This window comes from Devosia sp. XK-2 (assembly GCF_037113415.1).
Lineage (GTDB): Bacteria > Pseudomonadota > Alphaproteobacteria > Rhizobiales > Devosiaceae > Devosia.
Genome location: NZ_CP146608.1, coordinates 3,040,505 through 3,153,831, shown reverse-complemented (window position 1 = coordinate 3,153,831; position 113,327 = coordinate 3,040,505). Strand labels below are relative to the sequence as shown.

Here is a 113,327-nt window from a genome sequence, read left to right as displayed (position 1 = left end):
AGGCCATTGGCGCCCCGCTGGATGATCGCGGCCGTGTCGTCCGCCCCGGCGCTGACCTTGGCCAGAGCCAGATCAAGCATGTAGCGGGCGGCCACCATGGATTGAGAAATCCCGTCATGCAGCTCTCTTGCAATGCGCGCCCGCTCTTCCTCCTGGGCGTCGATGACGCGTTGGGTCAGCTCCTTCAGGCGCCCATCCGCCAGGCGCCGTTCGTGCATGGTGATCATGAAGCCGGCGAGGAAAACCGCGATGACGCTAGGAATGGTGATGGCTGCAACGATGAGGAATGTGGTGTTGATATGGGATATCAGGTCCGCCTCGGCCGCCTCGGTCAGGGCATAGACATCGTCGAGATAGACGCCCGTGCCCAGCATCCAGCCCCATTTTTCCAGACCCACCGCGAAGGACAGTTTGTCGGCGACCGTTCCGGTAGAGGGCTTTTCCCACTTATACTGGTGCAGACCGCCGCCTTCCTTGGCCCGTTCGATCAGGTTGAAGATGACACGATTGCCATCCGGATCGGTGAGATTGAGCCAGTTCTGACCACGCCGGAACGGCTGGCGCGGATGGACGATATTCACCCCGTCATAGTCATAGGCGAAGAAATAGCCGTCCGGTCCATAGTCGAGACTTGAAAGGATCGACTGCACCTGGCGCTTGGCCTCTTCATCATCGGGCCCGGCGGCCTCATAGATGCCGGAAATGGCCGAAATGGCCATATTGGTGAGATTGAGAAGCTCGTTTTCCTTGGCCTTGAGCAGGCTGCGCTCAAATGTGGCAAGGCTGGCCCGCGACAGTTCGGTCGATTGATGGGTGACAAGGCCCGTAATGGCCAGGATTGCCAGCAGCAGCGGCACGACGGCAAGTGCCAGGATCTTCTGTCTCAAATTCATCGGTGCCGGCCTCCATCGGCCCCCGATCATAGCACAATCCGCCGATGCGACCTGCGTAGTAGTGGGTAGTCCGGGCAGCAAACCAATGGTCGGGCGCCGCGCCTACTGGACAGGTTCGCCGTGAGCGTTATCTCTATGTTGCGCGCGTGTTGCGAAAAACGCCCCTTCGGCGGCCGGCACGCGGAAAAAACGATGCGGCCGTTTTGTGTCGCACATTTTCTGTCTGGGAGGATATCCAATGAAAAGACGCGACTTCTTCAAGCAGGCCTCGGTTGCAACGATCGGCGCGGCTGCGGCGGCCACGACACTGGCAACGCCGGCGATTGCCCAGGGCAATATCACCTGGCGCATGGTCACCACCTGGCCCAAGAACTTCCCGGGCCTGGGTGTGGGCGCGCAAAAGCTGGCCGACCGCATCACCAAGGCCTCGGGCGGCCGCCTGACCGTGCAGGTATTCGCCGCCGGCGAAATGGTTCCTGGCCTGCAGGCGCTCGACGCGGTGATCGACGGCTCGGCCGAGATGAGCCATGGCGCGGCCTATTACTGGCAGAACAAGAGCCAGGCGCTGTCCTTCTTTACCGGTGTGCCCTTTGGCATGACCAATCGCGAGCTGGGGGCCTGGGTGCGCTATCTGGGCGGCCAGGAAATCTGGGACAAGATTTACGACCAGTTCGGCCTGCAGGGGTTCCTCTCGGGCGATACCGGCACCCAGGCGGGCGGCTGGTTCAAGAATGAACTGACCGGCGTGGCCGATATCCAGGGCCTGCGTTTCCGTACGCCGGGTCTGGGCGGCCAGGTCTGGGGCAAGCTGGGCGCTTCGGTGACCAATCTCGCCGCTGGCGAAATCTTTGCCGCCCTGCAATCGGGCACGCTGGACGCCGCTGAATTTGTCGGTCCCTATAACGATCTGGCGCTGGGCTTCTATCAGGTTGCCAAGAACTACTACTTCCCCAGCTTCGTCGAGCCGGGTCTGGCCACCGAAGTGGTGGTCGACAAGGCCAAGTTTGCCGAGCTGCCGGAAGACTTACAGGAAATCGTCCGGATCGCCGCCCAGGCTTCTTATGACGATGTGTCCTCGGACATGTATGCCAACGACCCGCGGGCCCTCAAGGCACTGGTCGACGAGCATGGTGTTAATGTGCACCAGTTCCCCGAGGAGATCATTGAGGCCGGTGCTACTGCATCGATGGAACTGATTTCGGAAATCCGCGAAGGCGGCGACGCGCTGACCAAGGAAACCGCCGAAAGCTTCATCTCGGCCTTCAACCTGCTGCGGACCCGTACCGAAGGCACCGATATGCCGTTCCTGGTCGCCCGCGAAAAATACATCAAATACGAGTAAGTCGAACGCTTCGACGACAGGTCAGAACCCCGCTGCTCAGGCAGCGGGGTTTTTTGTTGCCCTCACGGCTCCCCCCGGCCGAACGCGTCTTAAATTGACAAATAAATTTGTCTATTGGATGATGCTGGCGAGGAGACCTCATGGCAACCGACCGCACCGCGCTGATAGATGATGCCGACCACGCCTTGCTGGCGCTCTCGCCGCTCAGACGACAGCTGCTGAACGCATTGCGCGAACCGGGTTCGGCAGCAAGCCTGGCCAAGCGCCTCGACTTGCCGCGTCAAAAACTGGGCTACCACCTGCGGGCGCTTGAGGCGGCGGGCCTTGTCAAATTGGTGGAGGAGAAGCAAAGGCGCGGCTTTGTGGAGCGCGTGCTGGTGGCCGCTGCCGAAGATTTTATTATCGACCCCGACCTGCTCGGAGGAGCGCGGACCGAAGCTCAGGACAGGCACGCCGCAGACCATCTGGCGGCGGCGGCCGGTGCAATGGTTCGCGAGGTCACGCGGATGCGCAGCGCCGCCGAAGCGGCCGGGCAGCGGCTACTAACCCTGACCATCGAGGCCGATATCGGCTTTGAGCGCCCACAGGACTTCGAGGACTTTTCGCAGGCATTGGGCGAGGCCATCGCTTCGGTGGTGTCCCGCTACCCCCAGGGCTCCGGCAAGCGGGGCTATCATCTGATGCTGGGGGCGCACCCTTCCGCCGCCGGCACCAAGGCAAAACCGATCAATTAGGGAATATGGCATGAGCGAGAACACCGATGATCCGCGGCAGGTGGTTGTCGATATCACCATTGCGGCACCGATTGACAAAGTCTGGGAAGCCCTGCGCGACCCCAGGCTGATCGAAACCTGGTTCGGCTGGGATGCGGACAGCCTTGGCGAGGAGATCAAGTTCATCTTTCTCGATCACGCCACGCCCGATGCCGAAAAGCGCATGGTGCAGTTCGGGGAATGGGAGGGGGCGAGCGATTGCATCGAGCTGACCGAGGCGGCCGATGGGACACGTCTGCGCCTGATGCGATCGGGGGGTGCGCCGATCGATTGGGAAGGCGTCTATGAAGACATCACCCAGGGCTGGATCAATTTCTTCCAGCAAATGCGGCTGGCTCTGGAGCTGCATCCGGGCGAAAAGCGGCGGACCATTTACCTCTCCGGCGCGGCAAAACCCGGTATTGGCGAACCAAGCGCGGCGCTGGGTCTCCGGGCGGCAGACTATGCGGCTGGTCGCCCCTATCAGGCGCAATTGGATATGGGTCTGAATGCAAGGGGACTGGTCTGGTACACAACGCATTTCCAGACGGCCCTATTGGTCCAGCAATTCGGCAATGGGTTGATGGTGATCACCGATATGGGTGTCTCGCCCAAAAGACCGCACGGCGGCGGCTCCGTGCTGATCACAACCTATGGCTTGTCTGAGGCCGAGTTCGCCGCGTTGGAGGCGCAGTGGCAAAACTGGTGGAATGAGCGGTACGGAAAGGCGGAGGGGTAAGGCAATCGGCACGATGGCCGGGGCGCTGCCAGGCGCGCGCTTGCCTTGAGAGCCTGACAATGCTTTAGGAGCGCCATATCTCTCCGCGATGTCGGACGCCCGCCGCTTTTCCCCAATTGAGGCAAGAGCGTGGGACCGAACGCTCAGTTTCCAGGCCATGCCATGATCCGTCTCGAATCCATCTCAAAGCAGAACGGCAAGCAGATTGTCTTTATCGAGGCCTCTGCCGCTCTGCAGAAGGGCGAAAAGATCGGGTTGGTGGGACCTAATGGCGCCGGCAAGACGACTTTGTTCCGCATGATCACCGGCGAGGAGTCGCCCGATGAGGGGCAAATCTCAATCGATCGGGGCACGTCCATCGGCTATTTCAGCCAGGAGGTGGGCGAGATGGGCGGGCAATCCGTCGTCAGTGCCGTGATGGATGGCGCCGGGCCGGTGAGCGACCTGATGGCCGAGATGGCGGTGCTGGAGGCCGATATGGCCGACCCAAACAAAGCCGATGAAATGGACGCCATTATCGAGCGCTATGGCGAGGTGCAGGGGCGGTTCCAGGAGTTGGACGGCTATTCGCTGGATGGACGGGCGCGCGAAGTGCTGGCGGGCCTCGGCTTCTCACCCGACATGATGGAGGGTGATGTCGGCGCGCTGTCGGGTGGCTGGAAAATGCGCGTGGCTTTGGCGCGAATTCTCCTGATGAAACCAGACGTACTGCTGCTCGACGAGCCGAGCAACCATCTCGATCTCGAAAGTCTGATCTGGCTGGAAAACTTCCTCAACACCTATACCGGCGCGCTGTTGATGACCTCGCATGATCGGGCCTTCATGAACCGCATCGTCAACAAGATCATCGAGATCGATGCCGGACTCCTCACCAGCTATACTGGTGATTACGATTTCTACCAGGGGCAGCGCGAGATTGCCGACCGCAACCAGCAGGCCCAGTTCGAGCGGCAGCAGGCCATGCTGGCCAAGGAAATTGCCTTTATCGAGCGGTTCAAGGCGCGCGCCAGCCATGCCGCGCAGGTGCAGAGCCGGGTCAAGAAGCTCGACAAGATCGACCGGGTGGAGCCGCCCAAGCGCCGGCAGACCGTGGTCTTCGAGTTCCGCCCTGCGCCACGCTCGGGCGAGGACATTGTGCGGGTTGAGGGTGTGCACAAGGCCTATGGCAGCCGCACCATTTATGAAGGGCTGGACTTTCATGTGCGGCGGCGCGAGCGCTGGTGCATTCTGGGCGTGAATGGCGCGGGCAAGTCCACGCTTTTGAAACTGGTGACCGGTGTGGCCGAGCCCGATGCGGGATCGATCTCACGGGGGCCAAGCGTCAAACTGGGCTATTTCGCCCAGCACGCCATGGATGTCATTGATGGCGACCTGACGATTTTCCAGATGCTGGAGGCGAGTTTTCCGCAGGCTGGGCAGGCACCCTTGCGGGCGCTGGCCGGGTGTTTCGGCTTTTCCGGCGACGACATTGAGAAGAAGTGCCGGGTGCTCTCGGGTGGCGAAAAAGCGCGGCTGGCCATGGCGCTGATCCTGTTCGATCCGCCCAATTTCCTGGTGCTGGACGAGCCGACCAACCATCTCGACATTCAGACCAAGCAGATGCTGATCGAGGCACTTGCCGATTTCGAGGGCACGATGCTGTTCGTCAGCCACGACCGACATTTTCTCGCCGCGCTCAGCAATCGCGTGCTGGAGCTGACGCCGGAGGGCGTGCATGCCTATGGCGGGGGCTATAGCGAATATGTGGTGGCGACCGGGCAGGAGGCGCCGGGGCTGCGGGGATAGGGCGACGGGCAGTCAGCCAGCCTTGGCAAGCGGGAGCCGGGTGAGAATGGCGTCCAGATTTTCCGCCGGGACGGGCCGCGAGAGCAGGTAGCCCTGGAGCTGATCGCAGGAGAGTGCGGTGAGCAGGGCGCGCTGGTCTTCGGTTTCCACGCCCTCGGCCGTGACCGACATGTGCATGGCGCGGGCCAGCTCGATAATGGATCGCACGATGCTGTCCACTTCGGGGTCATGGCCCAGTTGCGCAACGAAGGACTTGTCGATCTTGAGCTTGTCCACGCCATAGGTGCGCAGATAGCTGATGGACGAATATCCGGTGCCAAAATCGTCCAGAGCGACGCGAATCCCGCCGGCGCGCAAATGGCGGAGCGTCTGCTGAACGCCTGGAGAATTCTGCAGGAGCAGGCCCTCGGTGATTTCCAGTTCCAGGCGCTTTGGCGGAAGGCCCAGTTCATCAAGAACGGCAAAGACCTGTTCGGCAAAGCGATTGTTGCGGAACTGAACAGGCGAGACGTTGATTGCGACCCAGGGGATGGCTGACGATTTCGCATAGGCGACCGCCGTCCGCAGGACCCACATGCCAAGGCCGTCGATCAGGCCGCGCTCCTCGGCCAGGCCGATAAACAGGTCGGGCGACATGCGGCCCTTTTTGGGATGGTTCCACCGGACCAGCGCCTCAGCGCCCAGGATGCGCGCGTTCTTGCCGGAAAAGATGGGCTGGAAAACCAGTTCCAGGCCTGTGCCGTCATTGATGGCCGCGCGCAGGTCAATCTCCAACTCGCGCCGTTCGCGCACGACTTGATCCAGTTCGCCGGCAAAGATCTCGACGCGGTTGCGTCCGGAGGCCTTGGCCTCGTAAAGCGCAATATCGGCCTTGCGGATCATGTCGGGCGCATCGTCCTTCAGCTCGGCGCAGCACACAATGCCGACGCTGGCGCTGACGCTGACATCGTGACCGAGCAGATCGAAAGGCCGAGCCAGCTCTTCGATGATGCGTTCGCCAAGACGCAGGGAGTCTTCCGCGCGCGTGACATTGACCTGAATGATCGCGAATTCATCGCCGCCAATTCTGGCGACGGTATCGGCTTCCGAGACAATGCTGCTCAGCCGAAGGGCAACGGTGCGGATCAGTTCGTCGCCGACGGGATGACCAAGGGTGTCGTTGATGGTCTTGAAGCGGTCCAGGTCCACCATATGCAATGCCAGCTTGACCCCGGACTTGCGGTGCTCGGCAATGGCGCGCTCAAGACGGGCGTCGAACAGAGCCCTGTTCGGAATGCGCGCCAAAGGATCGTGAAAGGCCAGATAAAGTGCTTCTGCCTCGCTCAGCTCAAGCCGCGCGGCGGTCCGGTCCAGCCGCCGCAGGAGGAGGACGAGGCTCAAAATGATGAAGGCCGCCGTCGGCACCAGGACGGGAATGGTGTCTATCAGCAATTGCGCGGCGGGCCGGAAAGGTGTCCATAGCATCACGCCCAGGGTCTCGCCGGCCTGATTGATAACGTTCTGGCTGGCCTGTGTGGATTGTCCGGTTTGGTCCATGACGAAGTGCAGGCCCGAAATGCCGAAATGCTCGGCAATCGTGTCGGCAACGTCCTGATCGATCAGCTTGATCGAAACGTGCAGATATTCGGTGCCGGGCGCCTGTGGCACAGCCTCGGGATCGCTGGGAACGATGGGCCTGATGCTGGCTATGCCGACCATGTCATCGCTGAGACGAACGATGTCCAGAACGCCCATGCCGGTGATGGCCGAGGTGGAGTCGTCCAATCCGCTGGAGGCGCTTTGCATATCGGTCCGGAGCCCTGCCACGAGTGCGGCAATGGCCTGGCGGTCCCGGTCGTAGAACAAGGGAGGCTGCATCTCGCCCGCAGCGACTGCCCGGACCGGATTGTCCTGGGGGTCCAGAATATAGACCCGGTCGTGATCGAAGTAACTGCTCACCCATTCGGCCAGGTTGTCGGCGAGCCAATCCGCATTACCGGCACGCAGATTGAGGGCGGCTTCGTCCCAGATGGCCACGGAGTCCTGTTCAACGGGGATACGCTCGGCGATTTCATCCAGGCCGATCGCGACCGACTGCGCCTGGCGGTGCAGGGCGTCTGCATCGATGCGACCGGACGCCCACAGGGCGAAGGCGCAGGTGAGCGCTATAAATCCGACAGCCGCCGCCAGCAGAACGGCTTTTAGACGTCGGGAGAAAGACAAATGCGACACGGCGTAGAACCATTAGGCGTCGGGACCCGACTTTATCTCATGTCGGACCTTAACAAGAGTTCAGTATGCCTGGTTGACACCAGACTAACGGAACCGGGCCAATATGTCGGCTTTTCACGTCTGCCTGTCGTCGCCGCTGCCATTCGGGCCTGCTCGCTTCAAATCGCGCCACTGGCGCGATTGGTGCTCCGGAACAGCTCTCAGTACAACACGTCTGGGAGCCAAGTGATGAGTTGTGGGAATGCGAATAGGATTGCGATTCCGATCAGTTGCAGGATGACGAAGGGGACGGCGCCGCGATAGATGGAGCCGGTGGTGACATGGGCGGGGGCGACGCCGCGCAGATAGAACAGGGCAAAGCCGAAGGGCGGGGTGAGGAAGCTGGTTTGCAGGTTGACCCCCACCATGACCCCGAGCCAGATCGGATCGACATCGAGCGCCAGCAGCACCGGGGCGGTGATGGGAATGACGATGAAGATGATCTCGAAGGTGTCCAGGATAAAGCCCAGCAGGAACATGATCAGCATGACGATGATCATGGCGCCCATGGCCCCGCCGGGCATGGAGGAGAGGAATTCATGCACCAGGTTGTCGCCCCCCATCATGCGGAAGACGATGGAGAAGACGGCGGCACCGAACAGGATGATGAAGACCATCGAGGTGATGGTGGCGGTGGAAATAACGGCCTGACGCAGGATGGAAAGGTCGATGCGGCGGCGGATGAGCGCCAGCAGCATGGCGCCGACCGAGCCGACCGAGGCGGCTTCGGTGGGGGTGGCAATGCCGCCCAGAATGGAGCCGAGCACAGCCACGATGAGCAGCAATGGCGGCACCAGGGCAACGGCGACCTCGCGGGCCAGGTGCTGTTTTTCGTCCTCCGGCACCGGGGTGGCCGGCGCCGATTTGGGGTCGGTAATGGCCTTGAAGATCACATAGATGGCATAGATGCCCACGAGCAGCAGGCCGGGCAGGATGGCGCCGGCAAACAGCGCCCCGACCGAAACCGGTTCGGGGGCAAAATTGCCCTTTTCCATCTGCACCTGGGCATTGATGCCCGAAAGCATGTCGCCCATGAAGATGAGCACGGTCGAGGGCGGAATGATCTGCCCCAGAGTGCCCGAGGCGCAGATGACGCCGGTGGCCAATTTGGGATCATAACCGGCACGCAGCATGGCGGGCAGGGAAATCAGGCCCATGGTGACCACGGTGGCGCCGACCACGCCGGTCGAGGCAGCCAGAAGCGCCCCCACCACGATGACCGAGAGGGCCAGCCCCCCGCGCAGATTGCCGAACAGCTTGCCCATGGTGAGCAGCAATTGCTCGGCAATACCGGAGCGCTCGAGAATGACGCCCATGAAGATAAAGAGCGGCACCGCCACCAGCACTTCATTGGTCATCAGCCCGATATAGCGCCCGGCCAGCGAGCCGTAATTGGAGGGGTCATAGACACCCAGCCACCAGCCGATCAGCCCGAAGATCAGGGCCGTGCCAGCCAGCGAAAAGGCCACCGGAAAGCCCAGCATGAGCACGCCGATGACGCCAAAGAACATGACGGCCGAGAGCACCTCGCCCAGAAGTACGGGATCCATCAGGCAATCTCTCCGGCGGGATGGTCGTTGTCGTCAGGGTTTTCGTAGCGCAGATGGCCGGGCAGCAACTCTTCCTGGCCGGCCAGCACCAGAATGGCGCGGGCGGCCATGGCCAGGCCCTGCAGGCCCACCAGCACCGCAAAGACCAGGATGAAGCTTTTAAGGATGAACAGGCCCGGCATGCCGCCAATATTGGCCGAGCCTTCCTGGTAGCTCCAGGAGCGGGCGACCGCGGTATAGCCATAGGTCCAGACCACATAGACAAAGGGCAGCAGAAAGGCGAAGACGCCGATCAGGTCGGCAATGGCCTTCCAGCGCACCGAGGCGGGGCGGTAGAACACATCCACCCGCACATGGTCATTGCGCATCAGGGCAAAACCGGCCACCCCGGTAAACATCGCCCCGCCCAGCCAGACATAAAGATCCTGCATCCAGAGCGTGGACGTATTGAACACATAGCGCTGCACCACAACCGTGAAGCACACCAAAACACAGCCCAAAGCCAGCCACGACAAAACCTGACCAACGAGCCAATTGATCGAGCTGATCACGCGGACCAGCACGGCAAGCGCCTGCATGATGTGTTCTCCCCTGCTCCCTGACCGAAGGACAGCACTTTTCCGCGCCTTTTCCTCGAACCGATTGAGCATTATCCGTTCGGTGGGTCAATGCGATTATGGCGGAAATGCGGGAGTTTGCCGCATCTGGCTGGTGACATCTGATACGAAAGTGGTATGCACCGCCAAACCTGATGCCTGTGGAGGAATGCATGTTTGTTGTGGGCGGCGAGAGCCTGATCGATCTGGTGCCGGTCTCAGCGGAGGCGGACGCCGAGCGGGTTGCCCATGCCGGCGGATCGCCGTTCAACTGTGCAATCGCCCTGAGCAAGCTGGGCAACGACACCGGTTTCCTCTGCCCGATCAGCCAGGACGAATTCGGCGATGTGCTGCTGGCGCCGCTGGCGGAGGCCGGCGTGACGGTGCTGCTCAAGGACCGTGTCGCAGCGGCCACCACCAAGGCGATTGTCAGCTTCAATGCCAAAATGCAGGCAAGCTATGTGTTCGAGCGCGGCGCCGACCGGGCCTTTACCCGGGAGGTGCTGCTGGCGGCTCTGCCCGAAAAGGTCTCGCTTTACCAGATCGGTGGCTTCTGCCCGATCCTGGAAGAGGACGCCCGCGTGTGGCGCGATGTGGTCGATGCTGCCGCGACGCGGGGCGCGACGATTTCCATCGACATCAATGTGCGCGACAAGCTGATCGACGATGAAGCGGGCTATCGGGCGCGGCTGGGACAATTTCTGGACAAGGCGCATCTGGTCAAGCTCTCTGACGAGGACCATGCCTGGCTTGAGCCGGGCATGAGCATTGAGGAGCATGCTGCGGAGTTGCTGGCGCGGCCGCATTGCGCCCTGGTCGTGGTGACGATGGGCGAACAAGGGTCACGGGCCTTTTCGCGCAGCGGCGAGGCCGCGGCGCCGATCCATCGTCCGCCGGTTTTCGGGGATACGGTAGGAGCCGGCGATAGCCTGATGGCCGGCATCCTGACCTGGCTGGATGAGGCCGGCGCCCTGCGGCCGGATCGGCTGGCCGGGCTTGCGCCAGGCCAGCTTGAGGCCATGTTGCGCTTTGGTGCCGTGGTGGCCGGGATCAATTGCGGGCGGGTGGGTTGCCAGCCGCCAAGCCGGGCCGAAGTGGACGCTGTTCTCTCTGCCTGATCACGACCAGTTTATGACGCGGCTGTAACCGGGGGCTGCCATCTGCCGTATTGTGGTCGTAACGGTGCGATCGGGAGAACGGCGTGCTCGAATTGGCTTTGGCATTTGCGGCGGGTCTATTGACGCTCATCAATCCCTGCGTGCTGCCTTTGCTGCCACTGATCGGGGCGAGTGCGTTGGCGCGGCACCCTTTGGCGCCGCTGGCCCTGGCCACGGGCATGGCGGCGAGCTTCACGATTGCGGGCCTGGGTGCCTTCGCCCTGACACGGGCGCTGGGCCTGCCGCAGGAGGCCATTGCGTTGGGCGCGGGATGGTTCATGCTGGGTTTTGGCCTCGTGATGCTGACCCCGCGTCTGCAGGCGCAATTTTCCCGGTTGGCCGGGGCAACGGCCAGCGGCGGTACGCGGCTGCTCGGGCGGGTCGAGGGGCGCGGGCTTTCGGGCGAGGCGGCGGCCGGGGCCTTGTTGGGCCTGGCCTGGTCGCCCTGCATAGGCCCCACGCTTGGTGGCGCCATTGGTCTGGCCGCGCAGGGCGAGGACATGGTCTATGCCGGGCTGATCATGGCGTTTTTCGCGCTGGGCGCCGCCAGCATCGTGCTGGGTCTGGCCTATGGGACCCGTTCAGCATTGTCGGGCCGGCGCGCGCTGCTGATGCGGATTGCGCCGCATGCCAAGACCGTGTTGGGGTTTGGCCTGGTGATTGTGGGCTTGGCGATTATTTTCCGTATCGACAGGTTGCTCGAGGCCTGGGCGCTTGGCGTCTTGCCGGTCTGGCTGGTCGATTTGTCAGTGAGCATTTGAGGAGAAGCTTATGATCACACGTCGCCATCTGCTCGCAGGCCTTGCGGGCGTGAGCGTCTCGGCGCTGGCCATGGGCCGCGCCATGGCGCTCGAATTCATCGACTATACCGGCACCGAGCTGGATGGGCTTGCCGCGAGCGGGGTGCCCTATGTCATCAATTTCCACGCAACCTGGTGCCCCACCTGTGCGGCGCAGCAGCGGGTGCTCGATGCGTTGCAGAAAGAGAGCGAGGCTTATGCCGCCATCCCCATTTTGCGGGTCGATTGGGACGAATATGGCAATAGCGAGCTGGCGCGCGACATGGCCATTCCGCGCCGCTCGACCCTGGTGCTGATGCGCGGCGAGACCGAATTAGGGCGCCTGGTAGCCGAGACAAGCAAGGACAGGATTGCGCAATTGCTCGACCTCGCCAGCTCTTGATCGGCGAACAATTGCGCCCTGGCGGTGCTTCTGGTTTGATCCGGCCAACTGAGCAAAAGCGGGGTTGGCATGAGGAAGCGATGGTGGGCGGCCCTCGCCGTTGCGGTCATTGGGGTCAGTTCGGGGGGCTTTTTGCTCAAGCCCGTTGCCGGACCGGCACGGGAACTCGACCTGGCCGGCGACATAGCCCGCGGTGACTATCTGATCCGGCTGGGCGGATGCGTGGCCTGCCATACCGATACAGAGGGCGGCCGGGCCTATCTTTCGGGTGGGGCCGGCCTGGAGACTCCATTTGGCACTTTTGTGCCGCCCAATATCACTTCAGACCCCCAAGCAGGCATCGGCAGTTGGACCCTGGCGCAATTTGCGGACGCCATGAGCAATGGCATGGGGCCACAGGGGCATCTTTATCCCGCCTTCCCTTATGAAAATTACACGCTGATGAGCGACCAGGAGATTGCCGATCTCTATGCGGCGTTGATGGCGACCGCGCCGGTGGCGGAACCAGCAGCCCAAAACCAAGTGCCTTTCCCGTTCAATATTCGGCTGGCCATGGCGGGCTGGCAGAACCTGTTCTTCTCGCCCAATCGGTTCGAACCGGAAGAGGGGCAGTCGGAAACCTATAATCGCGGCAAGTATCTGGCCTTCGGGCCAGCCCATTGCGTGGCCTGCCATACGCCGCGCAATGCCCTTGGGGCACTCGACTGGGACAAGGCGCTAACCGGTTCGCCGGGCGGCACGGGTGGCCGGGCGCCGGACATTACGGCGGCGGCGCTGGCGGAAGCAGGCTATGACCAGGCCACGCTGGTCGATGCGCTCAAGACCGGCTTTACCCCGGGTTTCGATGTGCTGGGCGGGGCGATGGGCGAGGTTATCGCCGACTCGACATCGCATTGGACCGATGCGGATTTGACGGCGCTGGCCACTTATCTGCTAACGGAGTGATCAAGCTCCGGCGCGGATGGCGAGGGCCTCTGTCAGCGTCATCTCGGTGTGATGCTCCCAATCCGGGCTTGGTTCGGGGAAATCGAGACGGAAGTGGCCGCCGCGGCTTTCGGTGCGTTTGAGGGCCGCGGCCGCGACCAGCGTGGCCGAGGTGGTCATGTTGAGAAAGGCGCTGGTGACCTGTTCGGCACTGGCTTCGAGATGGGCGATCTGGCGCAAGGCCCGGTTCAGACCATCCGCGTCACGCTCGACGCCGACCAGGTCGCTCATGATGCGGCGCAATTCCTGAACGGCAATGGTGTTGCGCAGGATCTCTTCGGCCCTGTTGCCCTCGGCTTCGTTCCATTCGATGCCTTTAAAGGGCGCAAGCTCGCGTGTTGGTTCGAGGCCGCCAATGTCCTCGGCAATGCGGGCGCCATAAACCACAGCCTCGAGCAGGGAGTTCGACGCCAGGCGATTGGCCCCGTGCAGGCCGGTGCAGGAGGCCTCGCCGCAAACCCAGAGCCCGGGCAGGGAGGAGCGGCCGCGCTCGTCGACCTTGACACCACCCATGTGAAAATGGGCGGCGGGGGTCACCGGGATCATATGGGCGACCGGATCGATGCCGGCCTCATGGCAATATTTGGAAACCGTGGGGAAGCGGGTGAGGATACCGGCGCCCAGGGCGGCGCGCGTGTCGAGGAAGACGCGGTGGCCGGCCTGGAGCTGGCGGAAATTGGCGCGGGCAACAATGTCGCGCGGGGCCAGTTCGGCATCGGGATGGATGGCGGGCATGAAGCGCTCACCCAGATCGTTGACGAGAATGGCGCCTTCGCCGCGCAGGGCCTCGGTGGCGAGGGGCGCCGGATCGGCGCCGGTGGCGATGGCGGTGGGGTGAAATTGCACAAATTCGGGATCGGCGATGACGGCACCGGCCCGGGCCGCCATGCCCATGGCGTGACCGCGCACGCCGGGTGGATTGGTGGTGACGGCATAAAGGCCGCCCAACCCGCCGGCGGCCAGAATAGTGGCGCGGGCGCGGATGAAGATGGGCTCGGAATAGCGGTCGCCCAGGCGCCGGCAATAGACCCCGACAATGCGGCCATTGTCGCGGGCCAGGCTCAGGGCGGTAATGCCTTCCACCACGCGGATGGAGGGGGTGCGGCGGACCTGGGCGATAATGGCCTGCATGATGGCCCAGCCGGCGCGATCACCTTCAACCTTGACGATGCGATTGGCCGAATGGGCCGCCTCGCGCCCCAGCGCGAAATTGCCGAAATCGTCGCGGTCGAAGGGGGTGCCCCAGCGTGCCAGATCCTCGATGCGCGCGACGGCTTCGGCGGTGACCCCTTCGGCAGTGCCGTGATCGACAATGCCGGCACCGGCCATCTCCGTGTCCTGGGCGTGGGCGTGCGGACTGTCATTCTCGCCCATGGCCGCGGCCACGCCACCCTGCGCCCAGGCGGAGGAGGCGCCCATGCCCAGCGGTTTGGGTGACAGCACAGTCACCGGGCGCGGCGCCAGTTTGAGGGCTGTGAAGAGACCGGCCAGGCCAGCGCCGACGATCAGGGCGCCATCGGCATTGAGCGTATTGTCGAAAATGGTCATGGATCCCTCCCAACCCGCAAAAGGCCATAGCCTTCCAGACCATTCCTCACAAGCCGGCAGGGCGATGGCGCGTTCGTGTCGGACAAAAAACTTCGCACGAACCCTTGCTGACCGACCGATCGGTCAGTATATGCAAAGCAGCGAATGGAAAGTGTTGCGATGATCAGGTCCAGCAAGCGGCAGGATATTGTGGCGGCAGCGCTGTCGCTGCTCGCGGAAGGCGGCAGCGAGGCGCTGACGGCGTCGGCCCTGGCGGCCAGGGCGGGGGTCAGCAAGGCTAATGTGTTTCACCACTTTGAGCGGCTCGACGATATTGTGGTGGAGGCGCTGGACGCCTTCATCATGAGCATGCCGAGCATGTGGCCGGCACCGGGCACCACAGTCCGGGACTGGCTGGCGGCGCTGGGCGCGGACACGACAGCCAGCATGGATGCCGATCCGGCCCTGGCAGGCGCCTATCTTGCCTTCGTTGCGCGGGCGCAGGGCAATCCGGCATTGCGGCAAAGACTGGCCGAGGTTGCACAGGCAGCCCGGGCGCATATGGAGGCGGTGCTGATGCAGCTGGCGCCGGCGCGCTTCACGCCGCAAGAGGTCGGGGCCGTAACGGGCCTGATCCTGCTCGCGGGAGACGGGTTGGCGCTGCATCGGCAGCTCTTTCCTGAGCGCGGTGCCGAGCAGGCTGCGGCATGGGCCGCGCTGGTGGACCGGATTGCACCGAAGGAGGACAGCCAATGAGGGCTCTGATCTGCGGCGCCGGGATTGCCGGCCTTACCACGGCCCTGGCGCTGCATCGCGCCGGCTGGAGCGTGACCATGATTGAGAAGGCTCAGGGCCTCAGGGCCGGCGGCTATATGCTGGATTTTTTTGGCCCCGGCTATGAGGCGGCACAGGATCTGGGCGTGATCGAGGCCTTGCAGGGGCATGCCCGGGGCGTGGGGCGGCTGGACTTTGTCGATGCCAGGGGGCGCACCGCCTCGTCCATGGCCTATGAGCGGATGATAGAGGCCGCGGATGGCAAGCTGTTTCCCATTCTGCGCGGTGACATTGAAAGGGAGCTGCATAGCGCCCTGCCGGGCGATGTGCATATCAGCTATGGGACGGACCTGACCGAGGTCGAGAATAGGGTAGGCCGGGTCGTGGTGACCACCCGCGACGGCAAGCGGCAGGATTTCGACCTATTGGTGGGCGCGGACGGCATCCATTCCCAGGTGCGGCAGCTGGTCTTCGGGCCCGAAGAGCAGTTCATCCGGCCACTGGGTTTTCACACGGCGGCCTACTTCTTTGAGAGCCCGCGCGTTGCGGAAGCACTGAGCGGCGACTTCAAAATGATGACGGTGCGCGATCGCATGGTCGGGCTTTACGAAGTCGATCGACACCGGATCATGAGCTTTTTCGTAATGCGGGCCGATGGCCTCGAGCGGCCAAAGGATGTTCGCAAGGCGCTTGGCGCCGCCTTTGGCGAGCTCGATTGGATCGTGCCCGATGTGCTGCAGGCGGCGCCGGACGATGGCGGCATCTATTATGATGTCGTTGCCCAGGTGGCGATGGACCAATGGCACAAAGGTCGTACCATTCTCGTCGGTGACGCGGCCTATGCGGTGTCGCTGCTGGCCGGGCAGGGCGCTTCGCTTGCCATGGCCGGGGGACGGGCATTGGGACAGGTGCTGGACGGTGCCGATGATGTCGGCGCGGCGCTGGGGCGGTTCGAGGCGCGGTTGCGGCCCCTGGTGCAGGACAAGCAGCAGGCCGGCCGGCGCATGGCGAACTGGTTCGTGCCAGCCACACCCCTGCACGGCCTGGTGCGCGATATCGGGGTCAATGCCATGAATTGGCCCCTGCTGCCGGGATTGATGGGCAAGTTCTTTTCGGTCAGCGCCAAAGGATTTTCACTGGCGCGCTGACGGCGGGCCAGGACCGGGCCTTGATGATCGAGGCGGTCTTGTGCGGGGCAGAAGCCTCCGGGTCGCGCCGCGAGGGCCGTAGCGTGTCTGGGACGGGGAGCAAGCCCCGTCCAGGCCTTGCGCGGGGGCGGAGAACTAGGCGCTATAGGCCTTGACGTTCTGGGTTTGCTCGCCCAGGCCCTCAATCCCCAGATGCATGACATTGCCGGGCTTGAGCCAGACCGGCTCGGGCTTGATGCCCATGCCGACGCCCGGCGGGGTGCCGGTGGTGATGATGTCGCCCGGCTGCAGGCTCATGAACTGGGACACATAGGAGACCACTTTGGCAACGCCGAAGATCATCGTCCTGGTGGAGCCGTTCTGGTAGCGCTTGCCATCGACCTCGAGCCACATGGAAAGGTTTTGCGGGTCGGCCACTTCGTCTCTGGTCACCAGCCATGGGCCGATGGGGCCGAAAGTGTCGGCGCCCTTGCCCTTGTCCCAGGTGCCACCGCGTTCGGTCTGGAAATGGCGCTCGGAGACGTCGTTGCAGACGCAATAGCCGGCCACGTGATCCATGGCATCGGCTTCCTCGACATAGCGGGCTTCCTTGCCGATAACGACGGCCAATTCGACTTCCCAATCGGGCTTGATGGCGTTTTTAGGAATGATGACATCGTCATTGGGGCCGATAATGGCGCTGGTGGCCTTCATGAAAATGATCGGCTCTTCGGGAATGGCGGCGCCGGTTTCGGCGGCATGATCGGCATAGTTGAGGCCGATGCAGATGAACTTGCCGACATTGGCGACGCAGGGGCCAATGCGCTGACCGTCATCGAGCTTTGGCAGCGAGTCGATGTCTGTAGCAGCGATCCTGGCCAGGCCTTCGGGTAGCAGGGCGGCGCCGCCAATATCAGATACCACGCCCGAAAGGTCGCGGATGGAGCCGTCAGCAGCAAGGATGGCGGGCTTTTCAGCGCCCTTGGCGCCGACGCGAAGCAGTTTCATGGCGGGGTCCTCCAAAAGGGTTCAGCAGCGTCATAAACGCTAACATGTTAGTGTGTCGAGGTCTGTTTTGAGCGATTCCGTCAGGCCTGCGGGCGAATGACGCCCTTCTTGAGAATTATGTTGCCATAGAGACGGGTTTCGCCGGTCTGGATGACGGCAGCCGCCTTCGCGGCGCGGTCGTAAAAGGCGAAGCGCTCGATCTTGGAATAGTGTTTTTCAGGCTCGTGGCGGGCGATGATGGCCTCAAACTCATCGTCGATGGGCTGGCGAGCAGTGGGATCGCCGACGACCTGCATGCCGATGGCGGTTTCCTCGACATATTGATCGAGCGGCAGAAGCGTGAGGATGGCATCGAGCATGGCGGTGGCCGAAATGCCGTCGGCGCGAATTGTCATCGGCCCCAAAAATTCCGCGGGGAAATTGGCGTCGGCGATGACCAGTTCGTCGCCATGACCCATGGCACGCAGGGTCGAGAGCAGTTCAGGGCCCAACAGGGCAGGGATGTTTTTCAGCATTATTTTGATCTCTTAGAGCGAGCGGCTTTGTCTCAGCCGAAGGGGAAATCGTTGTCTTCGGTGGTGAATTCGTGGCCATCGGCAAAAAGTGCGGGCTGTTCCTGCGCGAAGGCAAAGAGTTCGACCATGACGGCGTCGATATGGGCGCGGATCGCGGTAATAGCCTGGGGTGCATTGGCCGCCAGGATGCCATCGAAGATGGCCTGATGTTCGGCAATTGTGTGGTTGAGGCGGCGCGGCGTGATGATCAGTCGGCGGGCGCGATCGAGATTGGCGCGGGCCCTGTCGATGATGGATTTGACCTTGGTCAGCCGCATGGAGCGGAAGATGATGTCGTGAAAATCGACGTCGATCTGGTGAAAGGTCTCGGCATCGTCGCGGGACGCGGCTTCGCGCTGGGCCGCCATATTGGCGTGCAGGGCCGCAATGACGTCGGCATCGTGCTTGCCGATCAGCACGCGCAAAGCCTCACTCTCCAACCCCTTGCGAATAAGCATATATTCCCGGACGTCAGCGATCTTGACCAGGGAAACGGTCGAGCCGCGTTGGGGGGCGATATCGACCAGGCCCTCGTCGGCCAGGCGGGCCAGGGCCTCGCTGACGGGGAAGCGGGAGACGCCCAATTGGCTGCAGATGGCGGTTTTGTCGAGCACCATGCCGGGGGGCAGGGCGAGCGTGACAATGGCTTCGCGCAGGGCATTGGTGACGTCCACCGTGACCGTGCCGCGCGAGAAATCGCCTGCTGAACCAAGAAATTGATAGGGACTGGCTTCCGTTTTCATGCTAACATGTTAGTTAGAGACGCGTTGAATGACAATGCCGGTCCTCTCGATTGCGGGTGCAATCTGGCGAGAAAAGCCGGCGGCGTAAAGCGCTTGAACCGACCCCAGGACCCCTTTGATGAACGAACATGTCGTCGAGCCGCAAGGCAAAACACTCGTGCTCAACGCCGCCGACAATATTGCTGTCGCGCTGGCCAATCTGGAAGTGGGGACGCCAACGCCCGAGGGTGTGAGCATTGTTCGCCGGGTGCCGCGCGGACATAAATTTGCGACCAGGCCGATCATGGCGGGTGAAGCGGTGATCAAGTTCGGCCAGATCATTGGCTTTGCCAAGGAGGGCATAGCGCCCGGCGATTGGGTGCATGAGCACAATTGCGGCATGGGTGGACCGGATGGTTCGCTGATGCATGATTATGCCTTTGCCGAAGGGGCGATGCCGGTTGACATGCTGGCGGCAGACAAGCGCGCGACCTTTCAAGGTTATAAGCGCGCCAATGGCGCCGTCGGCACGCGCAATTATGTGGGCATCCTGACCTCAGTGAATTGTTCGGCGACGGTCGCCAAATTCATGGCGGAAGCGATCAACAGCTCCGGCATATTGGATGATTATCCGGAGATCGATGGGGTGGTCCCGTTCGTGCATGGCACGGGCTGCGCCATGGATACGCATGGCGAAGGCTATCAAATCCTCAGGCGGACGCAGTGGGGCTATACGTCCAACCCCAATCTGGGTGCGGCATTGCTGGTGGGCCTTGGGTGCGAGGCGTTTCAGATCGACCGCATGAAAGAGGCCTATAACCTTAAGGAAACCGACACCTTCCAGACCATGACGATCCAGGAGATCGGCGGCACGCGGAAGATGATCGATTGGGGCGTGGAGCGGATCAAGGAGATGTTGCCGGTGGCCGCCAAGGCGCGGCGCGAAACGGTCGATGCGTCGCATCTGACGCTGGCGCTGCAATGCGGCGGTTCGGACGGCTATTCGGGCATTACCGCCAATCCGGCGCTGGGCGTGGCCGTGGACACGCTGGTCAAGCATGGCGGCACGGCGATTCTTTCGGAAACGCCGGAAGTCTATGGCGCCGAGCATATGCTGACCCGCCGGGCGGTGACGCGCGAGGTGGGCGAGAAGCTGATCGAACGGATCAAATGGTGGGAGGATTATACGCGGCGCAATGGCGGGGAGATGAACAATAATCCCTCGCCGGGCAACAAGCTGGGTGGCCTCACCACGATTCTCGAAAAATCGCTGGGCGCGACGGCCAAGGGCGGATCGACGCCGCTGACGGCGGTTTATGAATATGCCGAGAAAGTCACCGAAAAGGGCTTTGTGTTCATGGACACGCCGGGCTTCGATCCGGTGTCAGCCACGGGCCAGGTGGCTGGCGGGGCCAATGTGCTGTGCTTTACCACCGGGCGTGGCTCGGCCTATGGCTGCAAGCCGGTGCCGTCGATCAAGCTGGCCACCAATTCCGAACTCTATGGCCGCATGACCGAGGACATGGACATTAATTGCGGCGATATCGTCGAGGGTGTTTCCATCGAGGCCAAGGGGCAGGAGATTTTCGAGCATGTGCTGCGGGTCGCCTCGGGAGAGAAGACCAAGTCCGAAGCGCTGGGCTATGGCGACAATGAATTTGTGCCCTGGCAGGTTGGGGCGGTGATGTAGTTCCCCTCCCCCTTGAGGGGAGGGGCTAGGGGTGGGGTGTGGTGACATTCACGGGTGCCGAGCTAGTGACGGCCTCGACACCCCCACCCTGCTCGACTTGACGGACTTGGCTAGGCCAAGTCCTATCTCGCTTCCCTCCCCTCAAGGGGGAGGGAGAGATCGAGTGTTATTGCAGAGCCTGTTCAAGCGCCGATGCCACAGCTCCCCTTCTGGAAGAGGCCGAGAAACTACTGCTAGGTAAACCTTACTTTGCCGATATGCGGCAAATTTCGGTTGCGCTGGGCGTAGTCGATGCCGTAGCCGACGACGAATTCGTCGGGGATGTCAAAGCCGATCCAGCGGGCGGGGACGTCGGTTTCGCGGCGGGATGGCTTGTTGAGCAGGGCGCAGACTTCCATGCGGCGCGGATGGCGGGTCTCGAGGATTTCGAGGACGTGTTTCAGCGTGTGACCGGTGTCGATGATGTCTTCGACCACCAGCACGTCGCGGCCGGCGATTTCGCCGCGCAGGTCTTTGAGAATGCGCACTTCGCGGCTCGACTCCATCGCATTGCCATAGGACGAGGCTTCGATGAAATCGACCTCGACCGGCAGGTCGATCTCGCGGACGAGGTCAGCGATGAAGATGAAGGAGCCGCGCAAGAGGCCGACGACAACGAGCTTTTCGGTGTCCTTGAAGGCGTCAGTGATTTCATGGGCCAGGGCCTCGACGCGGGCGGCAATGGCCTTGGAGGAAATCAGCTTGTCGACGGTATAGGGGGCTTGGGGCATGGATGGCTCCGGGCTGTGTACCGGCGTTCTAGCCAGTTTAGTCGCGGAAGAGCAATGAATTCCCTTCTCCCCTGAGGGGAGAAGGTGACGCGAAGCGGCGGATGAGGGGTTCAGCATCGACGCAGGGGCCAGATGACTGAACCCCTCACCCTAGCCCTCTCCCCTCAGGGGCGAGGGGACGATGGAGCCGTGCCGTCGTGTTTTGCCAGGCGATGATCGCCCAGAGCTCCCACCATAACTGGAGGGAGATGCCGCAAATCTACCGAGGCAAATCCGTCTTGCCCATGAGGTCGAAATCGATGGAGCGGGCGGCCTGGCGGCCTTCGCGGATGGCCCAGACGACGAGCGACTGGCCGCGGCGCATGTCGCCGGCGGCGTAGACCTTGGGGACCGAGGTCTTGTAGCTCATCGTATCGGCAAACAGATTGCCGCGCTTGTCCAGATCAGCGCCCAGTTCGGTCAGCATGCCCTCCTGCACCGGGCCGGAAAAGCCAATGGCGAGAAGTACCAGATCGGCCTTGATGACGAATTCGGTGCCGGGGATCGGCTGGCGCTTGCGGTCCACGCGGGCGCATTCGACGCCGGTAACATGGCCATTGGCATCGCCAATGATCTTCATGGTGCCGGCGGAGAATTCGCGGATGGCGCCTTCGGCCTGGCTGGACGAGGTGCGCATCTTGACCGCCCAATTGGGCCAGTTGGTCAGCTTGTTCTCCAGCTCGGGCGGCATGGGGCGCACGTCGAGCTGGGTGACGGCAATGGCGCCCTGACGAAAGCTGGTGCCGACGCAGTCTGATGCCGTGTCACCGCCACCCACAACCACGACATGCTTGCCGGCAGCGGTGAGCTGGAACTCGTTCGACACATCCTCGCCACCGACGCGGCGGTTCTGCTGCACGAGGAAGGGCATGGCGAAATGCACGCCGGCAAACTGGTTGCCTTCCACATCGACCGGGCGCGGCTTTTCCGCGCCACCGGCCAGCAGCACGGCATCGTGGCTGTTCTGCAGCTCGGAGAGCGGCGTGGTGACGCCGACATTGACGCCATAGTGGAAGGTGACGCCTTCGGCTTCCATCTGGGAAACGCGGAAGTCGATATGGTCCTTTTCCATCTTGAAGTCGGGAATGCCATAGCGCATCAGGCCGCCGGCCTTGGGCTCGCGCTCATAGACATGGACGTCATGACCGGCGCGGGCGAGCTGCTGGGCCGCAGCCAGGCCAGCAGGACCGGAGCCGATAACGGCGACCTTCTTGCCCGTCTTGGCCTTGGGCATTTGCGGCTTGACCCAGCCGGACTTGATGGCCCGGTCGGCAATGGCCTGCTCAACGGTCTTGATGGCGACCGGCACATCTTCCAGGTTCAGCGTACAGGCTTCCTCGCAGGGCGCGGGGCAGATGCGGCCGGTAAATTCGGGGAAGTTATTGGTCGAGTGGAGGTTGCGGGCAGCCTCTTCCCAGTCGCCATTATAGACGAGGTCGTTCCAGTCCGGGATCTGGTTGTGGACCGGGCAGCCGGTATCGCCATGGCAGAAGGGAATGCCGCAATCCATGCAGCGCGCGGCCTGATCGACGACCTGGGCCTCGCGCAGCGGAATGGTGAATTCGCCAAAATGGCGGATGCGATCAGAGGCCGGCTCGTAGCGGGGCTCTTCGCGTTCAATTTCGAGAAAGCCGGTTACCTTACCCATGGCTCTGCTCCTTGGAATTCTGAACCGGAGCCTGTGGCTCCTGCGCACCCTCCCCCTTGAGGGGAGGGCTGGGGAGGGGGTGGTCTTGTGGTCCGTTGACGGACCCCCACCCTCGGTCCCTCCCCTCAAGGGGGAGGGAGGCGACGGGGTCGCCAATATGGTGAACTTGCAACATCACTCTGCCGCCGCCTGGGCGCCCGATGAGCGCTTCTTTTCCATCTCGAGGATGGCGCGGCGATATTCGACGGGCATGACCTTGACGAATTTGGGACGCATCTCGACCCAGTTCTCCAGGATCTGCTTGGCGCGGGTGGAGCCCGTATAATGCAGATGGTTGGAGATGAGCTGATGCAGGCGCTCGTCGTCATGCTTGGTCATGTCGCCCGAAATATCGACGCGGCCATGCCATTCCAGATCGCCACCATGGTGGTGGAGCTTGCGCATGAGGTCTTCTTCCTCCTGCACCGGCTCAAGATCGACCATGGCGAGATTGCAGCGCGAACGGAACGAGCCGTCTTCATCGAGCACATAGGCGACGCCACCCGACATGCCGGCGGCAAAGTTGCGGCCGGTCTTGCCGATGACGACGACGAGGCCGCCGGTCATATATTCGCAGCCATGATCGCCCGTGCCTTCGACAACGGCAATGGCGCCTGAATTGCGGACGGCGAAGCGTTCGCCGGCAACACCACGGAAATAGCACTCGCCTGAAACAGCACCGTAAAGCACGGTATTGCCCACAATGATCGAGTTTTCCGGAACAATGCCGATCTTGTCGGAGGGCCGGACGACGATGCGGCCGCCCGAAAGACCCTTGCCGACATAGTCATTGGCGTCGCCGATCATGTCGATCGAAATGCCCTTGGCGAGGAACGCACCGAAAGCCTGACCGGCTGTGCCCTTAAGGGTGATCGAAATGGTGTCTTCGGGCAGGCCGGCATGGCCATATTTCCTGGCGAGGGCGCCCGAGAGCATGGCGCCAGCCGAACGGTCGCGGCTCTTGATCGGCAGTTCGATCTGCACCGGGGTGCCGTTTTCGAGCGCCGGGGCGGCCAGTTCGATCAGCTTGCGGTCCAGCACGGCTTCGAGGTGATGGTTCTGCGTTTCCGAGTGGAACAGGGTGTCGCCACCCAGCGGTTCGGGCTTGTAGAACACCTTGGCAAGGTCGAGACCCTGGCTCTTCCAGTGATCTTCGGCGCGGCGCTGGTCGAGCAGGTCGGAGCGGCCGATCAACTGATCGAGCGTGGTGGCGCCGAGCGAGGCCATCAGGCCGCGCAGCTCTTCGGCCACGAAGAAGAAGTAGTTGATGACGTGTTCGGGCGTGCCCTTGAAGCGCTTGCGTAGCACCGGGTCCTGGGTGGCGACGCCAACCGGGCAGGTGTTGAGATGACACTTGCGCATCATGATGCAGCCTGCCGCGATCAATGGCGCGGTCGAGAAGCCGAATTCGTCGGCACCGAGCAGAGCGCCGATCAGAACGTCACGTCCGGTCTTCAAACCACCATCGACCTGCAGCCGCACGCGCGAACGCAGGCGGTTGAGCACCAGGGTCTGGTGGGTTTCGGCCAGACCGATTTCCCATGGGCCACCGGCATGCTTGAGGGAGGTCAGGGGCGAAGCGCCCGTGCCGCCATCATAGCCGGAAATGGTGATGTGATCGGCGCGCGCCTTGGCGACGCCGGCCGCAACCGTGCCGACACCAACCTCGGAGACGAGCTTGACCGAGATGTCGGCCTGTTCATTGACGTTCTTGAGATCGTAAATGAGCTGGGCGAGATCTTCGATGGAATAGATATCGTGGTGCGGCGGGGGCGAAATCAGGCCCACGCCGGGCGTCGAATGGCGGGTCTTGGCGACGATCCAGTCGACCTTGTGGCCGGGCAATTGGCCGCCTTCGCCGGGCTTGGCACCCTGTGCGACCTTGATCTGGATCTGGTCGGAATTGACCAGATATTCGGTGGTGACGCCGAAGCGGCCCGAGGCGACCTGCTTGATGGCCGAGCGCAGGGGATTGCGCGACCCATCGGGCAGGGGCTTGTAGCGATCCGGTTCTTCACCGCCTTCACCGGTATTGGACTTGCCGCCAATGCGGTTCATGGCGATGGCGAGCGTCGTATGCGCCTCGCGGCTGATAGAGCCGAAGGACATGGCGCCAGTCACGAAGCGACGGACGATTTCGGCGGCCGGTTCGACCGCCTCGAGCGGCACTTCAGCGCCGAGCGGCTTGATGTCGAAGAGGTTGCGGATGGCCAGATAGCCATTGTCGCCCGAGTTCACATGGGCGGCAAAGCTGTCATAGCGCTCCTGGGCGGTTTCCGGGCTGTCCTCGGCGGTGCGCACGGCATGCTGCAGATCGGCCACCACATCGGGCGACCAGGCATGCTTTTCGCCGCGGATGCGGAAGGCATATTCGCCGCCGACATCGAGCGCCTTGCGCAGAACCGCATCGTCGCCAAAAGCCGAAGCGTGACGGCGCACGGTTTCTTCGGACACTTCGCCAAGGCCAACGCCTTCGATGGAGGTGGCGGTGCCGAAGAAATACTTCTTCACGAATTCGGAGTTGAGGCCGATGGCGTCGAAAATCTGGGCGCCGCAATAGGACTGGTAGGTCGAAATGCCCATCTTGGACATGACCTTGAGCAGGCCCTTACCGACGCTCTTGATATAGCGATAGACGACCTCGTCCGCCGAGACTTCGGGCGGATATTCGCCTTCGGCGTGGAGGGCGGCCAAGGCCTCGAAGGCCAGGTATGGGTTGATCGCCTCGGCGCCATAGCCGGCCAGCATGGCGAAATGGTGCATTTCGCGCGCCTCCCCGGTTTCGACCACGAGACCGGAAGAGGTGCGCAGACCCTTGCGGATCAGGTGGTGATGGACGGCAGCCGTGGCAAGCAGCGCGGGAATGGCGATGCGGTCGGCCGCGACCAGACGATCGGAGAGGATGATGATGTTGTATTCACCGCGCACCGCTTCTTCGGCGATGGCGCAGATGTCCTCAAGGGCGGCTTCCATGCCGGCGGCACCCTTGTCGGCCATATAGGTGATGTCGATGGTCTTGGTCTTGAACTGGTTGTCGCGCATGTCGCCAATGGCGCGGATCTTTTCGAGATCCTCATTGGTCAAAATGGGCTGACGCACTTCCAGGCGCTTTTCGCGGCTGGAGCCTTCGAGATCGAGAATGTTGGGACGCGGGCCGATGAAGCTGACCAGCGACATGACCGATTCCTCGCGGATCGGGTCGATGGGCGGGTTGGTGACCTGCGCGAAGTTCTGCTTGAAATAGGTGTAGAGGAGCTTGGACTTGTTCGAGAGCGCGGAAATGGGCGTATCCGTGCCCATCGAGCCGACGGCTTCCTGGCCGGTCGTGGCCATGGGCGCCATCAGGAGCTTGATGTCTTCCTGGGTGTAGCCAAAGGCCTGCATGCGGTCCAAGAGGCTTTCCGAGCTCTTGGGGGCCTGACGCTCGGTGGCGGGCAGGTCCTCGAGCACGATCTGAGAGCGGGCGAGCCATTCGGCATAGGGGTTCTTGGTAGCAAGCGCCTTCTTCACCTCTTCGTCAGAGATGATGCGGCCTTCTTCGAGGTCGATCAGCAGCATGCGGCCCGGCTGCAGGCGCCAACGCTCGACAATGTCCTCGTCGGGAATGTCCAGAACACCCGATTCCGAGGCGAGGACCACGTGGCCTTCCCTGGTGACGAGATAGCGGGCGGGCCGGAGGCCGTTGCGGTCGAGCGTGGCCACGACGTAGCGACCGTCCGACAGCGACATGGCGGCCGGACCGTCCCATGGCTCCATCAGCGCGGCGTGATATTCGTAAAAGGCGCGACGCTCTTCATCCATGAGCGGGTTGCCGGCCCAGGCTTCCGGGATCAGCATCATGGCCGCGTGGGGCAGCGAATAGCCGCCACGCACGAGGAATTCGAGCGCGTTGTCGAAACAGGCAGTGTCCGACTGGCCTTCATAGGAGATCGGCCAGATCTTGGTGATGTCGTCGCCGAACTTGGGCGAGGAGACCGAGGCCTGGCGTGCCGCCATCCAGTTGACGTTGCCGCGAATGGTGTTGATCTCACCATTGTGGGTGGTCATGCGATAGGGGTGAGCCAGCTTCCAGGAGGGGAAGGTGTTGGTTGAGAAGCGCTGGTGCACCAGGGCAATGGCGCTTTCGAAGGTCTCGTCGTGCAGATCGGTATAGAAGGCGCCAAGCTGGTCGGCCAGGAACATGCCCTTATAGACAATGGTGCGGGCCGACATGGAGACGACATAAAAGCCATTGTCGCTGTCGCTCTGGGGCACTTCCTTATAGACCGAGTTGGAGATGACCTTGCGCACGATCAGCAGCTTGCGCTCGAATTCATCCAGGCTCAGGCCTTCGGGACGGGCAATGACCATCTGTTCGATGATCGGCTGGGTGGCGATGACGCCTTCGGAGAGCCTGGAATTGTCGGTGGGCACGGTGCGCTCGCCAAGCAATTCCAGCCCTTCGGCCTCAAGACAATGCCGCACGACCGACGCGCACTTGTCGCGCAGGGCAGTGACATTGGGATAGAAGATCATCGCCACGGCATAGTGGTGCTTTTCAGGCAGGGCGAAGGGCAGGACCTTGGCAAAAAAGGCATGCGGGGTCTGCACCAGAATGCCGGCGCCATCGCCCATCAAGGGATCAGCGCCAACGGCACCGCGATGTTCCAGGTTCTCGAGGATTTCGAGACCCTTCTGCACCACTTCGTGGCTGGGCTTGTTCTTGATATTGGCAATCATGCCGATGCCGCAGGCATCATGCTCGTGGGCGGGATCATAAAGACCCTGGGCCTGGGGGCGGCCGTCAACGCGCTTGCCATCCAGAATCAGGGTTTTGCGATTGGCAGTCTCGGTCTGGGCGGGAATTCCGGTCCGTACGTTTGCCATGGCTCAACCTCGTTCTGTTCGGGCCCTCAAAGGGCTTAATGCTTCGTCTTGCGCATCCTGCTGGTGCCGGCTGGCCGGCGGGGCGGATGCATGGTTTCCTCTGGGGCGCAGTGTTCAGCCGGGTCGTACTACACGAGTACGGCTCGAATGAGCAAATTGCGATCCTTTGTGGGGAGCGGCACTGCATCCAAATGGCCGCTCATAATTCGAGCTCGGGCGAATTGTGTTCACCCATATTAGCTCCGCCTGTCCGTTTCCGCTATCGACTAGCGGTCCAGCCGGACCAGCGTGCGCGCTGACCGCGGAGAGCGGGGCGACGCGTCAGATAGGACAGAGATACTGCCCTAACGAGGGGCACATTTGCATAATTCAAAACTAGGGGCAAGCGATTTTGCCGCTTTGTGGTCACAATAAATAGGACTTGGCGGCAAAACCGATAGGAAACTGTAGGAAAACGGGTCCAAAAACAGCGCTGATCATATGTTGATCAGGTATTCTCTAGCGATCCAGTCTAGAAATCCTATTCCAGATGCGACTTGATGAACCAGAGATTCTTGTCGAGGTCTCGGGAATAGGCGGTCAGGATATCGGCGCTATCGGCGTCGCCGGCCTCATCGGCTGTGTCGATATCCTCGCGCACCTGATTGGCGAGCTTGCCGAAGCGATCTGCCAGGGCCGCGAGGTGATCGGGAACCTGCTTGATATCGGTCGGGTAGGCATCAAGGCTGGTGGCCTTGACCACGGCCTGGCTGGTGCCCAGGGGCGTACCGTCGAGCTGGGCAATGCGCTCGGCGATGATGTCGACATGACCATCGATGGCGGTGCGCATGGGATCGAGCATTTCATGGACGGCGATGAAATTGGGGCCTTTGAGATTCCAGTGAGCCTGTTTGGTGGCCAGGGCCAGATCGATGCTATCGGCCAGGCGGGCATTGAGCAGCTCGATTACAGTGGATTTAGCATTGGCCTTAAGGGCGATGGCTGGGGTTTTCATCGGCACACATCCTGTTGCTAGGGTTGAAAGGAGTTGGCGTGAGGCCATGCCTGATCAACTGGCGGCGTCCAGACTTGTTCCGGGTCAATAGAAAAAGGCGCGATCCTTGCGAGATCGCGCCCTTTCCCAATCCGATGGACTCGGAATGGCTTAGTTTACTGACTTGTCCTCAATGGTGGCGGTGCCGCCATTGATCTGGATAGTGCGCGCCTTCTTGCTTTCGGGCAATTCGCGCTTCAGTTCCAGATGGAGCAATCCGTTCTCGAGCGTGGCGCCCTGAACCTCGACATAGTCGGCAAGCTGGAACCGCAGCTCGAAAGCGCGTTCGGCAATGCCGCGATGGAGGAATTCACGCTTGTTATCGCCACTTTCGGCGGGTTTGGCGCCTTTGACGACCAGACTGTTCTCCTTGGTCTCGACGGCGATGTCGCCATTGGAGAAGCCGGCCACGGCAATGGAGATGCGATAGGTATCATCGCCAGTGCGCTCGATATTGTAGGGCGGGTAGGTCTTGGCTTCCTGGGCGCCCAAAGTGTCGAGGCGGTTGAACAGACGGTCAAAGCCGACAGTGGAGCGGTAGAAGGGGGAAAAATCGATCGTTTGCATGGTCACATTCTCCGAGTTGAGCAACGTGGTTGAGTGTCGACCGGTGCCTGCGGTGGTGCTCCCTGAAGCGGCGAGCAACCCTTTGGACAGGGCCGGTGTCCCCGGCAAATCCGGCGGACAGCAAAGATGTAGGTGCGCGCAAAGCCGGTTCAAGGGGCCGCAGAGATGAACCGCAGATGAATGGTCCGCTCCAGTCCCGTTCAGGTGCAAAGGCCTAAAAGCGGATATGTGGACATGACCGGACAGCTCCGGCCTGACGTTCACACCCCTGGCGGTTCCATCACCCGCCCCCCGCATGGAACCGCACAGATCCGAAAAGCCAGCAACCAATCCCGGTTGCTGGCTTTTCTTTTGTGACATTGCCCGCTTATGGTCGTTGCCGCAGCGCGTGAGGCCATGAAGTGAACGCCCAAGTCGAACCCGATGGACCAAAACTGGTCTCTATTCCCTCCAATCCGGTGCCCGAAGGGGCGCGGGTCGGCTATTTCACCACTTCCGACAAGGTACGGCTGCGCTATGCGCTCTGGCCGAAAACGGAGGGGCCGCAAAGGGGCACGATATGCCTGGTGCAGGGGCGGACCGAATATATCGAGAAATATTTCGAGACCATCGCCGATCTCCGCAAGCGCGGTTTTTCGGTTGCGACCTTTGATTGGCGCGGTCAGGGCGGTTCGGACCGGCTGATCAGAAATCCCCATGTGGGCTATGTGGACCGGTTCGAGGATTATTGGACTGATCTTCGTTGCTTCCACGCCGAAATCCTGCTGCCCGATTGCCCGCCGCCCTTTTGTCTGGTCGGGCATTCCATGGGCGGATTGGCGAGCCTGATAGCTGCAACGCGCGACCGGATGATGTTCGACCGGGTGTTTCTCAGCGCCCCCATGGTGGGCCTTAATGGCATGGACGAAAGCCTTGGCCGCTGGGCGATGATTGCCGAGGCCATCAGCTTTTGCGGCCTGGGGCATCTGCCGCTTCAGCGCAGGGGCGACCGGCGGCCCGATGAAGCCATGTATCCGGACAACCCGCTGACCTCGGACATGCTGCGCTACAAGCGCATGGTAGAGACGGTGCGGGCCGATGACGGTCTTTATATCGGGGCGCCCAGTTTCCGCTGGCTGGCCGCCGCCATGCGGGCCATGCTCGAAACGCGGCATGACCGCTTTCCGGGCGAGATACGCATCCCCCTGCTCATTCTGGCAGCGGCGCGCGAGCAGATCGTCTCCACCCCTGCCATAGAGCAATTGGGCCTGCGTCTGCGGACCGGGCGGCATATGGTGATTGCCGGATCGCGCCATGAAATGTTCATGGAGAGCGATGCGGTGCGCGGTCAGGTCTTTGCGGCCTTTGATGCCTTCATTACCGAGCAGAGCAGCTAAAAGGGCCGCGCCCACGGCTAATGGGCAAGGGCCGGATAGAGCGAGGCGACCAGCAGTGCCGCCATCAGGACGTTGAAGGCGCGCAGGCGGCGGGGGGTGGAGAGAAACCGGCCGAGCCGATCGCCCGCCAATACCCAGACGCTGATCGAAGGGGCGTTGACCAGACCGAAGACCAGGGTCACCGACAGCACCAGCTGGAGCGAACCGCCACCGGCATAAACGGTCATTGCCGTCAGGGCCATGGTCCAGGCCTTGGGGTTGACCCATTGGAACAGGGCAGCCTGCCAGAAGGTCATAGGACGACTATCGACCGCCCGCTCGCCCATGGTTGAGGTCGTGGCAAGCTTATAGGCCAGATAGAGCAGGTAGAGCGCACTGAGGACCCTGAGCACGTCGTGGCTATAGGGAATGGCGTCAAAAACGCCCATCAGCCCCACGCCCACAAGGCCGACCATCACGGTAAATCCGATACAGACACCCAGCGCGTGAGGCACGGTTCGCAGGGCGCCGAAATTGACCCCCGATGCCATGAGCATGAGATTGTTGGGCCCCGGGGTGATGGAGGAGACCAGGGCAAAAACGGCCAATGCGGTCAGGATATCGTGGTTCATGGCGCAATGATTGCGTAGGTATGGCGCAATGTGCCATCAATCTTAGCAGTCATGAGCCATATTTGAGCAATCTATGATCGATATTGACGCGAAAGATCATGAAATATTGTCCATTTTGGAGCGCGATGGGCGCATCACCAATCTGGCGCTGGCGGCCAGGGTAGGGCTGTCGCCATCGGCCTGCCTGAGGCGGGTGCAGGAGATGGAGAAGGCCGGGCTGATCACCGGCTATCGCGCCGTCACCGACCGCGCCGCGCTCGGGGTGGGTTTTATCGCCTATATTGCGGTGGGGCTGTCAGATCATTCCCAAGCGGCGCAGCGCGCTTTCGAGCAGGCCGTGGCGCTCGCGCCGCAAGTGCGCGAATGCCACAATGTTACCGGCACGATCGAATATATTCTCAGGGTCGAGGTCGCCGATATTGGCGCCTATAAGAGCTTCCATACCGATGTGCTGGGCACGCTGCCGGCCGTACACGCGCTGACGACCTATGTGGTGCTCGATTCGACCAAGGATTTGCGGGCGTAGAGCGTATCAGCCTGAACGTGAAACGTCCCGGCGTCAGGCCCGGTTGACCAGCTCCAGGGCCTGGTCCAGCAGTTCCGGTGTTGCGGCGGCCACGACATTGCCGCCGGTGGTGGGCTCGGACCCGTCCCAGCAGGCAATGGCGCCCCCGGCTTCCCGGATGATCGGCACGAGAGCTGCGATATCGTAGGTATTGAGGTAGGGCTCGATGACCAGATCGGCCTGGCCTGCGGCGAGCAGGGCGTAGCCGTAGCAATCCATGCCGAAGCGTTGCAGGCGGGTGGCATTTTCCACCGCCAGCCATTTGTTCCAGTGCTCGCCTTTGAAAAGGTTGGGGGTGGTGGTGAAGACACGGGCGGCGGCCAGCTCGGTCTGCCCGCTGGCGAGGTTTGTGCGCAGCAATTCGCCGCGCCGATAGGTAGAGCGTCCCGGGACCGCCAGGAACTCCTCGCCGATAAAGGGTTGGCTCATCAATCCGGCCACCGCCACCTGGTCTATGGCAAAGCCGATCAATGTGCCCCAGACCGGAGCGCCCGAGATGAAGGCGCGCGTGCCATCGACCGGATCGATGATCCAGCTATAGCGGCTCTGGCCAGTCGTGCCCCATTCCTCGCCAATAATGGCGTGGTCGGGGAAAGCGTCGGCAATGATGGCGCGAATGACGGTTTCGGCGCCCTTGTCGGCTTCGGTGACGGGGTCGAAGCCGGCATCGAGCTTATTGTCGATGGCAATGGGTGTGCGAAACAGGGGCAGGGTATGCGCCGCCGCCGCCGCACCGGCCGCGCGCAGAATGGTCTCAACTTGTGCAAAATCGATCGATGTGGCGGGCATTTCAGAACTTTCGGGCTGGCGGGCTGACAAAGCGCAGATTTGTCAATGGTTTGGAGTTGAGCACAGTGAATTGAACGCGGAAGCGAAGGGCTATTTATCTATGAGTGCTGTGTCTGTTCTGATTCATTTTTGCAACAAGAATAGGCTGAACTGCTGTGCATATTGGCATGAACACTTGCCGGTGGCCGCGAATGGGTTCATCGACAAAGGGCATGGTGCGTTGCCGGACTGCCGGGCATTTTGGATGCCGCGTCCGGCGAACATCGTTCCTCCCTTGACTGGGGCCGTCTTTGGGGGCGGCCCCCTTGTTTTGCGGGGATTTACTCGGCGGCGGCCTGTTCGGGCAAGGTCGAGACGCCGGCCAGGGTCACCAGATCGAGGCCCACAAGCGTCATGATCAGCCGTTCGATCAGCGCCTTGATGGTTTCGAAGCCGGCATTCTTCTCCAGCGTCACCTCGTTCATATATAGGTGGCGGCTGATTTCGATCTGCAGCGCGTGCACGCCATGTTGCGGCCGGCCATAGGCCCTTGTGCAGAAGCCGCCGGCATAGGGGCGGTTGCGGGCAACCCGCAGCCCCGCCGAGGCAAAGACGGTTTCGACCAGATCGACCAGTGGGGCGGCGCAGGTGGTGCCATAGCGGTCGCCAAGCACGATATCGGGCGTTGCCCGTTCGCCATGCCGGCCCAGGCGCGGCATGGAATGGCAGTCTATCAAAACGGCGAGACCGAAGCTGGCCATGCTCTCGGAGAGCAGTTTTTGCAAGGCGGCATGATAGGGGTGATAAATGCCCTCGATGCGCATGCGCGCATCTTCCAGGGTGAGCCGTTCGCGATAGATCGGCTTGTTCTCGGCCACGACCCGCGCCAGCGTGCCCAGGCCCGCCGCGACCCGCGGCGATGAGGTGTTGAACCGGTCCGAGAGCGGCTCGACGAACATTGTGGGGTCGAGTTCCCAGGGCTCGCGATTGACGTCGAGATAGGCCCTGGGGAAATGCGCGCGCAAAAGCGGCGCGCCCAGATGTGGCGCCCGGCCGAAAAGCTCGTCGACATAGGCGTCTTCGGATTGGCGGATCGAAAGATGATCGAGCCGCGCCATATTGAGGAAGCGTTCAGGATAGACACGGCCCGAATGGGGCGAGTTGAAGACGACGGGGGCAACCAGCCGTCGTGGCCGCACCGTCTCGAATGCCGGTTGATCCCAATAGTCGGACCGCACGCCGCCTCCCTGTTTGGCGGATTTACCCGCCAGCACCTGTGGGAGCATGGCCTTGCCGGTGAACCGATATCGGCGTTTCCGGGCCATGTTCCAGTGATTTGCTAAGGACAAGTTTCGCGCGGGACGCCGCGATTGTCCAGAATTGTTGCATTTGTGCGAACAACGCGGAAAAGGGACGATCCAAAGCAGCTAGAGGTTGCGAAAGCGGCCCGGTGGCATAAACATCGGCGCAAATACCGACTCAGCGCTGCCCCTGCCAAGAGGACCCTTGATGAAGCGAATCCTGCTCGCCGAAGATGACAACGATATGCGCCAATTTCTGACGCGGGCCCTCAAGAATGCCGGCTATGAGGTGGTCTCGTTCGACAATGGCCTGAGCGCCTATGAGCGGTTGCGCGAGGAACCGTTTTCGCTGCTGCTGAGCGATATTGTGATGCCGGAAATGGACGGTATCGAGCTGGCACGCCGGGCAACCGAGCTCGACCCGGATCTCAAAGTGATGTTCATTACCGGCTTTGCAGCGGTTGCCCTGAACCCTGATAGCGACGCGCCCAAGGATGCCTCGGTACTCTCCAAGCCGTTCCATCTCAAGGACCTGGTCAACGAGGTTGAGCGGCTGCTAGCGGCCTGAGACGCGAGAAATTCACAGGGTGCGGGAAGCCCCTTGACCTGGGCCACGAAATTGTGGTCTATCCGCGCCACCGGAGACGCCGCAGGGCGCTCTGTCCCGGAGAGATGGGCGTGTAGCTCAGCGGGAGAGCACTACGTTGACATCGTAGGGGTCACAAGTTCGATCCTTGTCACGCCCACCATCTCTCTTTCTTCCCTGCCTCGGGCAGCGGGTGCGTAGCTCAGCGGGAGAGCACTGCCTTCACACGGCAGGGGTCACAGGTTCAATCCCTGTCGCACCCACCATTTTCTTCTTCTCTGTCGGTTCATCGATGCAACCTAACGGGTGGCCGCTCGTTAGCGTTTCCGGGCTGGTTTAGAGTGAGCAATGGTGACGGCATGGGCGAAGACGGCAATGGGGCCGGCACAATGGATGAAGATTCGCGCTTTCGACTGCTCGTGGATTCCATTACCGATTATGCCATCTATATGCTCGATACCAATGGCGTGGTGACGACCTGGAACAAGGGCGCCGAACACATCAAGGGCTATAGGGCCGACGAAATTGTCGGACGGCATTTTTCCATCTTTTATACCCCGGAAGATCGCGCCAGCGGCTTGCCGGAGCGTGCGCTGGCAGCAGCGCTGCGCGATGGGCGGTTTGAATCGGAAGGCTGGCGGGTCCGCAAGGACGGCAGCAGGTTCTGGACCAATGTCGTGGTGCATACAATCCGCCAAGCCGACGGCACCGCAATCGGCTTTGCCAAGATCACCCGGGACCTGACCGACCGGAAAAAGGCGCAGACTGCCCTGGCCGAGAGCGAGGAGCAATTCCGCCGCCTCGTGCTCAATGTGACGGACTATGCCATCTATATGCTCGACGCCAATGGCGTGGTGACGACCTGGAACCAGGGCGCCGAGCGCATCAAGGGCTATTGTGCCTCCGAGATCGTGGGCAAGCATTTTTCCACCTTTTACCCCGAGGAAGACCGCGCCCGCGGCCTGCCGCAGCGGGGGCTGGAGACAGCCCGGCGCGAGGGGCATTTTCAGGCCGAGGGTTGGCGTGTGCGCAAGGACGGGACGCGGTTCTGGGCCAGTGTGGTGATCGACGCCATCTATGCCGAGGACGGCACGGTGGTCGGTTTCGCCAAGATCACCCGCGACGTGACCGAGCGCATGGAACAGCAAAAGCGCCTCGACCAGGCGCGCGAAGAGTTGTTCCAGGCACAAAAGATTGAGGCCATCGGCCAGCTCACAGGCGGGGTGGCGCATGATTTCAACAATCTTCTCATGGTGGTGCTGGGAAGCCTGGAAGCCCTGGGCAGGCGCTTGTCGCTGGACAGCCGGGAGTCCAGGTTGCTCGATAATGCCTTGCAGGCCGCCCAGCGGGGCTCGCAATTGACCCAGCGCATGCTCGCTTTTGCCCGCAAGCAGGAACTGGAGCAGAAACCGGTGGATTTGCCCGACCTGGTGCGCGGAATGAGCGAGCTGCTCGGGCATACGCTTGGCTCATCGATCCAGATCGAAACACGATTTCCCCTGAGCCTGCCCAAGGTCTTCGCCGATCCCAATCAGCTTGATTCAGTGCTGCTCAATCTGGCCGTCAATGCGCGCGACGCGATGCCCGATGGCGGTTCGCTGGTCATTTCGGCGCGGCCGGCCGAGGCGGAGGCGGATGACCCGCATCTGCAACAGGGACGCTATGTCGTCCTGGCCGTCACCGATAGCGGCCAGGGCATGGACCCCGACACGTTGGCCCGGGCGACCGACCCCTTCTTTACCACCAAGGGCGTGGGTAAGGGCACGGGGCTGGGTCTGTCCATGGTGCAAGGCATAGCGGAGCAATCGGGTGGGCGGATGCAGATCGAGAGCCGTGTCGGGGTGGGCACCAATGTGCAAATCTGGCTCAAGGCGGTGGATGAAACCGCCGCGCCCTGCCAACCCGAGCGGCAGGATGGTCAGGCCGCCCCCGCCGGCATGGACCGAAAGCTCACAGTCCTTGCGGTCGATGACGATGCGCTGGTGCTTCTCAACACGGTCATGATCCTTGAGGAACTGGGCCATGACGTGGTCGAGGCGCATTCGGGCGAAAAGGCCCTGGCCGTGCTGGAGCAAAGGCGCGATATCGATGTCCTGATCACCGATCAGGCCATGCCGCATATGACCGGCGTGGCCCTGGCGAGGGAGGTCGCCGGCCGGTGGCCAAACCTGCCCGTCATTCTGGCCAGCGGTTATGCTGAAATCAACGACGCTCGGGCGCTCCGGCTACCCAGGCTGGCCAAACCCTTCGGGCGGATCGAATTGGAGCGGGTGCTGCGCCGGGTTTCGGAAGGGATGGGATCGGCTGTCGCGCGGTAAAGCGGGGCTACCACATGGTCTGCTTGGCCCGCTCGGGCCAAGCCTGATCATAGCTCTCGCCGCCGACCTGATTTTGCGTCATGGAGGCCAGAATCTGCCCCGGACTGGGCAGGGTCGAAGGATCGACATGGCGCTCCGGGTTCCAGAGTTCGGAACGGATGATGGCGCGGGCGCATTGGAAATAGAGCTCGTCGATTTCCATGACGATGACCGAGCGGGGCGCCTTGTCCTCGATGGCGAAGCTTTGCAGAAGATCGGGATCGATCGAGAGATGGGCCCGACCGTTGACGCGCAAAGTGGTGCCCGAGCCGGGAATGAGGAAGAGGAAAGCGCAGCGCGGGTCGCGTAGGATGTTGCGCAGGCTATCGATGCGGTTATTGCCGCGTCGGTCGGGCATCATCAGCGTCTTATGGTCATGAATGCGGACAAAGCCCGGCTTGTCTCCGCGCGGCGAGCAATCCATGCCTTCAGGGCCAATAGTCGCCAGCGCGACAAAGGGGCTGGCCTCGATCAAGCGCCGATATTCGGGCGTCACGCCATGGGCGACCTTGACGGTGGAGGCAGGAACGGGGGCAGGCTGGTAGAGCGCATGAAGCTGGTCGAGAGAGGTTATGGTGGTCATTGAAGGCCCAATGGCTTGGCGGCGTTTGCCGGCAGAGGATGCGCTAGGATTGGCATGTAACTGAGCCTATATCTGGCGCGAATGAAAGGTCGACAAAGGAGTGATACCATGGACGGCCATGCTTTCCCTGTAACCCGGACCGATGCCGAATGGCGCCAGCGCCTGACGGACGAACAATATTACATCATGCGTCAGCATGGCACCGAGCGTCCCGGCTCCTGTGCCTTGCTGCATGAAAAGCGCCAGGGCACTTTTGCCTGTGCTGGCTGCGATACGCCGCTCTTTGCCTCAACGCTGAAATTTGAAAGCGGCACGGGCTGGCCGAGCTTTAACGACCCCATTCCCGGTTCGGTGGAGACCACGACCGACCGCAGCCATGGCATGGTCCGCACCGAGGTGCATTGCGCCACCTGCGGCTCGCATCTGGGCCACGTCTTCCCCGATGGCCCGCCGCCCACCGGGCTGCGCTATTGCATCAATGGGGTGGCGCTCAATTTCATCGCCAACGAATGAAAGTGGCCCCGGACGAAAGTTCGGGGTCTTTTCGTCTCCCCGAGGGGGAGATGAAGAAGAGGTTCTTAGCCTATGTCCCCCTTGGTTTCGCTCTGCTCGTCGCCGGCGCGGCGATAGGATCGTCGGGCCAGGGGTGGCGTGGATAGCGCCCCTTGAGGTCGCGCGCCACATCCTGCCAGCTTCCGCGCCAGAAACCGGGCAGGTCGCGTGTGGTCTGGATGGGGCGGTGGGCCGGTGAGAGCAGCACCAGCAATAGCGGAATTTTGCCATTGGCGATGGATGGATGGCGGTCGAGCCCGAATAGCTCCTGCACGCGGATTTCCAGCGCCGGGCCATTCTCGGCGGCATAGTCTATGGGGATATGGCTGCCCGACGGGGCGTGGAAATGACTGGGCAGGAGTTTTTCCATCTCCTGCTTCTTCGTCCATGGCAGCAAGGTTTCGAGCGCGGCGCCCAGATGGTCGGCATTGATGGCAGCGAGGCGGGTTTCGCCCAGCAGATGCGGTGCCAACCAGGTAGCGTCGGCTGCAAGCGCGGCGTCGGAAAGGTCCGGCCAGTCCGCAGCCAAGGACTGGTGCAGAAAAGTGGCGCGAGCGCGCAGGGCCTTTTGATCCTTCGACCAGGGCAGAGTCTCGGGGCGCTTCAGCGCTGCTTCTGCCAGGAGGTTGGCGGCTGTCTCAAGGTCGGTGACGGGCGCGGTTTCGTCGGCCAGTCGCAGTGCGTCGAGGCGTCGCTCCCGACGGGCGCGGACAGCGCCCGTTGCCGCATCAAAACGCAGCGTGGTCTGGTTTGTGATGTGGCCGGCAAACAGCGCTTCCAGATCCGTTGCCTCGAGCGCGGCGGCGGAGCGGATGCGGCCCTGGGTGGCGCTGCCGGTGACATCGGCAATGACGAGGAAAGGCGCGCCGGCGAGCGCATGGGTTTCGTCCAATTGCGCCTGGCGTCCATTGGCCAGCCGGAAGCGGCCGCGCGGCCCGGCTGGCTGGGCGACCCGGTCGGGGAAAGCCCGGGCGAGATGATGGCCGGCGGAAAGCTGTTCGCCCGCGGCCCCACCGGCCAGCTTCGCCCAGCGCCTGGCCATGGCTCTTGCGTCGTCGGCCCGGCGTGAGCGGTCGGTGCGGAAACGCTCGAGGCGGCGGCCGAGATCGGTATCCTCGCTGCCCAGCCCGCGCTCGCCCAACAGGACGGCCAGCTCTGCGGCTGTGCCGGCGTCGCCGTCTTCGGCACCGGCCAGGATCATATGGGCCAGCCGGGGATGGAGGGGCAGCCTGGCCAGGGCTTTGCCCGCTGTGGTGAGCTGGCCGGTCGGGTCGAGCGCGTCGAGCCGGACAAGGAGCGCCTTGGCTTCGGCCCAGGCGGGGGCGGGCGGGAGATCGAGAAAGGCGAGGGCCCTGGGGTCGGTGACACCCCAATTGGCCAGATCGAGTACAAGGCTGGACAGGTCGGCCGCCAGGATTTCGGGCGTGTCGAAAGGCTCGAGAGCGGCGGTTTGTCCCGCATTCCAGAGGCGGATGCAAACGCCCGGACTGGTGCGGCCGGCGCGGCCGCGGCGCTGATCGGCTCCGGCGCGGGAGACGCGGCGCGTGGCCAGCGTGGTCATGCCGGTGGCCGGCTCATAGACCGGCACGCGCCGAAAACCGCTATCGATGACGATGCGTATTCCTTCAATGGTCAAGGAGGTTTCGGCAATCGAGGTGGCCAGAACGATTTTGCGCCGGCCTTCCGGCGCGGGCTGGATGGCGCGATCCTGCTCGGCCGGGGACAATTGGCCATAAAGCGGCGCCAGGTCGGTGTGAGGGGGCAGGCGGTCCGCCAGCCGTCCGGCGGTGCGGGTAATCTCGCCCTGACCGGGCAGGAAAACCAGGGCCGAGCCTTCATGTTCGCGCATGGCCGCGAGCGTGGCGCTGGCGACCTGATCCTCGAGACGCTGCAGCGGATCGGGTTCGGAATGGACGGTTTCGACCGGAAAGGTGCGGCCGGGACTGTCGATGACCGGGGCATGATCGAGCAGTTCGGCGACGCGGGCGCCATCGATGGTGGCGGACATGACAAGAATTCTAAGGTCGGGCCGCAGGGCGCGGGCATCCAATGCCAGGGCGAGCCCCAAATCGCCGTCCAGGCTCCGTTCGTGAAACTCATCGAAGATGACGGCTGCAATGCCGCTCAGCTCCGGATCGTCCAGCAGCAGCCGGGTGAACACGCCCTCAGTTACCACTTCGATCCGCGTCCTGGCGGAGACTTTCGTTTCCATGCGCACGCGATAGCCCACGGTCTGGCCGACCTGCTCGCCCAAGAGCCCGGCCATATGCCGGGCCGCGGCACGGGCAGCCAGGCGTCGCGGCTCAAGCATGATGATGCGGCCATCGCGTCGCCAGGGGGCATCGAGCAGGGCCAGCGGCACGCGCGTGGTCTTGCCGGCGCCGGGCTGGGCGACGAGGACCGCCGAGATGCCCTGGTCCAGCGCCTCTTTGAGCATTGGCAGCGCAGCGTCGATCGGCAAAGGCGGGAAGGGCTGGGGCATGAACTAGGCGATACTCCGGGCGGGCGGCCCGCTGCAAGAGGCGGGGTGCCGCGCCTGGTCTTAGGTGCTCGTTCACGGCTTGCGTACTTGCGGGTTCTCCAAATGCATATAAGGGGTTAGTGTGCACCTCGTTCCACCATGGACCCGGAGTGGCGCATGCAATTGACCCGTATCGCCAATGATCAGATCACTGTCGATGTGGCCGCCTTGGGCGCGGAGATGCAATCGATCCAGACACGAGATGGGCGCCATTGGCTCTGGCACGGCGACGCCGCCCATTGGACGGGGCGCTCTCCCATTCTCTTTCCGATCGTGGGCAAGGCGCCCAATGACACGATCAGCGTCGAAGGCCTGCGCCTGCAGATGAGCCAGCACGGCTTTGCACGGCGCAGCAATTTCGAACTGGTGGTGGAAGAAAGCGACCGTTGCGTCTACCGGCTGACGGCCTCAGAGGCCAGCCGGGCCATGTATCCTTTCGATTTCCAGCTCGACGTGGAGCATGTGGTGGAAGGGCGCGCGGTGGTTGTGTCGACCGAGGTCACCAATCGCGATCATCGCGTCATGCCGTTTGGCATCGGTTTTCATCCGGCCTTTGCCTGGCCGCTGCCGGGTGCCGAGGGACGGCCGCATCTGGTCGAACTCGATGAAGGCGGCGCGCCGGCGCTGCACCGGCTTTCGGGCGGGCTGGTGGAGCCGGAGGCCCTGCCGTCTCCCTTTGAAAATGGCCGGCTGGTGCTGGAACAAAACCTGTTCGCTCAAGACGCTATGCTGTTCCCCGAGGGGGCGGGCGCGGGTCTGCTTTATGGACCGGAGGCAGGGCCGCAGGTGCATTTCACCTGGGAAAACCTGCCCAATTTCGCGCTCTGGACCAAGCCGGGCGGCGATTTTATCTGTCTCGAGCCATGGCATGGCACGGCGGCAGAGGTGGGCGGCTCGGACGAGTTGGGCGAACGGCCGTTTTCCGAACTGCTGGGGCCGGGCGCGCGGGCGCGGTATTCGTTCAGGGCGGAATTGCGGGGGTAGCTACTCTGCCGCGCCGCGTTCGTCGACGAGAGCGTCAGGGCCATTGGGGTCGCCGGGGGCGGTTTCGGTGCCGAGATCGGGGAAGGCGGCGATGCGTGCGCCGCGAAAATCGGTGCGCAGAACGATCAATCCGCGCTCTTCGAACCACGTGAGGAGACGCCTGGCCCTGCTTGATGAATGGGTGCCGTAAAGGCGCGCCAGAGTGGCGTCGGAGGGGCAGGGGGCACCGGTCAGGGCGGCCTGGGCGATGACGAGGAAAACGCCTTGCACGTCGTCGGTCAGGGTTTCGGACAGCGTCAATGCCTGCTGCCAGCCATCGGATGACGCGATCTCTTCATCCGGGGCAACGCGGGCCACGGCCAAGAGGCGCTTGAAGGCGGGCAGGGCGGGGGGATCGCCGGGCACGCGGCGAATGCGGCAGCGGACGAGAAAATCCTGATAGAGCTGGGCGGTGGTGCGGAAGCCGGCATCGGGATCGCTCATCAATTCGACCATGACGGCCTGAATCATGGCTTCGCGCTCGGCCTCATCGATTTCGGGGAAAAGCGAAACCGGCTCTTCGGGGGCTTCAGCGCGGGCACGGGCACGGGCTTCTGCAACCTGCGCCAGCAGTTCATTGGTGGATGGCGGGGGCGGTGGTGCTGGGCGGCGGACGATGGGACGCGCCAGTTCCTCGGGGTCCTGGGTGAAAATAAGGTCGGCGGCGTCGGCCGGTGCCTCGGGCAGAGGCGTCAGTTTGGGGCTGGTCGAGCGGGCCGAGGTTTCCACCGCGCCGATGACGATGGGCAGGGGGCGCCGGGAAATGGCGGGGCCCAGGGCAACGAAATGGCCGCGCGCCAGATCGCGGAACTGTTCGGCCTGGCGGCGATCCATGCCCAGAAGATCGGCGGCACGGGCCATGTCGATATCGAGAAAGGTGCGGCCCATGAGGAAATTGCTGGCCTCGGCCGCCACATTCTTGGCCAGCTTGGCCAGGCGCTGGGTGGCGATGACCCCGGCGAGGCCGCGCTTGCGGCCGCGGCACATGAGATTGGTCATGGCGCCGAGCGAGAGTTTGCGCGCTTCGTCGGAGACTTCGCCGCCGGCGGCGGGGGCGAAGAGCTGGGCTTCATCGACGACGACAAGGACAGGATACCAATAGTCGCGGTCGGCATCGAACATGCCGCCCAGAAAGGCGGCTGCGGCGCGCATCTGCTGTTCGGCATCGAGCCCTTCAAGGTTGAGGACCACCGAGACACGGTGCTGACGCACACGCGTGGCAATGCGCGTCAATTCGGCCTCGGTGCGGGTGGCGTCGACGACCAGGTGCCCGTATTTATCTGAAAGCGTTACGAAATCGCCCTCGGGATCGATGATGCATTGCTGCACCCATTGGGCGGATTGCTCCAGCAGGCGGCGTAGCAGATGCGATTTGCCAGACCCCGAATTGCCCTGCACCAGAAGGCGCGTGGCGAGCAATTCCTCGAGATCCATGTGGGCTGGGCCGGCACCCCGGCTTTCTCCCATGTCGATGGCGACCTGCATCATGTCTCCGGCTGGATGCGTCTCATCTCCAGCGGGAAGGCAGACGCACGGCTAACTGACTGTCATTGAGTGTTAGCACATAGCCTCACCGATTCGCCCAATGGCGGAAAGGGCGGTTCCACAGGCCAGTCAGGCGGGCTTGCGGGCAATGAGGAAAAGCGCGGCCTTGGGGGCGGGCCGCCAGTCATGTTCGATGACGAAGCCGGCCTGCTGCATATCGGCGCGCAATTGATCGGGCGTCATGACATTGAGCATGGGCAAAAGCCCGATGGCCCGGCCGAGCGGCGCCACATAGCCGAACCATTTCATGCTGTCGCCGAGACAAGCCGTGCTGGAAACGAAGCGGCCGCCGGGCTTGAGGATATCGAAGACCCGTGCGATCACGGCCTGCCGGTTCTCGAGCAGGTGCAGGATGGAGAGGCCCAACACCATGTCGTAGCTTTCGGGCGGAATGGCCATGGTGGTGATGTCGCCGCGCTCGAAGCTGACATTGCCGACGCCGGCCTCAGCGGCGCGGGCGCGGGCCATTTCGAGCATGCGGGCAGAAAAATCCACGGCGCGGACGCTTCGGACATGGGGCGCATGGGCAATGGCCGTGCCGCCGGTGCCGCAGCCAAATTCGAATATATCCATATCCGGGGTGAGATGGGCCTGGGTGCGCGCCAGCTTGGTGCGGTAGACCTGTTCATCGGCAATAGGCTGGGCGGCATATTTGTCCGCCAGCCGATCCCAGAATGCGCTCAGTTCGGCCATGGTCGGGTTCCGGTCGTGCAATTCGCCTGGAAATGTAATGGCCATCGGGGAAAAACAAAATTGCACAAATTGGTAGAAGAACTATACATAAATGCATGAATGAGCCGATGGGCAAACCAGACTGGAACCAGATGCGGGCGCTATTGGCGACCGTGGAAACCGGCTCGCTTTCGGCGGCGGCCAAGCGGCTGGGCCTGACCCAGCCGACACTGGGACGCCAGGTGGCGGCGCTGGAGGAACGCCTGGGGCTGGCCATATTCGAGCGGGTGGGCCGCAGCCTGGTCCTGACTGAAGCAGGACAGGGGCTGGTGGCCGACCTCAAGACCATGGGCGCGGCGGCCGAAAGGGTGAGCCTGTCGGCAGCGGCGCAATCGCAATCGATCGAGGGCGTGGTGCGGATCACGGCGGCCGATATTTATGCCGGGCATGTCTTGCCGCCCTTGCTCGAAAGGCTCAGGCGGGAGGCGCCGGCCATTAATGTGCAGGTCCTGGCGGTGGGCGCGATCAGTGACCTGTTGCGGCGCGAGGCCGATATTGCCATCCGGCATGTGCGTCCCGACCAGGATGGGTTGATCGCCCGGCGTTGCAAGGACACCGTGGCCCGCATTTATGGCACGCCCGACCTTATCGCGCGGCTGGGCCATCCGCGCAGCGGCGCGGACCTGGCCCGGGCCGATTTTGTCGGGGCCATGGAGGGCAATGAAGATTTCATTGCCGAAATGCGGCGACGCGGCGTGCCGCTGGACGCTGACAACTTCCGTCTCACCACGCAAAGCGGCATGACAGGCTGGGAATGGGTGCGCCGGGGCCTTTGCCTGGGGGCTATGGTCGAGGCGGTGGCGCGCGAAACCCCGGAGGTGAAGGTGGTGGTGCCATCCATCGAACCCATAGCGGTGCCGGTTTGGCTGGTGACGCATCGCGAATTGCATACCAGCCGGCGGATCCGGCTCGTCTTCGATATGCTGGTGGAGTTTTTCCTAAAGGCATAGCGTGCGATGGCAGCGTTCATCACCTCTCTTCGCAAGCGGGACGGCCTCCACTCGCGTCGGCCTATTCGGTCAGGCCCTTCTTGTATTGAATTGGGGTGGCACCCAAGACAGTGGTGAAGTCGGTGATGAAATGCTGCTGACTGGAATAGCCCAGGTCGTAGGCGATGCCGGCCCAGTCGGGCGCGTCGCTGTCGCGTATCTGGGCGGCGGCGGCGAGCAGGCGCTTGCGCTGCAGCAGCCATTTAAGGCCGATGCCGAGATAATCGCGGAAGGTCTGTTGCAGCCAGCGATCACTCTTGCCGAAGGCCTTGGCGACCGCCGTCACGGTGGCGAGGTTCTCGTCGGTTTCGACGGCGGCAATGATGTCGTTGATGAGGGCGATCGTCCGGTCGGGCGGAGGCGCGGCTAGGCGTGCCATGATGGCCGGGATGGCTGCATCGTCGTCAAGGGCGAGGATGGCTTTGATGCCTGAAGCGTCGGCCCAGGGGAAGACCCCAGCGAGGGAGACAAACTTGTCCTGCAGGTCGGCCATTTCGCCGGGCCAGAAAGCATGGAAGGCGCCGGGCAGGAAGCGGATGCCCAGAATGCGTCCGGAGCCGGCGGCTGAATAGGTGCGCTTACCACGGAACGTGCCCTGAATGCCCGATTCCTGGGCGGAGAGGAAGATATCGACATAGGGACGGTGCATAAGCTCGGGCGAAGCATAGTGACCTTGGTCGCCGTCCCAGCGGATGATCCAGAAATGTTCGACGAAAGGCCTGAGTTCCCGTGGCGGAGCTATGGTGCGGAACTGGATGTGGCGGGCAAAACCGGCTGGATCGAGCCTTCCGCGTGGATCGTATCGTTCTGCGGGTTTTTGAAATACGGGTTCGGGCGCGTCGGGCATGGTGGGTGCATCAACAACCAAGGAACGAGCAAATGACCACCAAAAACAAGCATTTCCTGCGCGGCATGGCCACGGTAAACTTCTTCGCCGACGACATGATCGCGGCGCGCGACTGGTATGCCGAACTGTTCGGCCTTGACGCCTATTTCCAGATGCCGAGCAAGGACGCGCCGGCCTATGTCGAATTTCGCATCGGAGACAGCGAAGACGAATTCGGCATCATCGACCGGCGCTACGCCCCCGATGGCATGCAGGCCGGCCCTGGTGGAGCGATCCTGCTGTGGCATGTCGACGATATCGAAGCGGCCTTTTCCCGCCTGATCGCCCTGGGGGCCAAGGAATATGACCCGATCACCAAACGGGGCGAGACCGGGTTCGTGACGGCCTCTGTGGTCGATCCGTTCGGTAACGTGCTGGGGATCATGCACAATCCGCATTATGTTGCGGTCCTGGGGAAGGTGGCTTAGCGGCGGGTGGCCTAGCGGATCCGTGTTTCGATGCCTTCTGCTTGCCGCCCCCTATCCCTATCGAAGGAGGCAAGCAGAGGCACCCTCCTACAAGTCCCGCAGCAGTCTTGCCGGGCGGGCTGAAGCGGCGCGGAGGATGGTCATGGCGCCCAGAATGGCTGTGATCACGACCGCAATGGCCAGTACGACGACGATAATGTCGAGTTTGAGCGTGAATTCGACCGCCAGCAGCAGGCCGCTGACGAAACGGCCCATGCCGATGCCCAGCGCCAGGGCCGGTATCGCAGCCAGAAGCGCCAGGACGAGATATTGCAGGAAGGCCGAGCCGATCAGCTCGAAACGGGTGGCGCCGAGCACTTTGGTGATGATGGTATCGGCCTCGCGCTGGCGGCGGCCGGTCGAGAGGGAGCCGATCAGCACCAAAAGGCCGTTGCCCACGGCGAGGCCGCCAATGAGGCTGGCGGCAAAGGAGAGCTGGCCAAGCGCGTCGGTGACTTGCTTGAGCGTGTCGCCCACCGAGATGAAACGGATATCGGGCAATTCGGCCGCCAGGAGCCGCGTGACATCTTCTTCCCGGCCGGGAGCGGCGGTGACGGCGGCAAAGAGCGTTGTGGGATAGTTTTCGATCACGCCGGGCGAGAAGGTGGCCAGAAAGTCGATGCCACCCTGCCAGGAATAGTCGCGGAAGCTGGCAATGGTGACGGTGACCTCTTCGCCGAAAATCGAGAAGGTCAGTGTATCGCCCAGATCGACACCAAGGCCATGTCGCAGGCTTTGATGGAGGCTGACAAGGCCGGGGCCCGCATAATCGTCCGGCCACCATTGCCCCGCGGTGACGCGCGAGGATGCGGGCAAGTGGGTGCGGAAGGTCAGCGGCACTTCACCGGCCAGAAGGAAGGTCGCCTCGGGGCCGCGCGTCACCAGTTCGCCGGCTGGCGTTCCGGCAACATCGACAAGGGCGCCGCGCAGCATGGGCGTAGAGACGAAGCGGGTAATGCCATTGCCCGCCAGGGCCAGGGCTTCGAGATCCTCTACCTCGTCGGGAAAGAGGTCGGAGCCGACCAGGGTGGGCGCGTCAAAGGCCGATGCGCCGAGAAATTCCTGCTGCAGGTTGGTCTGCATGACCAGAACGATGATTAGCATGGTCAGCGCCATGCCGGCGGAGACGGCGACGGCAGCGGCGTTCTGGCCAGCGGCGGAAATATTGCGGAAGGTGTGGCGCAGGACGCGCGGACCCGCCTCGGGAAGACGGGCCAGGCCAGCCTGGGCCAGGCGAATGAAGAGCTGGAAAAGGAGCGCACCCAAGGCGCTGGCCAGGCCGAAGCCGAGAACCAGCGGCGCATCGCCGGTCATCAGCCAGGCGAGCAGGAAGAAGGCCAGGACGGCCAGCAGCAGCGGCAGGGCCTGCCAGGAGAGCAAAAGCGCGCCCCAATCGACCGGTGGCGCGTCCAGCCCCTTGGACCGGAACAGCAGCATGGGCCGGATAGTCTGCGACTGCACCAGGGGCAGATAGGCAAAGGCGAAGGCGGTGACCAGGCCCGTGCCGGCCGCGATGGCCAGAGGCTGGATATGCACGGCGGGCGCCAGCGCAATGCCGACGGCGGCGCCGATGCTGGGCAGGATGAACCAGGCCACGCCGGCACCGATGACCAGGCCGATGCCGACGCCGACCAGGGCCAGGGCGGTGACCTGGGCCAGGAAATGAATGAAGACGCGGGCGCGGTCGGCACCGATGGAGCGCAAAATGGCGATCACGCCGGAGCGCTCGGCAATATAGGCGCGCATACCGGTCCAGACGCTGACGCCGCCGATCAGCAGCGAGCCTAGCCCGACAATGAGCAGGAAGCGCATGAAGAGATCGTAATAACGCACCATCTGCCCCAGCCCGTCGCGGGCCGAGCGCACGGTCCAGCCCTTGTTGCCAAATTGGGAGACGGCAGTGGCGAGGCCGGCCTCCACGTCGCGATCGGTCAGGTGAATCTTGTAGCGATACCAGGTGCCCAGGCCCGGCAGGGGCGAGGAACGGTCGCTGACCGTGGCAAAACCATCGCTGGAAATCAGTGTCGGCAGGCCCAGGCGGAAGCCGCGCACAGGCCCATCGGGCAGGCCGATCAGGGTGCCGCGTATGGCAAATTCGGTGCCGCCCAGGCTGAAGGTGTCGCCGACCGCAAGACCGAGCTGATCGAGCATGACGCCATCGATCAGCGCGCCGGGCAGGCCATCGGTTTCGGCCAGCAATTGGGCAAGGTCCTGATCCGGAGGCAGCTGCGGGCTTTTGACCGATCCAAGGAGCGGATAGAGGGGGCCGACCGCGCTGACATCGGCAAAAGCTTCTTCGTAGAAAGTTTCGGCGCGCAGATTGGTGTCGATGACCTGGGCCACGCGGCCCATGGATTGCATGGCGATGAGCTCTTCGGGCGTCGCCAGACGGTCGGCGCGAGACAGCTCGATATCCCCGCCCATGATTTCGGCGGCGCCGGTCTCAATGGCGCGGGTGATGCTGGTGCCCACCGAATTGACGCCGGCAATCAGCGCCGTGCCGACGGCCAGACACACCACCAATAGAAAGAAGCGCCGCAGATCGCCCCGCATGTCGAGCAGGCCGATCCGGGCGGCGGCCAGGACGCCGCGCATCACTTGGACGCCCGCTTGCGCGGTGCCGCTTTTTGCGTCGACGCTGTTTTGGGGGCGGTGGTTTCGGTGAGCTGGCCCTGGGTCATGGTGAAGACGCGGTCGGCCTTGGCGGCCAGGGCCGGATCGTGGGTGATCAGGACCACGGCGGTCTTGTTGCGGCGGGCCAGGTCGAACATCAGGTCGACCACCACAGCGCCGGTCTTCTGGTCGAGATTGCCGGTGGGTTCGTCGGCCAAGAGCAAAGGCGGGTTGGCAACACTGGCGCGGGCCAGGCCCACGCGCTGCTGCTCGCCGCCCGAAAGGGCGGAGGGGCGATGATCGAGCCGGGCCTCGAGCCCGACGGCGGCGAGGGCCGCTGCGGCCTTTTCGCGCACCTGGGCCATGCTGAGGCCGGGTTCGGCGATTTCGAGCGCCAGCCCGACATTGTCGAGAGCGCTGAGGGACGGGATCAGATGGAAGCTCTGGAAAACAATGCCCAGGGTGTGGCGGCGGAAGCGCGCCAAATCATCTTCGTCCATGCCGCCAAGGTCGCGATCATTGACCACGACCTGCCCGCCCGTGGCCTTTTCGAGGCCGGCGAGCAGCATGAGCAGCGAGGTCTTGCCACTGCCCGAGGGGCCGACAATGGCCACCACTTCGGCCGGGGCCACGGTGAGCGAGACTTTGCGCAGAATATGCAAAGGGCGCCCCGCCACGTCCAAAGTGTAGTCCACATCGCGTGCGCGGATGATCGGTCCGGAGGTCATGTCCGATTATTTCCCCTCATTGGCGGGTCTGGCCCGTTCTGGGCTGCCCGTCTCATTATCCAATAGTGGTTGGGTGATTCGTAACAATGGCGTCAATTGCTGGACATTTTTTACTGGTGCTGTGTCTAGAGTGCTGGCAGACATGATCCGCAGGCGGCATTCGAGGGGGTAGACGTGACGTATTGGCTGCGAACAATTCTGGTGGCCCTGATGCTGGCGGCGACGGTGCTGACAGCCGGGGTGGCGCAGGCCGGTGTGCGCGAGCTCGATCTGTTGTCATCCTATATTGGCGACTGGCGCGGCGAGGGGGCGCTGATTGGCGGGGACCAGCCCGAGCCGTTCCGCTGTCGGTTGAGCGTTGCCCAGGGCAATCTGCTCAAGATCAATTATACCGGCCGCTGCAGCCTGGTGAATGCGACGCTCTCGATCAGCGGCACCATTGCCTATAATGACGAGGCCCGGCGCTATGAAGCGGCGATGAGTTCCAATGCGGGCTATACGGGCCTGGCCATCGGGCGGCAGTCGAGCAACTCCATCAGCTTCGACCTGCGCGAGCAGCAAAAGGACCGGGCCGGTGGCGATGTGCGCATCGGCGCCAAAATCCTCCTCATCAATGATCGCATCACCGTGGATTTCGAGGTGGAATTCAACAATTCGGGCGATGTGCTGACGGCGAGTGTGCCGTTTAACCGGTAGCGGCCTTGTTCAAGGGATCCTGTCTTTGCGGCGCGGTATCGTTCGAACTGCGCGGGGACATGCCGCGCGCCACAGCCTGCCATTGCTCAAGGTGCCGCAAGGTGACCGGCAATTTCGAGGTGGGCGTTGACGTTAAAAAGGCAGATCTCATCATTCATGGTGACGATCGACTGACTTGGTATTTTTCCTCGGAAGATGTTCGCCGCGGGTTCTGTTCGATCTGCGGGGCGCCGATGTTTTTCGATCCGCCAGCAGCGGACTGGATTGGGCTTATGCTGGGCGCGTTCGATGGCCCGACGGGCACCAAAATTGCCGAGCATGTCTTTGTAGGCGACAAGGGCGACTACTACGACATCTGCGACGGTGTCCCGCAGTTCGAGACGGTGCCGGGGCGGTAAAGATACCCGGCTGGTGACGGGGGGATCTGTCTCTCCGTAATCGCGATTCCGCCTCGGGCTCGACCCGAGGACTTTTCTCAACCTGCGCCGTCGTTTTGGGTTGCCGAACAAAAGGCCCTCGGATCAAGTCCGAGGGCGGCTCGGTGTTGTTGGGGCTTTGGATTCTAAAGCTTCACCAGCGTTTTCACATCCACCGGCAGGCCTGTCGCAAAGCTCTTGTTGGCGGCGATGCCGGTGAGGATGGAGAGGGCGCCGTCGCGGTGGTTGGCGCCATAGCCGGGGCGCGGGGTGGCGTTACCGAAGATTTCCTCGAGCATGATCTTGTCGCCGCCGCCATGGCCGCCTTCGCCATGCTGGACCGGGACGACGCGCGGTTCGCCATGGAGCGGGAAGTGGTAGAGTTTCACCCCTTTGGCCGCACCCTCGGTTTCCGAGCCGGCACCGGCATTAATGTAGGAATTTTCGTGCACGGTGAGTTCGAGCCTGCCGCCAGTGCCGTTGATGGCGACATTGAAGCCTTCCCAAGGGGCATAGGCATAGAGGGAATAGGTCATCACCGCCTTGTTGCGGTAGCGGACGATGACGTTCATCGTGTCTTCGATGGAGATGCCGTCGCCGAAAACGTTCTGGTCACGCTGGTAGCCGTCTTCCCCCTCGGCGTCCCAATAAAGGCCCTTCTGGATGGGGTTCGCGGTCAAATCGATGGCGAAGGGATCGTTCTTGGCGGCCTCGACGCCGGTGGTGCGGGTATAGGGCGTGAACACACCCCGCTCCTCGGCATTGGCGCGACCGTAGAATTTGAGATCGCCCATGCCGAAGACGGTCTCGGGCTGGCTACCGAGCCAGAAATTGACCAGGTCGAAATGATGGGTGGATTTGTGGACCATCAGGCCACCGGAATTGCGCTTGTCCCGATGCCAGCGGCGGAAATAGTCGGCGCCGTGGCGGGTATCGAGCAGCCATTCGAAATGCACCGAGGTGACCTTGCCGATGGCGCCTTCGGCGATCAGCTCGCGCAGGGCCGAATTGTGCGGGGCATAGCGGTAGTTGAAGGTGACGCGGACCTGCCTGCCGGTGCGCTCGACCGCATCGAGAATGGCCTGGCACTTTTCGGGGTCCGTGGTCATCGGCTTTTCGGTGATGACGTCGCAGCCGGCCTCGAGCGCGGCAATGATATAGAGATGATGGGTGCGGTCGATCGAGGTCACGATGACGGTCGAGGGCCGGGTTTCGGCGATCATCGCAGCGAAGCTGGAGGCTTTGTAGGTCGGCACGGCGGTGCCGCCGAGTTCGTCAACGATGACCTTATTGGTAAAATCCATGCGCAGCTGGTTGGTGTCGCACAGGGCCACCAGCCGGGCCTCGGCGCGGTGCGGCCCCAGGATCGCCTCGTAGAACATGCGTGCGCGACCACCGGTGCCCACAAGTGCGTAGGTCTTGGCCATTCGTTCTCTCCAGTCTCGATATTCGTCCAGGCGCAACCCTCGCACAGCCGCGCGTGGCATTGCGTCTACCATACAAGATTGCAGAAATGTACTGTTTCTTTGTACAGTTCACGGCGCGGGACTTGATGCGGCACGGGAGCCGGTTCGCGCGATTGGGGTCAGAAACCTGTGGAAGATGGCAAACAAGTGGATCGGGACCGGCGCCGTTCGTCCCATGGTTCCGAGATGGAATCGGACCGGATTGGAACCAGGATGAGCGAAGCGCGGGAAGGAACAATTGCCTTTCGCGTGGTCGTCGCGTTGCGTGACGAGATCGTCAGCATGGGCCTAAAGCCAGGCGATGTGATTTCCGAGAGCGATATTGCCGCCCGCTATGGTGTGTCGCGGCAGCCGGTCCGCGAGGCGTTCATCCGCCTGGCCCAGCAGGGATTGCTACTGATCCGACCCAAGCGCGCGACGGTGGTGAAAAAGATATCGCCTGACGGCGTGCGGCAGAGCCGGTTCATTCGCGAAAGCATCGAAGTGGAAATCATCCGCCGCGTGGCCACCAATCCGGGCACGGACGTTCCCGAGGTCCTGGGGGCGCTGATTGCCGACCAGGAGGCGGCCTCAACGGCCAATGACAGCCGGCGCTTCCACAAGCTCGATGAATTGTTCCACCGCACTTTGGCGCGGTTGGCGGGTGTGGAATATGCTTGGCAATTGATCGATGATCACAAAATGCAGCTCGACAGGGTGCGCTACCTGACGCTGGGCGTGTCCTCGAGCCAGCGCGCCATTGCCGAACACAAGCAGATTGCCGAAGCGGTGGGCCAAGGCGATGTGGCCGGTGCGGAAGCGGCCATGCGCGCGCATCTGGCGCGCGCCGAAGTGCTGCTGAACCAGACCATCTCCGATTTTCCCGACTATTTCGAATAGGCGGGGCGGGCCGATGAGACCGAGGCGGCGTCAAGGTGCTGCGGTCCGGGCAAAAGCGGTTTCCTCGGCCTTGCGACATGTTTAGGGTGCGCCCAGATGAGCGAGAGTGGGAGCGACCCAATGAAGACGCGGCGATTGGGCAAGACGGGCTATGAGGTCAGCGAGATCGGGCTGGGGTGCTGGCAGCTCGGCGGCGATTTCGGACCGGTCGGCGACGAGACGGCCAATGCCATTCTGACCCATGCGCTCAATGCCGGGATCAGCTTCTGGGACACGGCAGACGTCTATGGCGGGGGCCTCAGCGAAAGCCGGATCGGGGCCCATGCCAAGGGACCCAATGTGGTTGTGGCGACAAAGCTGGGGCGGGGCGGCGGACTTTACCCTGATGGCTATTCGAAGCAGGCCGTGCGCGAAAGCCTGGTCGGTTCGGCCAAGCGGCTGGGCGTCGACAGGCTCGACCTGGCGCAATTGCATTGCGTGCCAACCGACGTGCTGCGCGATGGCGCTATTTTTGGCTGGATGGACGAATTGCAGGCGGAGGGCCTGGTGCGCCATTGGGGTGCCAGTGTCGAGACGATCGAGGAAGGCATGATCTGTCTTGATCAGCCCGGCTGCGCCACGCTGCAGATCATCTTCAACCTGTTCCGCCAGGATGCGGCGGAAGAGCTTTTGCCCAAGGCGGCGGAGAAGGACGTCGGCATTATCGTGCGCCTGCCGCTGGCCAGCGGATTGCTGAGCGGCAAATACAGCAAGGACACACGGTTCGAAGCCAGCGACCATCGCAACTACAATCGCGATGGGGCGGCCTTTTCGGTGGGCGAGACCTTTTCGGGCATTCCCTTCGAGCGCGGTGTCGAACTGGTACAGACGCTCAAGGGCTTTGCACCCGAGGGCGTACCGCTGAGCCAGTTTGCCCTAAGGTGGATTCTCGACCATCCGCAGGTCTCCACAGTGATTGCGGGGGTCAGCAAGCCCGAGCAGATTGCCGACAATGTCGCGGCTTCCGAGCGCAAAAGCCTGTTCCCGGCGCTGATGAAACAGCTCGGGGCGTGGTATCAAACCGATGTGAAGCCGGAGATCCGCGGCGGGGTTTAGGCATTCTGCTGCTTGAGGGAGAAGTGGCGCGATGGGCGGAATGAGGGGATATGCCGCGAGCGCTGGGCCTTGGATGACGTCCTCCCTCTCCCGTCTCGGTCTGCGGCTGATCCACCCTTTTCGCAAGGGGGGAGGATCAGGAGGCTCACGGTGCCGCGCGCGCCACTAGCGGATCAGCCCTGCCGCACCTAGGTTAGGGCGACTACATTTCCAAGAAGAGTTCTCCTATGTCCCACCCCGCCTTCGAACTCGTCCGCGACGAGACTATCGCCGAGATCAGTTCGCAGGCCTTGCTCTACCGGCACAAGAAGACTGGGGCGGAGGTGTTGAGCCTCATTAATGCGGACGAGAACAAGGTCTTTGGCATCACCTTCAAGACACCGCCGGAGGATTCGACCGGCATCGCGCATATTCTCGAGCATTCGGTACTGTGCGGATCGCGCAAATATCCGGTCAAAAAGCCCTTTGTAGAGCTGCTCAAGGGGTCGATGCATACCTTTCTCAATGCGATGACTTTTCCTGACAAGACCGCCTATCCGGTGGCTAGCCAGAACCTCAAGGACTTTTACAACCTCGTCGATGTCTATCTCGACGCCGTGCTGTTCCCGCTGATCAGCCAGGATACGTTTGAGCAGGAGGGCTGGCATTACGAGCTGGAAAGCGCGAATGCGCCGCTGGTCTATAAGGGTGTGGTGTTCAACGAGATGAAGGGGGTCTATTCGTCTCCTGACTCGGTAATGCATACCCAGACCCAGACCGCGCTTTATCCCGATACGACCTATGGCAAGAGTTCGGGGGGCGATCCCAAGGTCATCCCGGACCTGACATATGAGCAGTTCAAGCGCTTCCATCAGACCTATTATCACCCCTCCAATGCGCGGGTGGTGTTTTCCGGCGATGACGCGCCGGACAAGCGGCTGGATATTCTGGATGCCTATTTCAGCCAGTTCGACAGGCTCGACGTCGATGCCGAGGTGAAGCTGCAGCCGCGCTGGAATGCGCCGCGCAAGGTTTCGGGCACCTATGCCGGGAGCGTGGATGGGGAAAAGCGTCGCGACGGCATGGTCTCGGTGAGCTGGATGCTCGATCCGCCCGGGAGCCGGGAAGAAACGCTCAGCCATGGCATGCTGAGCTATCTCCTGGCCGGCAATTCGGCAGCGCCGCTGCGCAAAAAGCTCAATGAAAGCGGGCTCGGGGAAGGCGTGATCGGGGGTGGTATCTCGTCCTATCTCCGGCAGCCCATGGGCGGGTTTGGCCTTAAGGGCGTTGATCCGGCCGATGCCGAAAAGGTCGAACAACTGGTACTGGAGACGCTGGCGGAGATCGCCGAAACCGGCTTTTCCGAGGAGCAGCGGGAAGCGGCGATCAATACGTTCGAGTTCAATTTGCGTGAGCAGAACACCGGCTCCTATCCGCGCGGCATGACCTATATGTTCACCGCTCTGGGCGGCTGGCTGCATGGCGGCGATCCGCTTTCCCCGCTAGTTTACGAGGAAGCGCTGGCCGCGCTCAAGCAAAAGGCCGCATCGGGACATTTCGAAAAGGAAATCCGGCGCCTGTTCCTGGACAATCCGCATCGTGTAACTTCGACCCTGGAGGCCGATCCCGAACAGGGCGCGCGTGAGGCCAAGGCGGAGGCCGACAAGCTCGCCGCTGTGCGGGCCGCTCTGGATGAGGATGCGCTCAAGAGCGTTCTGGAGCGCACCGAGCGCTTAAAGGCGCTGCAGGAGAGTGTCGACAAGCCCGAAGACCTGGCCAGGATTCCGACGCTGACGCTGAATGATCTCGACCGCGACATTCGCGTCGTGCCGACAGAGGAAAGCATTAGTGCGGGGGTGCGCACGCTCTATCACGACCTGCCGACGCTGGGGATTTTGTATCTGGATCTCGGCTTTGACATGCATGTGCTGGATAAGGCCGACCTGCCCTATCTGCCCCTGTTCGGACGGGCCTTGCTGCAGACCGGCACCAGCAAGGAAGATTTTGTTTCCCTGACCCAGCGCATCGGCCGCACCACGGGCGGTATCGCACAGCATCGTGGCCTTGCCAGCAAGCAGGACGGCTCGGGGACGGCCGCCTGGTTCTTCCTTTCGGGCAAGTCGGTGGCGGACAAGTTCGCCGACATGCTGGACATAATGAGCGACGTGCTGCTCGATGCCAATTTCTCGGACAGGGCGCGTTTCCGGCAGATGGCGCTGGAGGAAAAGGCGGGTTTCGAGGCGCGGCTGGTGCCCAGCGGCAATGGAATTGTCGATACACGCATCAAGGCGGGCTTGACCGAGGCGGGCTGGATTGCCGAGCAGATGAGCGGCGTGAGCTATCTCGATTTCCTCAAGGGGTTGATCAAGCAGGTCGAGAACGATTGGGAGAGCGTGGAGGCCAGGCTCGGCTCGATCCGCGCCAAATTGTTCAATCGCGGTCGCATGATCATCAATGTCACAGCCGACGGTGCGCTCTGGGGCGAGGCCAAGGGGGCGCTGGACAGCTTTGTGGGCGGCTTGCCGAACGCAGCCCTTGCCGACGCCGACTGGCCCCATAGGTTCGAGCCGAAAAACGAGGGCCTCGTGATCCCGGCACAGGTCAATTATGTGGGCAAGGGCGCTAATCTCAAGGCGCTTGGGGTGGAGCTCTCGGCTGCCTCCGCGGTGGCGCTGCGGCTCTTGAACACCACCTATCTCTGGGACAAGGTGCGTGTGCAGGGTGGCGCCTATGGCGGGTCGAGCCGGTTCGACCTCTCGTCGGGCAATTTTGCGTTCCTCTCCTATCGGGATCCGAACCTGCTCAAGACGCTGGAGGCCTATGACGGCGCGGCCAGAGCGCTGCGCGCCGAGATTGGCGAAACCGATCTGGTGCGCTCGGTCATCGGCGTGGTGGGCGACCTGGACCGGCCCGAATTTCCCGACGCCAAGGGCTATTCGGCCATGTGGCGGATTTTGAATGGCACAACCGACGCCCTTCGCCAGCAGCGGCGCGACGAAATTCTCTCGACCAGCCGGGCTGATTTCCTGGCCCTGGCCGATGCCATTGATCTGGTGGCGGAAAATGGCCATGTGGTGGTGCTGGGTGGGGAAGCGGCGATCAATGCCGCCAATGAGAAGAACCCGGGATTGCTGGAGGTCAGCAAGGTGGTTTAGCCCTTGGCCGGGCCTCCCCTGAAGAAGGGGGAGGGCGCCGGACAGTTCCAGGCTATTGGTTCAAAACCTCGGTCATCCAGGGCAGGCTGACATCCATGCGGTAATCGACACCGGAATGGTTGTCGGGGAACTCCTCATAGCGATGGGCGATGCCGCGCTGTTCGAGCGCCTTGTGAATGCGGCGGGTGCCGTAGAGAATGGCGTATTGATCCTCGGTGCCACAATCGAGGAAGAAGCCTTTCAATTTGCCGATGGCATCGGCATGCGATTTGACCATCAGGGCCGGGTCCCAGGCGAGCCAGTTTTCCCAGCGCTCGGGGATGATCTCGCAGGTGTCCAACGTCACCGGCAGCCTGAGGCCAAGAAAGGCTTGCGGGTCGGGATCGAAACTGGCGGCCTGGCAGAGGAACATCAGGGTCATGGTGTCCTTGCCATCGAGCTTGGGCTTGGCCTCAAAGGCCTTCATCCATTCCTCGATGGAATTGTCCTTTTTGGCGAGCGCCATCAGAACGTCGGGGAAACCCGCGAGATAGAGATGCTCGAAGCCGGCATCGCCGGAATGGCTGGCGGCGGCGGCCCATATGTGGGGATGGCGCATGGCATGAACCAGGGCGCCGAAGCCGCCGGATGACTTGCCGAAAACGCCGCGCCTGCCGGTGCCGCCGCAGGAGAATTTTGTCTCGACGGCTGGCAGCATCTCCTCGATCAGGAAATCCTCCCAGTTTCCCATGACCGGGCTGTTTACATATTGATTGCCGCCCAGGCGTGAGAAGCAATCGGGAAAGGCGACGACGACCGGCGCCATCTTGCCCTCGCCAATCAGGCGGTCGAGACGTTCGGGGACGTTTTCGGTGAAGGCCTTCCAGGCCGTATGAGCGGGGCCGCCCGCAGTATAGCCGACCAGATCGACCAGCAGTGGCAGGCCCTTGCCGTCATGGCCCGCGGGCACATAGACATCGACAATGCGCTCGGTGGGGTCGCCAAGCATATTGCCGGCAAGGGCTTTGCTTTCTACGGTCAGTCGGTGGATGGTTCCGGCGGGGTGGCTGGTGCGGCGCATGACGGCTCCGGGGCAGGGTGAACTCATCCCGGTCTTGCAGGCGGGCACCGAATTGGCAAGTCTGACGACGGCCACCTGACGGCGGCAGGAGGGACTTCCGCGCCCCGATCGAATAGGCTGGGCTGGCCTTGTCGCTGGCTGATGGCAAGGCAAAAGGGAATTGGCTATGTCGTCTCGGACCAATCATCAGCGCCTTATGGCGCTGGAAAAGCAAATGGATGCCGCAGCCGCCGCTTTCGATTTCGAGCAGGCCGCGGCATTGCGCGATGAGATTGCCCGCCTTCGTGGCGAAGCGGACGACATTGTGGGCCAGCCGCCGCCAGGACAGATGGGGCTGGGGTCCAATGCCCCGGTGCGCGAGCCGCCCAAGGGCTGGGTAAAACCGAAAAAGCCCAATCTGATGACGAATAACCACAAAGGGCGCAAAGAGCGCTAGATCATTTCACCGTTTCGTCGAAACGCTGAAACTACCCTAAGCTCTTGTTTTATCGCGTTTCCGATCCACGGGTCGTAGCCCGAGGAGCAAAACCGTCGCCACTTTTGCTGGAAACGCTCTAGCCGGTCTTTTGCAGCCGTTCCTCGGCCAATTGCTTGATTTCGCGCAGTTCGCGAATGGTGGTTTCGAGGTCGTCGCGCTGGCGCTCGAGCAGGGCCAGGCGTTCGTCCACCTTGCCGGCAAGCAGGCTGACCTGTTGAGTGCGGTCGGCGTCGTAGAGGCTCAAATAGTCGGAAATGTCGCGCAGGGTGAAGCCCAGGCGCTTGCCGCGCAGAATGAGGATGAGCCGCGCGCGGTCGCGCTTGCGGAAAACGCGGGTCGCGCCGACACGCTCGGGGGAAAGCAGGCCCTTGGATTCATAAAAGCGGATGGCTCTGGTCGAAATGCCGAACTCGCGGGCGAGGTCGGCTATGGCGAACAGATCCTGGTTTTCGGATGATCTGGTGGTCACGATTTCGAGGCTTTCATCTGGGCATATTCCTCGCGTAGTTCCTTTTTGGAGAGCTTGCCGATCAGCGTCTTGGGCAGGTCCTGCTTGAAAACGATCTGTTTGGGCATTTCAATCTTGTTGAGCTTTCCGGTCAGGAAGGTCTTGAGCTCGGCTTCGCTGACGGTGTGGTCATGCTTGAGTTTGACGAAGGCCACCGGTGCTTCGCCGCGATATTCATCGGGCACGCCGATGACATTGACCTCTTCCACAGCTTCATGGGCCATCACCGCTTCCTCGATCGTGCGCGGATAGACATTGAAGCCCGAGCAGATGATGAGGTCCTTGATGCGGTCGACAAGGAAGACATAGCCGTCCTCGTCCATATGGCCCACATCGCCGGTGCGCAGCCAGCCATCCATGAAGGCGTTGCTGGTGGCCTCTTCATCCTCGAAATAGCCGACCATGACCTGGGCGCCCTTGACCTGCAATTCGCCATTTTCGCCGATGCCGACGACTTTTCCCGAATCCACATCGACAAAGCGAATATCGGTCCCGGGCAGGGGCAGGCCGATGGACATGGATTTGTTCAGGCCATTGAAGGGGCCGCAACAGACCACCGGGGAGGCCTCGGTCAGACCGTAACCCTCCACGAGCTGGGCCGAGGATTTGCGGGCAAAAGCGCTGCGCAATTCATTGGGCAAAGCGGCACCGCCCGAAACGATCAGTTCGATGCTGGACAGAAGCTCGCGCGTCGCCATTTCGCTATTGGCCAGCGCCGAAATCAATGTGGGCACAGCCGGCATCAGATTGGGCCGCGAGCGCCGGAGCAAAGACAGGAAACCCTTCATCTCGAAGCGCGGCATCATATAGACCGTCATGCCGGCGGCCAGCGGCATGTTCATGCAGGTGGTCATGGCGAAGATGTGGAAGAAGGGCAAAATAGCGATGGCCTTGTTGCCCGGCTTGAACAGGCTGGCAAACCACTTGGTGGATTGGGACACATTGGCCGCCACATTGGCGTGGCTGAGCAAGGCGCCCTTGGGAATACCGGTGGTGCCGCCGGTATATTGCTGGACGGCAATGTCGACGTCCCGATCGATAGCCACCGGCGCCGGGCTGTCCTGGCGGTTCAGCATGGCCTGGAACCATGTGACGGTATGGGCCTGAGGCGAGCGTCCGATATCGGCCAGATCCCCGCGCTTGACCAATAGATAAAGGACCTTCTTGACCAGGGGCAGGGCGGCGGGGAAATGCGCCACGATCAGCTTTTTGACATAGCCGGCGGCCACAAGTGCCTCGGCCTTTTCGAACATCAGCTTGAGATCGAGCGTTACCAGAACATCGGCGCCGGCATTGGAGGTGATGTGCCCCAATTCGGAAACGGTATAGAGCGGATTGCAATTGACCACCGTGCCCCCGGCCCGCAGCACGCCATAATAGGCGATCGGGTAGAAAGGCGTATTGGGCAGCATGAGAGCAACGCGACTGCCCTTGGTGACACCGAACTGGCTTTGCAGCGCTCCGGCAAAGGCCAGGATCTCTTCTGCCAGTTCGCCATAGGTCATGGCGGAGCCCAGAAAATCGAGTGCAACGGCATTTGGATGGCTGGCACAGGATGCCAGGACCTGCTCGTGCACTGGCGTGGTATCGATGTGATCGTCCCAGACAATGCCCTTGGGATAGGTGGCGATCCAGGGGCGAAGGCTTTCGTGGCCGGTGGCTGGCGTGTCCATTGTTTTCTCCTCCCAATGCCGAACGGGCAAATGGGCGTTCCCGTTTTTGGATGCAGCGGGTCTGTGTCGACCCGGCGCTCTATCGGCGCCTTGGCTGTCATCGAGCGGAAATTATTCCACTTGTTTACGTTAGCGTCAATTCGGTGCCGAAGCGATTTGGATCACGTCTGGGCGACCTCGACCCGGCGGACGCTTGGGGCACTAAAAGGCATTTAGTTGACGTATGCGTCAATCTAGATAAACTGCCTTCAACAATTCCCCATGGCCGCGTTAAGGTGGGCTGCCATGCGGGCGGGCCGAACCTCTTGGGTGGCCCGGCATTTGATTGAAGGCGGCCATGGACCGGGAGCTGGTTCTGAGGTCGTATGAGGAGGATGTGGGCAATGACCCTGCTGCTGGTTGCAATCAGTCTTGTCTTGTTCGGCGCGCTCGCCATGCGGGAAAGCCCCCTCTGGCAATGGGGCGCCGGCTTTGTGGCGGTCGGTATTCTGTCCGGCCTCGACTTCACCCAGGGCGGTGCGGTCTACGGCCTTGGCTGGTTCTCCTATGTGCTGATCGGTTTGGGCGTGGTCCTGCTGCTCCTGGCGGTCAAGCCGATCCGCATGACCGTGTTGACGCGGCCCGTCTATGGAGCTGTCAAATCCATATTGCCCAAGGTCAGCCGCACCGAGCAGGAAGCGCTCGACGCCGGCACGGTGGGTTGGGATGCCGAGCTGTTCTCCGGCCGTCCGGACTGGGACAAGCTCACCAATATTCGTGCCTTGACGTTGACTGAGGAAGAACGGGCCTTTCTTGAAGGGCCGGCCGAAACGGCCTGCTCGATGATCGACGATTGGGACATAAGGCACAATCGCGCCGACCTTAGCCCTGAGCTTTGGCAGTTCCTCAAGGACAAGGGTTTTCTGGGCATGCTCATTGCCAAGGAGCATGGCGGATTGGGCTTTTCGGCACAGGCGCAGTCGATGATCGTGTCCAAGATCGCCAGTCGTTCGGTCGCGGCGGCGATTACCGTCATGGTGCCCAATTCTCTGGGGCCGGGCGAATTGCTGGAAAAGTACGGCACGCCGGCGCAGAAGGAGAAATATCTCCATCGCCTGGCCAATGGCCAGGAGGTGCCCTGTTTTGCGCTGACGGGGGTGCATTCGGGGTCGGATGCGGGCGGCATGCGCGATATCGGCGTAGTCACCAAGGGCATGCATAACGGGCAGGAAGTGCTTGGCGTGACCCTCAGCTTCGACAAGCGCTATATTACTTTGGCGCCGATCGCGACGCTTGTGGGGCTCGCCTTCATCCTCAAGGACCCGGACAATCTGCTCGGCCGCGGCCAGGATATCGGCATTACGCTGGCGCTGATCCCGCATGACCATCCAGGTCTTGATATCGGGCGCCGCCACTATCCGGCCCGCCAGGCCTTCATGAACGGTCCGGTGCGCGGCAAGGATGTGTTCATCCCGATGGACTTCCTGATTGGCGGCACCGATTACGCCGGGCAGGGTTGGCGCATGCTGATGGAATGCCTGTCCACCGGGCGCGCCATATCGCTGCCGGCGATCGGCACCACCTCGATCAAGCAGACGCTGCGCGCGACTTCGGCCTATGCGCGGGTGCGGCGCCAGTTCGGCATTCCAGTCGGGATCATGGAAGGTGTGGCCGAGCCGCTCGGCGAGATGGTCAAGCGCGCCTATATGTTCGAGGCCACCAGACGCCTCACTGCGTCTATGGTCGACGAAGGCCAGCGCCCCGCCGTTATTGCGGGCCTGCTCAAATACACGACCACCGAAGCCATGCGCGACAGCATGGACGATGCCTTCGACATTCAGGGCGGCCGCGCCATCCAGGACGGGCCGGGCAATTATCTGTTCGGCGCCTATCAATCCATGCCGGTGGCGATCACGGTGGAAGGCGCCAATATTCTCACCCGCACGCTGATGACCTTTGCCCAGGGCGTGCTGCGCGCCCATCCCTATCTCCTCAAGGAAATCCAGGCGGCGCAGAACAAGGATCGCAAGGCCGGTCTCAATGCCTTTGACGCCGCTTTCGGCGGTCATACCGGCTTTATGCTGCGCAATATCGTGGCGAGCTTCCTGCATGGCCTGACCAATGGCAATTTCGCCTCTTCGCCCAATGAGGGGTCGATGGCGCGCTGGTATCGGCGCCTGCACCGCTATAGCCAGGACTTTGCCCTGGTGGCCGACTGGACCACGGTGGTGCTGGGCGGCGCGCTCAAGCGCAAGCAGAAGCTTTCGGGTCGCATGGCCGATATTCTGGGCGATCTTTACCTCATGTCCGCCACGCTCAAGCGCTTCGAAGAAGAGGGCTCGATTGCCGAGGACAAGGAATTGGTCGAAGCGATCCTGCGCGACCGGATCGCCTCGCTCGAGGCAACCTTCGCCGAAGTCTTCGCCAATTTCCCCAATCCGGTCTTTGCCTGGGCCATGCGGTTCCTGTGCTTCCCGCTGGGTCGCCATGCCAAACCGGCTTCGGACAGGGTCAATTACCGTTTCGTGCGCGCGGTGCTGCGGCCCGGCAGTTTCCGCGACCGCTTGACCACCGGTGTCTATGTTTCGATGGACCCCAATGACGTCACAGGCGTTCTGGAAGACGCATTCCGCAAGGTGACCGAGGCCGAGGACATCGAAGCCAAGTTCATCAAGGCATCCCGCAAGGGGGTTATCGAGCGCAGGCTGGACCGGGATGCCATTGCCGATGCAGTGGCGGCCGGGGTGCTGAGCGACAATGAGGCGGGCATTATGCGCGCCGCCGACGAGGCGACCAATCGGGCCGTGCATGTCGATGATTTCGAGATGGATGTGCTCAAGGAAACGGCGCCAAGAGCGGCGGCGGAGTGAACATTGCAGGCTGAGCCTGCGCCTCCCTCCCCCTTGAGGGGAGGGAATGAGGGTGGGGGTGGTTATGTGGGTCACGGAGGGACCCCCACCCCCGACCCCTCCCCTCAAGGGGGAGGGGAGGGAAAGAGTTCGAGGACACAATCATGATCGCCCCACAGGCAACCGATACGAGGCATTGGAGCTTTCACACCGATCTTGAAAAGATCGGCTGGCTGGTGATCAACACGCCCGAAGCCTCGGTGAATACGCTGAGCCGCGAGGCCATTATGGAGCTCGAAACGCTGGTGGCGCGTTTTGAGGACCTGGCCAATTCCGGCGAACTGGTGGGGGTCGTCATCCTTTCGGGCAAGGATAGCGGTTTTATCGCCGGGGCGGATGTGTCCGAATTCGATGCGATGAGCGATTTTTCGGTCCTGCCCGAGGCCTTGCGGCGGACCCATGCGCTGTTTGCGCGGATCGAGTCGCTGCCTGTGCCCGTGATTGCCGCCATTCATGGCTTTTGTCTGGGTGGAGGGCTGGAGCTGGCGCTGGCCTGTCACTATCGCATCGCGGTCAACGACGAAAAAACCCGCATTGGTTTTCCCGAGGTCAATCTGGGCATTTTCCCTGGCTTTGGCGGGACGGGCCGCTCGATCCGGCAGGCCGGGCCGGTCGATGCCATGGGCATTATGCTGACCGGCAAAATGCTGCGCGCCGGCGCGGCGCGCGGTCTCAATCTCGTCGACAAGCTGGTGCGTCACCGCGACATGCTGCACTGGGAAGGTCGCAAGGCCGTGCTGTCCAAGCTCAAGTCTACCGAAGCGGGCTGGACCAAAAAGCTCATGGCGCTGCCGCTGGTGCGCGAGGCGGTCGCCAACCAGATGCGCAAGCAGGCCGGCAAGAAGGCGCGCAAGGAGCACTATCCGGCGCCCTATGCGCTGATCGACCTGTTCGAAAAGCATGGCAATGACTGGCGGGCGATGATCCGGGGCGAGGTGGATGCCTTTGTGCCATTGATGGGGTCGCCGACGGCCAGCAATCTGCGGCGTGTGTTCTTCCTCTCCGAGGGCCTCAAAAAGCAGGGTATCAAGGGCGCGAAATTTTCCCGCGTGCATGTGATCGGCGCCGGGGTCATGGGCGGTGATATCGCGGCCTGGTGTGCCTATCGCGGTATGAGCGTGACGCTGCAGGACCTCGATATGGAGCGCATTCAGCCCGCGCTCGATCGGGCCAAGAAACTGTTTCAGAAGCGCTACCGGAAGAAGCGGGAGGTCGACGCGGCCATGCTGCGCCTGACCGCCGATCCCAAGGGTACCGGCGTGAGCCGGGCCGATGTGATCATCGAGGCGGTCGTTGAAAAGCTCGAGGTCAAGCAATCGATCTTCAAGGGCGTTGAAGACAAGCTCAAGCCGGGCGCGATCCTGGCGACCAATACCTCTTCGATTGAACTGGAACGCATCGCCGAGGCGCTCAAGGACCCGGCGCGGCTCATCGGCCTGCATTTCTTCAATCCGGTGGCGCAGTTGCCGCTGGTCGAAGTCATCCGCTCGACATTCAATAGTGACGAAGAAATCGGCAAGGGTGCCAGCTTTGCCCAGGCCATCGGCAAAAGCCCCGTGGTGGTCAAATCGGCCCCCGGTTTCCTCGTCAATCGCGTGCTCATGCCCTATATGCTGGGCGCCGTTGAGCGGGTGGAGAAGGGCGAGAGCAAGGAACTGCTCGACGCCGCCGCGGTGGCGTTCGGCATGCCCATGGGGCCGATCGAATTGATGGATACGGTGGGGCTTGATGTGGGCAAATCCGTCGCCACCGAATTGGGCCATGAAGTGCCTGCGGACAGCAAGTTCGCGCGCCTGATCGCCGAGGGCAAGCTCGGCCGCAAGACTGGCGAAGGCTTCTACAAATGGGAAAAGGGTAAGGCGCAGAAGGGTGAAACACCTTCCCATCCAGACCTTGCCGGATTGGGCAAGGAACTGGTCAAACCGCTGGTCGATATGACCGAAGTGGTGGTGGCCGAAGGCGTCGTCGCTTCCCCTGAACTGGCCGATATCGGCGTCATTATGGGCACCGGCTTTGCCCCCTTCCTGGGTGGGCCGATGAAAGCCAGGGCCGATGGCCGCGCGTAAGAGGAGAACATCAATGACCGAACTCAAGCGCGTTGCCATTGTCGGCTCGGCCCGTATTCCCTTTGCGCGTGGCGGCACCGCCTATGCGGATGAAACCAATCTCTCCATGCTTGGCACAGTACTGGGGGCTCTGGCCGACAAGTTCGGCCTTAAGGGCCAGAAGGTGGATGAGGTGATCGCGGGGGCTGTGATCAATCATTCGCGCGATTTCAATATTGCCCGCGAGGCACTGCTCGATGCGGGCCTTAGTCCTCGCACGCCGGGCACGACAATGCAGATTGCCTGTGGCACGAGCCTGCAAGCGGCCTTGGTATTGGCGGCCAAGATTGCCACGGGCCAGATCGAGAGCGGTATTGCCGCCGGTTCGGATACGGTTTCGGACAGTCCGATCGTCTTCGGGTCAAAATTCCAGCATCGTCTGCTCAGCGCCAATGCGGCCAAGACGACCGGGCAGAAGGTCAAGGCTTTCACCAAGGGTTTTTCCTTTGGTGAGCTGGCGCCGGTGGCGCCTTCGGTCAATGAACCGCGCACCGGCCTCTCCATGGGGCAGCATTGTGAATTGATGGCCCGGGAATGGGGGATCGGCCGGCAGGAGCAGGATGCGCTGGCCGTGACCAGCCACCGCAATGCGGCAGCGGCCTATGACGAGGGCTTCCATGACGACCTCCTGGTGCAATGCGCAGGGCTGGTGCGGGACAATAATGTGCGAGCCGATGCCAATATGGACAAGATGGCGACGCTCAAGCCTGCCTTCGATAAATCCAGCGGCCATGGCACGCTGACAGCGGGCAATTCGACGCCGCTGACGGATGGCGCTGCGGCCGTGCTGCTGGCCAGCGAAGACTGGGCCAAGGCGCGTGGGCTGCCCATTCTGGCCTATATCACTACGGGACGGGTGGCCGGCAACGACTTCGCCCATGGCGAGGGGTTGCTGATGGCGCCGACCATAGCGGTTTCCGAAATGCTGCAAAAAGCCGGACTCGGCTTTGCCGATATCGACTATTTCGAGCTGCATGAGGCCTTCGCCGCGCAAGTGCTGTGCACGCTCAAGGCCTGGAAAGACCCGGTCTATTGCAAGGACGTGCTGGGCCGCGAAACAGTGATGGGCGAAATCGATCCGGCCAAGATCAACACCAAGGGCTCGAGCCTTGCCTATGGCCACCCCTTTGCGGCGACGGGCGCACGCATTCTGGGCCTGACCGCCAAACTGCTCGAGGGTCAGGTGAACAAGAAAGCGCTGATTTCAGTGTGTACGGCAGGTGGCATGGGCGTGGCAGCTTTGGTAGAAAGCGCCCAATGAGCGACAATGTGATCAAATTTCGGCGGCCCGAGAAGAAATCGGAGCCGCCGGTGAAGAGGCCCCGGGGGCCATTGCCGGGCTGGTTGCCCTTTGCCGTGTTGCTGGGCGTGGCAATTGTGATCTTTTTTGTGCAGAGCGGTGGCTCGCCCGGCTGATAGGCAGTGAGGCGAAATTAGGAACGGCTTGCGCTGCGCAGGCGCCTGCTGCCATACCGTAGTATCAGAATCCATATGGCCTGTAGTTGGCAAAAATTCATGCCTCAGAACAGTCTGGCCGCAGGACGTTCGCTTTCAACCTGCCGATGACGTTTAGGTCAATCTTTCACTTGTCAGTGGACGGATTTGCGTAATACCGTCCACCAATCTTGACCGTCAGGTAAAACTTGGCGGCGAAGAAGAATGAGCTGCCCGTCATCAAAGGCAGCCAGTCAGAGAAACGTCAAGAATTCCACAAGGAGATGGGACGAGAATGAAGATCACCACAGCCCTCAAGGCGGTGACAACCGCGGGCGCGTTTGCGCTGATGATGAGCACCGCGGCTTCGGCCGTGACGCTGCAGATGCACAATGGCGGTGACCCCGGTTCGCTCGATCCGCACAAAGTGTCCGGCGACTGGGAAAATCGTGTCGTTGGTGACTATATCGAAGGTCTGGTGACCGAAGACGCCGAGGCCAAGCCGATCCCGGGACAGGCCGAAAGCTGGGAAATCTCGGAAGACGGCACCGTCTATACCTTCCATCTGCGCGACGAAGCGATGTGGACCGATGGTACGCCAGTGACCGCGGGCGACTTCGTGTTCGCCTTCCAGCGCCTGATGGACCCGGCGACCGCCTCGGACTACGCCTATCTGCAATATCCGATCAAGAATGCCGCCGCGATCAATTCGGGCGAGATCACCGATTTCGACCAGCTCGGCGTCAAGGCCATCGACGACAAGACGCTCGAGATCACGCTGGAGGCGGCGACCCCGTTCTTCCTGGACGCGCTGACCCATTACACCGCCTATCCGGTGCCCAAGCACCTGGTGGAAGAATATGGCGATGCCTGGACCGAAGTGGAGCACATCGTCGCCAATGGTCCCTATAAGATCGTCGAGTGGCTGCCCGGTTCCTATGTCCGTTCGGAAAAGAACGAGGACTATTACGCAGCCGATAGCGTGCAGATCGACGAGGTCTACTACCACGTTCTCGAAGATCAGGCCGCCGCGCTCAACCGCTACCGCGCGGGCGAGTTCGACATCCTGACCGACTTCCCGGCCGACCAGTATTCCTGGATGGAAGAAAACATTCCCGGTGAAGCCCATGTCGAGCCCTTCCTGGGCGTTTACTATTATGTGATCAACCAGGAAAAGGCGCCCTTCGACGACGTGCGCGTCCGTGAAGCCCTCTCGATCTCGATCCTGCGCGACGTGATCGGCCCGGATATTCTGGGCACCGGCGAATTGCCGGCCTATGGCTGGGTGCCGCCAGGCACCGGCAATTATGTCGAAAACGCCTATCACCCCGAATGGGCTGATATGAGCTATGAAGAGCGTGTGGCAAAAGCCACCGAGCTGATGACTGAGGCCGGTTACGGCCCGGAAAATCCGCTCGATCTGCAGCTGCGCTACAACACCAATGACAACCATCAGCGCATCGCCGTGGCGATTGCCGCCATGTGGGAGCCGATCGGTGTGAAGGTCGAGCTGTTCAACTCCGAAGTTGCCGTCCACTACGATGCGCTGCGCGCTGGTGACTTCCAAGTCGGCCGTGCCGGCTGGCTGCTCGACTATAACGATCCGTCCAATACGCTGGATCTGCTCAAGACCGGTGTCGAGCAGGAAGGCACGATGAACTGGGGCAATAATTACGGCCGCTATTCGAACGAAGAGTTCGACGCGCTGCTGGCCCAGGCGTCCTCCGAGCAGGACCTCGTGGCCCGCGGCCAGATGCTGGCCGATGCCGAAAAGATCGCCATGGACGAGTTCGGTGCGATCCCGATCTACTGGTATGTGTCCAAGAATGTCGTGAAGCCCTACATCACCGGCTTCGAAGACAATGCCAAGGACATTCACCGCACCCGGTGGCTGACCAAGTCGGAATAATCCCGAACCAAATCGTGGGGCCTTCCGGCCCCACGAGCTTTTCTCCGGTGTGGCGCGCAGTGGACGCAGCGCCCCGGACAGCGAAGGCCAAAACTCAATGCTCTCATACGCTTTTCGGCGCGTGCTCTCGGCCATCCCGATTGCACTGATCGCCGTTACAGTCTGTTTTTTCATCCTGCGCCTGGCGCCCGGCGGTCCGTTTGACGGCGAGCGCGCGCTGCCACCCAATGTGCTGGCCAATCTGCGCGCGCATTACAATCTCGATCAGCCGCTGATCAATCAGTATTTCATTTATATCTGGCGGCTGCTGCATGGCGATCTGGGCCCGTCCATGGTGGTCGAGGGCTTCTCGGTCAGCCGGCTGATCGCCATCGGCTTCCCCTTCACGCTGACCTTGGCGCTGACCGCCTTCGTGATCGCGACGGCGATCGGCGTATTGGCGGGCATGTTCGCCGCCGTCAACCAGAACAAGTGGCCCGATTACGTGCTGGTGCTGCTGGTCATGGTCGGTGTCATCATCCCGAACTTCCTCATGGCGGCGCTGTTGCAGCTCTGGTTCGGTGTTTATCTGGGCTGGTTCCCTGCCGGTGGCTGGGTTACGGGCAGCTGGATGCATCTGGTCCTGCCGGTCACGGTGCTGGCCTGGCCGCATGCGGGGCGCATCAGCCGGCTGATGCGCGGCTCGATGATTGAAGTGCTGGGCTCCAATTATGTGCGCACGGCGCGCGCCAAGGGCCTGGGTGAGCGGATCGTGATGGCGCGCCATGCCATCAAGCCAGCGCTGATCCCGGTCGTGTCCTATCTCGGGCCGGGCCTGAGCTACCTGCTGACCGGCTCGCTGGCCGTGGAGCAGGTTTTCGGGCTGCCCGGCATCGGCAAGTATTTTGTCACCGCCGCGCTCAACCGCGACTATGGCATCGTCCTAGGCACGACCATTCTCTACATGTTCATCATTCTTGCACTCAATCTGATCGTTGACCTCGTCTATGCCTGGCTCGATCCCAAGGTGAGGTATCGCTGATGCCCGGTATCACGGGAAAAGATCAGGTGCTGTCGAGCTATGCCGACAAACTGTCGGTGCTGGACGCGCCCAAGGGCCGCTCGCTGACGCAGGACGCGCTGCGCCGGTTGACGCAGAATAAGGCCGCCGTGCTGTCCATCGGCGTGCTGGTGCTGATCGTTCTGGTCGCTTTTATCGGCCCCTATTTCGTGCCCTGGAGCTATTCCCAGGTCGATTGGAGCAATATCCGCAAGCCGCCCAATTTCGAGGCTCTGCATTATCTGGGCACCGACCAGAATGGGCGCGACATGCTCGCCCGCGTGCTGCAGGGCACGCAGATGAGCCTGATCGTGGCGGCCGTGGCCACGCTGGTCTCGGTATTTATCGGGGTCATCTATGGCGCGGTGGCCGGCTATTTCGGCGGCCGAGTGGATGCGGTCATGATGCGTATCGTCGATGTGATGTATGCGCTGCCCTATATCCTGTTCGTCATCATCCTGGTGGTGATGTTCGGGCGCAATCCGGTGCTGCTGTTCGTGGGTATCGGGGCCATTGAATGGCTGACCATGGCGCGTATCGTGCGCGGGCAGACATTGACCTTGAAAGAGCGGGAATTTGTCGAGGCGGCCCGCGCCAGCGGCGCCAAGCCCTTTGCCATCATCATGCGGCATATCGTGCCCAATCTCACCGGCCCCGTGGTGATCTATGCCACGCTGACCATTCCTGAAATCATCATCGCGGAGAGCTTCCTCTCTTATCTGGGCCTTGGTGTGCAGGAGCCGCAGACATCGCTGGGAACTCTCATTTCCGCCGGTGCGCCGGTGGCTGAGGTCATGCCCTGGCTGCTGCTGGCGCCGGCCGCCGTGCTGGTCACGCTGCTGTTCTGCCTGACCTATATCGGCGATGGCCTGCGTGACGCACTGGACCCCAAGGATCGGTAGGAAGCGAAATTCATGGCTTTGCTAGAAGTTAAAAACCTCAAGGTCGATTTCGATACCCAGGACGGTGTGGTCCATGCGGTGCGCGACCTTTCCTATACGCTGGAAAAGGGCAAGACCCTGGCCATTGTGGGCGAAAGCGGATCGGGCAAGACGCAGGGCGCATTCGCCATTCTGGGCCTTTTGCCCAGGAATGGTCGGGCGTCCGGTTCGGTCATGTTCGACGGCAAGGAAATCCTCAACCTGCCGCTCAAAAAGATCAACCAATACCGCGCCGAGCGGATCGGGATCATCTTTCAGGACCCGATGACTTCGCTCAATCCCTATCTGCGCATCTCGCGGCAAATGACCGAGGTGCTCGAGCACCACAAGGGCATGAGCCACAGCGCGGCCCTGGCCGAAAGCGTGCGCTTTCTCGATGCGGTGCGCATTCCGGACGCGAAAAATCGCGTCCATATGTATCCGCACGAATTTTCCGGCGGCATGCGGCAGCGCGTGATGATTGCCATGGCCCTGCTCTGTGGGCCCGAACTGCTGATCGCGGACGAACCGACCACGGCGCTCGATGTGACGGTACAGGCCGAGATTATCGATCTTCTGGTCGACCTGCAGGAGGATTTCGGCGCCTCGATCATCCTGATCACCCATGATCTGGGGATCGTGGCGGGCACTTGCGAGGATACGCTGGTGATGTTCAATGGCGAGGTCATGGAATATCGCAAGACCGAGGCGCTGTTCGCCAATCCCGAGCATCCCTATACGCAGGGGCTGCTCGCGGCGGTGCCGCGGCTCGACAAGAAGGTGGAGCGCCTCTCCACCGTTTCCTACGAATTCATGGCCGGAGTTCACCAAGCATGAGCGAGAAAGAGGTCATTCTCGAGGTGCGCAATGTCTCGGTGCATTTCGACATTCCCAGCGGCGGCCTGTTTGGCGGCCATAAGGTGCTGAGGGCCGTCAAGGATGTGTCGTTCGACCTGCATGCCGGCGAGACGCTGGGCATTGTGGGCGAAAGCGGCTGTGGCAAGTCGACCCTGTCGCGCGCCATCATCCGGCTCATTCACGCCTCGGGCGGTGAATCGAAATGGATGGGCAAGGACATCCTCAAGATGAGCCCCAAGGAACTGGTGGGGCTGCGCAAGGATATCCAGATGATCTTTCAGGATCCGCTGGCCTCGCTCAATCCCCGCATGACGGCCGGCGCCATCATCGCCGAGCCGCTGCGCATTCATTATCCGGAAATCGGCAAGGCCGAGCGGATGATGCGGGTGGCCGAAATGATGCAGAAGGTCGGCCTGACACCAAATATGATCAACAAATATCCGCACGAATTTTCGGGTGGCCAGTGCCAGCGTATTGGCATTGCACGGGCCCTGATCACCAGGCCCAAGCTGATCGTTTGCGACGAGGCGGTATCGGCACTCGATGTGTCCGTGCAGGCCCAGGTCATCAATCTGCTGATGGACCTGCAAAAGGAATTCGGCGTCTCGCTATTGTTCATCGCCCATGACATTGCCGTGGTGCGCCATATCGCGCAGCGCATCATGGTGCTTTATTTCGGCGAGGTGGTGGAAATCGGCGATAGCGAGCAGGTCGTAATGGACCCTCAGCACGACTATACCAAAAAGCTCATTGCCTCGGTGCCGGTGCCCGATCCGAAAGAGGAAATGAAGCGGCGTGAGGAGCGCCGCCGGCTGCGGCGCGAGGCCGCTACGGCAGCAGCCTGAGCGCTGCAGTGACTATCGGGAGCGCCTGTCGGCGTTCCCGACATCCTGGGATCGACGCCGCCGATCGGGGCCGACATAGCCGTCGGCCTCCACAAAGGCGCGCGGATTGGCGGCAATGCTGTCCAGCCGCATTTTCAGGTGATTGGCAGCGAAAGGCTTGCGCAGGAATTCGGTGACGCCGGCATCGCGCGCGGCGGCAATGCGGCTGGCATCGGGCGCCGCGGCCATCATGATGACGGGAACCAGCCGGTTGGGATTTCCCGTATCGGCGCGCAGGCGCCTGACGATTTCGACCGCATCGGGCTTGGCGATCATGTCATCGATGATGATCAGATCGAAGGTGTGGCGGCGCAGGTGCAGTTGCGCCTGCATGACGTCACAGGCCTCACGGATGTCCCGGCGCCCCAGGCTGCGCAACATGCCGGCCACCAGGGCTGCCATATTGGTCTGTGGGTCGATGATGAGTACGCCTTTGCTGGCGGTCTGTTCGCTGGCCATGGCGGAGTGTTCTTTGTGTGTCGGGTCCAACGTCTTGCTTTGTCGCGCTTCTGAACCGCAAAACCGTTGCCACTTTTGCTAGAAGCGCTCAAGAATAGCCTTGGCGGATAACCCTTACGTTAACGCCAAGAGAATGGGGAAAACTGGCGCGATTGCGCGTTGACAGCCTCGGTCTCTTTCCTTATGAAGAGGCCAGTTTTCGGGCGCCTTGGCGCCCCTTTTGTTTGACCGAGGATTTGGAAAGATGAAGATCCGCAACTCGCTGAAGGCGTTGATGACTCGCCACCGCGCGAACAAGCTCGTCCGCCGTCGCGGCCGCGTTTACATCATCAACAAGGTGGACAAGCGCTTCAAGGCCCGCCAGGGCTAAGCGTTTCCCCAGTTTCGACTTTTGAACAAGGCCCGCATGCAAGTGCGGGCCTTGTTGGTTTTTGCACTGGCAATGGCGGTTGCTCGGGAATTGGCCGGAGGAGCATGCGCGGCAATCCAGAGGCGCATTTGCTCCGTTGGATCGCCGGGCCAGTGCGGCGTTAACTCAAGAGAAAGAGAGTTACATCAAGCACTTGTCTATGGCCGCCGGAAGGCAATAGGGTCCGCCATCTTCTTCGGCGTCACTAGCTATGCTCTCAAATGTCTTGAAATACAGGGCCCACGGATCGATCCGCGGTCTCACTGACATGCGAGCATTGCTGCCTTTGCCCGATCCTGCCCTTGCTGCGGGGAGATGGTGATGACCAGGATCACCATGTATCCCAGCCGCACGATCAGCTTCACCATCGGCCGGCCCTATAGCGAGGTCTATGGGTTTCTCTCCCAGCCGCGCAATCTGAGCCGGTGGACGAAGGGGCTGCTTGTGGGACCGATCGAGCCGGTTGGGCCGAATGTCTGGCGAACCGATTTTGGCGGGGAGGTCGTCGACCTGCATTTTACCCCTGACAATGCCTATGGCGTGCTCGACCTGGAAGTGCGCAGCCAGACCAAGGCCATCCGCCGCTATTATGTCCGGCTTTTTCCTAATGGCGAAGGGGCCGAACTGTGCGTGACCGTCATGCAGCGGGCGGGCGAAAGCGATGTGGAGTTTCAGTCAGAAGTGGAATGGCTGCGCAGCGACCTTGGTATTCTCAAGTCGTATCTTGAGTAAAAGCTTGTTGAGTGCGCAATCGCCCCGTGGTGAGATTGCTTCATGTGGAAGCTTGTTCTGCTCGCTCTGGCTTTGCTTGCCGTTGCTGTGGTCGCGGCAGCATATTGGTCCTATCGGCAGGCCAGTTCGGCGGCCGAGCAGGCCTTTGTAGCCATCGGCTCGCATGCCCAGACCGAACCTGACGCCTATGATCCATCAATGGTGGCGGACCTGCCGGAGGTAGCACAGCGCTACTTCAGCCATGCGATAGAGATCGGAACGCCCCTGCACACCACAGTGCAGCTGCAGATGCAGGGCCAGTTCCTTTTGGGAAGCCCACAGGACCACCAGACTTATGCGATGACGGCCCGGCAGATTTTGGCGCCGCCGTCAGAGTTTGTGTGGATTCCCACCTTGCGTTCGGGCCTGATCCGCATCACCGGGTCCGATGCGCTGGTGGAGGGCGAGGGCTGGACGCGCTTCTGGATCAATTCGCTCGTGCCGGTTGTCAATGAATATGCTTCGGCCGACCTCAATCGCTCGGCGCTGACCCGGGCGGCCATGGAGGCGATATGGGCCCCGGCCAGCCTTTTGCCGTCCAACGGGGTTGAATGGTCGCAAACCGGCGTGAATTCGGCTCGCGTGACATTCCCGACGGGCATCGAGCCGATCGACATGACCCTTGGGCCGAACGGTGCCGTTACGGAGATATTTTCCATGCGCTGGAGCAACGAGAATGCTCAAAAGAGCTTCCGGCTTCAGCCATTTGGCGGGACGGTGGAAGCCGAGGCACGCTTTGCCGGCTTCACAATTCCGAGCCGGGTCAAGATGGGCAACCATTATGGGACTGAAGACTACCTGCCGTTCTTCCAGGCCGAGGTGACGGACGCAAAATTTCAGTGAGCGCGAACAGCGGAACTGTGGGCCGGCGGCATGTCGATGCGGCCACCGGGGAGTCGTGGCGCGGGCCCTCGTTTACTCCATCAGGCCTTGAGCACGATCACCTTGGTATTGACCGGTGTGCGGGCATAAAGGTCCATCATGTCCTGGGTGAGCAGGCCGATGCAGCCGCTTGAAATGCCCTTGCCGATCGTTTCAGCCTGGCGGGTGCTGTAGAGCGTATAGAGCGTGTAGCGCCCGTCCTGATAAAGATAGAGCGTGCGGGCACCCAAGGGATTGTCGAGACCGGGCGCCATGCCGCCGGCATATTTGGCGACTTCGGGTTGCCGCTCGATCATTTCCCTGGGCGGGGTCCAGACCGGCCATTCGGCCTTGCGGCCAATATAGGCCTCGCCATTCCAGAGGAAGCCGGCACGGCCGACGCTGACGCCATAGCGCGTGGCGACATTGTCACCCTCGATACGATAGACGTAGTGATTGCGCGGATCGACAATGATGGTGCCGGGGGCCTCGGCGCTGTCATAGCGCACCGTCCGCCGCCAATATTTCGGATCGACCTTGTTGAGGTTGACCGCTTCGATGGGGAAGCGCTCTTCGGGCAGGGGGCCGTAAACCTGTTCTGCCTCAGCCATGGTCAGGGCCTTGATGGTCGTGCAGCCGGCCAGGGCCAAAGTGCCCATACTGGCAGCCGAACCCAAAAGGAAGGCCCGGCGTCCCATCGCATTAACCGACCGAACTGCAGCCTCTGCCTCATTTGCGTGCATGACGCTCATCCCCTGTTTGCCTGGGCCCGATCCTGATCCTTGTCAGCCAAGGCTGCAAGCGGCGGCAAAAAAAGAAGGCCCCGATTTGCTCGGGGCCTTCGGCAATGGTGCAAGTGGGTCACACTTAGCTCGAGCCGGCACCATCCTGGCGCACGAAGGCGATGCGCAGCATATTGGTGGCGCCGGGTGTGCCCAGCGGTACGCCGGCAGTGATGGCAATGCGGTCGCCGGGGCGGGCAAAGCCTTCTTGATAGGCGATGACACAGGCGCGATCGACCATGTCTTCCAGGTTCACCGCGTCCTCGGTCTGTACGCAATGAATGCCCCAGACCACCGAAAGGCGGCGAATGGTCCTGAGATTGGGCGAAAGGGCAATGATGGGTTTGCTCGGCCGCTCGCGGGCGGCGCGAATGCCGGTCGAACCAGAGGCCGTATAGGTGACGATGGCCGCCAGATCGAGGGTTTCGGCCACCTGGCGGGTCGCCGCCGAGATGGCATCGGCCGCCGTGGCTTCCGGCTCGGTCTGTGCGGCGCGGATAATGTTGCGATAATTGCTGTCGCTTTCCACCGCCACGGCCACCTTGGCCATGGTGCTGACGGCCTCGACCGGATATTGGCCCGAGGCGCTTTCGGCCGAGAGCATGACCGCGTCGGCGCCTTCGAACACGGCGATGGAGACGTCGGAAACCTCGGCGCGCGTAGGCACGGGTGCCGTGATCATGCTTTCGAGCATCTGGGTGGCCACCACCACCGGCTTGCCGAAGCGGCGGCACATGCGGATCATGCGCTTTTGCAGGCCCGGGACCTGTTCGAGCGGCAATTCCACGCCCAGATCGCCACGCGCTACCATGATGGCGTCGGAGAGCTTGACGATCTCCTCGAGCCTTTCGATGGCCTGAGGCTTTTCGATCTTGGCCATGACGCCAGCGCGGCCCTGGACGATCTTGCGGACATCGATGATGTCTTCAGGGCGCTGCACGAAGCTCAGGGCGATCCAGTCGACCTCGGCCTTGAGGGCCTCAAGCAGGTCGGCATGGTCCTTCTCGGTCAGGGCGCCGGTGGGTAGCAGCGTATCGGGCAGGGACACACCCTTTTTGTCGCTGAGCTTGCCGCCATAAATGACTTCGGTCTCGATCGCGCCATTGCCGACCTTGGTGGCCTTCAATTGCAACTTGCCATCGTCGAGCAGCAGACGGTCTCCGACCGAGACGCTTTCGATGATTTCGGGATGCGGCAGGTAGACCCGCTCGGCATTGCCCTGGTCATTCTGCTCGCTGTCGAGCGTGAATTTCTGGCCGGCGACGAGATTGACCGCGCCCTCGGCAAATTTCCAGACGCGCAGCTTGGGGCCCTGCAGGTCGGCGAGAATGCCAATGGGATGCCCCAGACGCGCCTCTACCGCGCGGATGCGCCTGACCGTCTGGTGCAGCAGATCGTGGCTGGCGTGGCTCATATTGATGCGGAAGACGTCAGCACCGGCCTTGGCCAGTTCCTCAATCATTGTCTCCTCGTGGCTGGCAGGCCCGAGGGTGGCTAGGATCTTTGCGCGTCTGATCCGTCTCATTGCGTGTCCATACTGTCTGGCGTTAGGGGCTCGTCAGGGTCGACCAGAAAGGCCGGATCTTCGAGATTTTCGCCCAGATCCGGTCCAACAATGCTCGGTGCGCCCGCACTTTCGGTGAGCTGCAGCGTCCAGTCGGTTCGGTTCTGTGTATCGATTTCAAAGAACCCGGTGCGCTCATAGCCCCGGGCGAGGCAATCCTCAACCCCGAATATTGTGAAGGTTTCGTCACGGGTGCACATGAAGACCTGACCGTCCCAGGCGCCGCCGCCGATATCGTCCACCGCGTAGAGATAGTAGAAGCGGCGCTGCAGGTCGCCCTGATAAAGGGTGCGGCAATCACCCGGAGGGGCCTGCCACCAGCCTTCGCTCATCCAGCCGCGTTCGGCGCGGTAGCCCAGGGCCACCGAGACCAGATTGGCGGTCTCGTTGCAGACGCGCAGTTCGGCCCGTGCCGGCGTGGCCATGGCCAGAAGGCCGCCAAAGGCGGCGAGCAGCAGGGTCGAGCCAAGACGGATGGGGTTCACCATTGCGCTGGAAATCACCGGAAAACGTGCCCTTCTTTGATCGTATGGAGGGGGAGAGGTCAATGGCTAAAGCCACGATTTGACGGAATTGCGGGCATGACGGATGCGATGGCTAGAAAAGCGGCGAATGTCAGGTTCGGCTTGGTTTTCCACCCGGGTGCCGGAGGGTGTGGATTGCCCGATAAAAGGGTTGAACCGGGCTGGGGCTTAGGGTTGATGGGGCCAGACAATTCCCGTTTCGTTTCATGCCGGCATCACTGATGGGTGAGACGGCCGCCAAAAGAGGTTCACCATGGCTGTTGAGGATAGCGTCGCACAGGATCAGTTGCGTGCCTTCATTGAGCGCATCGAGCGCATGGAAGAAGAAAAGGCCGCCATTGCCGCCGATATTAAGGAAATCTATGCCGAGGCCAAGGGCAATGGCTTTGATACCAAGATTCTTCGCAAGATCGTCACCATCCGCAAGCAGGACGCCAATGAGCGCATGGAGCAGGAAGCGCTGCTCGAGCTTTACATGTCTGCTCTGGGCATGGTCGAAGCACCGCCCGAGCGCTAAGGCGCGGCCGCTTTTCTAGACCAGGATATCGAGCAGGGCCTGCGACATGTCGCTGGCCACGCCTGCCACTTTGGCGGAAGCCTTAAAGTCATTCCGAGCCTGGATGACATTGACCATTTCGGTGGCTACATCCACGTCATTGCCCTCCACGCTGATGCGGGCAATGCGGCTGGCGCTTTGCTCAAGCTGAGCGCTGGCACGGTGCATGCCGGTGGCGGCGATGGAAATGCTGGAAATGGTCATGATAGAACCTGATGCTTCGCATCCAGCAAGGCGGCAAATTCCTCAATAAATCCTTAGGTCGGCGGGCGAAAAGCCGATCAAGATCAGGCGGCCTGAGCGGCGCTGTCTCCCAAGGCAAAGCGGATGGCGGCGTCGGCATGAATGGTGGTCGAGTCATAGCCAGGCAGGGCAAGCGCATCGGCTTCGAGCAGTAGACCGATTTCGGTGCAGCCGAGAATGACCGAATCTGCGCCCTGCGCCTTGGCGCGGGCGATGATGTCGCAATAGGCGACCCTAGCCTCGCCGCGCACCTGGCCCTGGCAAAGCTCGTTGAAGATGACGTCGTGTACCACCTGCCGTCCAGCCTGATCGGGCACGATGACGTCCAGGCCCAGAGCCTTCATGCGGTCAGTATAAAAACCATGCTCCATCGTATAGCGCGTGGCCAGCAGCAGGGGGCGGGTGCGACCATCGGCGCGCAAAGCCCTGGCCGTCTCGGTGATGATGTCGATCAGCGGCACGCTCGCCATGGTCGCGACCGGTTCGGCGACCAGATGCATGGTATTGGTGCAGATGAGGATGCAATCGGCGCCTGCCATGGCCAGGCCCGCGCCCGCCTTACCCAGCAGCGCGCCGGCCAGGTCCCAGCGTCCGGCCTTTTGCAGGGCGACAACTTCGCTGAAATCGAGCGAGCGCATGGCGATCTCGGCCGATGCAAGGCCTCCGCGCAAACGCCGCACCTCCTGGTTGAGGTGGCGATAATAGACGGCGGTCGATTCCCAGCTCATCCCGCCGATCAGGCCGATGGTCTTCATGTCCTGTGTCCCTCCAGATCGAGCAGAGTGTGCGACAGATCGAGCGCACAGGGAGCGCCGAGTTCGTGTGTTTCTGACTGAAGCGCGCGTCTGAATTGCGCAAAATTAAAAGGATGCGCTAGAATTCTGCGCTGCCGGAGGTATTGGCCATGTTGGATGAGCGTGATCGCAGGATATTGAGCTTGCTGCAGGCCGATGCGGACAGGCCGGTCAATGAGATTGCCGAGCTGGTCTCACTATCTGCTTCGGCCTGTTCGCGGCGGATCGCGCGCCTCAAAGAGGATGGTTTCATCACGCGGACGAGGGCGGAGCTGGACCGGCACAAATTGGGCCTGCCGACGACGGTCTTCGTCATTGTACGCACGGGTAGCCATGCGGCGGACTGGCTGGAGAAGTTCCATATGGCCGTCGGGGCCATTCCCGAAATCGTCGAAGTGCACCGGTTGACCGGCAATTTCGACTATATCCTGAAGGTCGTGCTGCCCAATGTCGAGCACTACGACGTTGTCTATAAGCAGCTCGTCAGCCGTATCGAGCTGTTTGACATGTCGGCCTATATTTCGATGGAGACGGTCAAGACGACGCAGGGATTGCCGACGAATTATGCCTGAATAGGGGCGGCTTCCCCCTCCCTGGCCTGGACCGGGAGGGGTGTCGGGTCAGACCTTTGCCAAAGCCGCCTGCATGGCGGCTTGGTCATAGCCGAGCGCGGTGAGGGCGGCGGCGACGATGCCGGCGCGATCGAGACCGGCAGCGGCATACATGTCGGCTTGCGTGGCGTGTTCGACAAAGGTGTCGGGGATCATCAACGGGCGGAAGCGCAGTTTGCCGTCGAGCAGGCCATTGCTGGCAAGGAAGGTCGCGACATGGCTGCCGAAGCCGCCGAGGCCGCCTTCTTCGGTCGTGACCAGAACGTCGTGCGCACCGGCCAGCGAGGCGATCAGTTCCTCGTCGAGCGGTTTCATGAAGCGGGCATCGGCAATGGTGGGATTGAGGCCAAGCGCCGCCAATTTATCGGCGGCGGCCAGCACTTCGCCCATGCGGGTGCCATAGGAGAGCAGGGCAATCGTGGCGCCTTGCCGGATGATCCGGCCCTTGCCGATGGGCAGGATTTCGCCGCGCTGGGGCATGTCGACACCCAGGCCATCGCCGCGCGGATAGCGGAAGCTGATCGGGCCCTTTTCATAGGCGGCGGCGGTCGCCACCATATGGCGCAGTTCGGCTTCATCGGCTGCAGCCATCTGCACTATGCCGGGAATGGCACCGAGATAGGCATTGTCGTAATTGCCGGCATGGGTGGGGCCATCGGCGCCGACATAGCCGGCCCGGTCGATAGCGAAGCGCACCGGCAGGCCCTGAATGGCCACGTCATGGATGACCTGGTCATAGGCGCGCTGCAGGAAGGTCGAATAGATGGCGCAAAAGGGCTTCATCCCTTCGGTTGCCATGCCGGCTGCGAAGGTGACGGCGTGCTGCTCGGCAATGCCGACATCGTAGATGCGGCTGGGGAACAGCTCGGCGAATTTGTCGAGCCCGGTGCCTGAGGGCATGGCTGCGGTCACCGCGACAATGCGCGGATCAGCCTCGGCCTCCTGGATCAGGGTGGAGGCAAAGACCGAAGTATAGGAGGGTGCATTGGAGGGGGCCTTGGCCTGGGCCCCGGTAATGACGTTGAATTTGGAAACGCCGTGATATTTGTCGGCCGAATTCTCGGCCGGCGCGTAGCCCTTGCCCTTTTTGGTCACGGCATGGATCAGAATAGGGCCTTTGCCGAAATCCTTGACGTTGTCGAGAATGGCCAGCAGGTCATCGAGATTGTGACCATCGATGGGGCCGACATAGTAAAAACCGAGCTCTTCGAACAAGGTGCCGCCGGTGAAGAAGGAGCGGGCGAATTCCTCGGTCTTGCGGGCCGGCTCGTGCAGGAATGGCGGGAGCTTGGAGACAACGGCCTTGGCCGCCTCGCGGGTGCCGCGATAGACGGGGCCGGACACCAGGCGGGCCAGATAGGTGCGCAGGGCCCCCGTGGGCGGGGCGATCGACATGTCATTGTCATTGAGAATGACAATGAGGCGCGCATCCATGGCGCCGGCATTGTTCATGGCCTCATAGGCCATGCCTGCCGACATGGCCCCATCGCCGATGACAGCAATAACATTGCGTGGCTTGTCGAGATGTTTGCTGGCCTCGGCCATGCCGAGCCCGGCCGAAATCGAGGTCGAGGAGTGGCCGGCGCCGAAGGGGTCATATTCGCTTTCGGCGCGGCGGGTGAAGCCGCTCAGCCCGCCCTTTTGCCGCAGCGTGCGCATGCGGTCGCGACGGCCGGTCAGGATCTTGTGGGGATAGGCCTGGTGCCCGACATCCCAGATGATGCGGTCGTGCGGGGTGTCGAACACGGCATGGAGGGCCACTGTCAATTCGACCACGCCCAGGCCGGCGCCCAGATGGCCGCCGGTTACTGAAACGGCGTCGATCATTTCTGCGCGCAGTTCATCGGTCAGCTGCCGCAAATCCTGACGCGGCATAGCGCGCAGATCGGCCGGTGTCCGGATCATGTCGAGCAGTGGCGTGTCAGGCTTGTTGGCCAAGCGTATCCCCGTCAATCATCTGGTTTATCTCTGTTTAGGCGCCATGTGGGGCCTTGGCAATGGCGGCCGCCTGCATGCGACGAAGGGCCTCCGCGCTTGTCGGGCCACATTCAGGCTTTTGCGGGGCAAACGCTTTGGCGGGCGCGTTAGTTGCTGGCCAAAGCCAGCGGCGCGGTGCGCGTGAAACGCGAATGGTCAGGAACCGGTTCGGTGTCCGCCACGCCCTTGACCAGCACGTGACGTCCCATTTCCGGGGTCGGGTCGAAGTCGGCTTCGTCACGGTCGAAGATTACGGCATAGCGGGTCGATGTCATGGCTGCCGGATCGATGAAGATATCGGCGACATGCTCGAGATCAGGTGCGACCAGATCGGGCCGGCGCATGGCGTCGGGGGCGGGGCGACTCGCAACATGCCGGGCCAGCGCCTGCGCAAGCGGGGTGGGCTCGGTAGCGTCGGTGGCGCTGAAGGTGCCGTCGAACAGGCCGGCGACATTGCCACCCAACGATGCTGTCTGAATGCCGGCAGCGGGCCGGAGTGGCGGCAGAATGGGCAGGCGGGTGGCAGGCGATGGCGGATTGGCTGCGGCCGTTCCTTCAATGATCATTTCAAGGGCGCGCTGCGCGTCCGAGTCCGCCCGCGGGCTGGCCGGGGCATAGGCCGTCAGAATTTCGGCAGGCGGGTCGGTCATGATGACCCGGGGCGTGGGCATGGTGGGTGCCGTCAGCGCGGCCAAGGCGGTGACCGCGGCGTTTTCCCGCAGATCGGCCGGCATGGAAACGGGCATGGTCACCGCCACGCGTTCGTCCAGGCCCAGTTCTTCCAGGGTCAGTGGGGCGCTGCCATTGGTGGAGAAAGGCATTGTGGTATCGGTCACGGAGGCGACCTGCAATTGGCTATCGCCCAGATCGGTGGGACGCGGTTCTGGCATGACGGGGGAGACGGCGGTGGATCGCTGCGGGGCGAGCGCGGCGGTTTGCACCCGTGCGGCCGGCGCGCCGTCATCCTTGCCGCCGAACAACACGTCCATCAATGTGCGGCCGCTGCCGCCCGAATTGCTGGCGACCTGGGTGCCAGAGGTCGAGCCATTGCAGGGATAGGCGTGGCAGCGCTTCCACTCGGCCAGGGCGACCTGGTAACCCTGCTGGGACAGGGGCTTGCCATCGGTGGGCACATGCATGGTCTTGCCGTCAGGGAAGATTTCCTTGAGCTGGGCGCGCGTCATGCGTGGCCAGGCGCGGACCGAGCCGGTATCCAGATGCACGAAAGGACTGCCGGAGGTGGGATAATAGCCCACGCCGCCGACCTGCTTCTTCATGGCTACGGCGCGCAGCTTGGCCAGCGGGATGCCGGGAATGAAGAAGTCCATGGCATTGCCGCGCATATGCTGGGAATTGTCGGCAACGCCGGAGGACTTGGCCGCCAGCATGGCATTGGTGGCGGGCGAACGATAGGCCGAGACGATATTGATGGGCTGGCTGCCCCCCACTTCCTGGTAGACCTCCCAGACCAGGTCGAAAAGGCGCGGGTCCATCTTGGTCGGCTCGTTGCGCCGCCAGTCGCGCAGAAACTGGTTCAGCTCATTAAGGCCCGACTGGACATATTGCCCATTGCGCTTGAAGACGATGCGCGCGGTTTCCTTGGTGTGGGTATAGTAGAGATAGAGCGCGCGTTCGGTCGCGGCCTGAACCGGTGCGGCCGGCAGCAGCGCGGAAATGCTCATGGCCGCAGCGACAAGACCGCGTGCGACACCCCGCCAATTGATCAACCCCAAGACCGTCACGCCAAACTCTGCCCGGCTTACTCGTCAGATAATGGTGGGACATTAGCGTCCAAATCGCACGATTTGATTAACGCTAACCAGATGTGAACTGACCAAAGAGCCCCTCACGATCCTGTTATTACGAGCAAAAGCGGGCACAACCAAGGCGAAATTGTTACCTCGATATTAACGGATGGCCGCCGGGGACGCAGCTCGGTCTTTGCATCGTTTTCTGGCTGGAAGGGAGGCGAGGCCAATGGGCGGGCATCATAGGGGGATTAAGCTCACCCAAACTAGCGCCGCAGGAGCGTTGGCCCGAGCTCTGCCGGCCTCTCCCAGAAGGGGAGGCGGCAGGGCCTTTGGACTTGAGGGCTATGGCGATAGTTCGTCGGGCACGGTCTCGGCTTCTGCCACGATGGCCGGCGGCGGGGCGGTATCGAGCCCCATGGCGGCAATCAGCTTTTCATTATGGCCATAGACATCGCCAAAGGCGCGGATCGTGCCGTCTTCGTCCACGCGCAGGGTGAAATAGGCCAGATGCACGGGAATCTGGCGTTCCGGGTTTACCCAGCGTTCGGAGGACCCAAACATGGCTTCAAGCGAGGCGCGCGAAATATTGGGCTCATTGGCCATCAGCGCATCGGCAAATTCCATGGGATTCTGCACGCGCACACAGCCATGGCTGAAAGCGCGATAGGTGCGCGCGAAGAGCGATTTGGACGGGGTGTCGTGCAAATAGACGTCGTGCTTGTTGGGGAAGAGGAATTTGATCTGCCCCAGGGCGTTGCCGGCACCGGGGCGCTGGCGGACACGGAACGGGAAATTGGAGGACGAGACCTGGCTCCAGTCGACCTGCCAGGGGCTGACCGGGCTGCCATTATAGAGCAGGTCCATATTGTGGCTGTCGGTATAGCCTGGATTGCGCAGCACGGCCGGCGCGATTTCGCCGCGGATGATCGAGGCTGGGACGTTCCAATAGGGGTTCACCACCAGATGGCGAATATTGTCCGAGAAGATCGGCGTCTGGTTCTTGGTGGTCCCGACCACGACGCGGGTCGTGTATTCTTCCTGGCCATAGCGCAGGATGGAGAGACGGAATTCGGGAATATTCACAAACACGGTGAAATCGCCCAGATCGGACGGCATCCAGCGCCAGCGTTCCATATTGGCAATGATGTCTTCGCGCCGCGTGGCGGCACCGCCATTGAGCGCGGCAATCGTCGCCGGGCCAATAATGCCATCGACTTCAAGCCCCTGGCCTTCCTGGAAGGTGCGGATAGCGTCGACGGTCAGTGCATCGTAGAGATTGGAGGTTGAGGCAGCAAGCTTGAGCCGGTCGCGAATGGCGGGCAGGCGTCCGTCGGAATTGCCCGGCCGCAGTACCGGCCCCTCGCTGATCGGCGTCGGCCGGACGGCGGTGGACTGCTCGAAATCGGCCAGGGCCGCTTTGAGAGCGAGAAATTCAGGGTGCCTGGGCTCGAGTTCGTTCAGGATCGCGGCCGGATTCTTGCTGTCGGCCAGGCGCACCAGCAGGGCGGCCTCGTTGATCGGCTTGGGCTTGATATCGAGCAGGGGGCTGATCGATTGCGGATCTATACGGCCATTATGAATGTGGTTGGCGTAGCGCATGGCTGCGGCGGAGAAGGCCGTTTCCAGTGTCGCCAGGGCAATGCTGTCGCCCTTGAGCTTATCGGGCGAAATCGAGGGCGTCAGATAGTCGGCAGGGTCGAGGCCCTCGCTGGCGGCGTTCTCGAACAGGTCGATGATCTTGTCTGCTGCGGGAGAAAAGACGACGACGCCCTTGCTGTCCTGGGAAAGCCAGATGGGTTCGAAATGCCGCTCGCCATAGAGGAAATAGAGGCGCTGGGCCTCGTCATGGGCGCGGGTGTCGGGACGTGCGCCATAATAGGCGGCGGAGAGGCCGGTCTTGATGGTGCGGGCCAGATCGCTCTGTGGCGGGGCGATCACGACCGGGCTGGCCTCCAGGCTTGCGACCTGTTGGGCAAACGTCACCGGTACCGTCGCAGTGACGGTGAGAAGGGCGACCAGACTGACCAGAACCTTTTGCATTATTGCTCCTGACGGCGTCACGACCGGCCAGGAACAAATCGAATCCGATCTGCCCGGGCCCGCAGCTGTAATTTCAATACTCTGCAAACCTTAACAGGAGCAATTGCTCGCAGATTCGTGAGCCGGCGCTGTGGCGGGCCTGCAACGGTGCGTGAATGACGTCAAGCAGCCAGGCCCTGGCGGCGTCGGTGCGAGGCCGCACTTAGGCGGCGCCGGTCAGGGCATTTTTGCCCTAATGCCGAGCTTGGTCAGGCGATAGTCGAGACTGGCGCGTGTCAGCTTGAGTTCCCGCGCGGCCGCCGAGACATTGCCGTGGTTGCGTTCGAGCGCGGCAAGATAGGCGGCGCGCTCTATATCCTCAAAGGATATGGCGGCGTCCGGCAGGCGGCCGGCGGCGTGTTCGGCAAATGGCTGCTGATCCAGTCGTCCATCCTGCGACAGGCGCACCGAAAAGGGCGGTAATGGTTCGGAGCCGCTGAACAGATGCATCACGTCGATATGCCCGTCATTGTCGGCATAGACGGTGCCGCGCTCGATCAGGTTCTGCAGCTCGCGAATATTGCCCGGATAATCATATTTGAGCAGCGCTTCGGTGGCCCGACGGGTAAAGCCGTGGATTTTTCGGCCATGGCGGTCCGAATAGAGCTTGAGGAAATGCGCCATCAGCAAAGGGATGTCGTCGCGCCGCTCACGCAGCGGGGGGATCGCCACGGGGAAGACGCAGAGGCGGAAATAGAGGTCCTGGCGGAAGCGTCCCGCCGCCACTTCCTGGGCCAGATCGACATTGGACGCGGCCACGACGCGCACATTGACGGGGATGGTCCGGACGCCGCCGACGCGCTCGATCTCGCGTTCCTGCAAGGCTCGCAATAGTTTGCCCTGGGCCGAATAGGCGAGAGAGGCGACCTCATCGAGAAACAGCGTGCCGCCGCCGGCCCTTTCGAAATAGCCCGCGCGGGAGCTGGTGGCGCCGGTAAAAGCGCCCTTGTCGACGCCGAACAATTCCGATTCCACCAGATTGTCGGGAATGGCGGCGCAGTTGATGGCGACGAAGGGGCCATCGGCGCGGCTGCTCATTTCGTGCAATTGGCGCGAAAACAATTCCTTGCCGACGCCGGACTCGCCGATGAACAGAACCGTTGCGTCGGTGGCCGCAACTTTTTGCAGCAGGTGCCTTGTGCGCACAAAGCTGGCCGAAACGCCGACGGCCACCTCGCCATCATCGGGGGTGACCTGCGCAGTTTCGGAAGTCTCCGGCGCCTGCTGGAACGCAGCATAGGTCCTGCGGTTCTTCCAGGTCAGGCCGAAATATTCCCGCTCCGGCGCGTCCTTTTCCCAGGCCTCGGCATTTTGCCCGACGACCGTGCAATGCTTGGCGCCCATGCCGACGCATTCGACTTCGCGAAAGATCACCGGCTTGCCAAAAAGCTTGCTGGTATAACCCGATGGATAGCCGGTCTGCAGCCAGCAGACCGGCTGGGTGGATATGCCATAGCTGGCCAGGTGCTCGGCGGCCTCGGACGAATCGTCCCACAGGAATTCACCGAAATAGGTGCCCTTATTGCCGTCGAACTCGAAATGCTTCGTCGTCACCTTGACGAAGCCTTCGAGCGTATGGACGCGCGGGCCTGCAGCGAGCGCGTGGGTCAGGTCTTCATTGGGCCAGCGCTTCTGGATCAGTTCGGCATCGCGTACGCCTTGCATATAGCCGATGCGCATGAACATGGCGCGCGCCGTGTCAGTCCCAAAGGCGTCGATGATCTCCTCGCGCATCCGTCCCAGCACGGAGGACTGCATCAGCACCACCCGTTGATCGTTGAGCCAGATGCGCCCGTCGCCCAGGGCGAAGTGCAGGACCTCGGTGAGATCCTCGAAAGTGGGGGCCGCGCCGGTTTCGAGCTCGCTGCTTTTGCCACGTGTCAGGATGCCATCGGCCTGGCGCGATGCTTCGGCCAGCGAAATCAAGCGGTCTGGCGTTTTCATTTCACGTCTCCCCTCGTGGCAAGGATTCACTATTTCATGAATAATGGCCAGCACGTTTCATGAAATCCGAGAAGGCCCTACGCTGGTTTTGCGGATTTGATCTGTTCATTGCCTCGCTGCCGGCCGTGCCAAAGTCCTGAGATCAAACAAGTTTGTCTGGTCCCGACCTTGTCTGGAGGGCGTTTGGCACGGGCTTTGCAGTCTGGTCGGCAAGCCCGTTTGAGGAAACGGGCGTGGGAGGACATCGACCGATACGGTCTGTGACAAGCCAAGGCGGCAGGCGGAAAAACCGCTTGTTCGTCAACGCTATCGGCTTGCCTGAAAGGCGAGATTATCACCACGCCCCGCTCCTCCTTCGCGGCATCCGGCCTTGGGCCGGGTTCAGAAGCAAGCCGCTTGCCGGCACAAGGAGGAGCACGACGTGAACATTCAAAGCCCCAATTTCATCGCCGTCGAACGGTGGAGCGGCAAGGCGCTGTTCAGCGACTGGCAGACGACCGGCGCTGGCGCCATTGAAGTGCGCGACCCGGCCACCGATGCGCTATTGGCCAGTGTTGGCCTTGGCGGACCTGCCGATATCGCCCGCGCCGCTGCCGAGGCCAAACAGGCCCAGCGCGCCTGGGCGAAAACCCTGCCCACCGAGCGAGCTGCCATTCTCAACAAGGCCGCCGACCTGCTGGTGGCCAATGGCGAGGAACTGATCGGCTGGATCATGCGAGAGAGCGGCTCGATCCAGCCCAAGGCGAGCATCGAAATCGAGCATGGCGCGCTGTTCATCCGTCATGCCGCTAATCTCGCAACCCAGCCGACGGGTCTGGTTCTCTCCGGTTTCGACGATCGCACCAATTATGCCAAGCGCGTCCCGCATGGCGTCGTTGGGGTGATCTCGCCCTTCAACTTTCCGCTCGTGCTCTCGGTCCGCGCCATTGCCGCAGCACTGGCGCTCGGCAATGCCGTGGTTCACAAGCCCGATCCGCGCACGGCCATCAGCGGCGGTATCATTATTGCCCGCATTTTCGAGGAAGCGGGCTTACCCAAGGGCGTGCTGCAGATCGTGCCGGGTGGCGCCGATGCCGGCGAGGCCATCTGCACCGATCCCAACATCGCCATGGTGTCGTTCACCGGCTCAGCGCGTGGCGGCTCGAAAGTGGGCGAACTTTGCGGCAAACACCTCAAGAAGGTGCAGCTTGAACTGGGCGGCAAGAATGCATTGATCGTGCTCGACGATGCGGACCTCGACGTGGCCGCCTCCAACGCGGCCTGGGGCGCCTTCCTGCATCAGGGGCAGATCTGCATGGCCACTGGGCTGATCCTGGCCCAGGAAACCGTCGCCGAAGCGCTAACCGAAAAGCTTGTTGCCAAAGCTGCCCATCTGCCGGCAGGCGATCCTTCATCGGGCCGTGTCGCCTTGGGGCCGATCATTTCGGACGGGCAGGTCGCCACCATCCAGGCCATTGTCGACGACGCCGTTGCCAAGGGTGCCAAGCTCCTGGCGGGCGGCACGCATGACGGGCGCTTTTACGCCGCCACTGTGCTTGATGGGGTCAGGCCCGGCATGCGCGCCTTTGAAGAGGAAATCTTCGGGCCGGTCGCCTGCATCGTCCGCTTCGGTTCGGACGAGGAAGCCATCGAAATCGCCAATATGTCGGATTACGGCCTGGCTGCCGGCGTGATCTCGGCCGCCTCCGGCCGCGCCCTGGCTTTGGGCGAACAGCTCAATGTCGGCCAGCTCCACATCAACGACCAGACGGTCAATGGCGGCCCCTTCGCTCCCTTTGGCGGGCGCGGCAAGTCCGGCAATGGCAGCCGTATCGGCGGCCCGGCCGATATCGAGGAATTCACCCAGTGGATGTGGATCTCGGTCAAGGACCAGGCCACGGCCTATCCGTTCTGACCGCCATCCAGGAGAGAATGATCATGAACCTTTCAGGAAAAACCATTGTCGTCACCGGCGCCTCTTCGGGCATTGGTGGAGAGGTGGCGCGCCTGGTCCGCTTTTCTGGCGCCCGCGTTATCGGCGTGGACCGCAATGACCCGCTCATCACGCTGGACGGCTTCGTGAAGGCCGATCTCGGTGATCCTGCCAGCATCGATGCTGCGATTGCGGCGCTGCCGGATCGTTTCGACGGTCTGGTCAACGCGGCCGGTGTTCCCGGCACCGCCGACAAGGATCTGGTTGCGCGGGTCAATTATCTCGGTCTGCGTCACCTCACGGAGGGTGTCGTGGGGCGGCTGGTGCCGGGTTCGTCCATTGTCAATTTTGCCTCCGTGCTTGGCGGCGAGTGGCAGCAGCGGCTGGACTTGCACAAGGCGCTGGCGACCACCGGGAGCTTTGCCGAAGGCGAAGCTTGGCTAGCGGCCAATCCCGTGCCGCAGGAAACCTGCTACCAGTATTTCAAGGAGGCGCTGATCGTCTGGACGTTCGCCCGGGCGCAGGAGCTGTTCCTCAAATCCGACCTGCGGATGAACTGCGTCGCACCGGGTCCGGTCTTCACCCCGATCCTCGGCGACTTCGTCACCATGCTTGGCGAAGAGCGCGTCGCCAACGATGCTCCGCGCATGAAGCGACCCGGTTTCGGCGATGAAATCGCGCCACCGGTGACATTCCTTCTGTCCGATGCCGCCCGCTGGATCAACGGGATCAACCTGCCGGTCGATGGCGGGCTCGCATCCACCTACATTTGAGGAAGCGGATCATGTCCAGGGAACAGCTCGATTTCATCCTGAAAGTCAGCGCCGAAAATCCGCCGCCACCCAATGCCGGTCCGCCGCAAATGCGGGAATGGTTCGAGGCCATCAACGCCCAGACGCCAATCGCCGACGGCGCAATGATTGAAACCATTTCCGTGGGGCCATGCCCGGCGGACCTGATCCGCTTGCCAGGCAGCGACAAAAACCGGCTGGTGATCTACTATCACGGCGGAGGCTTTCTCTTCGGCTCACCCCGCTCGCACCGCACCATTGCCACGCATCTGGCCAGAACCGGCGGCGCAACAGTGCTCAGCGTCGATTACCGGCTCGCGCCCGAACACCCGGCGCCCACGGCTCACGAGGATGCCTATGCGGCCTATCTCTGGGCACTGGACCACGGTTATGCCCCGGCCTCCATCGTCCTCAGTGGCGACTCGGCCGGCGGAAACCTAGCGCTGGCGACGGCAGTGCGGGCGCGAGATAGCGGTGTGCCACTGCCGTCTAGTCTCGTGCTGATGTCGCCAGCATTGGACTTGGCGAGCGAGGGGGAATCCCACCGCAGCCAGGCCGATGCCCCCTTGGTCAATCGTGGCCTGATGGACCTCTTCAACGCTGTCTATGTCGGCAGCGGAGACCTGCGTTCGCCTCAGGTAACGCCGTTTTACGGCGATGTGTCGGGCCTGCCGCCGGTGCTGGTGCATGTGGGCTCCTGGGAATTGCTGCGCGACGACAGCGTTACGCTGGCCGAGCGCATCAATTCTTCGGGCGGCAATGCCGAACTCAAGGTCTGGGACGGCATGTGCCATTCCTGGCAGCTCTTCGCACCGATGCTGGAGGAAGGCATGGCCTCCATTGAGGAGGCCGGCGCCTTCATACGCCACCACACAGCCTGACATTTCGATTGCAGCGAACCGGTTGGGAGGCCGGTTCGCGTGCTGCTCACATCCAGGGAGGGAACCATGAGCATCCAAAAGACCTTTAGCGGCCACGGCGTCACGCGGCGTCATTTCATCAAATCGGCAGCGGCCATTGCCGGTGGTGCCGCCGCTGCGCTGGCCATGCCTGCCGGCGTCCGCTCGGCCTTTGCGCAGGGAGACGAGGTTGTCCGCGTGGGTTTTGTCGGTCCGCGCTCCGGTCCGCTGGGCGTCTTCGGCGAAGGCGATGCATTCCTCGTCGAACAGTTCAACCGCCATATGGCCGATGGTGTTCAAGTCAGCGACAAGCGTTTTGGCATTCAGCTCATCTTGGCCGACACCCAGTCCGATCCAGTGCGCGCCAGCCAGGTCGCCAAGGATTTGATCAATGGCGAGGCCGTGGATCTGATGCTGGCCTCTTCGACGCCGGAAACGGTCAATCCCGTGGCCGATGCCTGCGAGGCGGCCGGCGTGCCCTGCCTCAGCACAACCGCACCCTGGGAGTCCTTCTATTTCGGCCGCGGTGCCAAGCCGGGCGAGCCATCGCCGTTCAAGTGGACCTACCACTTCTGCTTCGGGGTGGGCAATTTCGCCACTCTTTATGCCGATCAGTGGAGCAAGGTGGAAACCAACAAGAAGGTGGGTGTGCTCTTGCCCAACGATGCCGATGGCAATGCCATTCGGGGTCTATTGCTGCCGGAACTGGAAAAGGCCGGTTTTACCATGGTCGATGCCGGCCCCTATGAAAACGGCACGGCCGACTTCTCCACCCAGATCAATCTCTTCCGCGACGAAGGCTGCGAGATTTTCAACACCTTCCCCTTCCCGCCGGATTTCCCGGTGTTCTGGCGTCAGGCGGCGCAGAAGGGGCTCGCCCAGCAGATCAAGATCTGTCAGCTCGCCAAGGCTGGGTTGTTTCCGGCCGAACTGGAATCGATGGGCTCGCTTGGCTATGGGCTGCATGCCGGCGCCTATTGGCACAAGCTCTTCCCCTTCACCTCGCCGGCCACCGGAATGAGCAGCCGCGTCATCGCCGAAGGTTACGAGGTGAGCGTGGGCAAGCAGTGGAACCAGCAGGTGGGCGCCAATGCCTCGCTGCTCGATGCCGCTGTGGCCGCGCTCGCCAGTTCGGGTAATCCCAAGGACAAATCGATGCTGGCGCAAGCGCTGGCGGGGCTCAAGGCAGAAACAGCGGTGGGCCCGATCGACTTCACCAGCGGCCCGGTGCCCAATTGCGCCACCACGGGCCTGGTGGGCGTCCAATGGATCAAGGCTGCCGAAGGGCCCTGGGAATACGATCTCAACATCGTCTCCAATGCCGGTCATCCTTTCGTGCCGACCACCGCCGACATGACAGCCTACAGGGTGCAAGGCTGAACCATGGGCGCTGATCCGACGACTGCCCAGCCCATGCTCGCCTGCTCGGGCATCGACAAAAGCTTCGGCGCCTTCAAGGTGCTGAAGTCGGTCGATCTTGTGGTGGCCCCAGGCGAGGCGGTGGGCATTGTCGGTCCAAATGGCGCCGGCAAAACCACATTGTTCGGTGTTCTGGCCGGCGCGCTCCGCGCGTCGGCCGGCACCGTCCGGTTTGCCGGTGCCGAGCTGACCGGCACGGGTGCTGCGGCTAGGTGTCGGTCGGGTATCGCCCGCACGCATCAAGTGCCCAGGCCCTTTCTGGGGCTTTCTGTTTATCAAAACGCCCTGGTGGCCGCGCAATTCGGGGCTGGCCTTTCCGGGCGTGCCGCCGAAGACAGGGTCGCCGAGGCGCTGGAGCGATGCGCCTTGCTGCACCACGCCAATCGGCCGGCCGCAGCCTTGGGATTGCTGGATCGCAAGCGCCTGGAACTGGCCCGAGCGCTGGCAACCGGGCCTCGCGTCATCCTGCTTGACGAGATTGGCGGCGGACTGACCGAAGCCGAGCTCAATGTGCTGGTGGCCCTGGTCGGCCAGCTCAGGGCCGATGGCGTCACCATCGTGTGGATCGAGCACATTCTGCATGCGCTTGTCCGGGTGATCGATCGCCTGGTCTGCATGAGCGCGGGCGAGGTCATTGCCGAAGGACATCCGGATGCCGTGATGGCCGATGCGGAAGTGCGGCGGGCCTATCTTGGGGGAGGCGGGGCATGAGCGTGCTGACCGTGGAGCGGCTCGTGGCCGGGCATGGATTGCTGACTGCAGTGAGGGAGGTGTCTTTCGACCTTGCTGCCGGTCAAGTACTCGGGGTCATCGGGGCCAATGGCGCTGGCAAAACCACATTGTTCCGGACGATCGCCGGAGTTCACCGGGCGGAGGCGGGCAGGATTATGCTCGAGGGGCTGGACGTGACCGAGCACGCCCCGTCCCGGCGGGTCGCCGGCGGCATTGCAATGGTGCCCGAGGGGCGCCGCCTGTTCGCGGACATGACAGTGAAGGACAATCTCCTGGTAGCGGGAGAAAACGGGCGCCGGGGCAGTTGGACGCTCGATGGCGTGGTGGATGCGCTGCCTTTCCTCAAGTCCCTGCTCCATGTGCCGGCCGGGGGGCTTTCCGGCGGGCAGCGGCAAGCGGTCGCCATCGGCCGGGCACTGATGAGCAATCCGCGCGTACTGCTGCTCGATGAGGTCTCATTGGGCCTTTCGCCAGTCGCCATTGAAGGGCTCTACGAACAATTGGCCGGGCTCAAGGCCAAGGGCGATACGGCAATGATCGTGGTGGAACAGGATCTCGACCGGGCCATGGCCTTTGCCGACCGCGTCATCTGTATGCTCGAGGGCCGCGTCGCGCTCGAGGGGGTGCCTGGGGCTCTAGGCAAACAGGCCGTTACCCAGGCCTATTTCGGGCTCACCCAGAAAGAGACCATCCATGCTTGACGCATTGATTCAGGGCGTATTGCTCGGCGGATATTACGCCATCCTCGCTGCCGGATTATCGCTGATGTTCGGCGTCATCCGCTTCATCAACCTGGCCCATGGCGACCTGGCCATTTTTGGCGCCTATCTGGTGCTGTTTGCCGTTGAAGTGCTCGGACTGCCTGTATGGTGGGCCGTTGCTGCGGTCATCCCGGTTATGGCGGCGCTGGGCTGGGTGCTGCAGGCGACACTTTTTGCGCGCACGATCCGGGGCGGTTTCCTACTGCCCTTGCTCACCACTTTCGGGCTCGGCGCCGTGCTGCAGAACGGCATGTTCGGGCTGTTCGGCTCGGATACGAAATCGCTGGGCAATCATATCGGCAGCCTGTCCTGGGCGAGCTGGCAGCTACCGTTCGGCATCAGCGTGGGCCAATTGCCGGTCATCACCTTCCTCGTCGCAGTGGGGGTTCTGGGGACATTGCAGCTCGTGTTGAGCTTCACCAGGCTGGGGCGGGCCATCCGGGCGACCGCCAGCGATCCCGAAGCGGCCGAGCTTTGCGGTATCGATGCGCGCGCCGTGCACCGTATGGCCGCAGCCATAGCCGTGGCCCTGGCCGGTCTTGCGGGAGCCTTTCTGGCCATGCGTGCCCAGATCAATCCCTATGCCGGCCCGGCGCAATTGATCTTTGCCTTCGAGGCCGTGGTCATCGGCGGCATCGGCTCGCTTTGGGGCACTTTGGTAGGCGGTATTGTTCTGGGCGTTGCACAAAGCTTTGGAGCGACCATTTCCGCCCAGGGCTTCCAGCTCGCCGGGCATCTGGTGTTCCTGGGCGTTCTGGGTGCCCGGCTCTATCTCGCGCATAGCCGCAATCTTGGTGGCTGGCGGAGCCTATTGAAGATGCCTGCGTCGCCATTGAAACCTGCAACCAGTGAGGGCCGGTCATGACCACTGATGCTTTCGAGCGCCGGACCCGTTCGGGCCGCCTGACGGTGGGGGCCGCCGCAGTTGTTCTATTGGTGTTGGCCCTGCTTCCGGGCCTGGCCAGCGGCATTGTGATCGACAAGCTCACGACCTTGTTCATCTATGTACTCCTGGCCGTCATGTGGAACCTGTTGGCCGGCTATGCGGGGCTGGTTTCGGTCGGCCAGCAGGCCTTCTTCGGCATAGGCGGCTATCTGGCGCTAAGGCTGGTGGATGCCGGGGTCACGCCCTATCTGGCGCTGTTCATGGGGGCCTTGGGGGCGGGCCTTGTTGCTGTCCCCATCTCCACTTTTGCCTTGCGTCTCAAGGGCGGCGAATTTGCCATCGGCACCTGGGTTATCGCCGAGGTGCTGCGCATCGTGGTGATGTTCGACCCGCTGGTGCAGGGGGAAACCGGCACGTCCCTGCTGGCGCTCAATGCCCTCGATCCCGACCTCAGGCGCAATTTCACCTATTGGCTGGGATTGGGCAGTATGGCCCTGGTGCTCGGGGCCACCTGGTGGCTATTGCGCAGCCGCATCGGCGTGGCCGCGCAGGCCATCCGCGACGATGAGCAGGCCGCTGCCTCTATCGGCATCGAGGTCATGCGGATCAAGCAGATCATCTTCGTGCTGGCCGCCTTCGGCTGCGCGCTGGCCGGAACGATCTGGCTGGCCAGTGCCATCACCTTCCTGCCGCGCACCAATTTCGGGGTGCAGTGGACGGTCTTCATGCTGTTCATGGTGCTGGTGGGCGGACTTAAGACCTTTGAAGGCCCTATCATTGGCGCAGTGATTTTTTTCCTGTTGCAGGAAATTTTCGGCGATCTGGGCGTGTGGTATCTTAGTGGCCTTGGGGTCATCGCGGTGGGATTTGCGCTCTATCTCCCCAATGGGCTCTGGGGCGCTTGGCGGCAGCGCATGGGCATTGCCCATCCGTCCTGATCGCCGGCGGCATGGCGAGGTGTTCTCGCTCAATGGGCTGTGCCAGCTCATTCAGGGCCAGGGATAGTCGGCCACGACGTAACCTTGAGCCTCCAGAGCAGCGGCAAGTTTGCGGCGATAGGACACGACATTGCCTACGTTCTGCGATCTGAGGCGGGCGACCTCTTCGGCGGTGAAAGGCATCCATGGATCGGGGCGAGAGGCGCCGGCGAAATTGTCCATAATGTAGTTCAGGAGGTCCGCGGTTTCCTTGTCGGTCAACCCGGAATTGATCACGCCGGGCACATGGAGCAAATATCGCCGCGTGTCCTCCTCGCCACCGAATACCCCGACCTTGCCGACAAAATCGGGAATGCCTGCGCTGGGTAGGCCGGTTCCATCGGGGAGATGGCAGCCGACGCAGCGCAGGACATAGTTGACGGCAGCGGGGCGTTCGGCCGCTACGGCCGGCGCGGCAAACAGACTGGCGATAGCGAGCGTGCCGATGAAACGAAGAATCATGGGGAAGCTTCCTTGCGCTGGGCGCGAAGTTCGGCGTGGGAAAGCGGGGCGGCACGCGCCGCGGCAAAGGTATCGAGGGTGAGATCGGCGTCCAGGCCGTTGAGCTCGTTGAGCACGTAATCGGCCACCGCCTGCATCTCGGCATCGGTCATCCAGTCCTGCGGCGGCATGGCGAGGCCGATAAAAGTCTGCCCGCCGGCAGAGATGGTGCCCGTCAGGCCGCCCACCAGAACCCCAGCCAGATAATCGGGACTGCGGGGGCCCAGATTTTCCCAAAGCGGTCCGTCGATCAGCGGTGGCGCAAGGCCGGGCTGGCCGACGCCACCCAATTGATGGCAGCCGCTGCAATTGTCGATGAACAAGGCCTGTCCGGTATCATCTGCCATGGCTGGCGCTCCCAGGAGCGCCAGCAGGAGGGTCGGGATGGTCCCAAATTTCATTCGGCCAATCCCACCACGATCGCGACGGTGCAGTGGATGCCTTTGTTGTCATTGGCCTGGCACCAGCTCGATTCGCTGGCCAGGCCCATGAGATAGCCCGGGCGATCCCCTTCCTGGCGCGAGCAGCCTTCGCCACATCCGCCGCCCTTGCCGCAGCAGTCGTTGTAGGAGACGAGATAGTCCTTGTCGTCATTGGGATTGCGACACGTGCCGACCCAGGCGACCTTGGACGGTTGGGTGCCTGGAGGGCACTGGGTTACGGAACCGCCGCACTGGCTACAGAGCGAGCCATGCAGGGAACAATAGCGCCAGTATTCGCAATCCTCGGGCAATTCATCGGGTTCGCCCAAGCCGCGGGCATAAGCGAGGCCGTTGGAATTGTCATAGGGCAGCATGGGCAGGATAGTGCCACCCACCAGGGCCCAGCCGGCTTTTTGCAGGAAACTGCGGCGACCGGCGCGATGGGCAATGTTGCGGGTGCGGTTCTCGGCGGCGTCATCCATCCAGCCGAGCAATCTGTCGATCATTTTAGCCATGACGGCTCTCCTTGATTTGGGCTGTGCGGGGGCTAGTGCTGAACCGCCGGCTGCTGGTCGATGTAGGATTGGATCGAGGCAACCTTCATGTCATAGGCATTGAAGAGGCTGTCGAATTGCTCGCGGCTATTGATCAGGCCCTTGGCGCGGATGGTCCCGTGCTGGTCGAAGAGCACCGCGTAGGGCAGGCGGGCGACGCGATAGGCCAGACCCAGTTCGGTCGAGACGACATAGGGGTAATCGCCGAGCTTAGCCGTTTCGATGAAGCGCTCGTGCTGGGCCTTCTGTCCGTCGCTGGCCAAAACCACGTCGAGCCAGTGCGACTCTGCCTTGCGTACCGAGTCGATGACGGGCAGCAGCTTCTTGCAGACCGGACATGTGGGCGAGAGGAAGAAAACCAGCGTGGCCTTGCCTGGCTTGGGGCCGAGATTGACGGTGCCGCCGGTGAGGCTGGGCAGGCTGAACAGCGGCGTCTGCTGACCGACTTCGGGACCAGAGTCGTTGACCAGGGCGCCCATGGGTGAGACGCGCTCGAAGAGAACGCCGACCTGGCGTCCCAGGGCGAGGAGGCCGACGGTCAGCGCGATGACCAGGGCAAAGAGGATGGTGAGGGCAAAATAGACAAGTGTCATGGAAAAAAACTCCGAAACGGCGTCAGCGGGTGAGCCGGGCGAGGGACGCATTGGACAGGATCTGTTCGATGAGGAGGTAGGCCACCCAGAGCGCAAAGCCCGAGACGATAGCCGCCACGGCATCGGCCGGCCCAAGCGATCCCATAGGCAGGGCCGTGGCGAGAAGACCGAAGGCGGCGAGGAGACCGTTGCGGGCGACCAGTGCCCAGGAGAGGGGTTGCGCGGCACCGCCACAGCCGCATTCGATGGTGATGCGACCCCGACGGATATTGACGGCCATGGAGTACCCATAGAGCAGCAGCATTGCGACCGCGATGGCCAGGCCAAATGGCCGGCCAGCGGGGATAAATTGCAGCGCCACGGCCACGACCTCTGCCGCGACGATGCCATAGGAGACCGGGATCACAAGTGGTTCGGGCAGGAGCCGATAATCGGCGACGAAGCCGGTGAACTCGGTGAACTCGCCCATTTTGTGCCAGGCCGCCCGGGCGAAGATCAGGCTGATGAAAACCGTGAGCGCTGCGGCGACAAGGGAGGCAGGGTTCACCTCGATCATGGCTTGGCGACCAGGGTTGTGGCGAAGCCGCCCGCATCGTGTTCGGCTACCTTTTTGGCAACGAATTTGGCTTCTGGATCCACCTCATATTTGGTCACCAGACCCGTCTGCAGGCTGAGGCCAAATAGGGTTGGGACGGCGTCGTCGGTGGTGATGAGCGCGTTGAGGCTGTCCACCGGCGAGCGGTAGAGAAGCTTGCTATTCTCCAGGTCATAGGCCCAGATTTCTTCGGCGCCGTGGTAGTGCGAGCCGTCATGGCGGCCCGATGCCATAGGCACGAAGAGGATGCCATTGGGTTCGTTGTAGCTGACAACGGTATAGCCTGACGTGCCCCAATCGCCCTCAATGCCATCGGCAATCGGAGCGGTCGAAACTTGGGTGATCACACCGTCACCGTCAGAGAGGCGATGAACGACGCCTTTATAGGAAATAAAGAGCAGATCGCTGCCGGCCCGATCGAAGGACAGGTAGATGGGGTCGTCCTGAGGGTCGAAGATGACCTCGCTCTTTTCCGACTCGAAGCTCGTGCCGTCGGCACTCAGCGTCATGGTATTGAAGGTGCCGTCTCCGCATATGGTGGAATAGGCGTGGCCTTCCAGGGTCGGGTAGATACCGAAGCATCCGGGCGAGGGCACTTCCTGAACCACTTCGCCTTTCTCCAGATCAACTACAGTGACCGAAGTGGCCGGAGTGGCATTCTGGATATAGGCATATTTCTCGTCGGCGCTGAGCTGCATCAGGGCCGCATCGTCCGTATATTGGGTTACCTTGACGGGAAGCTGGATTTCCTTGGTCAGGGTCGCCGTATCGACGTCGAAGACCTGCAGCACATGCTCGCCCGTGCCTGAGCTCAGGCGGCTATAGAAGCCCGAAACCATATAGACCGTCTTGCCATCCCGGGAGAGCGCGAAATGGCTCTGGGCGCCGCCATTGACGGTTCCGACAAGCGAAAGATCGTCGGCCGAATAGAAGCGGACCAGACTCGGCCCGCCACCCCAGTTCTGTACGTTGACAAAAACTTTCGGGCCCGGATCAACGCGCTCCTTGGCCGAGAGCGTCTCGGGAACAAAAGTGTCGTCCTGGGCCCATATGCCGGCCGGGGCGGCAAGCGCGGCCAGCACGGCCGTGCATGTCAGGACCGAGATTTTTTTGACCATCGTTATCTCCTTCTTCGCGGAGACGGCAGAACAACAGCCCAATCGATGCAGCGAAATCCGATATCGAAAAAGAATATGCACATATTATGAGCACATTTTTGCGTTGCTCTCTTTTTGTTCGAAGGGTAGGACTCGGGCACTGGCGGAGTGCCTCCCTCGTGCAACCGAGCTTTTCAATTGCCACATTTGCTGATGCGTCCGAGCAGGAGCGTGGGCTCAAGGACTGGCGTCAGCGCTATACGCAGATGGGCAGTGGGCGCTTTGACGGGAGTGTGACGCAGCTCGATTTTGGCCGGGTCAGTGTCAGCGAAGAGCGGCTCAATGTCAGCGTTGCCGAAACCACTTCTCCGCCGGTCGGCAAGGTGGTGTTGATCTTACCAGCTTCGGATCAAAGTCGGATCAATGGTGCGCCGCGGGAGGCGCCCGGTTTCCTGCATGCCGGCGGGCACGAGATCAGTGTGGTCACAGCGTCGCAAACGCAAGGCTATTACGTGACACTGGAGGCTGCTGACCTTCCCGGGCTCGACCTGCGGCGTACAGGACCTCTATGCAGCATTGAGGCTTATCCCGGCGCACATGAGCTCAGTGCATGGATTTCGTCGGTGCTGGCCACGGCGCCCGAGGGGCTGAGGCGGTCACCTCGCGAACTCGGCAAGGTGCTGCCGGGCTATATCGTCGACAGGGTCTCCGATCTTTGCGCGTTCCTTTCGGGCATGGAGCACAAGCAGTTGACGGAGACCTATGCGCAATCGGTTGTCCGGCGGGCGCGGCGCCATGTCGATGCAATGCCTCATTCGGAATTGAGCGTTGCGGCGCTGGTTCGCTCCATGGACTTGCCGGAGCATGTGGTGAGAAGCGCCTTCGTGCAGGCTGTGGGCGTGAGTCCGCGTATCTGGCTGCGCCATATCCGGTTGGACGGGGCGCGCCGCGCCATGCTGAACCCGGAAGACGCCCGGCGAGGTGTCGCGGAGATCGCCATGGAAAATGGCTTCTATCACCTGGGGCGCTTCGCCGCCTATTACACGCAAACCTTCCATGAATTGCCGATTGAAACGATCCGCAGCGTCATTGGATAGGGCGGTGCCGCCTGTCCTGGGATGGGGGTGTCTTTTGGCGCAGGGCGTTGCGCGCCCCTGATTTGATGTTGTTCGCCACCTGCGCCGATGGCTTGCCGGCTAATTGAAATGCGGCGTTAAGGCGCTGAAATTTCGTTGTATTTCAATGGTCTGGTTATGACCCTTCTACCGGGCGGCGTTCGTTTGCTCCCTGGGCGTCAGCGATTTGTCGACGGGCTCTTGCCATCTGCAACTAAGATGATAACGTTGTCATCTAGCTTGATAATCCGGTCACGATGAGCCGGGTCAGGCGGAGGAGGAGAACATCATGATCAAATTGTCGGGCGCCGTTGGGCGCCGTGCATTTTTGTCCGGCGTTGCGTTGTCGGCGCTCATGAGTGTGGGCGGCTCTGCCCTGGCGCAGGATGTCAGCGGAGAGCTGGTTATCCTGCAATGGCTGGGCGGCAGCGAAGGGGCGATGTGGACGCGTCTCGAGGAGGATTTTACCGAACGCAATCCTGGCGTGAGCATCCGGGAAGTCGGACTGACCGTTCAGGGTGATGCGCGCGGCCCGATGCGGACGGCACTTCTGGGTGGTGAGCGGGTCGATCTGATCATCAATACCTGGCCTGCCTTTCGCGCTGAACTGGCCGATGCCGGTATCATCACGCCGATTGATGACATTTGGACGGCGCAGAATTGGGATGAGGATCTGGGCGCTTCCTGGAAGGCTCTGAGCCAGACAGACGGGGTGACCTACGGCGTCACCTATACGTTCGGCGACCGGTCCGGCATCTGGTACAAGACCAGTCACCTCGAGGAAGCGGGGGTCGAGCCTCCCCAGACCTGGGAGGAATTCCTGGGCGCCATCGAGACGCTCAAGGGCGCGGGCTATGCCACGCCGGTGGCCATGCCGGCCAAATATTGGGCGCATGGCGAGTGGTTCGAAAACCTTCTCTTGCGGGTTGGCGGCGTCGAGGCGGCCAGCAAGCTCGCCTCGCGCGAGATCCCCTGGACCGACGAGGTGGTCAAGCAGACGCTGCGTAAATATGCCGAAATGCTCAATGCGGGGTGCTGCGGCACGCCCGAGCAGATGTTTGCGGGCGATTGGGACTATGCGGCCGATCAGATTTTCACCGCCGACAATGCAAATTTTCTGCTTATCGGCATGTGGATGAATGGTCGGGCCATCAATGAATATGGCCTTGAGGAAGGTGTCGATTACTCGCTCTTCCAGTTCCCCGCGCTTGGAATGGGGCATGACGACACGGCAAGCGTGGACGCCAAGGAAGTGGTACTGACCGCAAATAGCGCTAATCCGGATGCGGCGGTGGCCTTTATGGACTATCTGCTTAGCCCGGAAGCGACCGAGATCCTGGCCGAATATGGCTATGCATCGCCCAGCAACAATGCCGATACAAGCCTGCTTGGGCCGGTCCAGCAGGTAGCGACGGCCGCCGTTGCGGACTCCAATGTCCAGTTCGTTCTGGGCGACCTGCTGCCGGGCGACCTGGTCGATGAATACCGGGTGCAATTGCAGCGGTTTTTGCAGGATCCTTCCGAGGAGACGATCGACGCGGTTACCGCAGCGATCGAAGCCAAGGCAATGGAAGTCTATTGATGGCCGCGCCCGTCGTTTCGGCGGCGACGGTGTCAAGCGCGGGACACTCCCTGCCTGGCGGGCGGCGCAAGCTGCCCGCCCATGGCAGGCGGCGTCTGGGTGATGTCACCGCGGCCGCCATATTGCTGGTTCCGGTGCTGATCCTGTTCGGCGTCTCGGTCATCTATCCGTTGATCGATACGATCCGGCTGAGTTTTTTCGACATCAAGGGATTGGGCAAGCCGGTCTTTATCGGTCTTGGCAATTATGTGCGGCTGTTTATCGATCCGGCCTTCCGCAACACGCTGGTGACCACGCTGGTCTTTACCTTGTCCACGACCGCCATTTCGGTATCGATCGGCTGGGCCGTGGCGATGTTGTGCAATTTCGCGCCGCGCCAAACGACGATTTTCCGGCTGATGATCTTTACCGCCTTCGGCGTCTCGGAGGCCGTGGTGGGCTATATGTGGATCAGCATATTCCGGCCCGATGCGGCGGGCCTGCTTAACAGCTTCATTTCGCTGTTTGGCTTGCCCGGCTTCGCCCATCCCTGGCTCGGCGATCCGAACACGGCGCTATGGGCTATTGTCGCCTCGGCGGCCTGGGGCGGGGTCGGACTGCCGCTCATGCTGTGTTTTGCCGCCGTACAGTCCATTCCGCGCACGGTGCTCGAGGCCGCTTATATGGATGGTGCCAAGCCACTGGCCGTCATGCGGCATATTTTGATGCCGCTCTCGATGCCCGGCGTGCGCGTGGCCGTGTTCATCAATCTGCTCGGCGCGCTCAGGGCCTTCGACATCATTTTCGTGATGACCGGTGGCGGGCCGGTCCGGGCCACCGAAACGGTCGGCTATTTCATGTACCGCGAATCCATGACGCAGTTCAAACTCGGCTATGGCGCTGCCGCCACGGTGGTCCTGCTCATTGCGGTTCTGGTCATTTCCATCCCCGCCATCATTCAGCGTACGGCAGGTGCCAAATGATCGGGAAGACACCGCATTGGACGATTGCGATCGTGGGCGTCATCGCCTTCATCTGGATTATTCCGATTCTGGGTATCGTAGTGACCTCGGTCAGGCCGCCGCAGGATGTCACGCTGGGATGGTGGCGGCTCGATACAGTGCGCTTCACCCTCGATGCCTGGTTCCGGGTCTGGGATGAATATCCATTGGCGCGGGCCTTCGTGACCACGGCGCAGCTGGCATTTACCGCCACGCTGGCGACCATGTTGCTGACCCCGGCCGCCGCCTATGCATTTCATTTCCTCAAATTCCCGTTCCGGCGCCTCTTGCTGATCATCATTATCAACGCCTTTGTGTTGCCGCAGCAGGTGGTGATCATTCCGCTGTTCCAGCTCTGGCGGGATCTGGGCCTGCTCGACAATTTTGCATCGGTGCTGATCCCCTATGTGGGGCTGAGCTTTGCCTGGTCGATTTTCCTGGTGAAGAATTTCCTCGAGGATTTTCCCAAGGAATTGGTGGAAGCGGGCAGAATAGACGGTTGCGGGCCGCTGCGCATTTTCTGGCATATTGTCCTGCCCAACAGCCTGTCGCCCATCTTTGCGGTGGCCATCCTGCAGTTCTTGTGGACGTGGAACGCGCTGTTGCTGCCCATGCTCTATCTGCGGACCGATGTGCCGCTGCCGGTGCTCCTGACACGGGTCGCGGGAACCTATGAACTCAACTGGGATCTGCGTTCGGTGGCCGCGATTGTCACGACCATCGTGCCGCTCCTGGTCTTCCTGATTTTTCAACGCCAGTTCGCCGTCGGTTCAGAGACGCGGACCGGCGCCAAGGAGTAGTCATGCCTGAAACCAATAAGCCCCTTCGCTATCGGCAAATCCATCTCGATTTCCACACGTCCGAGCATATTCCGGATGTGGGGGCGGCTTTCGACGCCAATGACTTCGTGTCCACTTTCAAATCGGCGCAGGTGGATAGCGTCACCGTCTTTGCCAAATGCCATCACGGCTGGTCCTACTACCCCACCAATGTCGGCGCGCCGCATCCCAATCTGGCCCGGCCCAATCTACTGGGAGACATGGTTACCGCGCTTAAGGCGGCCGATATCGAAAGCCCGATCTATATCTCGGTCCAATGGGATGAGCGCAATGCGCGCCTCCATCCTGAATGGCGCGTGCGATCGGGCGCTCCAAGCCGCCTCGACCCGCATCAGCTGCAGGCGGGCTGGCATACGCTTTGCCTTAATCACAAAGCCTATCGGGATGAGCTATTGCGACAGGCGCGCGAAGTGGTGCGCGCCTACGAACCGCCGGGCCTGTTTTTCGATATCGTCCTGGCGACCGACTGCGTTTGTCAGGCGTGCCTGGACAGCATGGCCGCCGATGGGCTTGATCCGGAAAATCCAAAGGACCGCCTGATCAATGATGAGCGGGTGAACGAGACGTTCCGGACCGAGATGAGCGCGGCGCTCAACGCGGAATTTCCCGAGCTGCGCATCTTCTACAATTGCGGCCACATCCATAAGCAGGGCCGAAAGCGCTTTGCGCCCTATAGCCACCTCGAACTCGAAAGCCTGCCGACCGGCGGCTGGGGCTATGATCATTTTCCAAGCTCGGCGCGCTATGCGGCAACGCTGGGCTTTGACTATGTAGCCCATACCGGCAAATTCCATACGTCATGGGGCGAGTTCGGGGGTTTCAAGCATCCGCATGCGCTCGACTATGAGGCTGCCCAAATGGTGGCGCTCGGGTCGAAATGCCTGGTCGGCGATCAATTGCATCCCAATGGGGCGATCAATCCCGATACCTATGCCTCCATTGCGCCGGCCTATGGGCGTGTGGCCAAGCTGGAGCCGTTCCTGGAAGGCGCTCGGCAGATTTCCGACATCGCCATTCTGTCGTCCGAGTTCTTCAATGCCGAGGGCGACCACAATGTCGCCGCCGATGACGGTGCGGCGCAGATGCTGCTCGAAATGCACCTGCCCTTCGACGTTGTCGACGGCCTTTCGGACTTCTCGCCCTATAAGGTCATTATCCTGCCCGACGACATTCCGGTCGGCGCCGAGCTCAAATCGCGGCTCGATCAGTTTTTGGGCCAGGGCGGGGCGCTGCTGCTATCGGGCAATTCGGGACGGGGCGAAGACGGGCAACTCTGCTTGCCGGCTGGTATACGGATTGCCGGCGAGGCGGCGTTCGATCCCACCTATATCCGGGCACGTCCGGGACTGGCCGAGACGCTGCCCCAAACCCCCTTTGTCGTCTATGGCAATGGATTGCGGCTTGAGACCGATGGGGCAGAGGTGCTGGCCGATATCGTGCCGCCCTATTTCAACAGAAACTATGCGCATTTTTGCTCACACCAGCACGCGCCGGACAATCCGGACGCGCCCGTAACCGGCCCGGCCGCAACGCTTCATGGTCGCGTGGGCTATATCGCTTTCCCGATTTTCTCGATCTATCACCGCATGGGGCAGCCGCTCTACCGCGAGCTGGTGCACGGCATGCTGCGGCGACTGATGCCACGACAGGTTCTCACGACCAGCCTTCCAACCTCCGGCCGAGCCAGCCTGACACACCAGGCTGAACAGAACCGCTATGTTCTGCATCTGCTCTATGGTCCGCCGCAGGTGCGCGGCAAAGCGGTGCCGCAGCGTGAGGGTACGCGCGTAATGGAGATGATCGAGGACGTTCCGGCCATTGGCCCGGTTACGGCCAGAGTTGCCTTGCCGCAGCGGCCGCGGCGCGCCTATGAGGCCCTGTCCGGCGCGCCGCTGGCGCTAACAGAGCTGGATGACGGTGGTGTCGGTATCGTGCTGGATCGCTTGCATATCCATGCAGCAATCGTCTTTGACTATGGCTAATGCCGGTCGCGCCGCCAGGCGCGCCGGCCGCAGCCAAATATCGGCCTAACATCAGGGGCAGGGCACAGTGTCCGAGACGACCAAGAAGCAAGCAACCATTACCGACGTCGCCCAAGTGGCCGGCGTCGCCATTGGCACGGTATCGCGCTATCTCAACGGCCTGCCGATCCGCAATTCGAACCGCGCGGTCATCGAAGAGGCCATCAACGATCTTGGTTATCGTCGCAATCTGGTGGCCGTGTCGATGAAACGGCAGACCACGCATATCGTTGGCATGATGGTGCCCGCGCTCAGCGAGTTCCATGCCGGCCTGCTCGACCAGCTGACCCGGCGCCTGAGGCCAACCGGGCGGGCCGTGGTGAGCTATTGCCACGACCTGGAAGCACGCTCGATCGAGGAGGGGCTGGAATTTTTCGCCTCCCACCGTGTCGATGCCGTTGTCATGGATGGGTTGGCTATAGCGGATCGAACGCTTGAACGCCACGTGGCGGACGGCCTTACGGTCGTGCTCTATGACAACGATGTGCCAGGATTGTCGGCCGATCGCGTGTTCACGACCAATCGCAAGTCCAGCGAGCGGGTGGTCCGGCATCTGGCCGAACTTGGTCACAAGCGCATCGCCATTATTGCGGGCCGGCGCGAGGATTCGGCCGGTCAGGAGCGTATCGAGGGCTATGAGGACGCCCTGCGCGCCCATGACCTGCCCTTGCGCCCGGACTATTACGGCGAGGGCTACTGGAATGAAGAAGGGGGCTATGCGGCCATGCGCGACCTGCTCAGCCTGCCCGAGCCGCCCACTGCCGTTTTCAGCGCCAACTACAATATGACCATGGGGGCATTGCGGTGGTTGCGCGAAAACGACGTTGAAGTGCCGCGCGATCTCTCGCTTGTCAGCTTCGACGATGTGCCGGCCTGGTCGATCCATCCCGCGGGCATTACCGCTGTGGGGCAATCGAGCGAAAAACTGGCCGACGCCATTGCCTCGGTCCTGCTGGAGCGTCTGGGCAATAGCCAACAGGCGGGCCGCCGTACGCTGCGCATCGACGCCAACATTATTCTAAGGGGCTCTGCCCGCAACCCAGCCCTCTAGTTTTGGAGCACAAGCATGGCCAGCGTTAGGCTTGACAATGTCAGCAAATCCTACGGCGCGGTGGAGGTCATAAACGACCTGAACCTGACCATCGACGACGGCGCTTTCACGGTATTTGTCGGCCCCTCCGGCTGCGGCAAGTCGACCTTGTTGCGCATGATTGCGGGGCTCGAACCGATTACGCGCGGAACCTTGCTAATCGATGATGCGCGCATGAACGATGCCGACCCGATAGAGCGCGGTGTCGCCATGGTGTTCCAGAACTATGCGCTCTATCCGCATATGAGCGTTGAGCAGAATATCGGCTTTTCTCTGCGCATGGCCGGGCTTGGCAAGCAGGAGATCAGCGAGCGCGTGGCGCGCGCGGCCAAGACGCTCCAGATCGAGCAATTGCTCAAGCGCAAGCCGGCTCAGCTTTCCGGCGGCCAGCGCCAGCGCGTTGCTATCGGTCGGGCCATCGTGCGGGATCCCGAAGTGTTTCTGTTCGACGAACCGCTCTCGAACCTGGATGCCGAGCTGCGCGTTTCCATGCGCGTCGAGATCGCCAAGCTGCACAATCAGCTCGGCTCCACGATGATCTATGTCACGCATGACCAAACCGAGGCTATGACCCTGGCCGACAAGATCGTGGTTATGCGTGATGGCAAGATCGAGCAGGCGGGCACTCCCGAGGAGCTCTATGAGGATCCGGACAATCAGTTCGTCGCCGGGTTTATCGGATCGCCCCGCATGAATTTTATCGCCAGTCCGACCGACAGCACGGTGGTCCTTGGCGTTCGACCGGAACATTTTCAACTGGGTGCCGGCGAACTGAACTTTGTGCTCAAGGTCGATGTTGTTGAGAATCTGGGGGGCACACGCTACCTCTACGGCGCGACCGGCGAGGGGGATTCGCTGGTGGTCGAAGCCAGAGACGGCGCGGGAATCAAGGCCGGCGACACGGTCGACATCAGCGTCCCACTCAGGCGGGTCTATCAGTTTGGCGCCGATGGTCGGCGGATTCGGCATCAGGGTTGAGTTCCATGCGTGATTTGGAGTTGTGGTATCGGTCGCCTGCCAGCGACTGGACCGAGGCATTGCCGCTGGGGAATGGCCGGCTGGGTGCGATGGTCTTTGGTGGTGTTGCTCGCGAAGAGCTGCAACTGAACGAGGCCACCTTGTGGACCGGTGGGCCATATCAACCCACAAACGAGCAGGCCCTGCCGCATCTCGCTCGGGTTCGGGAGCTGATTTTCGCCGGACGCTATGCGGAGGCGCAGGCCCTGGCCGATCAAACGATGATGGCGCAGCCGCTCACGCAGATGACCTACCAGCCGGCGGGCAATTTGTTCATCGAGTCGCGTCCCGAGGCTGCACCAGGCACCTACCGCCGCAGTCTCGACCTCAACACCGCCATTGCGAGCAGCAGCTATGGTTTGCTTGGCTGGGAGCAAGGGAACGATATTGTCAGGGTGCGGCGGGAAAGCTTTGTTTCGGCTGCCGATGACGTGCTGGTTTCACGGCTACAGGCCAGCCGCGAAGGCGCGTTGACCTTTGAAGTGTGGCTCGACAGTCCCCAACCCGGGGACTGGCGCGATGGCGATGGCAACTGGCTGAGCTATTTCGGCACCAATACCGGCCTTCAAGGCATTGAAGGCCGTCTGACATTCGGTATCGACGTTCAGGTCAGGATCGAGGGCGGGACGATTGCGCGACGCGGGCGGCGGATCGTGGTCGAAGATGCCGACGCCGCAACCATCCTTGTGGATATCGCAACGTCCTTCCGCCGCTTCAATGATGTTTCAGGCGATCCCGAAGCGTTGCTTGCCGGACGGCGCGCGGCCATTTCTGAGAAGAGCTATGACCAGTTGAAGGCCGATCACATCGCCCGACACCAGCATGCGTTCGGCCGCTTGCATCTGGACCTTGGCGAAGGCCGCGACGAGGCGCCGACCGACGAGCGAATTCGTCGCTTTTCCGAGGGCGGAGACGCCGCTCTGGCGGCCCTTTATGTGCAATATGGCCGCTATCTGATGCTCTCTTCCAGCCGGCCCGGCGGGCAGGCAGCCAATCTTCAGGGCATCTGGAACAAGGAAACCCGGCCGCCCTGGGGCAGCAAGTTCACGTCCAATATCAATCTTGAAATGAACTATTGGTTGCCCGATCCGGCCAATCTTGGGGAATGCTTCGAGCCCTTGATCAGCATGGTCGAGGACCTGACCGTCACCGGGGCGGAAATGGCCCAACGCCATTATGGCGCCCGCGGCTGGGTCCTGCATCATAACACCGACATCTGGCGCGCCACCGGCCCGGTCGATGGCGCCGAATGGGGGCTGTGGCCTACCGGGGGCGCCTGGCTATGCGCGCAATTGTGGGATCACGCGGTCTTTGCGGGCTGTCCCGAACCGCTGGTTCGCCGCCTGCTGCCGCTTTTCGAAGGCGCCGTCCGGTTTATTCTTGATATCCTCCAGCCGCTGCCCGGTACGGATTATCTGGTGACGGTCCCCTCGATTTCGCCCGAAAATCTGCATCCTTTCGGGGCTTCGCTATGCGCCGGTCCCACCATGGACAACCAGATCCTGCGCGATCTGTTCGATGCCTATATTGCGGCATGCGAACAGCTCGGTAGCGGCGGTGAGCTTGTGGCGCAAGCGGCTGCAGCGCGGGCGCGGATCATGCCCGACCAGATCGGCAAGGCCGGGCAGTTGCAGGAATGGAAGGATGATTGGGACATGGACGTCCCCGAAATCCACCATAGGCACGTTTCCCACCTTTATGGGCTTTATCCGAGCCTGCAGATCAACACGTCCACTCCGGAACTGGCAGCGGCGGCGCGCAAATCCCTCGAAATCAGGGGCGACAACGCGACCGGATGGGGTATCGGCTGGCGCATCAATCTGTGGGCGCGCCTTCGCGACGGCGACCATGCCCACGATGTGCTGGCGCTGCTGCTGCACCCAAAACGCAGTTACCCAAACCTGTTCGATGCCCATCCGCCGTTCCAGATTGACGGCAATTTCGGCGGTGCGGCCGGTATTCTCGAGATGCTGGTACAATCGCGGTCTGGTATGGTAGATGTCCTGCCCGCGGTCCCCTCCGGCTGGACCAGCGGCACACTCAAGGGTGTCCGGGTGCGTGGCGGGATGGAGATCGATCTGGATTGGCGTGATGGACGCCCGCAGCAGGTAAGGGTGCGGGCAAATCGCGACCAGTCCGTTGACATCCGCTGGGGACAGCAGGTCCAGCGCATTGACGTTCGCGCCGGTGCAGAAGTGTCCGTGTCTTTTTAGGCGAGCGAAACGAAAGCAAAGCTTATGACTGCCAATGCCGCTCTTGTCGTTGTCAATCCGGGTCAGTTGGTCCTTGAGGATCGCGATATCCCCGTCGCCAGTGAGGGGGAGGTCCTGGTTGCGCCGCTCCGCTCCGGCATTTGTGGCACCGATTATCACATCTACGGTGGCAATCAGCCTTTCCTCAGCTATCCGCGGGTGATGGGCCACGAATTGGCGGTGAAGGTGCTGGAGGCGCCTCCGGATAGCGGCATCGAGATTGGTGAGACCTATGTGGTCAACCCTTATGTCGCCTGCGGCACCTGCCGGGCCTGCCGCAAGGGCAAGCCCAATTGCTGCACCCGCATCGCGGTTTTGGGCGTGCACCGGGACGGGGGCATGACGAAAAGACTGACCCTGCCGGCCCGCAATCTGGTGCCGTCCGAGGGACTGTCTGCCGATGAATGCGCCATGGTGGAATTTCTTGCCATCGGAGCCCATGCCGTGCGCCGCGCCGCCGTCAACGCCGAGGACGAGGTGCTGGTGGTGGGCGCGGGACCCATTGGCCTGGGCGTGGCGCGTTTCGCGGCCCTGGCCGGTGCAGCTGTGACCCTGATCGACCGTGATCAGTCGCGACTCGACATGGCGCGGAAGTTGATACCGGGTTGCAAGGCGGTTCTGGCCGCGCAAATGGATGCAAAGTCGCCCGAAGCCGCTGAGGCCTTCGACGTTGTCTTCGATGCCACTGGCAACCGGGAGTCGATTGAGACCGGGTTCGGCTATGTCGCCCATGGCGGACGCTACTGCCTCGTGAGCGTGGTGAAAGGCGACATTACTTTCGTCGACGCCGATTTCCATCGCAAGGAAATGACGCTGATAGGCAGCCGCAATGCCCTGGCGCCCGATTTCAAGCAGGTCATTGGCGCCATCAAGGCCGGCCATATCAGCTCGCGTGACTGGATCACCCATCGCACCACATTGGCTGGCGCTGTTGACGATTTGCCTTTGTGGGCCAAGGATCGCAGCCAATTGGTCAAGGCAATCATCGAAATCTAGCCGCCACGCCCACATTGCGTTTTCTCGTCGCCGTCGGCGAGGGGGCGCTATCCCCGCGATGCCGATGGATGATTTGGGCACCATGCGCGGTCCCGAGCTGCTGCTATTGGGCCATGGCTTTTCGCATGCGTGGACTTGTCATAGCCTAGATCGGCAATGCGGGGGTTCTGGTGACGGATATTTTGGACCATCTAGGCGCCCTGCGCGTCTTCGAGGCTGTCGCCAGGCTTGGGTCTGTGCGCAATGCCGCCGCCGAGTTGTCGGTGACTGATGGCGCCGTCTCCAAGCAATTGCGCCAGCTCGAGGCGGTACTGGATATCGAGCTGTTCATCCGCGGACATCGCAAGCTGATCCTGACCGAGGAAGCCGCCAAACTTTCGTTGACGCTGGGAGATTCCTTTCAGGCCATCGTGCGGGCGGCCGATAATCTCAAGCGTGCCGCCCGCCGCAGTGCCATCAATATTGCCGCACCCGGTACGTTCCTGGTGCGCTGGCTCCTCCCGCGGCTGCCCTCGCTGGAAGCCCGCATCAAAGGTACCGAGATCAATCTTATTTCCTGGAACAAGGACCTTCTGGCCTCGGATCGGTCGATCGATATCCATATTGTCGTTGGCAAGGACAACGACATGCCCGGCCTTAGCCGTGAGCGCCTGGGGCCAGAGACGTTCGGGCCTGTTGTCCGCGCGGCGGATATGCCCGATGACCCGACCGCGGTCCTGTCGATGCGAAGAC

General features: G+C 62.1%; 99 protein-coding genes, 2 tRNA genes and 1 pseudogene (2 of these 102 running past the window's edge). 59 read left to right on the top strand and 43 right to left on the bottom strand.

The window, feature by feature from the left end; genetic code table 11:
- Positions 1-893, bottom strand: partial view of a cache domain-containing protein gene (locus V8Z65_RS15475; RefSeq protein ID WP_338721050.1) — the 5' portion only. Its footprint begins 490 nt before the window's first position; 893 of the gene's 1,383 nt are visible here — the first part of the coding sequence; the start codon lies at positions 891-893; its stop codon lies off the left edge, out of view.
- A gap of 238 nt (positions 894-1,131) precedes the next feature.
- On the opposite strand from V8Z65_RS15475, the gene V8Z65_RS15470 reads away from it, so the two are divergent.
- The 4 genes from V8Z65_RS15470 (at position 1,132) to V8Z65_RS15455 (ending at position 5,511) form a co-directional block, all read left to right on the top strand.
- Positions 1,132-2,235: a TRAP transporter substrate-binding protein gene (locus V8Z65_RS15470; protein ID WP_338721049.1), complete on the top strand. Its 1,104-nt coding sequence runs from the start codon at positions 1,132-1,134 to the stop codon at positions 2,233-2,235.
- A gap of 140 nt (positions 2,236-2,375) precedes the next feature.
- On the top strand, positions 2,376-2,969 hold the full coding sequence (locus V8Z65_RS15465) for a helix-turn-helix domain-containing protein (RefSeq protein ID WP_338721048.1): 594 nt from the start codon (positions 2,376-2,378) through the stop codon (positions 2,967-2,969).
- Positions 2,970-2,979: 10 nt separating this feature from the next.
- Positions 2,980-3,726 carry a hypothetical protein gene (locus V8Z65_RS15460; RefSeq protein WP_338721047.1) on the top strand — a complete coding sequence of 249 codons (747 nt, stop codon included), beginning with the start codon at positions 2,980-2,982 and terminating at the stop codon, positions 3,724-3,726.
- A gap of 162 nt (positions 3,727-3,888) precedes the next feature.
- Positions 3,889-5,511, top strand: coding sequence for an ABC-F family ATP-binding cassette domain-containing protein (locus V8Z65_RS15455; protein ID WP_338721046.1), 1,623 nt, complete (start codon positions 3,889-3,891; stop codon positions 5,509-5,511).
- A 12-nt stretch (positions 5,512-5,523) separates the two neighbouring features.
- Here V8Z65_RS15455 and V8Z65_RS15450 read toward each other — a convergent pair whose 3' ends face one another.
- From V8Z65_RS15450 to V8Z65_RS15440, 3 genes are all read right to left on the bottom strand, one after another.
- Positions 5,524-7,722, bottom strand: a complete 2,199-nt coding sequence (locus V8Z65_RS15450) for a bifunctional diguanylate cyclase/phosphodiesterase (RefSeq protein WP_338721045.1) — start codon at positions 7,720-7,722, stop codon at positions 5,524-5,526.
- Positions 7,723-7,922: 200 nt separating this feature from the next.
- Entirely contained in the window at positions 7,923-9,311 is a 1,389-nt protein-coding gene (locus tag V8Z65_RS15445) for a TRAP transporter large permease subunit (protein ID WP_338721044.1), read from the bottom strand.
- Positions 9,311-9,889 (bottom strand): TRAP transporter small permease subunit, encoded by a 579-nt coding sequence (locus tag V8Z65_RS15440; RefSeq protein ID WP_338721043.1) that lies wholly within the window; start codon positions 9,887-9,889, stop codon positions 9,311-9,313. Before V8Z65_RS15440 ends, V8Z65_RS15445 begins: the two co-directional genes overlap by 1 nt.
- A 191-nt stretch (positions 9,890-10,080) precedes the next feature.
- Here V8Z65_RS15440 and V8Z65_RS15435 point away from each other — a divergent pair, with 191 nt between their 5' ends.
- The 4 genes from V8Z65_RS15435 (at position 10,081) to V8Z65_RS15420 (ending at position 13,191) form a co-directional block, all read left to right on the top strand.
- Entirely contained in the window at positions 10,081-11,025 is a 945-nt protein-coding gene (locus tag V8Z65_RS15435) for a carbohydrate kinase (RefSeq protein WP_338721042.1), read from the top strand.
- 83 nt (positions 11,026-11,108) lie between these two features.
- Positions 11,109-11,825 (top strand): cytochrome c biogenesis protein CcdA, encoded by a 717-nt coding sequence (locus V8Z65_RS15430; RefSeq protein WP_338721041.1) that lies wholly within the window; start codon positions 11,109-11,111, stop codon positions 11,823-11,825.
- Between the two features lie 10 nt (positions 11,826-11,835).
- Positions 11,836-12,246 carry a thioredoxin family protein gene (locus tag V8Z65_RS15425; RefSeq protein ID WP_338721040.1) on the top strand — a complete coding sequence of 137 codons (411 nt, stop codon included), beginning with the start codon at positions 11,836-11,838 and terminating at the stop codon, positions 12,244-12,246.
- A gap of 69 nt (positions 12,247-12,315) precedes the next feature.
- Positions 12,316-13,191, top strand: a complete 876-nt coding sequence (locus V8Z65_RS15420) for a cytochrome c (RefSeq protein WP_338721039.1) — start codon at positions 12,316-12,318, stop codon at positions 13,189-13,191.
- Here the strand turns inward: V8Z65_RS15420 and V8Z65_RS15415 are convergent, their stop codons facing one another.
- Complete coding sequence (locus V8Z65_RS15415; protein WP_338721038.1) at positions 13,192-14,778, bottom strand: L-aspartate oxidase; 1,587 nt, start codon at positions 14,776-14,778, stop codon at positions 13,192-13,194. It abuts the gene before it with no gap.
- A gap of 159 nt (positions 14,779-14,937) precedes the next feature.
- On the opposite strand from V8Z65_RS15415, the gene V8Z65_RS15410 reads away from it, so the two are divergent.
- Together V8Z65_RS15410 and V8Z65_RS15405 are read left to right on the top strand one after the other, a co-directional pair.
- Complete coding sequence (locus tag V8Z65_RS15410) at positions 14,938-15,513, top strand: TetR family transcriptional regulator (protein ID WP_338721037.1); 576 nt, start codon at positions 14,938-14,940, stop codon at positions 15,511-15,513.
- Positions 15,510-16,679 (top strand): FAD-dependent oxidoreductase, encoded by a 1,170-nt coding sequence (locus V8Z65_RS15405; protein ID WP_338721036.1) that lies wholly within the window; start codon positions 15,510-15,512, stop codon positions 16,677-16,679. The genes V8Z65_RS15410 and V8Z65_RS15405 overlap by 4 nt, the downstream gene beginning before the upstream one ends.
- A gap of 135 nt (positions 16,680-16,814) precedes the next feature.
- On the opposite strand, the gene V8Z65_RS15400 is transcribed toward V8Z65_RS15405, so the two are convergent.
- The 3 genes from V8Z65_RS15400 to V8Z65_RS15390 all read right to left on the bottom strand — a co-directional run bounded on the left by V8Z65_RS15400 (position 16,815) and on the right by V8Z65_RS15390 (position 18,963).
- Positions 16,815-17,666 carry a fumarylacetoacetate hydrolase family protein gene (locus tag V8Z65_RS15400; RefSeq protein ID WP_338721035.1) on the bottom strand — a complete coding sequence of 284 codons (852 nt, stop codon included), beginning with the start codon at positions 17,664-17,666 and terminating at the stop codon, positions 16,815-16,817.
- Positions 17,667-17,746: 80 nt separating this feature from the next.
- Positions 17,747-18,181 (bottom strand): RbsD/FucU domain-containing protein, encoded by a 435-nt coding sequence (locus V8Z65_RS15395; RefSeq protein WP_338721034.1) that lies wholly within the window; start codon positions 18,179-18,181, stop codon positions 17,747-17,749.
- A gap of 32 nt (positions 18,182-18,213) precedes the next feature.
- Positions 18,214-18,963: a GntR family transcriptional regulator gene (locus tag V8Z65_RS15390; RefSeq protein ID WP_338721033.1), complete on the bottom strand. Its 750-nt coding sequence runs from the start codon at positions 18,961-18,963 to the stop codon at positions 18,214-18,216.
- 118 nt (positions 18,964-19,081) lie between these two features.
- On the opposite strand from V8Z65_RS15390, the gene V8Z65_RS15385 reads away from it, so the two are divergent.
- Positions 19,082-20,632 (top strand): altronate dehydratase family protein, encoded by a 1,551-nt coding sequence (locus V8Z65_RS15385; protein ID WP_338721032.1) that lies wholly within the window; start codon positions 19,082-19,084, stop codon positions 20,630-20,632.
- A gap of 233 nt (positions 20,633-20,865) precedes the next feature.
- On the opposite strand, the gene hpt is transcribed toward V8Z65_RS15385, so the two are convergent.
- The 5 genes from hpt to V8Z65_RS15360 form a co-directional block, all read right to left on the bottom strand.
- On the bottom strand, positions 20,866-21,402 hold the full coding sequence (gene hpt, locus V8Z65_RS15380) for a hypoxanthine phosphoribosyltransferase (RefSeq protein WP_338721031.1): 537 nt from the start codon (positions 21,400-21,402) through the stop codon (positions 20,866-20,868).
- Positions 21,403-21,661: 259 nt separating this feature from the next.
- Positions 21,662-23,089 carry a glutamate synthase subunit beta gene (locus V8Z65_RS15375; protein WP_338721030.1) on the bottom strand — a complete coding sequence of 476 codons (1,428 nt, stop codon included), beginning with the start codon at positions 23,087-23,089 and terminating at the stop codon, positions 21,662-21,664.
- A 174-nt stretch (positions 23,090-23,263) separates the two neighbouring features.
- Positions 23,264-27,994, bottom strand: coding sequence for a glutamate synthase large subunit (gene gltB, locus V8Z65_RS15370; protein ID WP_338721029.1), 4,731 nt, complete (start codon positions 27,992-27,994; stop codon positions 23,264-23,266).
- A 520-nt stretch (positions 27,995-28,514) separates the two neighbouring features.
- Positions 28,515-28,988, bottom strand: coding sequence for a DNA starvation/stationary phase protection protein Dps (gene dps, locus V8Z65_RS15365; protein WP_338721028.1), 474 nt, complete (start codon positions 28,986-28,988; stop codon positions 28,515-28,517).
- A 150-nt stretch (positions 28,989-29,138) separates the two neighbouring features.
- Positions 29,139-29,594 (bottom strand): Hsp20 family protein, encoded by a 456-nt coding sequence (locus V8Z65_RS15360; protein WP_338721027.1) that lies wholly within the window; start codon positions 29,592-29,594, stop codon positions 29,139-29,141.
- A gap of 401 nt (positions 29,595-29,995) precedes the next feature.
- Here V8Z65_RS15360 and V8Z65_RS15355 point away from each other — a divergent pair, with 401 nt between their 5' ends.
- A complete protein-coding gene (locus V8Z65_RS15355) occupies positions 29,996-30,970 on the top strand; it encodes an alpha/beta hydrolase (RefSeq protein WP_338721026.1) in 975 nt (324 codons plus the stop codon).
- A gap of 17 nt (positions 30,971-30,987) precedes the next feature.
- On the opposite strand, the gene V8Z65_RS15350 is transcribed toward V8Z65_RS15355, so the two are convergent.
- Positions 30,988-31,581 (bottom strand): LysE family translocator, encoded by a 594-nt coding sequence (locus V8Z65_RS15350; RefSeq protein ID WP_338721025.1) that lies wholly within the window; start codon positions 31,579-31,581, stop codon positions 30,988-30,990.
- A 73-nt stretch (positions 31,582-31,654) separates the two neighbouring features.
- On the opposite strand from V8Z65_RS15350, the gene V8Z65_RS15345 reads away from it, so the two are divergent.
- Positions 31,655-32,107 carry an Lrp/AsnC family transcriptional regulator gene (locus V8Z65_RS15345; RefSeq protein WP_338721024.1) on the top strand — a complete coding sequence of 151 codons (453 nt, stop codon included), beginning with the start codon at positions 31,655-31,657 and terminating at the stop codon, positions 32,105-32,107.
- A gap of 33 nt (positions 32,108-32,140) precedes the next feature.
- Here the strand turns inward: V8Z65_RS15345 and V8Z65_RS15340 are convergent, their stop codons facing one another.
- Both V8Z65_RS15340 and V8Z65_RS15335 read right to left on the bottom strand, forming a co-directional pair.
- On the bottom strand, positions 32,141-32,935 hold the full coding sequence (locus V8Z65_RS15340) for an inositol monophosphatase family protein (RefSeq protein WP_338721023.1): 795 nt from the start codon (positions 32,933-32,935) through the stop codon (positions 32,141-32,143).
- Between the two features lie 320 nt (positions 32,936-33,255).
- Positions 33,256-34,239 carry an N-formylglutamate amidohydrolase gene (locus V8Z65_RS15335; protein ID WP_338721022.1) on the bottom strand — a complete coding sequence of 328 codons (984 nt, stop codon included), beginning with the start codon at positions 34,237-34,239 and terminating at the stop codon, positions 33,256-33,258.
- A 184-nt stretch (positions 34,240-34,423) separates the two neighbouring features.
- On the opposite strand from V8Z65_RS15335, the gene V8Z65_RS15330 reads away from it, so the two are divergent.
- The 4 genes from V8Z65_RS15330 (at position 34,424) to V8Z65_RS15315 (ending at position 37,119) form a co-directional block, all read left to right on the top strand.
- Entirely contained in the window at positions 34,424-34,783 is a 360-nt protein-coding gene (locus V8Z65_RS15330; RefSeq protein WP_046105558.1) for a response regulator, read from the top strand.
- Positions 34,784-34,889: 106 nt separating this feature from the next.
- Positions 34,890-34,964, top strand: a tRNA-Val gene (locus tag V8Z65_RS15325).
- A 28-nt stretch (positions 34,965-34,992) separates the two neighbouring features.
- Positions 34,993-35,067: transfer RNA gene (locus tag V8Z65_RS15320), tRNA-Val, on the top strand.
- Positions 35,068-35,160: 93 nt separating this feature from the next.
- The gene (locus V8Z65_RS15315) at positions 35,161-37,119 is read left to right on the top strand and encodes a PAS domain S-box protein (protein ID WP_338724045.1); all 1,959 of its coding nucleotides are present in this window, start codon (positions 35,161-35,163) and stop codon (positions 37,117-37,119) included.
- A gap of 7 nt (positions 37,120-37,126) precedes the next feature.
- On the opposite strand, the gene V8Z65_RS15310 is transcribed toward V8Z65_RS15315, so the two are convergent.
- Positions 37,127-37,741 (bottom strand): pyridoxamine 5'-phosphate oxidase family protein, encoded by a 615-nt coding sequence (locus V8Z65_RS15310; RefSeq protein WP_338721021.1) that lies wholly within the window; start codon positions 37,739-37,741, stop codon positions 37,127-37,129.
- Positions 37,742-37,849: 108 nt separating this feature from the next.
- Here V8Z65_RS15310 and msrB point away from each other — a divergent pair, with 108 nt between their 5' ends.
- Positions 37,850-38,254, top strand: a complete 405-nt coding sequence (gene msrB / locus V8Z65_RS15305) for a peptide-methionine (R)-S-oxide reductase MsrB (RefSeq protein WP_338721020.1) — start codon at positions 37,850-37,852, stop codon at positions 38,252-38,254.
- A 70-nt stretch (positions 38,255-38,324) separates the two neighbouring features.
- Here the strand turns inward: msrB and hrpB are convergent, their stop codons facing one another.
- Positions 38,325-40,775, bottom strand: coding sequence for an ATP-dependent helicase HrpB (gene hrpB, locus V8Z65_RS15300; RefSeq protein ID WP_338721019.1), 2,451 nt, complete (start codon positions 40,773-40,775; stop codon positions 38,325-38,327).
- A 156-nt stretch (positions 40,776-40,931) separates the two neighbouring features.
- Between hrpB and V8Z65_RS15295 the strand changes: the two genes are divergently transcribed.
- Positions 40,932-41,798, top strand: a complete 867-nt coding sequence (locus V8Z65_RS15295) for an aldose 1-epimerase family protein (RefSeq protein ID WP_338721018.1) — start codon at positions 40,932-40,934, stop codon at positions 41,796-41,798.
- Here the strand turns inward: V8Z65_RS15295 and V8Z65_RS15290 are convergent, their stop codons facing one another.
- On the bottom strand, positions 41,799-43,322 hold the full coding sequence (locus V8Z65_RS15290; protein WP_338724044.1) for an ATP-binding protein: 1,524 nt from the start codon (positions 43,320-43,322) through the stop codon (positions 41,799-41,801).
- Between the two features lie 129 nt (positions 43,323-43,451).
- Positions 43,452-44,120 carry a methyltransferase domain-containing protein gene (locus V8Z65_RS15285; RefSeq protein ID WP_338721017.1) on the bottom strand — a complete coding sequence of 223 codons (669 nt, stop codon included), beginning with the start codon at positions 44,118-44,120 and terminating at the stop codon, positions 43,452-43,454.
- Positions 44,121-44,182: 62 nt separating this feature from the next.
- Here V8Z65_RS15285 and V8Z65_RS15280 point away from each other — a divergent pair, with 62 nt between their 5' ends.
- A complete protein-coding gene (locus V8Z65_RS15280) occupies positions 44,183-45,064 on the top strand; it encodes a LysR family transcriptional regulator (RefSeq protein ID WP_338721016.1) in 882 nt (293 codons plus the stop codon).
- Positions 45,065-45,125: 61 nt separating this feature from the next.
- Here the strand turns inward: V8Z65_RS15280 and V8Z65_RS15275 are convergent, their stop codons facing one another.
- Entirely contained in the window at positions 45,126-45,950 is an 825-nt protein-coding gene (locus V8Z65_RS15275) for an AraC family transcriptional regulator (protein WP_338721015.1), read from the bottom strand.
- A 32-nt stretch (positions 45,951-45,982) separates the two neighbouring features.
- On the opposite strand from V8Z65_RS15275, the gene V8Z65_RS15270 reads away from it, so the two are divergent.
- Entirely contained in the window at positions 45,983-46,417 is a 435-nt protein-coding gene (locus tag V8Z65_RS15270; RefSeq protein ID WP_338721013.1) for a VOC family protein, read from the top strand.
- 87 nt (positions 46,418-46,504) lie between these two features.
- Here the strand turns inward: V8Z65_RS15270 and V8Z65_RS15265 are convergent, their stop codons facing one another.
- Positions 46,505-49,051, bottom strand: coding sequence for an FtsX-like permease family protein (locus V8Z65_RS15265; RefSeq protein WP_338721012.1), 2,547 nt, complete (start codon positions 49,049-49,051; stop codon positions 46,505-46,507).
- On the bottom strand, positions 49,051-49,797 hold the full coding sequence (locus V8Z65_RS15260) for an ABC transporter ATP-binding protein (protein WP_338721011.1): 747 nt from the start codon (positions 49,795-49,797) through the stop codon (positions 49,051-49,053). Before V8Z65_RS15260 ends, V8Z65_RS15265 begins: the two co-directional genes overlap by 1 nt.
- 174 nt (positions 49,798-49,971) lie before the next feature.
- Here V8Z65_RS15260 and V8Z65_RS15255 point away from each other — a divergent pair, with 174 nt between their 5' ends.
- The gene (locus tag V8Z65_RS15255) at positions 49,972-50,493 is read left to right on the top strand and encodes a hypothetical protein (protein WP_338721010.1); all 522 of its coding nucleotides are present in this window, start codon (positions 49,972-49,974) and stop codon (positions 50,491-50,493) included.
- A gap of 59 nt (positions 50,494-50,552) precedes the next feature.
- Positions 50,553-50,891, top strand: coding sequence for a GFA family protein (locus V8Z65_RS15250; RefSeq protein WP_338724043.1), 339 nt, complete (start codon positions 50,553-50,555; stop codon positions 50,889-50,891).
- Positions 50,892-51,055: 164 nt separating this feature from the next.
- Here the strand turns inward: V8Z65_RS15250 and V8Z65_RS15245 are convergent, their stop codons facing one another.
- Positions 51,056-52,336 (bottom strand): Gfo/Idh/MocA family oxidoreductase, encoded by a 1,281-nt coding sequence (locus V8Z65_RS15245; protein WP_338721009.1) that lies wholly within the window; start codon positions 52,334-52,336, stop codon positions 51,056-51,058.
- A 252-nt stretch (positions 52,337-52,588) separates the two neighbouring features.
- On the opposite strand from V8Z65_RS15245, the gene V8Z65_RS15240 reads away from it, so the two are divergent.
- From V8Z65_RS15240 to V8Z65_RS15230, 3 genes are all read left to right on the top strand, one after another.
- A complete protein-coding gene (locus V8Z65_RS15240) occupies positions 52,589-53,254 on the top strand; it encodes a GntR family transcriptional regulator (protein ID WP_338721008.1) in 666 nt (221 codons plus the stop codon).
- 120 nt (positions 53,255-53,374) lie between these two features.
- The gene (locus V8Z65_RS15235) at positions 53,375-54,349 is read left to right on the top strand and encodes an aldo/keto reductase (protein WP_338721007.1); all 975 of its coding nucleotides are present in this window, start codon (positions 53,375-53,377) and stop codon (positions 54,347-54,349) included.
- Between the two features lie 227 nt (positions 54,350-54,576).
- On the top strand, positions 54,577-57,483 hold the full coding sequence (locus tag V8Z65_RS15230) for an insulinase family protein (protein WP_338721006.1): 2,907 nt from the start codon (positions 54,577-54,579) through the stop codon (positions 57,481-57,483).
- A gap of 52 nt (positions 57,484-57,535) precedes the next feature.
- On the opposite strand, the gene V8Z65_RS15225 is transcribed toward V8Z65_RS15230, so the two are convergent.
- Positions 57,536-58,543: an alpha/beta hydrolase-fold protein gene (locus V8Z65_RS15225; protein ID WP_338721005.1), complete on the bottom strand. Its 1,008-nt coding sequence runs from the start codon at positions 58,541-58,543 to the stop codon at positions 57,536-57,538.
- Positions 58,544-58,745: 202 nt separating this feature from the next.
- On the opposite strand from V8Z65_RS15225, the pseudogene V8Z65_RS15220 reads away from it, so the two are divergent.
- A pseudogene (locus tag V8Z65_RS15220) lies at positions 58,746-58,829 on the top strand (UvrB/UvrC motif-containing protein); the annotation flags it as partial.
- Positions 58,830-59,097: 268 nt separating this feature from the next.
- Here the strand turns inward: V8Z65_RS15220 and V8Z65_RS15215 are convergent.
- Both V8Z65_RS15215 and V8Z65_RS15210 read right to left on the bottom strand, forming a co-directional pair.
- A complete protein-coding gene (locus tag V8Z65_RS15215) occupies positions 59,098-59,490 on the bottom strand; it encodes a MerR family DNA-binding transcriptional regulator (RefSeq protein WP_338721004.1) in 393 nt (130 codons plus the stop codon).
- Positions 59,487-61,202, bottom strand: a complete 1,716-nt coding sequence (locus V8Z65_RS15210; RefSeq protein WP_338721003.1) for a long-chain fatty acid--CoA ligase — start codon at positions 61,200-61,202, stop codon at positions 59,487-59,489. Before V8Z65_RS15210 ends, V8Z65_RS15215 begins: the two co-directional genes overlap by 4 nt.
- A 383-nt stretch (positions 61,203-61,585) precedes the next feature.
- On the opposite strand from V8Z65_RS15210, the gene V8Z65_RS15205 reads away from it, so the two are divergent.
- The 9 genes from V8Z65_RS15205 (at position 61,586) to V8Z65_RS15165 (ending at position 73,200) form a co-directional block, all read left to right on the top strand.
- Positions 61,586-64,051, top strand: coding sequence for an acyl-CoA dehydrogenase (locus V8Z65_RS15205; RefSeq protein WP_338721002.1), 2,466 nt, complete (start codon positions 61,586-61,588; stop codon positions 64,049-64,051).
- A gap of 143 nt (positions 64,052-64,194) precedes the next feature.
- The gene (locus V8Z65_RS15200; protein ID WP_338721001.1) at positions 64,195-66,156 is read left to right on the top strand and encodes a 3-hydroxyacyl-CoA dehydrogenase NAD-binding domain-containing protein; all 1,962 of its coding nucleotides are present in this window, start codon (positions 64,195-64,197) and stop codon (positions 66,154-66,156) included.
- A 13-nt stretch (positions 66,157-66,169) separates the two neighbouring features.
- On the top strand, positions 66,170-67,456 hold the full coding sequence (locus V8Z65_RS15195; protein ID WP_338721000.1) for an acetyl-CoA C-acetyltransferase: 1,287 nt from the start codon (positions 66,170-66,172) through the stop codon (positions 67,454-67,456).
- On the top strand, positions 67,453-67,611 hold the full coding sequence (locus tag V8Z65_RS15190; RefSeq protein ID WP_338720999.1) for a hypothetical protein: 159 nt from the start codon (positions 67,453-67,455) through the stop codon (positions 67,609-67,611). Before V8Z65_RS15195 ends, V8Z65_RS15190 begins: the two co-directional genes overlap by 4 nt.
- Positions 67,612-67,924: 313 nt before the next feature.
- Complete coding sequence (locus V8Z65_RS15185; RefSeq protein ID WP_338720998.1) at positions 67,925-69,538, top strand: peptide ABC transporter substrate-binding protein; 1,614 nt, start codon at positions 67,925-67,927, stop codon at positions 69,536-69,538.
- Positions 69,539-69,635: 97 nt separating this feature from the next.
- Positions 69,636-70,559, top strand: a complete 924-nt coding sequence (locus tag V8Z65_RS15180) for an ABC transporter permease subunit (RefSeq protein ID WP_338720997.1) — start codon at positions 69,636-69,638, stop codon at positions 70,557-70,559.
- Positions 70,559-71,479 carry an ABC transporter permease subunit gene (locus V8Z65_RS15175; RefSeq protein WP_338720996.1) on the top strand — a complete coding sequence of 307 codons (921 nt, stop codon included), beginning with the start codon at positions 70,559-70,561 and terminating at the stop codon, positions 71,477-71,479. The genes V8Z65_RS15180 and V8Z65_RS15175 overlap by 1 nt, the downstream gene beginning before the upstream one ends.
- A gap of 12 nt (positions 71,480-71,491) precedes the next feature.
- Entirely contained in the window at positions 71,492-72,334 is an 843-nt protein-coding gene (locus V8Z65_RS15170) for an ATP-binding cassette domain-containing protein (protein ID WP_338720994.1), read from the top strand.
- Positions 72,331-73,200 carry an ATP-binding cassette domain-containing protein gene (locus V8Z65_RS15165; RefSeq protein WP_338720993.1) on the top strand — a complete coding sequence of 290 codons (870 nt, stop codon included), beginning with the start codon at positions 72,331-72,333 and terminating at the stop codon, positions 73,198-73,200. Before V8Z65_RS15170 ends, V8Z65_RS15165 begins: the two co-directional genes overlap by 4 nt.
- A 12-nt stretch (positions 73,201-73,212) precedes the next feature.
- Here V8Z65_RS15165 and V8Z65_RS15160 read toward each other — a convergent pair whose 3' ends face one another.
- The gene (locus tag V8Z65_RS15160; protein WP_338720990.1) at positions 73,213-73,698 is read right to left on the bottom strand and encodes a response regulator; all 486 of its coding nucleotides are present in this window, start codon (positions 73,696-73,698) and stop codon (positions 73,213-73,215) included.
- 244 nt (positions 73,699-73,942) lie between these two features.
- Here V8Z65_RS15160 and ykgO point away from each other — a divergent pair, with 244 nt between their 5' ends.
- From ykgO to V8Z65_RS15145, 3 genes are all read left to right on the top strand, one after another.
- Complete coding sequence (ykgO, locus tag V8Z65_RS15155; protein ID WP_046105532.1) at positions 73,943-74,068, top strand: type B 50S ribosomal protein L36; 126 nt, start codon at positions 73,943-73,945, stop codon at positions 74,066-74,068.
- A gap of 360 nt (positions 74,069-74,428) precedes the next feature.
- Positions 74,429-74,839 carry a hypothetical protein gene (locus tag V8Z65_RS15150; RefSeq protein ID WP_338720989.1) on the top strand — a complete coding sequence of 137 codons (411 nt, stop codon included), beginning with the start codon at positions 74,429-74,431 and terminating at the stop codon, positions 74,837-74,839.
- A 42-nt stretch (positions 74,840-74,881) separates the two neighbouring features.
- Positions 74,882-75,721, top strand: a complete 840-nt coding sequence (locus tag V8Z65_RS15145) for a DUF6544 family protein (protein ID WP_338720987.1) — start codon at positions 74,882-74,884, stop codon at positions 75,719-75,721.
- 80 nt (positions 75,722-75,801) lie between these two features.
- Here V8Z65_RS15145 and V8Z65_RS15140 read toward each other — a convergent pair whose 3' ends face one another.
- The 3 genes from V8Z65_RS15140 to V8Z65_RS15130 all read right to left on the bottom strand — a co-directional run bounded on the left by V8Z65_RS15140 (position 75,802) and on the right by V8Z65_RS15130 (position 78,588).
- Positions 75,802-76,482 (bottom strand): L,D-transpeptidase, encoded by a 681-nt coding sequence (locus V8Z65_RS15140; RefSeq protein ID WP_338720986.1) that lies wholly within the window; start codon positions 76,480-76,482, stop codon positions 75,802-75,804.
- A gap of 124 nt (positions 76,483-76,606) precedes the next feature.
- Complete coding sequence (gene pyk, locus V8Z65_RS15135; RefSeq protein WP_338720985.1) at positions 76,607-78,046, bottom strand: pyruvate kinase; 1,440 nt, start codon at positions 78,044-78,046, stop codon at positions 76,607-76,609.
- The gene (locus tag V8Z65_RS15130; protein ID WP_338720984.1) at positions 78,043-78,588 is read right to left on the bottom strand and encodes a DUF1036 domain-containing protein; all 546 of its coding nucleotides are present in this window, start codon (positions 78,586-78,588) and stop codon (positions 78,043-78,045) included. The genes pyk and V8Z65_RS15130 overlap by 4 nt, the downstream gene beginning before the upstream one ends.
- A gap of 274 nt (positions 78,589-78,862) precedes the next feature.
- On the opposite strand from V8Z65_RS15130, the gene V8Z65_RS15125 reads away from it, so the two are divergent.
- Positions 78,863-79,126, top strand: coding sequence for a DUF2312 domain-containing protein (locus V8Z65_RS15125; RefSeq protein WP_061907597.1), 264 nt, complete (start codon positions 78,863-78,865; stop codon positions 79,124-79,126).
- A gap of 15 nt (positions 79,127-79,141) precedes the next feature.
- On the opposite strand, the gene V8Z65_RS15120 is transcribed toward V8Z65_RS15125, so the two are convergent.
- Entirely contained in the window at positions 79,142-79,369 is a 228-nt protein-coding gene (locus V8Z65_RS15120; protein WP_338720983.1) for a flagellar basal body rod C-terminal domain-containing protein, read from the bottom strand.
- An 83-nt stretch (positions 79,370-79,452) separates the two neighbouring features.
- On the bottom strand, positions 79,453-80,163 hold the full coding sequence (locus V8Z65_RS15115; protein ID WP_338720982.1) for an aspartate/glutamate racemase family protein: 711 nt from the start codon (positions 80,161-80,163) through the stop codon (positions 79,453-79,455).
- Positions 80,164-80,312: 149 nt separating this feature from the next.
- Between V8Z65_RS15115 and V8Z65_RS15110 the strand changes: the two genes are divergently transcribed.
- A complete protein-coding gene (locus tag V8Z65_RS15110) occupies positions 80,313-80,774 on the top strand; it encodes an Lrp/AsnC family transcriptional regulator (RefSeq protein WP_338720981.1) in 462 nt (153 codons plus the stop codon).
- 48 nt (positions 80,775-80,822) lie between these two features.
- Here V8Z65_RS15110 and dxs read toward each other — a convergent pair whose 3' ends face one another.
- From dxs to V8Z65_RS15090, 4 genes are all read right to left on the bottom strand, one after another.
- On the bottom strand, positions 80,823-82,751 hold the full coding sequence (gene dxs, locus V8Z65_RS15105; RefSeq protein WP_338720980.1) for a 1-deoxy-D-xylulose-5-phosphate synthase: 1,929 nt from the start codon (positions 82,749-82,751) through the stop codon (positions 80,823-80,825).
- 146 nt (positions 82,752-82,897) lie between these two features.
- Positions 82,898-84,472 (bottom strand): DUF882 domain-containing protein, encoded by a 1,575-nt coding sequence (locus tag V8Z65_RS15100; RefSeq protein WP_338724041.1) that lies wholly within the window; start codon positions 84,470-84,472, stop codon positions 82,898-82,900.
- A gap of 411 nt (positions 84,473-84,883) precedes the next feature.
- A complete protein-coding gene (locus V8Z65_RS15095; protein WP_338720979.1) occupies positions 84,884-86,581 on the bottom strand; it encodes a L,D-transpeptidase family protein in 1,698 nt (565 codons plus the stop codon).
- A 216-nt stretch (positions 86,582-86,797) separates the two neighbouring features.
- The gene (locus V8Z65_RS15090) at positions 86,798-88,564 is read right to left on the bottom strand and encodes a sigma 54-interacting transcriptional regulator (protein WP_338720978.1); all 1,767 of its coding nucleotides are present in this window, start codon (positions 88,562-88,564) and stop codon (positions 86,798-86,800) included.
- Positions 88,565-88,985: 421 nt separating this feature from the next.
- On the opposite strand from V8Z65_RS15090, the gene V8Z65_RS15085 reads away from it, so the two are divergent.
- From V8Z65_RS15085 to V8Z65_RS15050, 8 genes are all read left to right on the top strand, one after another.
- Positions 88,986-90,458, top strand: a complete 1,473-nt coding sequence (locus V8Z65_RS15085) for a benzaldehyde dehydrogenase (RefSeq protein WP_338720977.1) — start codon at positions 88,986-88,988, stop codon at positions 90,456-90,458.
- A 23-nt stretch (positions 90,459-90,481) separates the two neighbouring features.
- Positions 90,482-91,249 (top strand): coniferyl-alcohol dehydrogenase, encoded by a 768-nt coding sequence (locus V8Z65_RS15080; protein ID WP_338720976.1) that lies wholly within the window; start codon positions 90,482-90,484, stop codon positions 91,247-91,249.
- An 11-nt stretch (positions 91,250-91,260) separates the two neighbouring features.
- Positions 91,261-92,148, top strand: coding sequence for an alpha/beta hydrolase (locus tag V8Z65_RS15075; RefSeq protein ID WP_338720975.1), 888 nt, complete (start codon positions 91,261-91,263; stop codon positions 92,146-92,148).
- A 66-nt stretch (positions 92,149-92,214) separates the two neighbouring features.
- The gene (locus tag V8Z65_RS15070; RefSeq protein ID WP_338720974.1) at positions 92,215-93,546 is read left to right on the top strand and encodes an ABC transporter substrate-binding protein; all 1,332 of its coding nucleotides are present in this window, start codon (positions 92,215-92,217) and stop codon (positions 93,544-93,546) included.
- 3 nt (positions 93,547-93,549) lie between these two features.
- Entirely contained in the window at positions 93,550-94,296 is a 747-nt protein-coding gene (locus V8Z65_RS15065) for an ABC transporter ATP-binding protein (protein ID WP_338720973.1), read from the top strand.
- Positions 94,293-95,018, top strand: coding sequence for an ABC transporter ATP-binding protein (locus tag V8Z65_RS15060; protein WP_338720972.1), 726 nt, complete (start codon positions 94,293-94,295; stop codon positions 95,016-95,018). Before V8Z65_RS15065 ends, V8Z65_RS15060 begins: the two co-directional genes overlap by 4 nt.
- Positions 95,011-95,943 carry a branched-chain amino acid ABC transporter permease gene (locus V8Z65_RS15055; RefSeq protein WP_338720971.1) on the top strand — a complete coding sequence of 311 codons (933 nt, stop codon included), beginning with the start codon at positions 95,011-95,013 and terminating at the stop codon, positions 95,941-95,943. The genes V8Z65_RS15060 and V8Z65_RS15055 overlap by 8 nt, the downstream gene beginning before the upstream one ends.
- Positions 95,940-96,902: a branched-chain amino acid ABC transporter permease gene (locus V8Z65_RS15050; RefSeq protein ID WP_338720970.1), complete on the top strand. Its 963-nt coding sequence runs from the start codon at positions 95,940-95,942 to the stop codon at positions 96,900-96,902. Before V8Z65_RS15055 ends, V8Z65_RS15050 begins: the two co-directional genes overlap by 4 nt.
- A 51-nt stretch (positions 96,903-96,953) precedes the next feature.
- On the opposite strand, the gene V8Z65_RS15045 is transcribed toward V8Z65_RS15050, so the two are convergent.
- Genes V8Z65_RS15045 through V8Z65_RS15020 form a run of 6 tightly spaced genes read right to left on the bottom strand, consistent with a single transcriptional unit; the run spans position 96,954 to position 100,724 of the window.
- Positions 96,954-97,403, bottom strand: coding sequence for a hypothetical protein (locus V8Z65_RS15045; RefSeq protein ID WP_338720969.1), 450 nt, complete (start codon positions 97,401-97,403; stop codon positions 96,954-96,956).
- On the bottom strand, positions 97,400-97,789 hold the full coding sequence (locus V8Z65_RS15040) for a cytochrome c (RefSeq protein WP_338720968.1): 390 nt from the start codon (positions 97,787-97,789) through the stop codon (positions 97,400-97,402). Before V8Z65_RS15040 ends, V8Z65_RS15045 begins: the two co-directional genes overlap by 4 nt.
- Before the next feature lie 50 nt (positions 97,790-97,839).
- Entirely contained in the window at positions 97,840-98,379 is a 540-nt protein-coding gene (locus V8Z65_RS15035; RefSeq protein WP_338720967.1) for a methylamine dehydrogenase light chain, read from the bottom strand.
- Between the two features lie 32 nt (positions 98,380-98,411).
- Positions 98,412-99,011 carry a methylamine dehydrogenase accessory protein MauD gene (gene mauD, locus V8Z65_RS15030; protein WP_338720966.1) on the bottom strand — a complete coding sequence of 200 codons (600 nt, stop codon included), beginning with the start codon at positions 99,009-99,011 and terminating at the stop codon, positions 98,412-98,414.
- Positions 99,012-99,033: 22 nt separating this feature from the next.
- Positions 99,034-99,567: a MauE/DoxX family redox-associated membrane protein gene (locus tag V8Z65_RS15025; RefSeq protein ID WP_338720965.1), complete on the bottom strand. Its 534-nt coding sequence runs from the start codon at positions 99,565-99,567 to the stop codon at positions 99,034-99,036.
- Entirely contained in the window at positions 99,564-100,724 is a 1,161-nt protein-coding gene (locus V8Z65_RS15020) for an amine dehydrogenase large subunit (RefSeq protein ID WP_338720964.1), read from the bottom strand. Before V8Z65_RS15020 ends, V8Z65_RS15025 begins: the two co-directional genes overlap by 4 nt.
- A gap of 158 nt (positions 100,725-100,882) precedes the next feature.
- Between V8Z65_RS15020 and V8Z65_RS15015 the strand changes: the two genes are divergently transcribed.
- The 10 genes from V8Z65_RS15015 to V8Z65_RS14970 form a co-directional block, all read left to right on the top strand.
- Complete coding sequence (locus V8Z65_RS15015) at positions 100,883-101,800, top strand: helix-turn-helix domain-containing protein (protein ID WP_338720963.1); 918 nt, start codon at positions 100,883-100,885, stop codon at positions 101,798-101,800.
- A 307-nt stretch (positions 101,801-102,107) separates the two neighbouring features.
- Positions 102,108-103,400, top strand: a complete 1,293-nt coding sequence (locus V8Z65_RS15010) for an extracellular solute-binding protein (RefSeq protein ID WP_338720962.1) — start codon at positions 102,108-102,110, stop codon at positions 103,398-103,400.
- Positions 103,400-104,362: a sugar ABC transporter permease gene (locus V8Z65_RS15005; RefSeq protein ID WP_338720961.1), complete on the top strand. Its 963-nt coding sequence runs from the start codon at positions 103,400-103,402 to the stop codon at positions 104,360-104,362. The genes V8Z65_RS15010 and V8Z65_RS15005 overlap by 1 nt, the downstream gene beginning before the upstream one ends.
- The gene (locus V8Z65_RS15000) at positions 104,359-105,180 is read left to right on the top strand and encodes a carbohydrate ABC transporter permease (RefSeq protein WP_338720960.1); all 822 of its coding nucleotides are present in this window, start codon (positions 104,359-104,361) and stop codon (positions 105,178-105,180) included. Before V8Z65_RS15005 ends, V8Z65_RS15000 begins: the two co-directional genes overlap by 4 nt.
- A 2-nt stretch (positions 105,181-105,182) precedes the next feature.
- Positions 105,183-107,201 (top strand): alpha-L-fucosidase, encoded by a 2,019-nt coding sequence (locus V8Z65_RS14995; protein ID WP_338720959.1) that lies wholly within the window; start codon positions 105,183-105,185, stop codon positions 107,199-107,201.
- A 67-nt stretch (positions 107,202-107,268) separates the two neighbouring features.
- A complete protein-coding gene (locus V8Z65_RS14990; RefSeq protein ID WP_338720958.1) occupies positions 107,269-108,291 on the top strand; it encodes a LacI family DNA-binding transcriptional regulator in 1,023 nt (340 codons plus the stop codon).
- 15 nt (positions 108,292-108,306) lie between these two features.
- Entirely contained in the window at positions 108,307-109,308 is a 1,002-nt protein-coding gene (locus V8Z65_RS14985; protein ID WP_338720957.1) for an ABC transporter ATP-binding protein, read from the top strand.
- A gap of 5 nt (positions 109,309-109,313) precedes the next feature.
- Positions 109,314-111,560, top strand: a complete 2,247-nt coding sequence (locus tag V8Z65_RS14980; protein WP_338720956.1) for a glycoside hydrolase family 95 protein — start codon at positions 109,314-109,316, stop codon at positions 111,558-111,560.
- A 24-nt stretch (positions 111,561-111,584) separates the two neighbouring features.
- A complete protein-coding gene (locus V8Z65_RS14975; RefSeq protein ID WP_338720955.1) occupies positions 111,585-112,595 on the top strand; it encodes a zinc-binding alcohol dehydrogenase family protein in 1,011 nt (336 codons plus the stop codon).
- Positions 112,596-112,765: 170 nt separating this feature from the next.
- Positions 112,766-113,327, top strand: the 5' portion of a protein-coding gene (locus V8Z65_RS14970) for a LysR substrate-binding domain-containing protein (protein ID WP_338720954.1). It continues 332 nt past the right edge of the window; 562 of the gene's 894 nt are visible here — the first part of the coding sequence; its start codon is at positions 112,766-112,768; the stop codon falls past the right edge of the window.

What these genes read in the sequence shown, in the direction of transcription:
- V8Z65_RS15315 (WP_338724045.1), top strand. Translation starts at nt 35,161, where the DNA reads ATGGGCGAAGACGGCAATGGGGCCGGCACAATGGATGAAGATTCGCGC.
- pyk (WP_338720985.1), bottom strand. Translation starts at nt 78,046, where the DNA reads ATGAGACGGATCAGACGCGCAAAGATCCTAGCCACCCTCGGGCCTGCC.
- V8Z65_RS15290 (WP_338724044.1), bottom strand. Translation starts at nt 43,322, where the DNA reads ATGCAGGTCGCCATCGACATGGGAGAAAGCCGGGGTGCCGGCCCAGCC.
- V8Z65_RS15210 (WP_338721003.1), bottom strand. Translation starts at nt 61,202, where the DNA reads ATGGACACGCCAGCCACCGGCCACGAAAGCCTTCGCCCCTGGATCGCC.
- V8Z65_RS15165 (WP_338720993.1), top strand. Translation starts at nt 72,331, where the DNA reads ATGAGCGAGAAAGAGGTCATTCTCGAGGTGCGCAATGTCTCGGTGCAT.
- V8Z65_RS15095 (WP_338720979.1), bottom strand. Translation starts at nt 86,581, where the DNA reads ATGCAAAAGGTTCTGGTCAGTCTGGTCGCCCTTCTCACCGTCACTGCG.
- V8Z65_RS15140 (WP_338720986.1), bottom strand. Translation starts at nt 76,482, where the DNA reads ATGCACGCAAATGAGGCAGAGGCTGCAGTTCGGTCGGTTAATGCGATG.
- V8Z65_RS15455 (WP_338721046.1), top strand. Translation starts at nt 3,889, where the DNA reads ATGATCCGTCTCGAATCCATCTCAAAGCAGAACGGCAAGCAGATTGTC.
- V8Z65_RS15360 (WP_338721027.1), bottom strand. Translation starts at nt 29,594, where the DNA reads ATGCAAACGATCGATTTTTCCCCCTTCTACCGCTCCACTGTCGGCTTT.
- V8Z65_RS15415 (WP_338721038.1), bottom strand. Translation starts at nt 14,778, where the DNA reads ATGACCATTTTCGACAATACGCTCAATGCCGATGGCGCCCTGATCGTC.
- V8Z65_RS15050 (WP_338720970.1), top strand. Translation starts at nt 95,940, where the DNA reads ATGACCACTGATGCTTTCGAGCGCCGGACCCGTTCGGGCCGCCTGACG.
- hrpB (WP_338721019.1), bottom strand. Translation starts at nt 40,775, where the DNA reads ATGCCCCAGCCCTTCCCGCCTTTGCCGATCGACGCTGCGCTGCCAATG.
- V8Z65_RS15340 (WP_338721023.1), bottom strand. Translation starts at nt 32,935, where the DNA reads ATGCCCGCCACATCGATCGATTTTGCACAAGTTGAGACCATTCTGCGC.
- V8Z65_RS15350 (WP_338721025.1), bottom strand. Translation starts at nt 31,581, where the DNA reads ATGAACCACGATATCCTGACCGCATTGGCCGTTTTTGCCCTGGTCTCC.
- gltB (WP_338721029.1), bottom strand. Translation starts at nt 27,994, where the DNA reads ATGGCAAACGTACGGACCGGAATTCCCGCCCAGACCGAGACTGCCAAT.
- V8Z65_RS14975 (WP_338720955.1), top strand. Translation starts at nt 111,585, where the DNA reads ATGACTGCCAATGCCGCTCTTGTCGTTGTCAATCCGGGTCAGTTGGTC.
- V8Z65_RS15115 (WP_338720982.1), bottom strand. Translation starts at nt 80,163, where the DNA reads ATGAAGACCATCGGCCTGATCGGCGGGATGAGCTGGGAATCGACCGCC.
- V8Z65_RS15075 (WP_338720975.1), top strand. Translation starts at nt 91,261, where the DNA reads ATGTCCAGGGAACAGCTCGATTTCATCCTGAAAGTCAGCGCCGAAAAT.
- V8Z65_RS15345 (WP_338721024.1), top strand. Translation starts at nt 31,655, where the DNA reads ATGATCGATATTGACGCGAAAGATCATGAAATATTGTCCATTTTGGAG.
- V8Z65_RS15445 (WP_338721044.1), bottom strand. Translation starts at nt 9,311, where the DNA reads ATGGATCCCGTACTTCTGGGCGAGGTGCTCTCGGCCGTCATGTTCTTT.
- V8Z65_RS14995 (WP_338720959.1), top strand. Translation starts at nt 105,183, where the DNA reads ATGCCTGAAACCAATAAGCCCCTTCGCTATCGGCAAATCCATCTCGAT.
- V8Z65_RS15440 (WP_338721043.1), bottom strand. Translation starts at nt 9,889, where the DNA reads ATGCAGGCGCTTGCCGTGCTGGTCCGCGTGATCAGCTCGATCAATTGG.
- V8Z65_RS15425 (WP_338721040.1), top strand. Translation starts at nt 11,836, where the DNA reads ATGATCACACGTCGCCATCTGCTCGCAGGCCTTGCGGGCGTGAGCGTC.
- V8Z65_RS15435 (WP_338721042.1), top strand. Translation starts at nt 10,081, where the DNA reads ATGTTTGTTGTGGGCGGCGAGAGCCTGATCGATCTGGTGCCGGTCTCA.
- V8Z65_RS15420 (WP_338721039.1), top strand. Translation starts at nt 12,316, where the DNA reads ATGAGGAAGCGATGGTGGGCGGCCCTCGCCGTTGCGGTCATTGGGGTC.
- V8Z65_RS15020 (WP_338720964.1), bottom strand. Translation starts at nt 100,724, where the DNA reads ATGGTCAAAAAAATCTCGGTCCTGACATGCACGGCCGTGCTGGCCGCG.
- msrB (WP_338721020.1), top strand. Translation starts at nt 37,850, where the DNA reads ATGGACGGCCATGCTTTCCCTGTAACCCGGACCGATGCCGAATGGCGC.
- V8Z65_RS15245 (WP_338721009.1), bottom strand. Translation starts at nt 52,336, where the DNA reads ATGGCCAAGACCTACGCACTTGTGGGCACCGGTGGTCGCGCACGCATG.
- V8Z65_RS15175 (WP_338720996.1), top strand. Translation starts at nt 70,559, where the DNA reads ATGCCCGGTATCACGGGAAAAGATCAGGTGCTGTCGAGCTATGCCGAC.
- V8Z65_RS15400 (WP_338721035.1), bottom strand. Translation starts at nt 17,666, where the DNA reads ATGAAACTGCTTCGCGTCGGCGCCAAGGGCGCTGAAAAGCCCGCCATC.
- V8Z65_RS15260 (WP_338721011.1), bottom strand. Translation starts at nt 49,797, where the DNA reads ATGACCTCCGGACCGATCATCCGCGCACGCGATGTGGACTACACTTTG.
- V8Z65_RS15160 (WP_338720990.1), bottom strand. Translation starts at nt 73,698, where the DNA reads ATGGCCAGCGAACAGACCGCCAGCAAAGGCGTACTCATCATCGACCCA.
- V8Z65_RS15055 (WP_338720971.1), top strand. Translation starts at nt 95,011, where the DNA reads ATGCTTGACGCATTGATTCAGGGCGTATTGCTCGGCGGATATTACGCC.
- V8Z65_RS15005 (WP_338720961.1), top strand. Translation starts at nt 103,400, where the DNA reads ATGGCCGCGCCCGTCGTTTCGGCGGCGACGGTGTCAAGCGCGGGACAC.
- V8Z65_RS15110 (WP_338720981.1), top strand. Translation starts at nt 80,313, where the DNA reads ATGTTGGATGAGCGTGATCGCAGGATATTGAGCTTGCTGCAGGCCGAT.
- V8Z65_RS15470 (WP_338721049.1), top strand. Translation starts at nt 1,132, where the DNA reads ATGAAAAGACGCGACTTCTTCAAGCAGGCCTCGGTTGCAACGATCGGC.
- V8Z65_RS15190 (WP_338720999.1), top strand. Translation starts at nt 67,453, where the DNA reads ATGAGCGACAATGTGATCAAATTTCGGCGGCCCGAGAAGAAATCGGAG.
- V8Z65_RS15000 (WP_338720960.1), top strand. Translation starts at nt 104,359, where the DNA reads ATGATCGGGAAGACACCGCATTGGACGATTGCGATCGTGGGCGTCATC.
- V8Z65_RS15235 (WP_338721007.1), top strand. Translation starts at nt 53,375, where the DNA reads ATGAAGACGCGGCGATTGGGCAAGACGGGCTATGAGGTCAGCGAGATC.
- V8Z65_RS15060 (WP_338720972.1), top strand. Translation starts at nt 94,293, where the DNA reads ATGAGCGTGCTGACCGTGGAGCGGCTCGTGGCCGGGCATGGATTGCTG.
- V8Z65_RS15080 (WP_338720976.1), top strand. Translation starts at nt 90,482, where the DNA reads ATGAACCTTTCAGGAAAAACCATTGTCGTCACCGGCGCCTCTTCGGGC.
- V8Z65_RS15170 (WP_338720994.1), top strand. Translation starts at nt 71,492, where the DNA reads ATGGCTTTGCTAGAAGTTAAAAACCTCAAGGTCGATTTCGATACCCAG.
- V8Z65_RS15275 (WP_338721015.1), bottom strand. Translation starts at nt 45,950, where the DNA reads ATGCCCGACGCGCCCGAACCCGTATTTCAAAAACCCGCAGAACGATAC.
- V8Z65_RS15280 (WP_338721016.1), top strand. Translation starts at nt 44,183, where the DNA reads ATGGGCAAACCAGACTGGAACCAGATGCGGGCGCTATTGGCGACCGTG.
- V8Z65_RS15045 (WP_338720969.1), bottom strand. Translation starts at nt 97,403, where the DNA reads ATGATTCTTCGTTTCATCGGCACGCTCGCTATCGCCAGTCTGTTTGCC.
- V8Z65_RS15195 (WP_338721000.1), top strand. Translation starts at nt 66,170, where the DNA reads ATGACCGAACTCAAGCGCGTTGCCATTGTCGGCTCGGCCCGTATTCCC.
- V8Z65_RS15035 (WP_338720967.1), bottom strand. Translation starts at nt 98,379, where the DNA reads ATGGCTAAAATGATCGACAGATTGCTCGGCTGGATGGATGACGCCGCC.
- V8Z65_RS15240 (WP_338721008.1), top strand. Translation starts at nt 52,589, where the DNA reads ATGAGCGAAGCGCGGGAAGGAACAATTGCCTTTCGCGTGGTCGTCGCG.
- V8Z65_RS15460 (WP_338721047.1), top strand. Translation starts at nt 2,980, where the DNA reads ATGAGCGAGAACACCGATGATCCGCGGCAGGTGGTTGTCGATATCACC.
- V8Z65_RS15405 (WP_338721036.1), top strand. Translation starts at nt 15,510, where the DNA reads ATGAGGGCTCTGATCTGCGGCGCCGGGATTGCCGGCCTTACCACGGCC.
- V8Z65_RS15375 (WP_338721030.1), bottom strand. Translation starts at nt 23,089, where the DNA reads ATGGGTAAGGTAACCGGCTTTCTCGAAATTGAACGCGAAGAGCCCCGC.
- V8Z65_RS15330 (WP_046105558.1), top strand. Translation starts at nt 34,424, where the DNA reads ATGAAGCGAATCCTGCTCGCCGAAGATGACAACGATATGCGCCAATTT.
- V8Z65_RS15250 (WP_338724043.1), top strand. Translation starts at nt 50,553, where the DNA reads ATGCCGCGCGCCACAGCCTGCCATTGCTCAAGGTGCCGCAAGGTGACC.
- V8Z65_RS15070 (WP_338720974.1), top strand. Translation starts at nt 92,215, where the DNA reads ATGAGCATCCAAAAGACCTTTAGCGGCCACGGCGTCACGCGGCGTCAT.
- mauD (WP_338720966.1), bottom strand. Translation starts at nt 99,011, where the DNA reads ATGACACTTGTCTATTTTGCCCTCACCATCCTCTTTGCCCTGGTCATC.
- V8Z65_RS15410 (WP_338721037.1), top strand. Translation starts at nt 14,938, where the DNA reads ATGATCAGGTCCAGCAAGCGGCAGGATATTGTGGCGGCAGCGCTGTCG.
- V8Z65_RS15040 (WP_338720968.1), bottom strand. Translation starts at nt 97,789, where the DNA reads ATGGCAGATGATACCGGACAGGCCTTGTTCATCGACAATTGCAGCGGC.
- V8Z65_RS15025 (WP_338720965.1), bottom strand. Translation starts at nt 99,567, where the DNA reads ATGATCGAGGTGAACCCTGCCTCCCTTGTCGCCGCAGCGCTCACGGTT.
- V8Z65_RS15385 (WP_338721032.1), top strand. Translation starts at nt 19,082, where the DNA reads ATGAACGAACATGTCGTCGAGCCGCAAGGCAAAACACTCGTGCTCAAC.
- V8Z65_RS15010 (WP_338720962.1), top strand. Translation starts at nt 102,108, where the DNA reads ATGATCAAATTGTCGGGCGCCGTTGGGCGCCGTGCATTTTTGTCCGGC.
- V8Z65_RS15225 (WP_338721005.1), bottom strand. Translation starts at nt 58,543, where the DNA reads ATGCGCCGCACCAGCCACCCCGCCGGAACCATCCACCGACTGACCGTA.
- V8Z65_RS15145 (WP_338720987.1), top strand. Translation starts at nt 74,882, where the DNA reads ATGTGGAAGCTTGTTCTGCTCGCTCTGGCTTTGCTTGCCGTTGCTGTG.
- V8Z65_RS15090 (WP_338720978.1), bottom strand. Translation starts at nt 88,564, where the DNA reads ATGAAAACGCCAGACCGCTTGATTTCGCTGGCCGAAGCATCGCGCCAG.
- V8Z65_RS14985 (WP_338720957.1), top strand. Translation starts at nt 108,307, where the DNA reads ATGGCCAGCGTTAGGCTTGACAATGTCAGCAAATCCTACGGCGCGGTG.
- V8Z65_RS15065 (WP_338720973.1), top strand. Translation starts at nt 93,550, where the DNA reads ATGGGCGCTGATCCGACGACTGCCCAGCCCATGCTCGCCTGCTCGGGC.
- V8Z65_RS15390 (WP_338721033.1), bottom strand. Translation starts at nt 18,963, where the DNA reads ATGAAAACGGAAGCCAGTCCCTATCAATTTCTTGGTTCAGCAGGCGAT.
- V8Z65_RS15270 (WP_338721013.1), top strand. Translation starts at nt 45,983, where the DNA reads ATGACCACCAAAAACAAGCATTTCCTGCGCGGCATGGCCACGGTAAAC.
- V8Z65_RS15200 (WP_338721001.1), top strand. Translation starts at nt 64,195, where the DNA reads ATGATCGCCCCACAGGCAACCGATACGAGGCATTGGAGCTTTCACACC.
- V8Z65_RS15185 (WP_338720998.1), top strand. Translation starts at nt 67,925, where the DNA reads ATGAAGATCACCACAGCCCTCAAGGCGGTGACAACCGCGGGCGCGTTT.
- V8Z65_RS15100 (WP_338724041.1), bottom strand. Translation starts at nt 84,472, where the DNA reads ATGAGCATTTCCGCGCTGCTGCCGGCCGCACCGGTTCAGGCCGCGACC.
- ykgO (WP_046105532.1), top strand. Translation starts at nt 73,943, where the DNA reads ATGAAGATCCGCAACTCGCTGAAGGCGTTGATGACTCGCCACCGCGCG.
- V8Z65_RS15335 (WP_338721022.1), bottom strand. Translation starts at nt 34,239, where the DNA reads ATGGCCCGGAAACGCCGATATCGGTTCACCGGCAAGGCCATGCTCCCA.
- V8Z65_RS15295 (WP_338721018.1), top strand. Translation starts at nt 40,932, where the DNA reads ATGCAATTGACCCGTATCGCCAATGATCAGATCACTGTCGATGTGGCC.
- dps (WP_338721028.1), bottom strand. Translation starts at nt 28,988, where the DNA reads ATGAAAACCCCAGCCATCGCCCTTAAGGCCAATGCTAAATCCACTGTA.
- V8Z65_RS15150 (WP_338720989.1), top strand. Translation starts at nt 74,429, where the DNA reads ATGACCAGGATCACCATGTATCCCAGCCGCACGATCAGCTTCACCATC.
- V8Z65_RS15205 (WP_338721002.1), top strand. Translation starts at nt 61,586, where the DNA reads ATGACCCTGCTGCTGGTTGCAATCAGTCTTGTCTTGTTCGGCGCGCTC.
- V8Z65_RS15395 (WP_338721034.1), bottom strand. Translation starts at nt 18,181, where the DNA reads ATGCTGAAAAACATCCCTGCCCTGTTGGGCCCTGAACTGCTCTCGACC.
- V8Z65_RS15285 (WP_338721017.1), bottom strand. Translation starts at nt 44,120, where the DNA reads ATGGCCATTACATTTCCAGGCGAATTGCACGACCGGAACCCGACCATG.
- V8Z65_RS15180 (WP_338720997.1), top strand. Translation starts at nt 69,636, where the DNA reads ATGCTCTCATACGCTTTTCGGCGCGTGCTCTCGGCCATCCCGATTGCA.
- hpt (WP_338721031.1), bottom strand. Translation starts at nt 21,402, where the DNA reads ATGCCCCAAGCCCCCTATACCGTCGACAAGCTGATTTCCTCCAAGGCC.
- V8Z65_RS14980 (WP_338720956.1), top strand. Translation starts at nt 109,314, where the DNA reads ATGCGTGATTTGGAGTTGTGGTATCGGTCGCCTGCCAGCGACTGGACC.
- V8Z65_RS15125 (WP_061907597.1), top strand. Translation starts at nt 78,863, where the DNA reads ATGGCTGTTGAGGATAGCGTCGCACAGGATCAGTTGCGTGCCTTCATT.
- V8Z65_RS15465 (WP_338721048.1), top strand. Translation starts at nt 2,376, where the DNA reads ATGGCAACCGACCGCACCGCGCTGATAGATGATGCCGACCACGCCTTG.
- V8Z65_RS15230 (WP_338721006.1), top strand. Translation starts at nt 54,577, where the DNA reads ATGTCCCACCCCGCCTTCGAACTCGTCCGCGACGAGACTATCGCCGAG.
- V8Z65_RS15265 (WP_338721012.1), bottom strand. Translation starts at nt 49,051, where the DNA reads ATGCGCGGCGTCCTGGCCGCCGCCCGGATCGGCCTGCTCGACATGCGG.
- V8Z65_RS15120 (WP_338720983.1), bottom strand. Translation starts at nt 79,369, where the DNA reads ATGACCATTTCCAGCATTTCCATCGCCGCCACCGGCATGCACCGTGCC.
- V8Z65_RS15310 (WP_338721021.1), bottom strand. Translation starts at nt 37,741, where the DNA reads ATGACCACCATAACCTCTCTCGACCAGCTTCATGCGCTCTACCAGCCT.